Here is a 115343-nt window from a genome sequence, read left to right on the forward strand (position 1 = left end):
CGGTGAGTGAGCACACCCCCACCCCGGCCCCCCAACCCATCGCCCCCGTCCTCCCAGGCCGCCCCACCCCCCAACGCCCCGCCTCCGTCCGCGCCCCCGGCGAAGACCTCGGCGCCCACGGCGGCACCCCCTGCCCCTGGTGCGCCACCCCCAACCGCCCCGACCGCCACTTCTGCACCCGCTGCGCCATGCCCATGGCCGGCCACCCCGGCACCGCCGCCTCGGCCCCCCGCCCCTGGTGGCGCCGTATCTTCGACTTCCGCAACAGAGAGACCCCGTGGGCGGGCGACCGCCCCCGCCTCCGCCGCACCTTCGACCGCGTCCTCACCTGGATCGTCGCCGCCGTCGTCCTCACCGCCGTCACGGTCCTGGCGGTCAACACGCCGAAGGCGATCAGCGCCACCCGCGACCACTTCGCCAAGCGCGCCCAGGTCTCCCCGGACAGCTACCGCGCCTCCCGCTCGTACGCGGGCCACAAGCCGGACCTGCTCTTCGACAAGCTGAACAACACGTGGTGGGGCCCGGGCATCGTCGGGGGCGGCGAGGGCGAGTGGGTCGAGGCGCACTTCGACGAGCCGACCCGGCTCCTCAACGTCGTCATCACGTCAGGCGAGTCGACCCACAACGATCAGCTGAAGAACTCGGCCCTGCCGCACCGCATGAAGGCGACCATCAAGACCGCCGACGGCAAGACCGAGACCCGCGAAGTGACCCTCGACCAGACGGCCGGCGGCCAGACCCGCGACCTCCGGGCCGCGGACGTCGTCTCCGTCCGCTTCACGATCGAGTCGTCGTACCGGGCGCCGGGCCGCACCCAGGTGGCCATCGCCGAGATCGAGTTCTTCGGCCCGTCCAGCGCGAACTCCTAGCTCCTCATCAGGGACCGGTAGACGGCCGTGGACCTGGGGTTGCCCCGGCATCTCCACACGCCGTGCGGGCAGTAGTCGGTGATCGTCTGGTACACCGGGCGACTGCTCGCGAACCAGTCCAGCATGCCCTGCAGATACGCGGGATCGTCGCCGTTCTCGTACAGCCCCCACTCGGGGTACGAGACCGGTTTGCCGTGGGCCCGGGCGAAGTCGACCTGGGCCCGCAGCCCGTACGGCTCGGTGACCTGCTCCTGGAAGGACATCCCCCGAGGGGCGTCGTACGCGTCCATCCCCAGCACGTCCACGAACCGGTCCCCCGGGTAGCACGCGGTCCAGGGGATGGCGTCCCGCCCCCGGTTGGGCGCGAAGTCGAACCGGAACCGGGCGCCGGGCACCGACCGCATGGCCGTCACGATCCGCCGCCAGTACGCCCGCCAGGAGGCGGGGTCCGGTCCGCAGCGATGGGTGTACGTGACCCCGTTCATCTCCCAGCCGAGCACGACGACGGTGTCCGGCGCGCCGACCGCGACCAGCCTGCGGGCCAGGGTGCGGAAGTGGACGTCGTACAACCCCTGTGCCCCGAGCTGGAGTTGGCGGCGCACCTCGGGGTCCGGGACGTGCGCCTCGGTGTGTTCCAGCATCGGCACGTTGAGGACGAGGAGCCGGTCGGGTTCGGCCCGCCGCCACCGGGCCCACAGCCGTACGAAGTCCGGGGCGCCCTCGATGTTCTGCCACACGTCCCCGGGCAGGTAGGTGTGCCCGACCCGGGGTTCGTCCCGCAGCCAGCTCCCGAGCGCCGCCACCCGCCGCACCCCGTCCGCTCCGTATCCGACGTACGCCCCGAACGGCCCGGGCGCGGCGGGCCGCGGGGTCTCCGGCCGTGAGACGGGCTGCAGCAGGAGGGCGACCAGCGCGGCGACCCACAGGAACCTCAGACGTGCCATGGGAGGCAGTCTGTCCGTTCCGCGGACAGGGGCCACGCTATGTGGTCATACCGTGACCCTGTGCGCTGTCCTCGTGATACCGCTGCCGGCGGGTTCACCGTGTCATCGGGGCCCACAGCTTCGTCGGATCCCACGGCACCGTCGGGTTCCACTGATTCGCCGGGGTTCCCTGTGGCGCCGGGGTCTCCGGTGTCCTCGGCGGCCGGCCGTGCCACGACGGCGCGGGTTTCGTCCCGCCGGCCGGCGGCCTCGCGCTCGCGGCCGGGGTGCTCGGGTGCGGGTGCCCCGGGGACGACGTTCCGGACACGCTCACGCCGTGGTGCCGCAGCCACCGCAGCGGCGGCACCGCGGAGCTCAGCCGCCGGGTGGTGCGGACCTCGAAGTGGAGGTGCGGGCCGTCCGCGTTGCCGGTCGAACCCGCGGCGCCGATGCGCTGGCCCGCCGAGACGCGCTGGCCGGGGCGGACGTTGATGGCGGACAGGTGGGCGTACTGGGTGTAGTAGCCGTCGGGGTGGTGTAACACGACCTGGTTGCCGAACCCGTCGCCGCAGGACGCGGCCACGACCCGGCCGGGGCCGACGGCGTACACGGGCGTGCCGGTGTGGACGGCGAAGTCCTGGCCGGTGTGCCGGTGTTTCCAGAGGTGGCCCTTGGCGCCGTAACCGGCGGAGAGCCGGTAGCGGACCGTGGGCGCGGTCCAGCGGGCGGTGCGATCCCTGCCGTTCATACGGCCCGTGCGGTCGGTGCCGTCGCGGTGGGCGGTGGGCGGCGGAGTACTGGGCGGTCCGAAGGCGCAGTGGTGCGGACGCTGGTCGGCCTTGGCGGGCGTGGTGAGGAACGCGCCGGTCAGCAGAAGCACCAGCGCGGCGACGAGCAGCCGTAGATCATCCGTTCGCATCTTCGGATCCTCTGATGACCGGCTCGCCGGGAGGCGGCCCCACACGCCCGGCGCCACGACTTTCGCCTGTTCGGATGATCGCTCCGGTGCGGCCCCGCGCCGGGCCGCTTCGAACTCGGCCGACCCGGCCGGCGCCCGGTGTGCACGACCTCAGCCCGGCCGAACGCCGTTTCGCCCGCCCGGAGCTGAACGCCCGCCCGCCGTCGGCCCGTACCTCCGGGCACAGCACGCGTCCGCAGAACGGAGTCCCCCCGTGAACGCATCCGCAGCCATCGGCGTGACCGGCCTGGGCGTGATGGGCCGCAACCTGGCCCGGAACTTCGCCCGGCACGGCTACCCGGTCGCCGTCCACAACCGCACCCCCGCCCGCACCCGCGCGCTGATCGAGGAGTACGGGAGCGAGGGCGACTTCGTCGGCGCCGAGACCGCCGCCGAGTTCGTCGCCGCCCTCGAACGCCCCCGCCGCATCATGATCATGGTGCAGGCGGGCCCGGCCACCGACGCGGTCATCGACGAGTTCGTGCCGCTCCTCGAACCCGGTGACATCGTCATCGACGGCGGCAACGCCCACTTCGCCGACACCCGCCGCCGCGAGGCCGCGCTGCGCGAGAAGGGCCTGCACTTCGTCGGCGTGGGTGTCTCCGGCGGTGAGGAGGGCGCGCTCAACGGGCCGTCGATCATGCCGGGCGGCTCCGCGGAGTCGTACGCCGTGCTCGGGCCGATGTTCGAGGACATCAGCGCCAAGGTGGGCGGCGAGCCGTGCGCCACGCACGTCGGCGCGGACGGCGCCGGGCACTTCGTGAAGATGGTCCACAACGGCATCGAGTACGCCGACATGCAGCTCATCGCCGAGGCCTACGACCTGCTGCGCCAGGTCGGCGGGTACGCGCCGGCCGAGATCGCGGACATCTTCCGGGAGTGGAACGGCGGCCGGCTCGGTTCCTACCTCATCGAGATCACGGCCGACGTCCTCGCACACGTCGACGCCGCCACCGGTGCGCCCTTCGTCGACGTCGTCGCCGACGCGGCCGGGCAGAAGGGCACCGGGCGCTGGACCGTGCAGACCGCGCTGGACCTGGCCTCCCCGGTCACCGCGATAGCCCAGGCGACCTTCGCCCGCGCCGCCTCCGGCCGCCGTGAACTGCGCGCCGCCTACGCCGGTCTGCCGGGCGGCACGACACCCCCGCTCAGCGCCACCGAGGCCGACCGCTTCGCCTCCCGCGTCGAACACGCCCTGTACGCGTCGAAGGTCATCGCCTACGACCAGGGCTGGACGATGATCCAGGACGCGGCCGCCGAGTACGGCTGGAAGATCGACCTCGGCGCGGTGGCCCGGATCTGGCGGGGCGGCTGCATCATCCGCGCGTCCTTCCTGGACCGCATCCGCGCGGCCTACCGGGCCGACCCGGACCTCGTCAGCCTGCTGGCCGAGGAGGAGTTCGCGAAGGAGATCGCCGACGCGCAGGTGCCGTGGCGGGAGACGGTCGCGTCCGCGGCCCGCCGGGGCATTCCCGTGCCCGCGTTCTCGGCGGCCCTCGCCCACTACGACACGCTCCGCGCCGACCGACTCCCCGCGGCCCTTCTCCAGGGCCAGCGCGACTATTTCGGCGCCCACACGTACGGCCGCGTCGACAGAGAGGGCGCCTTCCACACCCACTGGGCAACAGAGGCCCGCCCAGAAACCCAGGGCTGAACAACGCGCCCCGCTTTTGGCTTTTAGGGGCGCGGGGAACTGCGCGACAAGCCACGACGGACCCGCAGCGGGGCACGCTCCGACACCCGCCGGACGGTGGCACGGCCGAGAGTGCCGCGAAATGCCGTCAGCGGTCCGACGCCACGTCGTGGCTGGTCGCGCAGTTCCCCGCGCCCCTTACACGGCCTCCGCCGGCGGCACCCGCAGTGCTCTTCTCGTCGGCAGCTCGATCGTCACGTACGCCGTCACCACCACCGTCACCGCCGCCGCCGGCGACAGCCACGCCGGGCCCGCCGGCCACGGGCGGTCGAGGAAACCCTCGCCCAGCAGCGCCAGCGGCACCGCGGACAGCGCCGCCCCCGAGACCAGCGCGGCCGCCGCGATCACCCCGGCCTCCCTGCGCATCATCGCGAGGATCTGCCTCGGCGTCGTACCGACCAGCCGCAGCGCGGCGATCTCCGTGCGGCGCTGGGCCGTCGCCGCGACCAGCCGGTTGGCGATGCTGAGCAGGAGATAGCCGAGCAGGACGACGATGACGGCGAGGTTCACCCACACCTCGGGGGGCGGGTCCGCGCCCGCCTCCGGGGCCGTGTCCGAGAGGGCGAGGCCGGGGCGGGTGGCGGCCAGTGCGGTGAGCCCGCGTTCCGCGGTGGCCGTGCCGTCGGTGCGGACGAGGACGCTCTGGTCGAGCCCGGACGTGGTGTGCCCGGCGGCCAGGTCGTGGGAGAGGACGACCGGTCCGAAGCCGAGCCCGCGATCGTAGACGGCCACCACCTTCGCCTCGACGGGTGCGCCGTCGCCGAGGAACAGCTTGATGCGGGCGCCGAGTCCGGCGTCGCGCGGCCCTGCCACCTCGCTGCTGACGGCGACCGTGGCGCCGGTCAGGCCGGCGAGGTCGCCCTGGGTCACGCCCAGGTCGAGGACGTCCCGTGCGGCGGGGGTGAGGATGAGCGCGGCGGCGGACTCGGTCTCGGTGTCGTCGAACATGCGGTAGGGCCAGACGACCGTGGTCGTGCCGACGGGGGCCGCCGCCCGTACCCCCGGCAGCCGGCGTACGGCGGAGAGCGTGTCCGTCGGCAGCCCCCCGAGGGCGGCCGCGCTCAGCCGGTACTGGCCGAGCGTCCCGGTGCGGGTGTCGTCCGAGGTCGCGGCCAGCACGGTGGTCTGCGCGAGCGTGTACGTCAGCACGAACACCACCGCCATGGCGAGCGGGCTGACCACCCCGGTGACGCGCTGCGCGTACGCCCGGACGTTGGACATGGCCAGCCAGGTCGGCGCGGACACCCCCGGACGCAGCCGTCGTACGACCGCTTCCCCCGCCGCCCGGACCAGCGCGGGGCCGGCCAGGGCCAGGCCGATCGCGGCGACGATGCCCGCGATGGAGGTGGCGGAGGCGCCGATCGCGGTGCGCTGCAGCAGCGGGGTCACGGACAGGGCGCCGGAGGCCGCGATCAGGAGCAGGCCCGCGACCGTACGGGGGCGGGAGGGGGTGCGGGGCTCGCTGCGGGACTCGGCGACCGCCTCGGTGGCCGGCATTCTCGAGGTGCGCCAGGCCGCGCAGCGGGCCGCGGTCCGGACGGCCGCGACGAGGAGGACGACGGTGGCCAGGGCCGGGAACGGGCCGAGGGTGAGGGGGAGTCGGGCCGGGAGGACGTCCCGGTGGACGAGCAGCGTGCGGAACCGGTCGGCCAGCAGATAGCCGAGGGCGATGCCCGGGACCAGGGCCACCGCGGCCACGGCCGTCGACTGGGCCGCGGCCAGCCGCCGGATCTGCCGCGGTGTCGCCCCGACGGCCCGCATCAGCGCCAGGTCGCGGCGCTGCCCGGCGATCGCCACGCCCAGGGCGCCGGTCGTCACGAACCCGGTGATCAGCAGGACGATCCCGGCGAGGGAACCGGAGAGGAGCACGAGGAGGGAGCGGGCGGATCCGACGCCGGGGGCCGCGGCCGTACCGCGGTCGGCTCCGGTGAGCACCTTCAGACCGGTCCCGGCGACCGCCTCACGGACCTCCGCGGCGACCCGTCCCGCGGCTCCGGGGGAGGCACGGAGGCCTATGAGGTCGACGGTACCGGCGCGGGGCGAGACAGTGGTGCGGGCCATGGCGGTGCGGGTGGCGGCGGCCGGCCCGGCTGTGGGCGCGGCCCGCCCGGCTGCCGTCGCGTCCGTGTCCGTGTCCGTGTTCGTGGCCGTCTCCCCGCCTGCGTCGGCGGTCGTCTCCCTTGCCCGGCCCGACAGTTCCGCCGCCCTCGTGTCGGTGAAGTAGATGCTCGCGTCCGGGGCGTGGACCAGCGCCGAGACGCGGTAGGCCGTGGCGGCGCGGCCGTTCGCGGTGACGCGGACGCGGTCGCCCAGGGACAGGCCGGTCGCCGCGGCCACCGCCACCTCGGCGGGGGTCGCCGGGGCCTCGCCCTGGATGCGTGCGCCGGCGAGCAGCTTCGTCGAGGACCAGCCGTGCCCGGCCGCCGCCGGGTCCTGGCCGGCGGCGGCCGGGAGCAGGCGGCCGTGCGCGTCCGTCACGGCGGCCGGGAAACCGAGGTCGCCGACCGCGAGGGTGACACCGGGCAGCTTCGCCAGGCGGGCGGTGAGGCCGGCCGGGACCGTGGCCCGTTCGGGCAGCGCGATCGGCAGGTCACCGGCGACGTGGAACTCCTGGTCGGCGGCGACCACGACGTCCGCGCCGCCGAGGCGGCCCGGGGGCAGCTGGGAGCGGAGCCCGGACTCGGCCAGCACCCCGGTGGCGGTGATCAGGGCGGCGCCGCCCAGGACCGCGCAGGCCACGGCGAGCAGCGAGGCGATCCGGTGCGCGGCCATCCGCAGGGCGAAGCGGAACATGGTCAGTGCTCTCCCAACGCGGCTAGCCGGGCGGCGAGTTGGCTCGCCGTCGGGTGGTGCAGGGCCTCGACGACCCGGCCGTCGGCCATCACCAGGGCGGTGTGCGCGCGGGCCGCGGCGGCCGGGTCGTGGGTGACCATCACGACCGTCTGGCCGAGGTCGTCGACGAGGGTGCGGAGCAGGTCGAGGACCTGGTGGGCGCTGCGCAGGTCGAGCGCGCCGGTCGGCTCGTCGGCGAAGACCACCGCCGGGCGGGCGGCCAACGCCCTTACCAGGGCGGCGCGTTGCTGCTGGCCGCCGGAGAGCTCGGCGGGGCGGTGGTGGCGGCGGTCGGCCAGTCCGACGCGTTCCACCAGGGTGCGGATCCAGTCCTGGTCGGGGCGGCGGCCGGCCAGCCGCAGCGGCAGCGTGATGTTGTCCTCGACGGAGAGGGAGGGGATCAGGTTGTAGGCCTGGAAGACGAAACCGACGCGCTCCCGGCGCAGTTCGGTGCGCCTGGTCTCGTTCAGTCCGGCGATCTCGCGGCCGTCGATGCGGACGCTGCCCGACGTCGGCGCGTCCAGGCCCGCCGCGCAGTGCATCAGCGTGCTCTTGCCGGAGCCGGAGGGGCCCATCACGGCGAGGAACGTGCCGTGTTCCACGGTGAGCGACACGTCGTCCAGGGCCCGTACCCCGCCCGGGTACGTCTTGCCGACGCCCGCCAGTGCGATGGCCGGGGCCCGGCGGGCGGTGTCCGTCGCGGTGGTGCTCATCGGCGGCCTCGCAGCCCGCGCACGGCCAGGGTGCCCGTGCTGAGCAGGGTCACCGCTCCGCAGGCCACGTTGATCCAGGGGGCGGTACCGCCGTAGGAGGTCGCCATGTCGGCGGCCGCGCTGAGGACGAGCAGGGACCAGAGCAGGGTGCGGGTGAGGTCCACGCCGCCGGTTCCGGTTCCGTCGCCCCGGTGGTCGGCGGACGGTGTGCCGGTGAGGCGGTACGGGTCGGGGTGGGCCACGGGGAACCTCCTGCTGGGGGCCGACGTCCTGCGGTACGGGCACCGACGCTACGGACCGTGACCCCCCTCGGCCGATCCCGTTCACCGCCGGATCGGAGGTACCGCAGGCTGTACCTTCCGGGATTCCGGGACCCGGCGGACTGCCTTACGCCCTAGGGTCGTCGAGGTCGAGAGGAGGGGGCTGCGGATGGCTGTCACCGACGCCCGGCCGGAGCGCGGCGGCGAGGCCGCGGACGGCGGCGAGGGGGTGAAGGCCGTCGCCGGGCGGACGCTGCGGGCCGCCGGCGGCGCGCTCGCGGGGCTCGTCGGCGGGCTCGGGACGGCCGCGACGGCCCTGCTCCTGCTCCTGCTGCTCGCGGCCGCCGCGGTGACCGCGCCGCTGGGCGCCGGGCTGCTCCTGGCGTCCCCGCTGCTGCACGCGCTGCACGCCCTGGCCGGCCGGGAACGCGAACGGCTCGGCCGGCGCGGCCCCGAGGTCCTCGCCCCGGAGCCGGCCCCGCCGACCCGGCTGCGGCCCGCCCTCGGCGACCCCACCACCCGGCGGGAGCTGCGCTGGCTGGCCCGGCACGGCACGGCCGGGCTGCTGCTGGGCCTGGCCGGGTTCCTGCTGCCGCTGTCCGCCGTCCGGGACACGGCGTTCCCGCTGTACTGGCGGTTCATGCCGAAGGGCACCACCGCCACCTCCGTCGGCTTCGGCGTCGCGCACTCCTGGCCGGACGCCTTCGCCGTCTGCGCGTTCGGGATCGGCTCGATCGCCGTCATCCTGGGCCTGACCCCCGGCATGGCCCGGCTCCAGGCGGCCCCCGGCCGGGTGCTGCTCGCCGCCGGACCCGACCAGGACCTCTCCCTGCGGGTCGCGGAACTCACCGCCACCCGGGCCGCCGCGCTCGACGCCCACGCCACCGAACTCCGGCGCATCGAGCGGGCGTTGCACGACGGCACGCAGAACCGGCTGGTCTCGGTCACCGTGCTGCTCGGCGCCGCCCGCCGGCAGGTGGCGCGTGATCCGTCCCGCGCCGAGGAGATCCTGGAGCGCGCCCAGCCCGCGGCCGAACAGGCGCTGGCCGAGCTGCGCACGGTCTCGCGGAGCATCCTGCCGCCGGTCCTGGACGACCGGGGGCTCGCGGGTGCGCTGTCCGGCCTCGCCGCCGACTGCCCGGTGCCGTGCCGTATCGACGTGGACGCGCCCGAACGCTGTGCCGCCTCCGCCGAGGCGACGGCCTACTTCGTCGTCGCCGAGGCCCTGACCAACGTCGCCAGGCACAGCGGTGCCCGGTCGGTCACCGTGACCCTCCGGGCCCGGGGCGGGCGGCTGCGCCTCACCGTCGCCGACGACGGCCGGGGCGGCGCCGAGGAGGCCGGCGGCTCCGGCCTCACCGGTATCCGCCGTCGCATCGCGGCCCACGACGGCACCCTCCGCCTGGTCAGCCCGCCCGGCGGCCCGACAACCCTGGAAGTGGACCTGCCCAGTGGATCGTGAAGCACCGGCACATGCCGACGCCCGGACGACCGGCGGAGTACAGGCGCCCGGCGACGTACGCCCGCCCCTGCGGATCGTGATCGCCGAGGACGACCCCCTGCTCCGTGAGGGGCTCGCCCTGCTGCTGCGGGCCGAGGCGATGGACGTGGCCGCGACCGCCGGCACCCCGGACGAGGCGCTGGACGCCGTCGAGGCGTATGCGCCGGACGTCGCCATCCTCGACGTCCGGATGCCGCCCACCCACACCGACGAGGGCATCCGCGCTGCCGTCGAGGCCCGGCGCCGCCACCCCGGCCTCGCCGTCCTCGTGCTGTCCGCCTACGTCGAGCAGAGCTTCGCCACCCAACTGCTCACCGGCGGGGTCGGCGGGCTCGGCTATCTGCTCAAGGAACGGGTGGGCCGGGTCGAGGAGTTCCTGGACGCCCTGCACCGGGTGGCGTCCGGCGGCACCGCCATCGACCCCGAGGTCGTCGCCCAGCTCTTCACCCGGTCCCGCCAGGACACCCGCCTGGAGCGGCTGAGCCCGCGCGAGCGCGACGTACTGGCGCTGATGGCGGAGGGCCTCGGCAACTCCGCGATCGCCGAACGGCTCGTCGTCACCGACGGTGCCGTCCACAAGCACATCCGGTCGATCTTCGCGAAGCTCGACCTGTCCCCGGCCGACCGGACGGACCGCCGGGTGGCGGCGGTCCTGCACTACCTGGAGGGCACCCGGGTGCGCTCGCGCTAGACGCGGACGCCGAACATGAACGGGCCGCCGATGGTGGACATCGACTCGTAGCGGACGACCGTGCCGGTGCGCGGGGCGTGCAGGATCTGCCCGTTGCCCGCGTACAGGCCCACGTGGTGCAGGTCGTTGAAGAAGAAGACCAGGTCGCCGACCTGGAGGTCGGACGTCGAGTAGATCTTGGTGCCGATCGTCGACTGGGACTCGGAGGTGCGCGGGATGGAGACGCCGGCCTGCGCGTAGGCCCAGGAGGTCAGGCCCGAGCAGTCGAACGAGGAGGGGCCGGTGGCGCCGTAGACGTACGGGGTGCCCAGCCTGGTCTTGGCGGCGGCGAAGGCGGCCGCGGCCCTGCCGGTGGCGGAGGTGTCGTCGCCGAGGTCCACCCGCTCGCTGGAGGAACGGCTGGCCCGGTCCTGCTCGGCGGTGAGGGCGGCCTTCTCGGCGGCGGTGAGGCTGTTGAGCAGCTTCTGCGCCTCGGCCAGTTTGGCCTGGACTTCCTTCTTCTTCTTGCCGAGTTCGGTGCGGGTGGCGGCCAGGTCCTTGAGCTTGCCGGTCGCCTCCGCCCGCTCCTGCGCCAGCTCGCGCTGTTTGGCCTGGATCTTCTTCAGCGTCTCGACCTGCTGGCTGCTCAGCTGGTCGAGTGTGGCCGCCTTGTCCAGGTAGCTGTCCGGGTCGGAGGAGAGGAACAGCTGGAGGGACGGGTCGATGCCGCCGCTGCGGTACTGGGCGGTGGCCATGGAGCCGATGCCGTCGCGGAGTTCGTTCAGCTCGTCCTGTCCGCGTGCGACCGAGTCCTGCAGCGCGGATATCTGCTTCTGGAGCTTCTCCTGCTTCTCCTTGGCCCCGTTGAGCTTCTCGGTGGCCTGCTCGGCCTCCTCGTACAGCTTGTCGACGCGGGACTTGACCTCGTTCTTGCTCGGCTTCTCGCTGGGCGCGGCGTTGGCCGCCTGTGCGCTGAGGGCCACGGCGGCAGCGGCGGCGGAGGTGAGCACAGTGACACGGGCACGGCCCGGCTGCTTGGCACGACGGTGGGACGCCACGGAGGCGAGCTCCTTCCGAGCAGAGGTTCGGGCAACAGACCCTAATGACTCTCTTATGGTCAGTTCAAATCTTCGCATGAAAATTCTTGGCCGGAACTGACCGGAGGGAACTGCTTCCTGACGTGACATCGAACAGAAGGGTCTGGTGGTTGTAAAGAACCTTGACAGTTAATTGGTCTAGTCCAAATATGGGCGTCCATGAGACGCACTCGTGCCCTGCACGCCCTGCCCGCAACCGCCCTGTCCGCCGCGCTCGTTGCCCTCGGGGCGGGCGCCGCGCACGCGGCCCCCTCCTCCGTACCGCACCCCGCGAAGCCCATGCCCGCCCACGTCGCGGCCCCCTACTTCGAGGCCTGGACCGGCGAGAGCCCCGCCGCGCTCGCCGCCGAGTCCGGCAACAAGTACCTCACCCTGGCCTTCCTCCAGACCCCCAACGCGGGCTCCTGCACCGCCGACTGGAACGGCGACGCCACCCTGCCCATCGGCCCGGGGGCCTTCGGCGCCGACATCGCCGCCCTCCAGGCCCGCGGCGGCAACGCCATCCCCTCCTTCGGCGGCTACAGCGCCGACACCACCGGCACCGAACTCGCCGACAGCTGCACCGACGTGGACGCGATCGCCGGGGTCTACGAGAAGCTCGTCACGACGTACGGCATCAGCCGCATCGACCTCGACATCGAGGCGGACTCCCTCGCGAACACGGCCGGTATCGACCGCCGCAACAAGGCGGTCGCCAAGGCCGAGCGCTGGGCCGAACGCACCGGCCGCCCGCTCCAGTTCTCCTACACCCTGCCGACGACCACCAAGGGCCTGGAGACCAACGGACTGGCCGTCCTCCAGAACGCCGTCGCCAACCACGCGCGCGTGGACGTCGTCAACATCATGACCTTCGACTACTACGACGGCGCCACCCACGACATGGCCACCGACACCAAGACCGCGGCCGACGGCCTGCACGCCCAACTCCACGCCCTCTACCCGCACAAGAGCGCCAAGGACCTGTGGGGCAGGATCGGCGTCACCGAGATGCCCGGCATCGACGACTTCGGCCCGGCGGAGACCTTCACCACCCAGAACGCCGCGACGGTCGAGCGCTGGGCCGCCGCCCAGGGCATCGACACCCTCTCCTTCTGGGCCCTCCAGCGCGACAACGGCGACTGCGTCGGCACCGGAGGCGCCAACGCCTGCTCCGGAATCGCCCAGGACCCCTGGTACTTCAGCCACACCTTCGCCGGCTTCGCCGGTCCGCGCCGGTAGCCGCCGACCTCAGGAACTCGCCTGGCTCCCGTACCGCCCAAGGCCCTTGCCAGGGGTCTCCCGATCGCCGTCGACGGCAACCGCACGCACTTGGGGGACCCCGGCACAGGCCCGACTCGGCGTGGCCCCGGCCGACCGAGGCGTCCAGGAACCGAATCTTTGCCGGTCCATGGTGAAGATCAGGTTTTCCGGACAGTGATCCGGTCATCAGGGCCGGTTATCGTCCCACCGCCACCCCGCACACCGACCATCCTGTTCCCCGGAGCTCCATGCGCCTCAAGCAGGTCTCGCTCTCGGCGGCGATATCCGTCGTCGCCGGGCTGACCACCGCCACCGTCGGCCTCACCGCACCCGCCGCACTGGCCGACAGCACGGCGGCACTGCCGCTGTCGCACTACGCGCACATGGTGGCCGACACCGCCCACCAGCACCTCTTCTTCAGCCAGGGCGCCGGCTCGACCGGCATCCTGGTGACCGACCTGGCCGGCACGCCCGTCACCACCATCACGGACGAGCAGGGCGCCACGGGCCTCGCGCTCTCCGCCGACGGCTCGACCCTCTACGCGGCCCTCGCCGACGGTGACGCGGTCGCCGCCGTCGACACCGCGACGCTCACCGAGTCCGCCCGCTACGCGACCGGCACCGGCAGCGCGCCCGTCTCCGTCGCCGTGGCGGGCGGCAAGGTCTGGTACGGCTACGAAACGGCCGACGGCAAGGGCGCGATCGGCTCCGTCGACGCCTCCGGCACGGTGGCGACGCCCTCCCTCTCCCACTGGTCGGTCCCGCCGCTGCTGGCGGCCGGCGGCGGGGTGCTCGCCGCCGAGGAACCACTGCAGAGCCTCAGCCACGTGGCGACCTTCGACGTCTCCTCCGGCACGGCGACCGCCAAGGCCGACACGGACGTCTACGGCGGCACCGCGACCGGGCTCCAGGTCACCGGCGACGGCGCCGCGGTGCTGCTCGCCGCCACCCAGCAGCCCGCCCTGGAGACCTACCGCACCTCGGACCTGCTGCACGCCAACCCCGCCCCGTACTACACCGGTGGCGTGGGCCCGGCCTCGCTCGCGATCGACACCGACGGCACGATCGCCTCGGCCAGTACCGCGGGCCTCTACGTCTACGTCGGTACCAACCCGGCGGCGAACCACGTCACCTTCCCGTCCGGCACCACCGTCGCCCCCGACGGCCTGACGTGGGGCGGCGACGGCACCACCCTCTACGCCGTCACCCGGGACTCCTCCGGTGCCTACAGCCTCGACGTGCTCGGCTCCGCGAAGCTCACCGACACCACCCTGACCCTGGACCCGCCGCAGTACGCGGTCCCCACCCAGCAGTTCACCCTCACCGGCGCCCTCGCCACCAGGGGCCTCCTCCCGGCCGGTGCCGCCCTCCAGGTCACCCGCGACGGCGAGCCCCTGCCCGATGCCACGGTCGGCACCGACGGCACGTTCGGCATCAGCGACACCCGGCCGGACGCGGGCGAGTACACGTACCAGGTGTCGTACGCCGGAGACGCCACCCACCGCCCCGCGACCGCGACCCTGAAGGTGTACGTGGCGCGGCTGCCCACGACCGTCGAGGCCCCGGAGATCGACTCGGCGAGCCCGCACTCGGTCGTCATCAAGGGCACACTCACCGCCGAACTGGGCTTCGGCAGCTTCCCGCAGGGCACCACGATCGACGTGTCCCGCATCAACGAGGACACCCACGAGACGGTCCAGCTCCCCTCGGTGACCGTCGACCCGGCCACCGACGAGTTCACGGTGACCGACGCGCCGGAGGCGGCCGGGTGGTTCACCTACCACCTCTCCTACGCGGGTGACGCCACCCACGAGCCGAGCGCCGACGACCCGAGCCTGTCGGTCTCCGCCTACGCCCCGGCCCTCACCCTGAAGGCCCCCGCCACCGCCACCCGCGCCGCGGCCCTCTCCTTCACCGGCAAACTCGGTGACGCGCCCTACGCCGCCGGCGAGAAGGCCACCGTCACCCGCACCGACGCCGCCCACACCACCACCCCGGCGACCTGGACGGCGCCGGTCGCGGCCGACGGCACGATCACGGTCAAGGACACCCCGGACATCGGCGGCGCCGTCACCTACACCGTGAGTTACCCGGGCGACGCGTCCCACCAGGCCGCCACCGCCTCCGCGATCGTCCAGGTGTCCCGCGCCAAGTCGACGGTGACCGTCACCACCGACAAGTCCACCTACGCGTACGCCGCGACGGCCACCGTCACCGCCCACCTCGGCACGACCTACAACGGCCGCACGGTCTCGGTCTACGCCACGCCCGCCGGCGGCAAGAAGACCCTGCTGAAGACCGGCACGGTCGACAGCAAGGGCAACCTGAGGACGACGTACAAGCCCACCCGCAACACCACCTACACGGCGTCCTTCGCGGGCGACTACCGCTACGCCCCCGCCACGGCCACCCACTCCGCCGCCACCCAGGTGAAGATCGCGGAGAAGCTGGGGAGTTACTACACGAGCACGACCTACAGCGGTGTCACCTACCGCGTCTACCACCACACCGTGCAGCCGCAGGTGGTCGGCACGGTGACGCCGGACAAGTCCGGGCAGTGCATGAAGTTCCAGGCCCAGGAGTACTACAGCGGCGCCTGGCACACGCTCGCCACGTCCTCCTGCTTCTCCATGACCCCGGGCAGCACCGGCGTGACCCACCTGATCCTCACCCACGCGGTGAACCAGAGGTTCCGGGTGCGGACGGAGTACGTCCACAGCGCCAAGGACACGAGCAACGCGGACACCTGGGGCGGCTGGCTGTATCTGACGGTACGGAACTGACGGCACCCCGTTCCCGGAACAGGTCCGGTATCCACACCCTGTGGATACCGGACCTGTCGCATCCCGGCATCAGAGCCGATGACCCGCCGTCCGTCAGGGATTGACGACGGTCCCGCCGAAGGTCACGACGAGCTTGCCGTTCGACGCGAAGGACCAGCCCAGGGCGCCCGAGTAGGAGGCGCACCGGGAGCCGTTGGTGCCCGTCCAGAACTGGTCGGAGCTGTCGGTGTCACCGACCGTCTTGTCGTTGGAGCCGCTGACGGCGAACCGGCACGAGGTGTCGGTCCGGAACACCGAAGTGCCCGTGTCGAAGGAGAAGTTGCGCTCGGCGTTGTCGATGCCCACGTTGTTCGAGACGGTCATCGTGCCGGGGTTGCTGTTGTAGGTGAACCCGTGGTGCCCGTTGCCGTAGGCGATGTCGTGCTGCACCACGTGGTTGACGGCGATGTCGTCGCCGCCGAGCTTGTAGCCGTTGCGGTCGCCGTCCCCGCTCTGACTGCCGTCGCTCAGCGTGCCGTTGCCGTAGGAGAGCGAGTACTCGATGGTGACCGGCCCGATGGCTCCCGTGTCGGTCTTGGTGTACAGGTCCCAGCCGTCGTCGATGTTGTGGTGCGAGACGTCGTACCGGAAGACGTTCCCGGTCCCGGTGGTCAGTTTGGACGCGAACCCGTCCGCGTCCTCGCCGTCGCTGTCGGCGTTGTCGTGCGACTCGGAGCTGACCACCAGGTTGTTCGCGGGCCACTGGCTGCTGGGTGTGCTGGAGGAGATCCGGCCGAGCTGGAGTCCCGTGTCGCGGTTGTACGCGGTCACGGCGCGCTCGATGACGTTGTCGCTGCCGCCGACGTAGATGCCGTTGTCGCCCGCGTGCTCGACCGTGAGGCCGTACAGATGCCAGTAGTTGGCGTAGAGCTGGATGCCCCGGTTCGACGAACTCTCGCTCTGTGCGGCGAAGTCGAGGACCGGGGTCTCGCCCGGGTAGGCGGAGAGGGTGGTGAGCGCGCCGGAGGTGCCGTTGGAGCCGGCCGGGACGGTCACGGTGGCGGAGTAGGCGTACGTCCCGCCGCGCAGGTAGATCGTGCCGCCCGAGGCGATACGGCTGATCGCCGAGGTGAGCGTGGTCGGCGCCGACTGGGTGCCGGCCGCGCCGTCGGTGCCGCTCGGCGACACGTACAGCACGGTGGACGCGGCCTGCGCGGGGCCGCCGGAGAGTGCGACGAGCGTGCCGGCGAGCAGGCCGACGGCCGCGATAACTGGTCTCACGTGCATCGTTCGTCTCCGTTCGTCTCCATCGGGAACCTTGCGGAAAGCGCTTTCTCTGCGAAGCTAGGAGTGTGTCGCGGGTGCGTCAAGAGTCATGTATGTAATGGCAGTTCATGAGTGTGATCGCGGAGGTGTACTGGCGGATCGTGATCGACTATTTCGATGGCGATCGGAATAGTCGGCGATGACCCGCCGGTTGTCCGGGGTATGGACGAGATCCCGCGCAAGATCGACCTGGGTGCCATCGGTGTGTGGCGCCATGAGAAGACGGAGCCCGGCCTGGCCGCCGAGCTGGAACGCCTCGGCTACGGCACGCTGTGGCTCGGCAATGTGACCGACCCGGACCTGACCGTGGCCGAGCAGCTGCTCGACGCCACCGAGACCCTGGGCGTCGCCACCGGCATCGTGAACATCTGGTCCAGCCCGGCCGACCGGATCGCCCGCGCGTACCGGCGCATCGCCGAACGCCACGCGGACCGCTTCCTGCTGGGCATCGGCGCGGGCCACCCGGAGGCCACGAAGGAGTTCGTACGGCCCTACGAGGCCCTCAACGACTACCTGGACGTCCTCGACGCCGGCGGTGTCCCGGTCGCCCGCCGGGCGCTGGCGGCCCTCGGCCCCCGCGTCCTGCGTCTGGCCGGCGACCGCACGGCGGCCGCCCACCCCTACCTCGTCACCCCCGAGCACAGCCGCCGGGCCCGCGACCTCCTCGGCACCGGCCCCCTCCTCGCCCCCGAACAGAAGGTGGTCCTGGAGACGGACCCCGCCAGGGCCCGCGCGATCGGCGACGTCACGCTCGGCTTCTACCTCGGCCTGACCAACTACGTCGGCAACCTGCGCCGCCTCGGCTTCGACGACACCGACTTCGCGGACGGCGGCAGCGACCGCCTCTTCGACGCGCTGATCCTGCACGGCGACACGGCCCGGGTGGCGAAGGGCGTCCGGGCCCATCTGGACGCGGGCGCCGACCATGTGGCGCTGCAGGTGCTGCACGCCGACGGCACCGACCCGCTGCCGGCCTACCGGGAGCTGGCGGGGGCGTTGGGGCTGGGGGGCGAGTAGGCCCCGCGGGGTTCAGGGACTCCAAGAGGTTCGGAGATCCAGAGATTCAAAGACCGGTGAGCAGGGCGTCGAGCGGTGAGGGTACGCGGTCGGGGTCGAGGGCCTCGACCAGTACCCGGCCGTAGTGGATCTTGCGGCCCGATGTCGTACCGAGGAAGCGGCGCAGCTGCTGCTGCTCGGTACGGCCCTGCTGGGCGGGCTGGTTCAGGAAGGTGCGCAGGGCACGGTGGTCGCCCTCGGCCCGGACGAGTTCGACGACGCGGGGCGGGCCGAGGGCGCGGATCAGCTCGTCCTCCAGATCGGCCGCGCAGACGAAGAAGCCGTGCTCCGCGGCGCCGGCCCGCTCCAGGCCGCGGGTGTAGTAGGGGCGTTCGCGTTCGTCGCAGAGCCCGGTCAGGCGCAGGCCGAGGCCGGTCGGCCCGAGGAGGCGGGCGAACCGGCCGACGTTCATCGCCCCGCCCATCGACAGCACGCAGACCCCTTCGGCCGCCGGGTCCCGGCCGCGCCGGGCGGCCAGCGCGTCGACGGCCGCGAGGTCGCTGGGCCCTTCGAGCAGCACGGCGACCCGCACACCGAGCCGCTCGGCGAGTTCCCGCGCGGGCGCCTCGGGCCCGCCGCCGGCCCAAGCGCGGACGGCCTCCCGGAAGGCCGCCATGTCCGGCGCGCGGGGCGTGACCGCGACGTCCGCGGGGCCGGCTGCGTCCGCGGGGTCTGCGGGGCCGACTGTGTCCGCCGCGGGCACCGCGTACGCCGCGTCCGCTGACGCTGAGTCCGCCGTGTTTCCGCCGTTGTCCGCGTTGGCCGCGTCTTCTGCGTGCGCCGGGTCTTCTGTGTTCGTCCGGTCTTCCGTGTGCCCCGCGTCTTCCGTGTGCGCCGCGTCCTCCGCGTGCGCCGCGTCCGGCGTGTCCGTCATGGGGACGAGTCTCCGCCCGGGTCCGGCGGCGGTGCCACGCAATATCCGTGGTGCCGCCGCCGGACCCGGGCGGCCCGGCGGCTCACGCGATGCGGGCTCCGGTGCCGCCGACGTGGACGCGCGGGTCGCCCGCGCGCAGGGTCACCGTGAGTTCGCCGGGGCGGCCCAGGTCCTCGCCCTGGTGCAGGGTGAGGACGGCGTCCTCGGGGACCAGGCCGAGCTCGCGGGCGTACGCGCCGAACGCGGCGGCCGCGGCGCCGGTCGCCGGGTCCTCGACAACCCCGCCGACGGGGAACGGGTCACGGACGTGGAAGACGGTCGCCGACTCCCGCCACACCAGCTGGACCGTGGTCAGGTCCAGACGGTGCATCAGCGCCTCGAGGCGCGCGAAGTCGTACGCGAGGTCCGCGAGGCGGGCGCGGCTCGCCGCCGCGAGCACGAGATGGCGGGCGCCGGCGAACGCGATGCGGGGCGGGAAGGCCGGGTCGAGATCGGCGGCCGGCCAGTCGAGCGCGGCGAGCGCCTCCGCGAGGTCGGCGTCGGGGATCTCCTCGGTGTGCGGCTCGACGCTGGTGAGCGTGGCCCGGACCGCCCCGCCCTCCTCGGTCACCGCCACCGGCACCGTGCCCGCGCGGGTGGCGAACACCAGCTCCCCGGGGCCGGTTCGCTCGGCGAGCGCGACGGCGGTCGCGATGGTGGCGTGCCCGCAGAACGGCACCTCGGCCTTGGGGCTGAAGTAACGGATGGTGTATGCCCGTCCGTCCGCGCCGCCGAGGCCCGCCGGGGGCGCGGTCAGGAACGCCGACTCCGAGTAGCCGAGTTCGGCGGCGATGGCGAGCATGTCGCCGTCGTCCAGACCGCTGGCGTCCAGCACGACGCCGGCGGGGTTGCCGCCCTCGGGGGAGCTGGAGAAGGCGGTGTAGCGCAGGATCTCGGGCCGTGGCGCGTTCGTCGTCATGGTCGCGGCAACATGGGGCGGACCGGCGGCTATTCCTGGACGGGGCGGGGCTCCCGGTGCTGGGTGGCGGTGATGCCGGCGAGGACGAGATCGATGCCGGCGAGGAACTGCTCGCGGTCGTCGTGCCCGCGGATCTGGTCCGCCACCGCCCGGGTGAACGGGTACTCGTCAGGGTCTAGTTCCTCCCACGCCGTGGACACGGTGTCGAGGAAACGGGCGCGGTCCACGCCCGGTGCGAGGGTGCGGGCGCTCGCGCTGTTCGCGGCGTTCTGACCGGCGGCGCCGAGGACGTAGTGCACCAGCGCCGAGGTCACCGTGAACCAGCTGCTCTCGGGCACGTCGAGGGCGCGGACCTGCTGACCGATGCTCTCGAACATCCGCGGCGCCACCGTCCCCCAGGGGCTGCGGGAGAGCTGCGCGGCGAGCTGCGTCGCGAGCCACGGATGCCGCTCGATCGCTTCGAACAGCCCGAGCGCGACGCCCCGGATCCCGTCCTGCGGCGAGGCCTGGGGCTCGGGCCTCTCGGGCGGCGACTGCGGGGTTCCGGCGGTGCGCCCGACGGCCACGGCGGCGGCGACGACCGCGTCCGTGACGGCGGCGAGCAGCTCGTCCTTGTTCGCCACGTGCCAGTAGATCGCCCCGGGCCCGGTGGCGAGGCGTTCGGTCAGTGCCCGGAACGTCAGCCCGCTCTCGCCGGCCGTGTCGAGCAGCTCGACGGCGGCCTCGACGATGCGCTCCCGGGAGAGCGCTTCTGTGCGCCGCTGTGACCGGCGTGTCCGCGTTGCCATGGAGCCATCTTGACATGGCTGGAGCGCCGTTCCAACATGGAACAATATTCCAGTATGGAATGTTGTTCCAGATGTGCTGTTCCAGATGTGCTGTTCCAGAAGGCGGGCCCCAAGAGGCCGGCCCCTTCCCCGGAGGAGTCACCATGCGCACGCCCGTCACGATCATCGGAGCCGGACTCGGCGGCCTCATGCTCGCCCGCGTCCTGCACGTCCACGGCATCCCGGCCACCCTCTACGAGGCGGAGGCCTCCGCGACGGCACGCCCGCAGGGCGGGATGCTCGACATCCACGAGCACAACGGCCAGCGGGCGCTCCGGGAGGCAGGCCTGTACGGGGAGTTCCGCGCCCTCGTGCTGGAGGGGCGCGAGGCGACCCGGGCCCTCGCCGCCGACGGCACCGTTCTCCTCGAAGAGGCCGACGACGGCACGGGGGGCCGCCCCGAGGTGCTGCGCGGCGAGCTGCGCCGGATCCTGCTCGAATCGCTGCCGGCCGGCACCGTCCGGTGGGGCCGCAAGGTCAGCGGCGTCCGCGTCCTCGGCGAGGGCCGCCACGAGGTGGCGTTCGCCGACGGCACCGCCGTGACCACGAGCCTGCTGGTCGGCGCGGACGGCGCGTGGTCACGGGTGCGGCCGCTGCTGTCCGCCGCCGTACCCGAGTACACCGGCACCTCGTTCGTCGAGACCTACCTGTTCGATGCCGACCTCCGGCACCCGGCCGCCGCGAAGGCGGTCGGCGGCGGGGCGATGTTCGCGCTCGCGCCGGGAAAGGGGATCCAGGCCCACCGGGAGACCGGCGGGACCCTCCACACCTACGTGGCGCTGCGCAGGCCGCAGGAGTGGTTCACCGCCGCCGGCTTCACCGATCCGGCCGCGGTCGCCCAGGCCGCCGTAGCCGCCGTAGCCGCCCCGGCCGCCGCAGTCGCCCCGGCCGCCGCAGTCGCCCCGGCCGCCGCAGTCGCCCCGGCCGCCGCGGTCGCCGGGCGGATCGCGGCGGAGTTCGACGGCTGGGCGCCCGAGCTCACCGCGCTGATCACCGACGGCGAGACCGCGCCGGTCCTGCGCCCCCTGCACACCCTGCCCGCCGGGCACCGGTGGGACCGGGTGCCGGGGGTGACCCTGCTCGGCGACGCGGCCCACCTGATGATCCCGAACGGCGAGGGCGCCAACCTGGCCATGTACGACGGCGCCGAACTCGGCAAGGCGCTCGCCGCGCACCCCGACGACACCGAGGCCGGGCTCACCGCGTACGAGCAGGCCATGTTCCGGCGCAGCGCCGCGGAGGCCGTCGAGGCCGCCGACCTCCACGAGCGCATGTTCGGCGACGACTCCCCCCACGGCCTGATCGCCATGTTCACCGGAGCCGGAGCCGGAGCCGGAGCCGAGCCGAGCGCGTGAGCGTCGGTCGCGGCCCGGCAGGCCCCCGCTCCGTACGAAGACCGGCTTCAGGTGCTGCTCCGGCAGGGCCTCCGGCGGTTGTTCCCGGTCTCGGCCGGCTGAGGTGCCCGGCCCCGCCCGGCGTCGGGGTCACCGCGGACCTGGCACCCGCCCGTCATGCCCGGCAGGTCACGTCGTGCGGCGCAACCCGGTGACGAGCAGGCCGACCAGGCGGCGGGCGTCGTAGCGGGGGTCGTGCTCCGCGCCGATGCAGAGGTTGCCGACGCCGCGCATCAGCTCGTACGCCGTCAGCCGGGCGTGGATCTCGCCGGCTGCGGTCGCCGCGTCGAGCAGCTCTGTGCAGGCGGGGACGAGCCGGTCCAGGAAGTAGGTGTGGAGGGTGTCGAACCCCGCCTGGTCGGAGTGCAGGGCGGCGGCGAGGCCGTGCTTGGTGGCCAGGAAGTCCACGAAGAGGTCGATCCACTGGCGCAGCGCGTCGTACGGGGTCGCGGCGGTGGCCAGCAGCGTCGGGCCGGCCTCGGCGCAGGCGTCCACCTGGTGCCGGTAGACCGCGATGATCAGGTCGGCTCGGGTCGGGAAGTGCCGGTAGATCGTCGCCGTGCCGACACCCGCCCGGGCCGCGATGTCGCGCACCGGCGCGTCCACGCCCGATGCGACGAACGCCGCCGCGGCCGCCTCCAGCAACGTCACCTCGTTGCGCCGGGCGTCCGCCCGCCGGGGCCGGGTCGGCCGCTGCTCATCCTTCATCGTCGCGATCCCTCATCGTTGCGCACCCTCGGGCCGTCACCCTATCGGGGCGTTGCCAAACGGGACAGCGTTCCGTATCGTCGAAGACATGAAACGGGACACGGTCCCGTTTGGCGTAGCTGCCTTTCTCTCTTGCCTTTCTTGCCCTTCTTGTCTTTCTGCCATGTGAGGAGACTCGGTCATGCAGTACCGCACCTTGGGCCGCACCGGCGTGCAGGTCAGCGCGCTCGGGCTCGGCGCGATGAACTTCGGGGCGATCGGGCGTACCACCCAGGAGGAGGCGACCGCGATCGTCGACGCCGCCCTGGACGCCGGGATCAATCTGATCGACACCGCCGACATGTACGGGCAGGGCGAGTCGGAGGAGATGGTCGGCAAGGCGATCGCCGGCCGTCGCGACGACATCGTGCTGGCCACGAAGGCCGGCATGCCGATGGGGGACGAGCGCAATCACCGGGGCGGCTCGCGGCGGTGGCTGGTCACCGAGCTGGAGAACAGCCTGCGGCGACTCGGCGTCGACCACGTCGATCTCTACCAGATACACCGCTGGGACCCGGCCACGAGCGACGAGGAGACCCTGTCGGCGCTGACCGATCTGCAACGCGCCGGGAAGATCCGCCACTTCGGCTCCTCGACCTACCCGGCGTACCGGATCGTGCAGGGCCAGTGGGCCGCCCGCGAGCACCACCTGAGCCGGTACGTCACCGAACAGCCCAGCTACTCCCTCCTCCAGCGGGGCGTCGAGTCCCATGTCCTGCCCGTGACCGAGGAGTACGGGATGGGTGTGCTGGTCTGGAGCCCGCTGGCCTCCGGCTGGCTGTCCGGCGCCGTGCGCAGGGGCCGGTCCATCACCACCAGCCGCGCCGGCCTGCTGCCCGACCGCTTCGACCTCACCCTCCCGGCCAACCAGGCCCGGCTCGACGCGGTGGAGCGGCTGGCCGCCGTCGCCGACGAGGCCGGGCTGACCCTGATCCAGCTCGCCCTCGGCTTCGTGACCGCGCACCCCGCCGTCACCACCGCCCTCATAGGTCCCCGCACCCCGGAGCACCTGCGCTCCCAGCTCGCCGCCGCCGACACCGTGCTCTCCGCCGACGTCCTGGACGCCATCGACGCGATCGTCACCCCCGGCACCGACCTGGCCGCACACGAGAAGTACGACACCCCGCCCGCCCTCCTCGACCCGGCCCTGCGCCGCCGCGACCGACGCACTCAAGGCGGGTTGGTCTAGCCCCGGCCCCGGTCACCCTCCTTCGCCTCACCGAAGCGCGCGATCGCCGCCAGGGTCGTCCGCCGCAGCGTGGGACTGCCGGTGTGGCCCGCGTCGTCGATCACCTTGAGTTCCGCGTCCGGCCAGGCCTTTGCCAGCTCCCACGCGGTCTTCAGCGGGCTGCCGATGTCCAGCCGGCCATGGATCAGCACCCCCGGAATGCCGGCCAACCGGTGGGCGTTCCGCAGCAGTTGACCGTCCTCCAGCCAGGCGTCATGGGCGAAGTAGTGCGCACAGATGCGGACGAAGGCCATCAGGGCGTCGTCGGGCCGGTCGCTGTAGGCGCCGGGACTGCCCAGCGCCTCGTGGGCGATGACGGCGTCCTCCCAGGTGCACCAGGCACGGGCCGCGGCGACCCGGACCGCGGCGTCCGGACTGCTCAGCAGCCTGTTGTAGGCGGCGACCAGACTGCCGTCGCGGTCGGCGGGCGGCAGGGCGTCGCGGAAGGCCTCCCAGGGGCCGGGCAGCAGGCGGCCCACGCCGTGATAGAGCCAGTCGGTCTCCTCGGGGCGGGTCATGGTGACGCCGGCGATGACGATCTCGGAGACCCGCTCCGGGTGGCGTTCGGCGTAGGCGAGGATCAGCGTCGAGCCCCAGGAGCCGCCGTAGAGGAGCCAGCGTTCGATGCCGAGGTGCTCGCGCAGCCGTTCCATGTCGGCGATCAGATGGTCGGTGGTGTTGTGCGCGAGGCCGACCGACGGCTCGGAGGCGTGCGGCAGGCTCTCGCCGCAGCCGCGCTGGTCGAAGAGGACGACCCGGTAGACCTCGGGGTCGAACAGCCGGCGGTTCCATCGGCGCCCCCCGCTGCCCGGGCCGCCGTGCACGCACAGGGCCGCCTTCCCTTCCGGGTTGCCGCTGGTCTCCCAGTAGATCCGCTGGCCGTCCCCGACATCGAGAAGACCACGGGCATACGGCTCGACGGGCGGGAACTTCTCGGACATGAGGCTGTCCTTCCGGAAGGGGGCAGGAACAGCCTTACATCTTCGCCGAGTTGGCCGACGGGCCGGTCGAATTCATCGAGCTGCGCGCCACGTTCGGGGGCCACGGGGGCCCGAAGCACGGACACGACCGGGCGACGGCCCGTACTCAGGTCGCCTCCAGGGCACCCAGGCGGCCGATCTGAGTACGCGCACTCTGTCGGGCCGGCGGCCCGGCCGGAACGCTGGGGTCATGCGACTTCACAAGCCTGTGCTCCGGGCGTCGGTACCGGTGTGCGTCCTCGCCGGTGTGTCGGTGGCGGCCTGGGCCGCCTGGCTGGGCTGGGACCAGCAGTACGACGTGCGGCCCGACGGGTCGACCAGCGGGCCGTACGCGGTCTGGCAGGTCGTCGGGCTGGTCCTCACCCTGCTCGTGCCCGTCTGCTGGGCGGCGGCCCGGGGGCACAGCACGGCCGCCGTGGGCGGTACGACCGCGGGGCTGACCCTCGCCGCCTGCGTCGACTGGGCGGACGACGCCAGCGGGCTCTTCGTGGTCGGCGTGGTGCTGGTCATGGCCGGGACGTTCGTCGCCACCGCCGTCGTCTCCGCCGTGATCGACACCCTGCGGCGGGATCTGCCGCTGACCCGGTGAGTCAGGTGGGCAGCGGCTGTTCCGCCCAGATCGTCTTGCCGGTCGGGGTCTGGCGGCTGCCCCAGCGTTCCGAGATCTGGGCGACCAGGAGCAGGCCGCGGCCGCCCTCGTCGTAGACGCGGGCCCGGCGCAGGTGGGGGGCCGTGCTGCTGCCGTCGGAGACCTCGCAGATGAGGGACGCGTCGCGGATCAGGCGGAGGGCAATCGGGCCGTCGCCGTAGCGGACCGCGTTCGTGACCAGTTCGCTGACGATCAGTTCGGTGGCGAAGACCGTGTCCGTCAGGCCCCAGGCCTCCAGCTGTTCGCAGGCCATCTTGCGGGCCCCGGCGACGGCGGCCGGGTGCTGGGGGAGCTGCCAGGTGCGGACCTTCGCGGTGTCCAGGGCGCAGGTGCGGGCGAGCAGCAGCACGATGTCGTCGGCCGGGCGATCGGTCAGGACCGTGCGCAGGACGTGGTCGCAGGTCTCCTCCAGGGGCGCGGCCGGGTCGGCCAGGGCGCGGCGGAGCAGGCCGAGGCCCACCTCGATGTCGTGGTCGGCGGTCTCCACCAGGCCGTCGGTGTAGAGGGCGAGCAGACTGCCCTCGGCCAGTTCCACCTCGGCGGACTCGAAGGGCAGGCCGCCGAGGCCGAGCGGCGGGCCGGCCGGGAGGTCGAGGAAGCGGACGTGGCCGTCGGGGGTGACCAGGGCCGGCGGCGGATGGCCGGCTCGGGCCATGGCGCAGCGGCGGGTCACCGGGTCGTACACGGCGTACAGGCAGGTGGCGCCCACCTCGCCGGAGGACGCCGCCTCCGCCCGGCCGGGCACCTCCGGGCCCTCCTCGCGGTCGAGCCGGATGACCAGGTCGTCCAGTTGGGTGAGGAGTTCGTCGGGGGCGAGATCGACGTCCGCCAGCGTCCGGACCGCCGTACGCAGGCGGCCCATCGTGGCCGAGGCGTGGATGCCGTGGCCGACGACGTCGCCGACGACCAGGGCGACCCGGGCGCCGGAGAGCGGGATCACGTCGAACCAGTCGCCGCCGACGTCCGCGCCGGAACCGGTGGGCAGGTAGCGGTAGGCCACCTCCGTCGCCGCCAGGCCCGGCGGCCGGCCGGGCAGCAGGCTGCGCTGCAGGGCGAGGGCGGTGCGGCGTTCGCGGGTGTAGCGGCGGGCGTTGTCGACGCTCACCGCGGCCCTGGCGGCGATCTCCTCGGCGAGCCGCTGGTCGTCCTCGGTGAAGGACTCGGGGGTGCGGTGCCGCAGGAAGTGGGCCAGGCCCAGGGTGACGCCGCGGGCCCGCAGCGGGACCATCAGCACCGAGTGGATCATGTGCCGGGCGATGGCGTCTGCCCGGGCCTGGGAGGTCCTGAGCCACTCCTGCATGCCGGGGTCGCCGGGCCGGTGGCGGGTGCCGTGGCCGGCCAGCAGGGTCCACATCGGAGGCGTGTTCACCGGGTAGTGGAACGCGTCGCCGGGGTCGGCCACCGACTCCGGGCAGCCCTCCAGCACCGACCGCTGTGCCGTACGGCGTACGGCGACCGGCTCGCCCGGTATCAGCGGCTCGGGCTCGTCGCCCAGGGCGACGGACTCCAGCAGGTCGACGGTGACGAAGTCCGCGAAGCCGGACACGGCCACCTCGGCCAGTTCCTCGGCGGTGCGGGTCACGTCCAGGGTGGTGCCGATGCGCATGCCGGCGTCGTTGAGGACGGCCAGGTGGCGGCGGGCCCAGTACTGCTCCGTGGTGTCGAAGACGACCGCGGACAGGCCCTGCACCGTGCCGTTCTCGTCCTTCAGCGGGGAGAAGTACATCGACCAGGAGTGCTCCCGGGTCTCGCCGGGCGCCTGGCCGTGCTGTTCGTGGAAGATCGTCCGCCCGGTGCGCAGGACCTGCCGCTGGAGGCGGTCGTACTCGTCGAAGGGGAAGCTGGGCTCGATCTCCGACAGGGTCAGGCCCCGCATCTCCGCTGCGGACAGGCCCATGATCTGGGCCATGACGTCGTTGGCGGCGACGAACCGGGCCTCGCGGTCGTAGATCGCCACCGGCGTGGGCAGCTGGGCGAGCGTGAGGTCCCACAGGGTCGCCGCGCCCGGCTGGTCGCGTCCGGCCACGGTCGTCGGCGCGGCACCGGTGACCAGCCAGAGCGGTCTGTCGCCCGTGTCCACGAGCGGGGTTCCCTGGAGGCGTACGACGAGCCGGTCGCCGTTGCGGTGCCGCAGTGCCACCTCGGTGGACCACCGCTGCCCGTCGGCGAGGTGGCGGCGCGCGGACGGGGGCAGCTCGGCGGCGAGCAGCATCCGGATGGAGCGGCCGACGACCTCGGCGGGTTCGTACCCGAGCAACTGCCGGGCACCCGCACTCCACACCAGAACCGCCCCGTCGGCGTCGACGACGACCGCCAGGTCCTCGGGTACGCGTCCTTCCATGGTGCCTCCGGACGTCCGGGTACCCCCTGCCCCGTTCCCAGGATCCCGCCAGGCCGTGTTCCGCTCAACCGGCACCGGACGCCGGCCGGCACCTCGCTAGGCCCGCGCCTGCCCCGCCGCCGCCCGGCGGGCCAGGGCGTCGAAGACCACCGCGATCAGCAGCACACCGCCGGTGATCATGAACTGGACCGCGGGCTGGACCCCCAGCAGGGCCATGCCCGAGGCGATCGACTGGATGATGAGGACGCCGAGCAGCGCCGACCAGGTCGAGCCGCGGCCGCCGAAGAGGCTGGTGCCGCCGATGACGGCGGCGGCGATGGCGTTGATCAGCAGCATGCCGGAGCCCGGCACCGTGGTCGCCGAGGTCAGCCGGGAGGCCACGAACAGGCCGCCGACCGCGGCCAGCGCGCCCGAGACGAGGAAGACGGAGATCCGTACCCGGGCCACCGCGACGCCCGCCCGCAGGGCCGCCTCCGCGCCGCCGCCGAGGGCGAGGACCTGGCGGCCGTAGGCCGTGCGGCGCAGCAGGAGGTCGGAGGCGACGAGGACCGCGAGGAAGATCAGGAGGGCGAGGGGCAGGCCCTCGAAGCGGTCCAGGACGTAGGCGGCGGCGAAGGCGGCGCCGGCGAGCAGGGCGGTGCGGACCCAGATCTCGGCCGCCGGCCGGTTGGGCATGCCGGCGGCGGCCCGGCGTCCGCGGTCGTGGAAGGAGACGGCGAGGTAGGCCGCCGTACCGAGCGCCGCCAGGCCGTAGGCGGCGACGGGGGCCGGGAAGTGGTGGCTGGTCAGCATGGCGACCAGCCCGTCCCCGTCGAAGTCGATGGACCCCTCCGGGCCCAGCAGGTAGAGCATCAGGCCGTTCCAGGTCAGCAGCCCCGCGAGGGTCACGACGAACGCGGGCACCCCGGTCTTGGTGTACACGAACCCGTGGAAGGCCCCGGCGCCCGCACCCACCGCGACCCCGACGAGCACGGCGAGCCACTCCGGCATCCCGTGGTTCACGTTCAGCGCCGCGAACAGGGCGCCAGAGAGGCCGGCCAGCGACCCCACCGACAGGTCGAGCTCGCCGATCAGCAGCACGAAGACGACACCGACGGCGACCATCCCGGTTCCGACGATGTCCACGCTGAGCACGGACAGGTTGCGGGGCGAGAGGAAGTTCGCGTTGAGGCTCTGGAAGACCGCCCAGATCACGCATAGGGCGAGCAGCACCGGGGCCGGACCGAGCCCGCCCTCGTTCAGCCGGCGGCGCGCGGTGTCCGTGTATTGCCGGAGGCGGCCTGGCCGGAGGCGGCCTCGCCGGAAGCGGCCGGTGGAGGGCCCCCTCACGACCATCTCTCCCCGGGGTCGGTGGCGGGGCGGTGCCTGCCGGAGTGGTCCGCCGCACCCGTGATGTTGGCGATGATCTGCTCCTGGGAGGTGGTGCCCACGTCGAACAGGCCGTTGTTGCGGCCGAGGCGCAGTACGGCGACCCGGTCGGCGACGGCCTTGATGTCCCCCATGTTGTGGCTGATGAGGAGGATCCCGGTGCCCCGGTCGCGGAGCTCCTCGACGAGGTCGAGGAGATGGTTGGTCTGTTCGATGCCCAGGGAGGCGGTGGGTTCGTCGAGGAGGAGCAGCCGGGGCGCGCTGAGGAACGACCGGGTGATCGCGACGACCTGCCGCTGGCCGCCGGACAGCGTGGCGAGCGGGGCCCGCACGTCCGGGATGTCGATGGGCAGGGTCCGCAGCAGCTCACGGGAGCGGCGCTCCATCTCGACCTCGTCGAGGACGCCGTACCGGTGGATCTCCCGGCCGAGGAACAGGTTGCCGACGACGTCGAGGTTCCCGCACATCGCGAGGTCCTGGTAGACGGTCGCGATGCCGAGCGCCCGGGCGTCGTGGGGGCGTCTGATCTGGACGGGGCGGCCCTCCCAGGCGATGACGCCCCGGTCCGGGGGACCGACCCCGGAGATCACCTTGACCAGCGTGGACTTGCCGGCCGCGTTCCCGCCGACCAGTGCGACCACCTCCCCGGCCCGGATCTCCAGGTCGACGTCGACCAGCGCCTGGACGGCGGCGAAGCGCTTGGAGACACCGTGCAGCGCCAGCAGGGGCTGGACCACGGGCCACCACCTCCTTCCCCGGGCCCTATGAGGTGAGTCCGGCCTTGGCGCAGGCGGACCGCAGCTTGGGGGTGCATATCTGGTCGATGGTGTAGATACCGTCCTTCACCACAGTGTCCTTGATCGTGCCGACCGTCACCGAGTACGCCGGCAGCAGCACCGCGGGGATGTCCTTGGTGGTCGCGCTGTCGACGGTGGTGGCGGCGACGGTTCCGACCGGCTTGCCGCGCCCCAGGGCGACGGCCATCTCGACAGCGGCGCCGGCCTCGGCCCGGTAGGACTTGTAGACGGTCATGTACTGCCGGCCCGCGACGATCCGCCGTACCGCCGCGAGGTCGGCGTCCTGGCCGGTCACCGGGGGCAGCGGACGGACCGCACCGGCGTCGAGGGCGGCGATCGCGGCACCGGCGAGGCTGTCGTTGGCGGCCAGGACACCGTCGATGTTGTCCGCGCCCAGGGCGGACATGGCGCCGGCCATCTCGGTGTAGGCGTTGTCCGGCCGCCAGCCGGGGGTGTTGTACGACTTGCCGATGTGCACCCTGCCCCGCAGGACCGAGAGCGCGCCCTGCTCGAACCAGCCCGCGTTGGGGTCGGCCGCGGCGCCGTTCAGCATGACGATCTGGCCGCCGTCCGCCTTCGCCCCCATGCCCTTGAGCAGCGCCTCGCCCTGCAGCCTGCCGATCGCCGCGCCGTCGAAGGTGACGTAACCGGAGACCGGACCCTGCGCGAGCCGGTCGTAGGCGACGACCGGGATGCCGGCCCGGTGCGCGGCCTCCACCGACGAGCGCAGCGACCTGGGGTCGATGGCGGAGAGGATCAGGACGTCCACGCCCCGGGTGATCATGGCGTCGAACTGCTGCTGCTGGACCTCCGGCTCGGGGGTGGCCACGACGGCCGCGGCCGGGCAGTGCGGGCACAGCTGCTTCAGCCGCTGCTCGATGAACGGCCGGTCGAACTGCCCGAACCGCGAGGCACCGCCACCCGGCAGCAGCACGCCGACACTGAGCCCCGCCCCCTGCCCGCCCCCGCTTCCGGCTCCGCCACAGGCTCCGGTCAGCACGAACCCGGCGCCGACGGCGACCGCGACCACCACCCGCGCGAGCGACCTCCGCCGCACGCCCGGAAGCCGGACGCCTGGAAGCCGGACGCCTGGAAGCCGCACACCCGCAAGCCGCACACCCGCAAGCCGCAAGCCGGGCCGCATGCCGGCACCCGTGCCGGGCCGCACGCCGACGCCCGTGCCCGGACCCGTGCCGGGACCCATACGGAGACCCACGCCGAGACTCATGACGAGCCCCCTGCCCAGACCAGTGACCACACCAGTAACCAGACCGGCAACCGGACCGATGACCGGCTCTTTGGGGTATTTGCCCCGTATTACCCCATATAGAATGTCCGGTATCAGAGTAGTGAAGCCGTCACCCGGTGTCCTCGCGGAGGGCCCGGTCGATCGCGGCCAGGGCGCCGGTCAGCCGTGTGTAGTCGTCCGCGGTCAGCGGTCCGACGAAGAACTCCTCCACGACCCGGGCGTGCACCGCGGCCGCGCCCAGGAGTGCCGTCCGCCCCTCGGCGGTCGGCTCCACCAGCGCCACCCGCCGGTCCCCGGGGGACGGCACCCGCCGGACCAGCCCGGCCTCCTCCATGCGGTCGATCAGGCGGGTGGTGCCGCTGCTGGTGAGCGTGAGGCCGTCGGCCAGCTGCCGCTGGGAGATCTCCTCGCCGGACCGGCGGCAGAGCAGGATCAGCACTTCCAGCATGGTGTGGCTGATCCCGCACTCCCGGCGCAGCGCGCTGTCGATGCGCTGCTCCAGGCGGGTGGCGGACGTGATCAGCAGCCCGAAGTCCCGGACGAGCGGGCTGTTGGCGGCGCGGGCGGCGGCTTCGGCGTCGTGGTGCTGGGGCGTGGAGTTCATCGCGACCGACCTTACTGCGACCGCGCTTACCGCCGAGGCGGTCACCGGCCGGATGATCACTGCTCGATCAATTGCTGACTGAACGATTACTGACTGAACGATTACTGACTGGGTGATTGCTGAGTAGTCAATTAAATCGTACGGTGAGAGCACCGCGAGCGAGAGGAAGATCCGTGGATCTGCAGCACTGGCTCGGCCGAGCCACCGACGCGATACAGGAGTGGGCCGACACCTTCGGCCCCTACCGGCGCCACCCGTCCCTCGACGTCGCCGACGACCGCTTCGCGCCGGTCTTCGCGGAGTTCACGGACCGGCTCAAGGACAACTACCCCTTCTTCCACCCGCACTACGCGGGCCAGATGCTCAAGCCCCCGCACCCCGCCGCGGTGGTCGGCCACCTGACCGCGATGCTGATCAACCCCAACAACCACGCCCTGGACGGCGGCCCCGCCACGGCGGCGATGGAACGCGAGGCGGTCGCGCAGCTCGCCACGATGTTCGGGTACGACACACACCTCGGCCACCTGACCACCAGCGGCACCATCGCCAACCTCGAGGCCCTCTTCGTCGCCCGGGAGCTCCACCCCGGCCGGGGCATCGCGCACAGCGCCGACGCCCACTACACCCACGGCCGCATGTGCCACGTCCTCGGCATGACCAGCCATCCCGTCCGCACCGACGACCAGGGCCGGATGGACCTCGACGCGCTGGCGGAGGTACTGGAGACCGGTGACGTCGGCACCGTCGTCGTCACCACCGGCACCACCGGGCTCGGCGCCGTCGACCCCGTCCACGAGATCCTGCCGCTCGCCGAGCGCCACGGCGTCCGCGTGCATGTCGACGCGGCCTACGGCGGCTTCTTCACGCTCCTCGCCGGTGCCGCGGGCCCCGCGGGGCTGCCGCCCGAGCCCTGGCGGGCCCTCGCCCGCGCCGACTCGATCGTCGTCGACCCGCACAAGCACGGACTCCAGCCCTACGGCTGCGGAGCCGTCCTCTTCCGTGACCCCGACGTCGGCCGCTTCTACCTGCACGACTCGCCGTACACCTACTTCACCTCCGGCGAGCTCCACCTGGGCGAGATCAGCCTGGAGTGCTCCCGTGCCGGTGCCGCGGCGGCGGCCCTGTGGCTCACCTTCCGGCTCCTGCCGCCCACGCCCGACGGCCTCGGCGAGGTGCTGGCGGCCGGGCGCCGGGCCGCCCTGCGCTGGGCGGACCTGATCGAGGCGTCGGACGCCCTGGAGCTCTACCAGCGCCCCCAGCTGGACATCGTCACCTACTTCCCGGCCACCGACCCGGCCGCCCTCACCGCGATCGACGCCGCCTCCGCCCGCGTCCTGGCCGACGGCATGGCCGCGCCCGACCCGGTCTTCCTCAGCACCCTCAAGGCCGACCGCGACGCCTTCGCCGCCCGTCACCCCAAGGTCACGGCGGACGCGGACGGCGCCCGGATCCTGCGCAGCGTCCTCATGAAGCCGGAGTCGGAGGACCATGTCGAGTACCTGCACGACCGGGTGGAGCGGCTGGCCAGGGGGACGACGCCGCCGGCCGGCTGACGGCCGCCCGCTAGTCTGGCCGCGGTTTTCTGTTATGCCGACGGCGTCGACCGACCCTCCCCTTGCATGAGCGACTTCTCACCCAGTGGACATGACGCGCAGACCGCCGTCGTCAGGGCCGCGCAGGCCGGCGACCAGCGGGCGCTCGACGTGCTCGTGGCGGACCATCTGCCCCTCGTCTACAACGTCGTCGGGCGTGCCCTGAACGCGCCCTCCGACACCGACGACGTCGTCCAGGACGTCATGCTCCAGATGGTCCGCGACGTGGGGCAGCTGCGCGATCCCGCCGCGTTCCGCTCGTGGCTGGTGGCGATCGCGATGCGCCAGGTGCGCCGGCACTGGCGGCTGCGGCGGGCGGCGCCGCAGCAGGCCGGTGCCGAATGGCCGGACGAGACCGCGCAACTGGCCGATCCCGGGGCCGACTTCGCCGACCTCACCATCACCGTGCTGCACCTGTCCGAGCAGCGGCGCGAGACCGCCGAGGCGACCCGCTGGCTGGACGCGGAGGACCGCGAACTGCTCGCCGTGTGGTGGATGGAGGTGGCCGGTCAGCTCAGCCGCGCCGAACTGGCCGCCGCCCTGGAGATCCCGCCCGCGCAGGCGGGCGTCCGGGTGCAGCGGCTGAAGGCGCGCCTTGAGGTCGCGCGGGCGGTGGTGCGGGCGCTGGAGGCGGTGCCGCGCTGCCCGGGCCTGGACGGGATGCTGTACGGCTGGGACGGACGGCCGAGCGGTCTGTGGCGCAAGCGGGTGGCCCGGCACACCCGTGAATGCCCGGCCTGCGACGGGGTGTTCGACGGGGCCGACGTGGTCCCGGCCGAGCGGCTGCTCGCGGACCTGGCCCTGCTACCGGTCCCGCCCGTGCTCATCGCGCTGACGGCGGCGGCCCTGCGGGCGGGCGGCGGCAGCAGCGCGACGACAGCAGCGCACACCACGACTGCCGCGCACACCGCTACCGCCGGGCATTTCACGACCGCAGCGCACACCATGCCTGTCGCGGACACCACCCCGCTCGCGCAAGCCACGCCCGCGGTCCGCGCCACCCGCGCCACCCGTGCCGGCCGGGCGGCCAGGTCGGGCAAGGCGGCCAAGTCGGCCTCCGCGGTCAAGGCGGCCTCGGCCGGCAAGCTCGTCGGCCTCCTCTCGCTGGCCGCCGCGGGCGTCGCCGGTGTCACCATCGCCGCGGTCGCCCTGGCCGTCGGCCCGGGTGACCCGACGGCCCCCACGGCCGCCGCGCTCTCCCCGTCGCCCACCGCCCGCTCCGCGCCCCCCTCCGTCTCCCCTTCCCCGTCGTCCACATCGGCGTCGCCGTCCGCGACCGCCCGTCCCCGTGCCACCAAGAAGCCGGCGGCCCCCGCGGCGGCCCCGGCCCCCACGACCGTCGACACGAAGCTCCCGGTCCGCGCCGCCTTCTACTACCCCTGGTACGACAAGAACCCGCACACCGACGGCGGCAGCCAGTACACGGCATCGGCGTCCGACTACGACCAGGACGACCCCGCCACCGTCGACCGGCAGATCAAGGACATGCAGTACGGCGGCCTCCAGGCCGGCATCGCCTCCTGGTGGGGCGCCGGCAAGCGCGAGGACAAGCGGATGCCGCTGCTCATGTCCGAGGGCGCCAAGCTGGGCTTCTCCTGGACGACGTACTACGAGAACGAGGCGTACGGGAATCCGTCCGTGAGCCAGATCCACACCGACCTCGTGTACCTGCGCAAGTACTCCGACCAGAAGACCTGGCTGCACATCGACGGCAAGCCGGTGATCTTCGTGTACGCGGCGGGCGGCGACGGCTGCGACATGGTCGACCGGTGGACCGAGGCCAACCGCACCGCCGGCTACTACGTCGTCCTGAAGGTGTTCGGCGGCTACCGCACGTGCGCGAACCAGCCGCAGGGCTGGCACCAGTACGCGTCCAGCCTGGACCTCCAGCAGGGCTACTCGGCGATCCTCTCGCCGGGCTTCTACAAGTACGACGCCGACAAACCGGTCGTTCCCCGTGACCTCGACCGCTTCCGCCGTGACGCCACGACCGTCGCCACCTCCGGCGCGCCCTTCCAGCTGCTCGTCACCTACAACGAATGGGGCGAGGGCACGGCCGCCGAGTCCGCCACGGCCTGGGCCAGCGCCAGCGGCCACGGCGCCTACATGGACGTCCTGCACGACGTCTTCACGGCCCACCCCCGCTGACGCGGCGGGGGCGGGCCCGCGTGCGTCAGTTCACGGTGAAGGAGTAGTCGTACGTCTCCAGCCGGACGCCGGAGGCGGTCGTCGCGCAGACCATGAGGTCGTAGTGGCCGTCGGAGGGCGGGGTCCAGTCGATGCTCGCGGTGTGGTCGGGGCCCGTGGTGTCCGCGGCGACCGTGGCCTCCGGGTCGTCGTTGAAGAAGTAGGTGTAGCTCACCACGTCCTTCAGCTTCGACGTGAACGTGAAGGTGCCGGGGACGCCCGTGCCGCCGCCCGAGCCGTTCTCCGGGTAGCCGTCCGAGGTCACGGTGGGAGTGGTGTCGTAGAGGACGCTCCAGCTTCCCAGGGGGCTGACCCAGCCGTTCGCGCTCCTGCTGGTCACGTCGACGCGCTGGCCGTCGATGCCCTCCATCGTGAGGTCGACCCGGGCCGTGCCGTCCGGCTCGGCCGGGACGTCGACGGTCCGGCTGCCGTCCGGGCCGCCGCTCGTCTCCACGGAGTAGCTGACGACAGGACTCGCCGACTGCACCCCGGGGTCGGGCCGGAGCGTGAACGTGACCGGGTCGCCGAACCCGGGGGACGGCACGTCCGGGGTGACGGTGGGCGCCGTGGAACGGACCAGGAACGAGTAGCCGGTGGCCGCTGACGGGTTGTACGCCCGGTCCAGGCCGCGTACCCACAGGGTCACCGGGCCGACGGAACCGTCCGGCGGGATCAGGCGGACCGTGGCCTTACCGCCGGGGGCGTCGGCGCGCGCGAAGGAGCCTGTGTCCGCGTACGGGTTGAGGGGTTCCGGGACGCCGTGGTCGCCGATGGTCGTGGTGAGGACCCGGAAGTCCTGCCGCCAGGAGAACTCGAACCCGGTGACGTCGTCGTCACCACCGGCGTCGAGTGTGAACTCCACCGGTTCGCCCCCCTGGTTCCAGGTGTTCGGCGGGTAGTTCGACGAGGAGACGGCGGGGGCGCTCGCCGGGCGGGTGTTGTCGATCCTGATGTAACAGGGCGCCGACCAGTCCGAGGCGGCGCCGCCGGCCACGGTCTGGGCCTGCCACGCGTAGGTCTGCCCGTCGGCGAGCGCCTCGGAGGGCAGCGGGGCGACGGCCTCGGAGCCGGGGGTGGTGCTGCCGCGGGTGACCGTCGTGGTCCGTGTCGGGTCGGTGACCGGCCAGACCTGGTACCGCGCGGTGAGCAGGGAGTGGTCGGTGGAGTCGGTGGTCGAGGGGATGCCCTCGACGACGAGGCCGAGGCTCGCCTCGACATAGGCGGGCCGGTCCGCGTCGGTCGAGCAGTTCTGGTAGCCGTTGAACAGCTGGGTGGGTGTGACGGGCGTCCGGTCGGCCGCGCTCGCCGGTGCCGCGGCGGCCGCGGCGAGCACCAGACCGAGGGTGCCCAGCACGGCCAGAACGGCACGCGCGCGTGCGCCCATGGCGATGGTCGACGTCGTCGGGCTGGTCGGGCTGGTCGGGTCTAAGGGTCTGGTCAAGTGGCCGGGTCTGGTCAAGTGGTCGGTACCTCCCGTTCGGATGCCCGTGGCGGCGCCCTGATGCGCACTGGTGTACGGGCGGCGAGGGGATCGTACGAGGGTGCCGTGCGGCGACGCATGAGATTTACGGGCGCCCGGTCCGCAGCAGGAGTACGGCGAGGTCGTCGGTGTGGCCGCCGGTCGGCCAGGCCTGGTGGACGAGGCTGTCGATGAGGTGCTCCAGGTCGTCGACGTCGGCGTGCGCGAGGTGCTCGGCGAGGTCGGCGGTGGCGTGGTCGACGTCGGTGCCGGGGCGTTCGACGAGGCCGTCGGTGTAGAGGGCGAGGACGGCGCCCGCCGGGAGCGGGCCGCGGGTGAGGGGGTAGCGGGCGTCGGCGTCGACGCCCAGCGGTGGCCCGGGGTCGAGGTGGAGGGGGTGGGCCCGGCCGGCCGCCGGGCGCAGCAGCGGCGGTACGTGGCCGGCGCCGGCCAGGGTCAGCTCCTGCCCGGCCAGGTCGAGTTGGGCGTAGAGGCAGGTCACCAGGAGGTCGGGGGTCAGGTCGGCGAGCAGCCGGTTGGTGCGGGCGATGACCTGGTCCGGGGTGGCGCCGGCGGTGGCGTGGGCGTGGATGGCGGTGCGGACCTGGCCCATCAGGGCGGCCGCGGCCATGCTGTGGCCCTCCACGTCGCCGATCACGGCGGCCGCGCAGGTGTCGTCCAGGCGCAGCAGGTCGTAGAAGTCGCCGCCGACTTCGATGCCGTGCCCGGCCGGCAGATAGCGGGCGGCGACGGTGAGACCGGGCAGGGCGGGGAGGCTGCGCGGCAGGAGCGCCTGCTGGAGCTGGTGGACGAGGTGGTGCTGGGTGTCGTAGAGGCGGGCCCGGTCCAGGGCCTGGGCGAGCAGACCGGCCAGCGGGGTGAGGACGGCGCGCTCGTCGGCGGTGAAGGCGTGGGGATGGTCGTAGGAGAGGATGCAGCAGCCGACCGGGCGTCCCGAGATGACCAGGGGCAGGTAGGCCCACGCCTCCTTTCCGCTGATCTGCGGTAGCCGGGGGTAGCTGCGGGCCAGTTCGGCCGGGCTGCCGAAGAAGGCGGGGACGCCGCTCGCCAGGACCTGGCCGGCCGGGGTGACGCCGGTGTCGAGGGGGAGGGCGTCGAGGCGTTCGACGGCTTCGGCGGAGTAGCCGTGCTGCCCGGCGATCCGGAGGCGGCCCGCCTCGGTGACGCTGAGCAGGAGCCCCTGGGCGCCGAACGCCGGCAGGATCTGGACCGCGATCAGCGCGACGAGGTCCCGGGTGGTCACCGTCTCCGTGAGCGCGGCCGCCAGGTGGACCAGCTGGTAGAGCCGTCCGGGCGTGGTCGGGGCCGGCTCCGCGTGCCCGCCCGCCGCGGCCGCCCTCTCCTCGCCCGCGGTGATGCGCACGCTGATGCCGCTGGCGTCCGGGTGGAGGTGGAAGGTCAGCCACTGGTCCGGCGGGCGGAGCGCGCTGAAGGAGACAGGTGCCCGGCTGACGACCGCCAGCCGGTACCGCTCCTCGTACCTCAGGTCGTCCAGCCACGGCAGGGACTGCCAGGGCCGCGTGCCCAGCAACCGGTCGGCGTCCCGGCCGAGCAGCCGTGCGGCCGGGACGGACATGAACGTGACCCTGCCCTCCAGGTCCAGGGCCAGGGCACCCTCCGGGATCCGGTCGAGGAAGTCGACGGCGGCCAGCGCGGTCTGGGCGGGGTGGTGCCGGGAGTCCACGGCCACGACGCGCGGCTGGTCGGGAAGGGCGGGCGGCACCGGCGAGTCGTCCAGGAGCCGGGCCAGCCGGCGGGCGCTCGCGATGATGTGGTGGCGTTCGCGGGTGGTGGCCCGGGCCGGATGGTCGGCGGGCCACATCAGTACGACCCCGCCCCACCGGCGGCGCAGCCCGCGCAGCGGGACGGCGGCGAGCGCGAAGGGGTACGGCAGGACGGCCGCCGTCCGCGGGTAGCGGATCGCCATCTCGTCCTGGCAGCCGATCCAGACCAGCCGGTCCTCCTCGATCGCGTCGGCCACCGGGACGGGGGCGGTCAGCGGCAGCCGCTGCCAGGGCGCGGTGAAGTCGACGGGCAGCCCGCACAGCGCCACCAGGTGCAGCAGCGCGGCCGGCTCCTCGATGAGGTACAGGCCGCCGATCGCCGCGCCCGTCCGGCGCACCATGTCGGCCAGCGCCACGCCCAGGGCGTCGTCGACCGAGAGGTCGTCCCTGGGCCGGGCACGGAGCCGCATGACGTTCGCCCTCCCGGTCGTGTGCGGTGGGAGGCACGCCTCGTACGCGGCGTCCCCCTGGGGAGGTGCGTACCACCTATTCACGACAATATGTGCATAGCTTCCTCCGGTAACAGCGGCTCGGGCCGCCGTCCCGCCAGGGCGGGCGATGCCCGGTATCGCCCCTCCCTGGCATGTCGGTTCCATGCCAAGCTGGGTGGGCCGTGAGTGACAGGGGGAGCGGACGTGAGCGCAGGGCGTCGGAGAGCGGTCTTACTCCTTGTGACATTGGGGACGTTCGGCATGGCCCTGGCCGGGGCGTACGCGCTGACGGGGCTGTGGACGGCCCATGACTCGGCCGACCGGTGGGCGATCGCCATCGCCTTCGCCGTCGCGGCGTCCGGGGCGGTGGACAAGGCGGTGTCACCGTGGGCCGACCAAGCCGTCCCGTCCGGAGAGCCGCCGGCCGCCCCGGGCGGGGACCCGACGGGACCGACGGGAGACCCTTCCGACCCTTCGCAGTCCGGGTACCCGACGGGAGACCCTGCCGACCCCTCGCCGGCCGGGGACCCGTCCGGCAGCCCGGACGGTAACCCCTCCGGCAGCCCGGACGGCAACCCCTCCGGTCGTACGCCGGAGCCGTCCGGTTCCGGACGTCGGGTACGGGTCCGGGACCGGGTGACCACCGCCGTGGTGGCGGTGGCCGTCGCGGCCACGGCGAGCGGGATCGTCTACGAGGCGCTGGCACCGGACCAGGGCCACACCGGCACGGCTTCCTCGGCCTCGGAGGGTTACACGCGGGTGTACGCCCACCGGAGGCTGTTCCTGAAGGACTACCACTACTACTTCGACCTGCGCGCCGGTGTGTCCGGCCCTGCGGAGACCGAGTGGAGCATCAGCACCAACGCCGGCGGCGACGGTGCCGGGGCCTTCGAGATCCAGCCGCTCACCGACGTGTACGTCGTGTCCGGCAAGGCGGCACCGACCGCCGCGCAGTGCGCCGCCAAGGCCGCCCACCACCCCGCCGAGGACCGCCTGCATTTCCGCGACGCCCCGCCCGGCCGCACCTTCTGTCTGCGTGACACGACGAACGGCGACATCGCGGTGGTCACGGTCCTCGACGTCGACCACGGCAACTACGCGACGACGGACACGGTCACCTACTACCGCCACCGCGGTTGAGCCCCCGCCGGCCGACCGCCCGGACTAGGATCCGGCCCATGGCCCTGACCGTGAGCGACGTGGACCGGTTCGAGGCGGCCAGGCCGCGCCTGGCGGCCATCGCCTACCGGCTCCTCGGTTCCGCGAGCGAGGCCGAGGACGCGGTGCAGGAGACGTATCTGCGCTGGCAGGCCGCCGACACCGGCCGTGTCGAGGTGCCCGAGGCCTGGCTGACGAAGGTCCTCACCAACCTCTGCCTCAACCAGCTCACCTCGGCCCGCGCCCGGCGCGAGACCTACGTGGGCCAGTGGCTTCCCGAGCCGCTGCTCGCCGGCGACCCGATGCTCGGCCCCGCCGACACCGCGGAACGGCGGGAGTCGGTGTCGTACGCGGTCCTGGTCCTGCTGGAGCGCCTCACCCCGGCCGAGCGCGCGGTGTACGTGCTGCGGGAGGCCTTCGACTACCCGCACCGGGAGATCGCCCGGATCCTCGACCTCACCGAGGCCGCCAGCCAGCAGATCCTGCACCGGGCCAGGAAGCACGTCGCGGCGGGCAGGGCCCGCACGGCGGTCGACGAGGCCGCCGCCCGGCGGATCATCGAGGAGTTCCTCGCGGCCGCCACCAGCGGCCGCACCGAGCCGCTCGTCCGGCTGCTCACCGAGGACGCCGTCGCGATCGGCGACGGCGGCGGGAAGGTCCCGGCCGCGGCCAGGGCGTTCGAGGGTGCCCTCGCGGTCGCGAAGTTCATGCGGGGCCTGTTCAAACCGGGCCCGGCCCAGCGCGCCCTGGCCGGCGGCTCCGTCGAAGTGCACGTCACGACGGCCAACGGCGGCCCCGCCCTGGTGGCGGTCATCGACGGCCGGGTCTTCGGCGTGATGTGCCTGGAGATCACCGCCGAGGGCATCGCCGCGTTCCGCAACCAGCTCAACCCCGACAAGCTGGAGCGTGCGACCCGGCAGTGGGCGGCGACCGCCCACGGCGCCCCGCTGCTCCGCCTTTTCGACTCTCCTGAGCCCTGACGATGTGAGCTGCTTCACACCGCCCTCCTGTCAGGAAACAGCGGGCCGCCCGGTTCAGGGGGCGACCCGCTGAAGAGCTGGATGACAGGAGCACGGACATGCTGCACCGCATCGTCGTCCTCGGCGCCGGATACGCCGGAGCCGTCGCCGCCGGCCGCCTCGCCCGGCGGCTGCGCCGCGAAGACGTCGCCATCACCCTCGTCAACGCCGAACCCGACTTCGTCGAACGCGTCCGGATGCATCAGCTGGCGACCGGCCAGGAGCTCAGGCCCCGGCCCTTCGCCGAGATGTTCGACGGGACCGGCGTGGAGCTGAGGCTCGCGAGGGTCACCGCCGTGGACGTCGACCGGAAGACGGTCACCGCCGCCGCCATGGACGGCGCCGGCGAGGAGGGCGCACCGGAGCCGGAACTGGAACTGGAGTACGACACCCTCGTGTACGCCCTCGGCAGTGCCTGGAACGACCAGGGCGTCCCCGGTGCCGCCGAGCACGCCGACCAGGTCGCGAACCGCCCCGGAGCGCTCCGGCTGCGCGAGCGCCTCGCCGGCCTGGCGGCCGGGGAGCCCGTCGTCGTGGTCGGCGGCGGCCTCACCGGTCTGGAGGCCGTGACCGAGATCGCCGAGGCCCGCCCGGACCTCGACGTCGCCCTCGCCGCCCGCGGCGCTCTCGGCGACTGGCTCTCACCGAAGGGCCGCCGGCACCTGCGGAAGGTCGTCGACGGGCTCGGCGTCACCGTGCACGAGCACACCGCCGTCACCGCCGTGGCACCCGGCCGCGTGACCACGGCCGAGGGCACGGCCATCCCGGCCGCCGTCACCCTGTGGACCACCGGCTTCGCCGTCCACCCGATCTCCCGGGCCACCGCCCTGGAGGTCACCGGCGCCGGCCGGATCGTCGTCGACGGGACCATGCGCTCGGTCTCGCACCCGGACGTGTACGCCATCGGCGACGCGGCCATGGCGACGGGCCCGGCCGGCAATCCGCTGCGCATGTCCTGCGCCTCGGGCCTCCCGATGGCCTGGCAGGCCGCCGACGCCATCGCGGCCCGCCTGACCGGCGGGAAGCTCCCGAACACCCCGCTGCGCTACTTCAACCAGTGCGTCTCGCTGGGCCGCGGGGAGGGCCTGATCCAGTACGTCACCGCTGACGACCGCGCCGTACGGGCGGCCCTGACGGGCCGGACCGCCGCCCTCTACAAGGAACTGATCTGCAAGGGCGCGGCCTGGGCCGTCGCCCACCCGACGCTCGGCCTCCCGGCCCGGCGCCGCCGCGTCGCACCGCAACCGGCCCGGACGGACACGCCACTCCCGACCACGACACCGGCCTGACCACAGGTCACCGGCGGGGGCCGGTCGCCGGCCCCCTTCTCAGCCCTTCGGCCCCGCCGACTGCACCACCTCGAAGGACCACAGGGTCGAACCGGAGGCCGCCGGCTTCGGCCGCTCGCCCTCCGCACCCCCCTGGTGCGCGGTCTTCATCGGCCCCTCCATCCACGCCTGGAAGGACTCCTCGTCCTTCCAGCGCGTGTACACCAGGTACTGCTCGGTCCCTTCGACCGGCCGCAGCAACTCGAACCACTCGAACCCGTCCGAGTTCTCCACGGCGTGTGCCCGGGACGCGAACCGCTTCTCCAGGGTCTCCCGCTGCTCCGCCGGCACCGTCAGTACGTTGATCTTGACTACGCTCATGTCCTCATCCTGCCGCAAGGGTGATCAGGAGGGCGTGAGCGACCAGGGCTCGTGTCCAGGCGCATCTTGCAGCCGGTGACCGTGTTTCCGTGGCGCTGTCGTGGCCTCCGTGGCCATGTTCAAGCGGTGGCATGCGCCGGCGGATGACGAACGGCAGCGACGGACTCTGGATCCGTTGGTGAGCGTGGGGCCGCTGGGGTTCGGTCTGAAGCTCTACTACCGAGAGGAACGGCTGACCGGTGTCGTGGTCGATGCGGGAGCAGTGGATGCTCGACCGTGCCGAAGCCCTGGAGCCGTATGCGGAGCTTTCTTTACATGGATGCCGGGGTCCCGGGGGCGGACTCACTGGGTGTCGTTCCGGATGTGCAGCGTGCAGGTGATCACCTCCTCACACGGCCGGTGTTCGTCCCCCGTGAGGCCCTGTTCCCGTGAACGCGCTTCAGACGCTGAACACGGCGTTGTGGCGTAGCTGTTCGACGCACCATCGGAAGTGCCCGTCGCTGTCGTCGAGGCCGAAGAGGCCGTCCGGGGTGATCTCCATCCGTGCATCGGACCAGCAACCGCACCGGCCTCGACAGGCGTTTTCGTGCTGTGCCCCGCCCGCACGCCGAGAGAGCGCCCCGGACGTCGGCAGTCAGTAACCATCCGCCTCATTGCGCTCGCCGCTGTGAGGGCCCACAGAAGAACAACATGCGGGTCGGCGGCGTGCTGACCTGCGGCGTCAAGTCTCAGCGCCAGCCTGCTAATTCTCTGCAGGCCGTTAGTTGTTGTCAGCGGATCCGACTGCGGATGCCGAACCTCTGCGGGATTCAAGTCGAAGTGACTTCCAGGCGGCCCGCCTTGCGTAGTCAACGTACGCTACGCGGATGAGGGCACTATAGGAAAGCGCCCTATATCCCCTGACTAGGAGCTCTGGGTAGCCTGTTCAGCCTGAGGTTCAATCTGCCTCAGCCCACGGGAGGCGGCATGGACCCTGCAGCAATGGCGCTGGCCGGCACTCTCGGCACCGCCGTGGTGTCGGCAATGGCAACTGACGCCTGGCAAAGTACGCGCGCTCGAATAGTTGCCGTTCTGCGACGTTCTCAACCCGAGGCCGCGGAATCCGTAGGTCGCTCCCTCGACGAGCACCGGGCATTCCTCATTCAACTTCCCGCCGGCACAAGGCAGGGAACGGAGGATGAATATCGTCGGCGCTGGCAGAATTACTTCCTCGAACTGATTCAAGCGGACCCTGTAGCCGGGCGAACCCTAATCGAGGTTGTCACGCCCGCACCACAGCAGGGCAGTAAGGAAATTAACCAGGTCGGAAACGCGCACGACCATAGCCACATATATATCGCTGCGAACGACCAGCACTTCGGGCGACCATGACTGACTACGGCCCGTACCACGACGAGGGGCAGCCGGAAAATCCACATGGCGCTGATCCGGGGCACTTCCAAGCCCCTGACGGGTCACATTACGGGCCGGCGGGCTGGGGTGGCGGATACGGTTCTCCCAGTTGGCCACCTAACCCGTCTTACGACACCGTCAACATGCACGGTGAGGCGCACCAGGACTCTCGCGTATACATGGCGGGGCGAGACCAGTACATCACCCAAGGGTTGATGTTCCCGTTCGAGAAGATAAAGTCCCAGGCGGTTGAATGGGTGTGTGCCGCGACACCATCCGTCTCTGGCTGGCTTGTGCGTGCGCTTTGGAAAACCTCGTATTCAATCCCAGGTTTCTACCTCACAGTGCTCGTCGTCCTGGCGTGCTTGATGGCGCTGCTCGCATCCGCATACAACGGTATGTACCTTGCCAACAGTCTCCCGGACGGGTTGGTCGGCGCAAAAGGCTACCTGGTAACCATAGCCGCAGTCGGATTGGCTTCCATGGGAGTCTTTTTCTTCTTTCTTTTTAAGGATCTAGCCCTCTTTGACAGCTGGGGGCAGTCTCTTGTTCACGAGGTCGGCAGGGCAGTCGTCGCGATCAATAAGCAGTAGGATGGCGCGACTCTATGCACCACGTCAGGGCTTTCGTGGGCGCAACCCCGCCCCCTGCGAATTCTCTTGCAAGGTGTCGGTTCGGTGTTCGCGGCGGATGCGGCCGCGGACCTGGTCGCCATGGATGTCGCTGTCGTAGCCACGGTCCACGAAGAGCAGGTTCGGTCTGCGGCGGGACGCCCGACCTGCCCGCGGATCCGCGGAATCGGGTCGAGTAGGGGCAGCAGTCGGGTGACGTCGCTGCGGTCGCGGCCGGGCAGTAGCACGTTGATCTTCACTGCGCTCATGAGCCCGTCCTGCATCAGCCAGGCCTAACAGCTCCGTAAGTCACAGGCGCCACAGAGATTTCACCGAACTCATGTACAACCCTTACTCCTTCACGCGGGTCTCCTGATCGCCGGACAACACTGACTCCGGCCGTCCGCCGGGTGCGGACGGCCCCCGCATGCCGCAGGAGACGACCCGCATGCACACGTTCCCGCGACTCGCCCTCGCGACGGCCACCGCGGCCGCGCTGACGGGCGGTCTGCTCTCGTTCTCGGCTGCCTCGGCGTCGGCCGCGGACTCCGTCAAGGTCGCACGCGCCGACTTCAACGGCGACGGCATCGGCGACATCGCCACCTCGGCCACCACCGCCTACGTCAACGGCCACAAGGGCGCCGGCCAGGTCGTCGCCCTCTACGGCTCCGCCTCCGGCGTCACCACCGCCAAGCGCACCACCATCAGCCAGAACACCGCCGGCGTCCCCGGCACCGCCGAGGCCGGCGACGACTTCGGCGAGACCCTGGCGTACGCCGACTTCAACGCCGACGGCTACGACGACCTCGCTGTCGGCTCCCCGTCGGAGAAGGTCGGCACCGACACCGACGGCGGTACCGTCACCCTCCTGTGGGGCTCCAAGAGCGGCCTCACCGGCAAGGGCGTCGACATCAAGGACCCGTCGCCGAGCAGTCACGACTACTGGGGACTGCAGCTCGCCGCCGGTGACTTCGACGGCGACGGCAAGGCCGACCTCGCCGTCGGCAGCTCCGCCGCCACCCTGTGGGTGTTCAAGGGCGGTTTCTCCGGCAGCGGTACGCCCGGCGGCCGGTACACCGTCAAGCCGCCGATCGAGCCGGGCACCAGCTCCTACCCGTACGGCCCGATGAAGCTCACCGCCGGTGACGTCAACGGTGACGGCCGTACCGACCTGATCGTCGACGGGTACGAGACGAAGACCAGCGACCACTGGAACACCAACTACTGGCTGCCGGGCAGCTCCACGGGCCTGACCGCCACCGGCGCCAAGGCGCTGAAGAGCGGCATCGTCACCGGCGTCGGCGACATCAACGGCGACGGCTTCGGCGACATCGTCAGCGGCGCCTCCTGGGACGCCAGCAGCGACGGGACCGTCTTCCCGGACTCCGCCAACGGCGGCCGGGTCGCCGTCACCTACGGCAGCGCCTCCGGCCCGGCCAAAGTCACCATGTTCAACCAGAACACCGGCAACGTCCCCGGCACCTCCGAGAAGGGCGACGGCTTCGGCTGGGAGATCGACCTCGGTGACGTCAACGGCGACGGATACGCCGACCTGGCTGTCTCGACGCCCAACGAGGACATCGGCAGCAACAGCAACACCGGCCAGGTCACCGTCCTCTACGGCTCGAAGACCGGGATCAACCTCGCCTCCGGCGCCCAGTCCTTCGCGCAGAGCACGGCCGGCGTCCCCGGCGACGACGAGAAGAACGACCTCTTCGGCGCCGACATCAAGCTCGACGACGTCACCGGCGACGGCAAGGCCGACCTGGTCGTCGGGTCGTACGAGAACGGCGGCGACGGCGCGGTGACCTACCTGCCGTCCAACGGCTCGAAGATCACCACGACCGGTTCGCGGGCGCTCGCCGCGAGCAAGCTGGGCGTCTCCACGACCGGCGTGCCGCAGCTCGGCGCCATCTTCGGCGACTGACAGGCAGGCCGGAAGAGCTTCCTCCGGACGGCGTAGGGGCAGGCCCGTCGATCGTACGACCACGGGCCTGCCCGGTGCCGCGTCCGCTCCCGCACGGAAGTTCCGCCCCGCCGCCGCACCGCCCGCGCGTCCCACACACCTCCGGCACCCAAGCCGCCAATCTCAGGAGCTCCCGCCCCGTGAACGTTCCCGTGAACGGACATCACCGCCGCCGCCTCGCCCTCGCGACGGTCACCGCCGCCGCACTGACCGGTGGTCTGCTGACCCTCTCGGCCCCCGTCGCGTCGGCTGCCGCGGCTCACGCCTACAAGGCCGACTTCAACCATGACGGCTACGGCGACGTCGCCTTCGCCGCCCCCTACGCCAAGGTCGGCGGCAAGAACATGGCCGGGTACGTCGCCGTGGTCTACGGCAGCGCCTCCGGACTCAACCCCGCCAAGCGCACGGTCGTCAGCCAGAACACCACGGGTGTTCCCGGCACCGCCGAGACCGAGGACTTCTTCGGCGACGCGCTCGCCACGGCCGACTTCAACAAGGACGGCTACACCGACCTGGCCGTCGGCGCGCCCGGCGAGGACAACGGCTCGGACAGCGACGGCGGTTCGGTCACGATCCTGTGGGGTTCGGCGAGCGGCCTGAAGAACGGCACGACGGTCAAGGACCCCTCGGCCGCCAAGCACGAGGCCTGGGGCTCGGTGCTGGCCGCCGGTGACTTCAACGGCGACGGCAAGGCCGACCTGGCGTCCGGCACGGCCGCGTCGTACGCCTACATCGTCAAGGGCGGCTTCACCAAGTCCGGTACCACCGGCGGCACCCAGAAGGTCCCCACGCCGGACAAGGCGGAGTTCGGCATCGACGCGCTCGCCGCGGGCGACACCAACGGCGACAAGAAGGCCGACCTCGTCCTCACCTACCGCACCGCGCTCACCTCGGACCCCTCGGGCAGCTGGTCCAAGGGCGCCGCCTACCTCGGTGCGTCGGGCGGCGTGGTCGCGACCCAGCCGCGCCCGCTGAACGGCGGCACCTCCCTGGCCCTCGGCGACATCGACGGGGACGGCTACGACGAGATCGCCATCGGCAACGTCTTCTCGAAGGACGACGACCACACCGGCACCCTCGGCGGCCAGGTCGTCGTCATCCGGGGCAGCAAGGGCGGCCCGGTCAACGGCGACGCCCCCATGGCCGAGCTCACCCAGTCCTCCACCGGAGTCCCCGGCACCGACAAGGCGGACGACGGCTTCGGCGGCGCCGTCTCCATCGGGGACACCAACGGCGACGGCTACGGCGACCTGGCCATCGGCGTCGTCTTCAAGGACATCGGCGCGGCCGAGGACACCGGTCTCGTCGTACTGATGAACGGCTCCGCCGACGGTGTCTCCCGCACCGGCGCCCGGACGATCTCCCAGAACACCGCCGGTGTCCCCGGTACCGCCGAGTCCATGGACTACTTCGGCTCGGACCTCGTGCTCTCGGACGTCACCAAGGACGGCAAGGCGGACCTGACCGTCGGGGCCTCCTTCGAGGACGGGGGTGTCGGCGCGGTCACCGCCCTGCGCGGCAGCGCCTCCGGCATCACCGCCACGGGCTCCAAGTCCTTCGGCCCGGGCACGTTCGGGCTCTCCCGTACGTACGGCGCGTTCGGCACGGGCCTCACCGGCTGACGCGCCCTCACCACGGAGACGCAACCCTTGACGTCGCGTCACCTCACCACCTCACGGGGGAAATCCATGCCCAAGCGCACCACCCTGCTGCTCGCCACGGCCCTCACCACGGGTCTCCTGACCGCCCTTCCCGCGGCCACCGCCTCGGCCGCCCCCTCCGGCCTGGCCGGTGACTTCAACGGCGACGGCTACCGCGACCTCGCGATCGCCGCGCCCGTCGCCAAGGTCTCCGGCAAGTCCGCCGCCGGTTACGTGGCGGTCGTCTACGGCACCAAGAACGGCCTCGACACCGGCAAGCGCCAGATCATCAGCCAGGCCACCACCGGCGTCCCCGGCAACCCGGCCTCCGGCGACTACTTCGGCGACCGGCTCACCACCGGCGACCTGGACGGCGACGGCTACACCGACCTCGTCGTGGGCGTGCACAGCGAGCGGATCGGCAGCACCGACTCCTACGGCAACGTGACCGTCCTCTGGGGCGGCGCGAGCGGCCTCAAGGGCGCCAGCAACCTCTCCTCGCCGATGCCGAGGTACCGCAACGAACTGGGCTGGGCCCTGGCCGCCGGTGACTTCGACGGCGACGGCCACACCGACCTGGCCGTCGGCAACAACTCCACACCGTCCCTGAACGTCTTCCGCGGCCCCTTCACCCGCAAGGGCAAGGCGGCCGCCCTGGTCGGCATCGACACGGTCGCCCAGACCACCATCTACGCCGACAAGCTGATCTCCGGCGACGTCAACGGCGACGGGAAGACCGACCTGCTGGTCATGGGCCAGGAGGAGACCTCCTCCGGCGACTACCGCACCCGCAGCGTCCTCTACACCGGCTCCGCCACCGGCACCCTCAAGGTCGGCAAGAAGCTCGCGGGCGGCTACGACGCGGTCGTCGCCGACGTGAACAAGGACGGCTACGGCGACATCGTCACCGGCAACTTCCTGGAGAAGTCGGCCGACGAGCCGAACGGCGGCCTCGGCGGTGCGGTCACGGTGACGTACGGCGCGGCCGGCGGCCTCAGCAGCCGTACCCCCGTGCGGATCACCCAGGACACGGCGGGCGTGCCCGAGAAGGGCGAGAAGAACGACGGCTTCGGCTGGAGCCTGTCCGCCGGGGACGTGAACGGCGACGGGTACGCCGACATCGCCGTCGGCGCCTACAACGAGACGCTCGGCGCGAAGAAGCAGGCGGGTACGGTCACCGTGCTGCGCGGCTCGGCGTCCGGCCTGACCGGCAGCGGCGCCAAGCTGCTCTCCGAGGACACCACGGGCGTCCCCGGCACCGCCCAGTCCCAGGACTTCTTCGGCTCCGCCGTCCGCCTCACCGACGCCAACGGCGACGGCCGCGCCGAACTGGTCGCGAGCGCCTACGGCGAGAGCCACGGCGCCGGCGCCGTCTGGCTCTTCAAGTCCACCACCGCGGGCGTCCAGGCCGGCGGCTCCAAGACCTTCACCGGCACCACCCTGGGCGGCCCGTCGGGCACCGCCTATTTCGGCGACGTACTGGAGGGCTGATCATGCGCATCCGCACGGCGGCGACCCTCGCCGCCCTCCTCACCGCGGGCCTCGTCCCGCTGGCCGGCCCGGCCTCGGCCGCGCCCGCCAAGTACGCGGACGACTTCAACGGCGACGGCTACCACGACCTCGCCACCGCCGCCCCGGGCGCCACGGTCGGCGGCAAGACGGACGCCGGCGCGGTCGTCGTCAACTACGGCTCCAAGTCCGGGATCAAGGCGTCGAACCGCACGGTCGTCACCCAGAACTCGGCGGGCGTCCCCGGCACCGCCGAGAAGGGCGACGAGTTCGGCTCGGCGCTCGCCTTCGGCGACCTGAACCGGGACGGGTACGCCGACCTGGTCGTCGGGTCCCAGGGCGAGGACGGCAAGGCCGGTTCGGTGACGATCGTCTGGGGGAGCAGGAAGGGCCTGACCGGGGGCCGTATCGTCGCCGACCCGGCCCGTTCCTCCCACACCCGCTTCGGCATGTCCCTGGCGATCGGCGACTTCACCGCGGACGGCCGCGCCGACCTGGCCGTCGGCAGCACCGGCGCCGACGTACAGATCTTCCGGGGCGGCTTCACCAAGACCGCGGGGGCGGCGTCCCGCACCTGGGTGGTGCCCTCGTTCCGCACCGGCGACTCCTACGGCGTCCGGTCCCTGGCCGCCGGCGACATCAACGGCAACGGCGTCGACGACCTCGTCGTCAGCGGGACGATCGTGGGGCAGTCCGACGAACCCTTCGACGGCCAGGTGGTGTACCTGGGCGCGGTCTCCCGGCCGAGGACCCAGATGACGCTGCAGACCGACGGCCGGCAGCCGGTCGTCGCCGGCGACGTCAACGGCGACGGCTACGACGACGTCATCACCGCCAGCGTCCAGATCCACGGCTCGAAGGTCGGTCCCGGCGAGGTCATCGCGTACCTCGGCGGCCCGCACGGCATCAGCCCCACCCCGCAGACGGCGATCACACAGGACAGCCCGGGCGTCCCCGGCGCCACCCGGGCCCAGGGCACCAGCTCGTTCGGCGACTCGCTCGCCGTCGGTGACGCCGACGGCGACGGCTACGACGACGTCGCGGTCGGCACGCCCTACGAGACGGTCACCACGGCCTCGCAGACCGGCACGGTCACCCTGCTACGCGGCTCCGCGGCCGGGCTGACGGGGGTCGGCTCGACGCGGTACACCCAGAACACCCCGGGCATCCCCGACCTGAACGAGGACGACGACTTCTTCGGCTCCGCCGTCCACCTGGCCGACCTCGACGGCGACGGCCGGGCCGATCTGGCGGTCGGCGCCCGGCACGAGAACGGCGGACAGGGCGCGGTCTGGACCCTGCGCGGCTCCGCCACGGGCCCGACGACGACCGGCGCGGTGTCCTTCCACGCGACGTCGGTGGGCGTGTCGGGGACGTCGGCGCAGCTGGGTTCCCTGTTCAGGCAGTGAGCGACAGCGATCGACAGGGCCCTGAGGGTTCCCCTTAGGGGATGTCACAGCTCTGCCGCAATGGCGGGCTCGGGTGCCCGAGCCCGCCACGCGGATCGCCGGGACCAGGTACGTTCGAGGACGTGGCTGGATTCAGGATCGGACGCGGCGGCCGGGACGACCGCGCCCCGCAAGCGCGACCGCAACAACCCGCGTACGGGCAGCAGGCGCCGCCCCAGAGCTTCGGGGGGCGGCCGGGGCCGTCGTACGGACCCCCGTCGGCCCCGCAGCCGCCGTACCCGCAGAACGGGGGCGGGCCCGGCTGGACGCAGGCGCGTGGCGGCTACCCGGGCCAGACCGGCGGCGACGGCCCGGAGTACTTCGGCGACGACAACGGCTACGGCGGATACGGCGCCGGCCAGGGCGCCGGCACCCCCGACCCGTACGCGGCGAACAACCCGGGCCACACCCAGGCCTTCTCGGTCGACGAGGCCGGCGGCTACACGCAGGGCGCGACCTACCACGCCGGCTCGGCGGCGCCGTCCGGCCCGATCGGCCCGCGCCTGCACTGGAAGGACCTGCTGAAGGGGATCGTCCTCGCCCCGAACCAGACGTTCCTCCAGATGAGGGACTACGCGATGTGGGCACCCGCCCTCATCGTGACGTTCCTCTACGGCCTGCTCGCCGTCTTCGGTTTCGACGGTGCCCGCGCGGACGCGATAAACGCCACCCTCACCAACGCGGTCCCGATCGTCCTGGTGACGGCGGTGGCGATGGTGGTCTCGTTCTTCGTGCTGGGCGTGGTGACCCACACCCTGGCGCGTCAGCTGGGCGGCGACGGCGCCTGGCAGCCGACGGTGGGCCTGTCGATGCTGATCACGTCGATCACCGACGCCCCCCGTCTCCTCTTCGCCATGTTCTTCGGCGGCAACGCCGGCTTCGTCCAGCTCCTCGGCTGGGCCACCTGGGTCGCGGCGGGCGCCCTCCTGACCCTGATGGTCGCCAAGTCCCACGACCTGCCGTGGCCGAAGGCCCTGGGCGCGTCGGCGATCCAGCTGATCGCCCTGCTGTCGATCGTGAAGCTGGGGACGTTCTGAAGGGTTCCCCCTGCGGCCTCCCGGGGCTCCGGTCACTGCGACCGGGGCCCCGGTCCCGTCTTCTCGGCATCAACGGTGGTGCGGAAGGCCCCAGTTGAGGCCTGACGTAGTCCTGTGAACACCTGTGAATGCCCTAGGATGGCGCCTCCTGTCGACGATCCCCATCACGAAGGAGGGGCAGTGGACGCCGAGTTGACGGCCCTCGCCTCGACCGCGGGCAGCGCGGTGGTCACCGCTCTCACCACCGAGCTGTGGGAGCGGGCCCAGACCGCCGTCGGCACCCTGTGGCGGCGGGCGTACCCGGAACGGGCCGACACGGTGGAGGCGGAGCTCACGGAGACCCGCACGCTGCTGCTGGCCGACCGGGAGGACACGGAGGCGGAGATCTCGGCCGACGAGTGGCGCGGGCGCTTCCGCCGTCTGCTCGCCACCCGCCCCGACCTCGCGGACGAACTGCGCCGGGTGCTGGCGGAGGACCTGGCGCCGGCGGCGCCGCAGCAGCCGCAGACCACCACGGTCTTCAACGCGACGGCCGGCGGAAACGGCCGCGTCTACCAGTCGGCCGGAAACCAGACGATCAACGAACGATGACGAACCGGCCCCCCGAGCCGCCGCCCGGCCAGTCCTTCTCGGCAACCCCGAAGGACAGCGCCCGCGCCTACCAGACCGGCGGCAACCAGACGATCAACGAACACCACCACTACGCCCCCCGCCGCTCCCTCCGATCGGCCCTGGCGTGGTCGGTCTCCGGGGCCCTGCTGGTGGCCCTGGGCGCGGTGGTGGGGGTGGACCTGTGGGAACGGCACACGACGGCGACGGACGCGGCGAAGGACGCGGGGCCGGTCGCGGACGGGAAGGCGCCCACGGGGTCGCCTACGGCGTCGCCCTCGCCGGGTGCGTCGTCGCCGAGGCCGTCCTCGACGCCGACGTCGGTGGGGAAGGTGGCGAAGGGGGCGGACACGGAGACGTCGGCGGCGGTCGCGACGCCGTCGGGGCCACCGACCGACGGGACCCTGACCTGCAGCGGCTGGAAGACCACAGACGTCGGCGACATCCAGATCGAACGATGTGGCCGCGTCGTGGGCGACGACCTGTACATCAGCGCCCGGTGGCGTACCACGTCCGGCTCGGCACGGGCGGACATCTACGTCTGGCTGGAGGACAGCAACAAGCAGGTCGTCTACCCCGGCGCATCGGCGGAGCACGGCGTGCCGTCGTACAACGCGGAGGCCTGGCCGACTCCACACACTGCCCGACAGTGGGCGGAGTACAAGGTCCAGGGTGCCCTCGTGCACGGCTCGGAGTACACGGTGTGCGTGTCGGTGATGCCGCGGGGAGCCGCCGGTCCCGACATCGCCAGCACCAACGTGGCCGGCTACACGGAGCCGGTCACCTACTTCTGACAGGTGGCCGTACCCCGCCCTCGCGCATGCTCACGCATCCAGCACCTGTCCCCCCGAAGCCGCAGGTCCGCTCACGCGCCCGGCCGTGCTTCCCCGTGTCCGTTCCCTGTGCCAAGGTCATCTCTCCGGTCCCGGCACAGCGGACCCGGACAGTCCAGAACCCAGGGGGATCAGGCATGCGGAGTTCCCGGCGTGTGATGCTCAGATCGGCGCTCGGTATCGGTGGCCTCGCCGCCGCAGCCACCCTCGCGCAGACCGAGGACGCGGCCGCCGTCACTGCCTCGGGCGTGGCCGACTGGCTGAACGTGCGGGACTACGGTGCCAAGGGCGACGGCTCCGCCGACGACACCGCCGCCATCCAGTCGGCCCTGACCGCCTGTCCGCCCGGCGGAGTGGTCTACCTCCCGACCGGAACCTATGCCACCTCGGCGCCGCTGCTGATACCGCCGCAGATCACCCTGCGTGGAAACCACGGGGCGCACATCGACGCGATGACGAGCCCCACCCTCAAGCCGCTCGCCGGCTTTTCGGGGGCGGCGGTGATCCTCCTCGTCGACCAGGCCACCGGCGGTTATTCCACGGTCAGCAACGAACAGCGCATCGAGAAGATCACCATCGACTGCTCCGACCTCACGGGCTCCACCACCGACGGCATCCAGGCCCAGGGGTACGTCCACGGCGTCTACCTCACCGATGTCAGCGTCCGCGAAGCCCCTTCCCACGGCCTCGCCGTGAAGTCCAACTCCTCCGGCGCCGCCTACTCCTGGCGGGCCACCCGGCTGCGTGTGTCCGGCGCCGGCGGTATCGGCATCAGCGCCGTCATGACCGACGCTCTGTGGACCGACTGCGAGGCCATCGGCTCCGGCTCCCACGGCTGGTACATCGCGGGTGCCGGCAACACGGTCTTCCTCGGCTGCCGGTCGGAGTGGTCCAAGTACGACGGCTACAACCTGGGCAACACGGGCACGGGCCAGGGCTCGGGCGGCCCGACCTTCATCGCGTGCTCGACCGACCGCAACGGCTACAACGGCTTCAGCATCCCCTCCAGTGGCAACGGTCCCATCAACATCACCGGCTGCACCCTGCGCCGTGACGGCGCGGGCTCCTCCTCCGGTGGCTACGCGGCCGTCAAGGTCGACGGAGCCACCACTCCGGTCGTGATCACCGGTGTGACGGTCTACCCCGGAACGGACGACGACGGCGGCGGCGTCAACAGCCCCCAGTACGGCCTGTCGGTCACCGGCAGTGCTTCCGTGTCCTACAGTGCGTCGTCCCTGCACGCTGCCACCGCCGGGTTCCACGACGGTGGCGGCAACACCGCTGTCCTGCGCGGTATCGACGTCCAGGAGCGCATCGGCACCACCAGCGCCCCGGTCGCGGTCACCCGGGGCGTCAGAACCTACGGCACGGACAGCGACTCGCTGGACGTCCCTCAGCACGCGATCGGTATCCCCCACCCCCGGGAGCATGGCCTCATAGCCTGGACCGACGACCCCAACCGGGTCTCCAGCGGCAAGGCCGGCACCGCCCAGAGGCTCTATCTGGCCGCCCTGTACGTCCCCCGCCCGGTCACCGCCACCAGACTCGTCTGGGGCATCAACACGGCCGGTGCCTCCCCCGTGACCGGCCAGAACTTCGTCGGCCTCTACGACTCCGCCGGCACCCGACTCGCCTCGGTCGGTGTGGACGCCCGTATGACCGCCACCGGCCCGTTCACCGAAACCATCGACGCCGACCTCACCCCGGGCCTGTACTGGGTCGGCTTCCTGTTCAACGCGTCCACCATGCCGGCGGTCTACCGCTGCGGGGACCTGAACGCCACCCTCCTCAACGTCAACCTCGCCGGCACCCCCGCCCGCCTGCGCTACGCCACCAACGGCAGCGGTCTTTCCGCTCTCCCCGACACCATCAGCCCAGCCGGCAACACCGCGGCCCAGTACTCGTACTGGGCGGCCCTCGGCTGACCGGTGCCGGTCACCTCGTGCAGGCGCGCACCCGCCCGTGCCGGGTCGGGATGGTCGCGGTCGTCGGTCTCGCGGTCGGTTCGGTGGCGAACGGAAGCCGCGGCGAGGAGAACACCAAGGGCATCAGCGCTCTGGAGAGCGCCTGCATCTGGCGGGCCTGGCCCGCGGCATGCCGGTCGATGTGGGGGTCGCGCCGCGGCATGTGAAGACCTCGATTCCGGTCCGGCCGGGGCGCGCTCGGACTACGCGAGGAAGCCGCCGTCGACAGCGAGGTGACTGCCGTTGACGTAGGAGGCGTCGTCGGAGAGGAGGAACGCGACGGCGGTGGCGATCTCCTCTCCGGTTCCGACCCGGCGCATGGGGATGCCTGTGTCTGCGACGCGTTGTGTGCCCTCGGGGTCGGTCTGGGTCATCTCGGTGTCGATCACGCCTGGCTGGAGCTCGTTGACGCGCACTCCCCGGCTGCCGAACTCGATCGCGGCGCTGCGTGTGAGCCCGCGGATGGCGTGTTTGGCACTGGAGTAGTCGGGCGTCGGACCGCCGCGGTCGGCGAACACGCTGGAGACGTTGACGATGGCGCCGCCTCCGGCATCGAGAATGGCCGGGATCTCGTACTTGAGCCCGTAGAACAGGCTGTTGAGGTCGATATCGAGGGTGCGCTGCCACTGCTCGGGGGTCATCTCGGTCAGCGGTGTGAAGACGCCGGAGACCCCGGCGTTGTTGACGGCGTAGTGCAGGGCTCCGAAATGCTCGACGGTGCGGGTGACGGCGTGCTCGATCTCCTCGGGCCTGCTGACGTCTCCGGGGACGGCGAGAGCCTTGCCGCCTGCGGCGGTGATCACGGCCACGACCTCGGCGAGTCTGTTCTCACGCCGTCCCACGAGCGTGACCGCCGCGCCGCGCCGCGCCAGCAGGACCGCGGTCGCACGCCCCATGCCCGATCCGGCGCCTGTCACAAGGGCGACCTTGTCGGCGAACTGTTGTTGCATGTCTGATCCTTCCTGCCGGTGGCGGGGCCTAGTGCGTGCCGGGCAGGTCGACCGGGTGGTCGGCGCCGGCATCGGCGGAGGCGGAGACGGCCTGCCAGGCGGTGGCTTCGGCGATCTGGCCGCGGGAGTAGTTCAGGGCCATGTCCGCCGCGCCGGCGCCGAGGAGCAGATGGCTGGGCAGGTTGTCGGCGTGGACGATCCGCACGAGGATGTCCGCGGCCTTGTCGGGGTCGCCCGGCGCGACACCGTCGCGCAGCCGTTCGGCCAGGGCGCCGACGGTCTCGCGGTACTCCTGGGGTACGTCGTCGACCTGCATGGAGGCGCCGGCCCAGTCGGTGGCGAATCCGCCCGGTTCGACCACGAGGTAGCGGATCCCGAACGGTGCGGTCTCGGTGGCCAGGACGCGGGTGAACCCGTCGACGGCGAACTTGGCCGCCTGGTAGGAGCCGAGCCCGGGGGTGTGGCCGACGCGTCCGCCGATCGAGGAGAACTGGATCACGATGCCCGCGCCCTGCTTCTTCAGCAGCGGCAGCGCGGCCAGGGACACGTTGTAGACGCCCCAGAAGTTGGTCTCGAACTGCCGGCGGAAGTCGGTCTCGTCCGTGGTTTCGACGGGCGAGAGGTTGGCGTAGCCGGCGTTGTTGACCACCACGTCGAGACGCCCGAACTTCTCGATCCCGGCTGCGAGCGCCGCGTCGGCTGCCGCGGTGTCGGTGACGTCCAGGGCCACCGGGAGTACCCGGTCGCCGTACTGCGCGGCCAGGTCTGCGAGCTGTTCGGGCCTGCGGGCGGTCGCCACGACGTTGTCGCCGGCCTTGAGGGCGGCGACGGCCAGAGAGCGGCCGAAGCCGCGGGAGGAGCCGGTGATGAACCAGGTGTTGGTCTGTGCACTCATAGGTCTACTGCAACACGGTTTCACTATTACCGCAACTCGGTTGCGTCAGAATCTCGAAATCCCTTCCGCAGTGCAACGACGTTGCGGTAATCGTGTAGACTCGGACGGTGACCGGTTTCGACTTTGAACGTGCCCGCACCCCTGAAGCCAAGCGCGCCCGGCAGGAGGCCATCCTGGCGGCGGCTGCCCGGCTCGCCACAGCCGACGGCGTCCGAGAGGTGACCGCGAGCGCCATTGCCGACGAGGTCGGCATGCACAAGTCGGCGATGTTGCGCTACTTCGAGACACGCGAGGACATCTTCCTGCAGCTGGCGGCCGAAGCATGGGGCGAATGGGCGGCAGCGGTGCGCGGCGAGCTTGAGAACCTCACGGCCCGTCCCACCGCCGGGCGTCCGGAATGGGAGCGGACCGCGAACGAGATCGCCGCTGCGATCGCACACTCGCTGGTCTCCCGCCCGCTGTTCTGCGACCTGCTGGCCCACACGCCGCTGAACCTGGAACGAAATGTCTCCCTGGAGAGGGTCCGAGCGTTCAAGACGCATGCCATCGCCCTGACCGCGGACGTCAGCTCCACGCTCTGCACGGTCACGCCATTGCGGTTCGACCAGGCGCACAGCGTCGTCGCCACCGCCACTGCGATGGCCGGAGCCTTGTGGCAGATGGCGGCCCCTGGCACGAAGCTACGCGACTTCTACGAATCCGAACCCGAACTCGCACACGGTGTCGTGGACGTCGAGCCACAGCTGACCGACATCGTCGGCGCCCTCCTCACCGGCTACACCGCGCGCTCGTGGACCTAGGCGCGGCCCTGGGTACCGGCCGCAACGGAACTGCCCTTCCCCTTGATCGCGACCGCCGTACGCGACGGAGAGGTTCTGGCCTGCGCCGAACCCGACGTGAGGGCCATTCCGACACCCTCGCCTCTGACAACAACGTCGCGGGCGCCTACGAGGTGGCTGGGGACCTGGGGCGGGCGATTCCGTTGCACGAACGGACGCCCGCCGGTTCCGTGCGGATCTTGGGCGAGGACCACCCCCTCGCCCGACTGCCGGCGCCGACCCCGCCTACGTGAAGTCGCCCCTCACCTGATCCGCTCGACGCCGAGCATCGACGGAAGTGGACTCATGAGGTCCTAGAGGGCCTCTTTCGATGGCGTCACGGGAGTGCCGGACTTACGGCATGGAGGCAACACAGACCAGGCATCGTTGACTGGATGAGGGTAGTTCCAGACGAGGCATAAGCGCAGGTCATAGCAGATGCCGGCGTAACACGACAGACGCGAGGCCGGCAGGTGCACAGCCTCGCGTCCAGGGTCAGCAGTAGACCGCTCCGGTCATCGCCACACAGGCTCGATCAAGCTCGGATCGAACTTGCGCACTCCCCTCCCGGCGGGATGGATCAGGACTGCCGAGAGGCTGTGAAGGATGAGAGTTTGCTGCCGCTCAATCGGGAGGGACAAGAACTCCTCAAGGGTGTCGACGCTAAGAGCGGCTGTCTGCTGTCGTGCCTTGCTGAAGCGCCCACGCTCTAGCTTCAGCTCGTCACGGCGGCGCTCCAGGTCCGGCAGAAGCTGAAGCAGCGTGGAGACAGTGATCTCTTTGGCCTTTGCGGCCTGCGTCAGAGCGGCGATGTCCGTCTCAACATCACTCAGCTCGGACGCGTTGGGCCAGGGCTCGGCCTCTTCCACGGTGGTACTCGCAGTTCGCTCCCGCTGCTCGGCAAGAACGAGGCTGATGACGAACTCGTCAACGGCTTCCCCCGAGCGTCCCACTTTGCCGCACCCGCCATTCACCACAGAGCACTGATAGCTGAACATGGCGCCCTTGGAGTTCGGGCTCCGTCGCCGGTTCACCTGACCACGAATCTTGGCGTGGCAGAGCCCGCAGCGGGCAATCCCTGACAGCAGGTACTTCCGGGCCAGTGAGCGGCCGGGATACTTCTGCTTCCGCTCAGCGACCACAGCGCACACCGCTTCCCATTGCTCAACGGTGTTGATCGGCTCCCAGGCGCCGATGACCGGCTGCCCGTCGTCATCCAGCAGGATTTCGCCGCGGTAGGTGCGGTAGCCGCACAGCCGTGGGTTGGTCAGCATGCGTTCCACGAGGTGATGAGGGAGCCGGGTAGTGCCCTCGCGGGGATGCGCCAGGCCCCGACGTTGCCAGTCCGTGCGGATGGTTCCGATGCGTACGCCGGCCAGCAGTTGCTCTTGAGCGGCGCGGATGTGGCCGGCGGCCACGGGGTCGACCGTACGTCCGTCGTGCTGCCATCCGTAGGGAGCCGGACCGCCGCTGGACTTCCCCTGTCGCGCCAGTTCGAGGTGCTTGCGTTGGATACGACGTGACGCGTCGTGGGACGACTTGTTGGCGAAGGCCACCATCACGCGGGCCATGGTGCGGCCGTCGGCCGTGCCCAGGTTCACGTCGTTGGTGACGGTGGCGAACATCCGCCGCCGGCGCTCGTCGTACAGGTCGATGAGGCGTTCAAGGTCCTTCGGCTGACGAGCGAGCCGGTCAAGGTCGTAGGCGACGACGCCGTCAATCAGCCCGTCCGCCAAGTCACTCAACATCAGTTCGAACTCAGGCCGCCGCACGTTCCGCTTGTAGGCGGACACATCGTTGTCCTGATAGACCTTGGCGACCGCCCACCCTCGAAGATCCGTCAGGCGTTCGCAGTCTTCACGCTGCCGTGCGACTCCGAGCCCGTCTCCCTCGTCGTCCCTGGAGATGCGGGTGTAGACCCCGATACGGGGAGCCACAACTAGGCCCTCCCTTGGAGGACGAGAAGGCGATGCACCCACTCCTCATCCCTGGCCGGCGCACGACGAAGATGCTTCGCGATCCACTCGTCTTTCGTCATCACCGGCTTACGAGTCGTCGGCTCAGCTTTGCGAGTCATCAAGGCGCCCTCCGTCCCAGTCGGCCAGTGCTTCACGTGCCGTTTCGCGGTTGAGCTGGATGTCCCGGCGGATGTTGGCAGCGAGCCAGGATTCGCCGGGGGTGTGGCCGTGGCCGGCGTAGGACCAGTGGGCGAGGGTGAGCGTGGTGGTCTCGGTCTCGTGGTCGGGTAGGCCCAGGGAGCGGCGTTGCCGCTGTGCGCGGTAGTCGGCGCGGACCTGGCGCAGGGCGCCCAACGTGGTCGAGTAGCGGCGGGACTTGGTCGAGAAGTGCCCGCGAAAGCCGAGCATGTGAGCCCAGTCCCGGAGCTTGCGATCTGGGTAGAGCGCGTGCAGGTCCAGGCAGGCTTCGATCAGCCGACGTGGGTGGTCCGGGACGCCGAGCAGAGTCAGCGCTTCTTTGTTGCCGATCCGGCGGTCGACGGTGCCGGTCGTCTCGGCTGCCTTGGTGGCGTACTTGGCGACGTAGGAGGCGACCGCAGCTTCGGTGATGTCCTCGCCCCCGCCGAAGGCGCGGATCGGGCGGACGTCGACCTGGGTGCCCCAGGTGAGGGTGCGGGCGGACTGGATGCGGGCCGGCTGGTCGGGGTCGGGCTGGTAGTGGGCGGGGTCGACGTCGACTTGGGCGCGGCCGGCGGCGGCGTGGATGGCGTCGGTGAGGAGGTCGAGGGTGGCCCAGGCCGGGGGCGGGGAGTCGGGTCCTTCGGGTCCGTCGAAGCGGATCACGGCGTGGAAGTGGACGGCTCCGCGCTTCTGGTACTCGGCGACCTTGCCGAAGGAGACCCGGGACTGGGCGTGCGCTTCCTTCTGCGTGAGACCGGCGCGGCGGGCGATCTCGCGGCGCAGGTAGATCGTGAAGTATCGCCACAGTTCAGAGGCGTGGTTGTTCCACAGCACCGCACCCGCGTAGTCGTACGTCTCGGGGTCGAGCGGGGTGCCGAGTTCGGGCGCGTCTTCACGGTGGCGGGTGCCGCAGCGGCAGGACCGGTTGCCGGGCCGGTTGTGGACCGGGCCGAAGGAAGGCGCGGTGAGGGTGGCGAAGACGCGGGGGTGGTCGCGGATGGTCTCGGGGGTGCCTTTGGCGGGGTCGCCGACGAGGCCGGCGCGGATGAGGTGGTAGGTGTCTCCGGCGTAGGTCCAGGCGCAGGCGGGGCAGCGGGACGCGCGACGGTTGCCGCACGCGATCCGCAGCCGACCGTCAGGCTCGGTGTCGGTGTCGTACCGGTGCAGGATCTGACCGGTCGTGCGGTCGCGGGTGACGGTGGAGCCGCGCAGGTGGATCGGGTCGGAGCAGCCGCCCGTGCGGCGGATCTGGTCTTGGATGCGGTCGAAGCCAGGGGACCCGGCCAGCCTCAGCACGTCGGCGAGGGTGGCCGGGTCCAGGCCCGCCGTGGTGGCGGTGGAGGTCACGCGGTCACCGGCCCTTCCGGTGAGCCGGGCCATGGTTGTCGGTCCAGTCCTGGACGAGCGCCTTGACGTCGGTGTCGCCGTTGGCGTGGTCCTCGGCACCGCAGCCGCCACACAGGTAGTCGCCCTGAGAGGTGCTGTAGCGGGTGCCGCCCTTCACGCGCAGGCCGGGGAAGTCCTCGGTCGGTCGTAGGTCGGCGGGGAGCTTGGGCATGCCGGTCACCTCCCGATGCGGACGAGCGCGGGGGTGGGGGCAGTGGTGCCAGTGCCGTGGCAGGCCGAGCAGGTGACGGTGAGGGTGGTGCGGGTGCCGTCCGGGTTGCGGGTGCCGGTCGTGATGGCGGCGCGGGCGAAGCCGTCGCAGTCGCGGCAGACGCGCGGGCTCGGGGTGTTCCGGGGCATGATGAGGCTTCCCTTTCGGGTCCGTTGGATCAGGAAGTGGGTTGAGGCGCCCGGAGCGGCGGAAGTTTGGCGACCGAGGCCGCCCCGGGGGCCGTTCAGATGTGCTTGTTGAGGTCCTTCAGCAGCGACTTGAGGACGACCGCGACCAGCGCCACCGAGACGGCGGTGATGGCCACGGCGAGGAGCATGGAGACCAGGACCGCGCCGACGACCAAGACCACGGCGCCACCGCCGGCGGCGAGGGCGAGCGCGGAGCTCGGGGTGAGCTGAACGGTCGGCCGGGCCGGGGCCGTCTGCACGACCGAGGCCGGGGCGGGAACCGTCGGGACGGCGGCCGCCGGGACGGCGGTCTGGGGCGTGACGGGTGCCGTGGCCGGGGCGGTGTCCGGGGTCGGGTACTTCGGGGTGAACATCGGTGGATCTCCCTTCGGGTTCAGGCGCAGGTGTGGGTGCGGGCGGCGAGTTCGGCGGCTGCTCGGTCGAAGTACTCGTTGGAGACACCGCACTTGGGAGCGGTGCAGGCGGCGATGTGCTTGGTCTGGCCATGGCCGTTGTTGAAGGTGGCGACCTTGACCGGCCCGATGCGGATCACGTTGTAGAAGCGGTTCGGGCGCACGGTGGAACCTCCTTTGCTGTCAGGCGAGTTGGGCGACGATGGCGAGTGCGAGGTCTTCCGGGACGCCGAGGCGGGCACGCAGGGTGGCCGCGTCGATGTCGGCCCCGGTGCGGGCTCGGTGGTCGGTGGCGACCTTGCGGGCGTGGTCGATCAGGGCCGGGGGCACGCTGGGAGCGGCCTTGGGCAGTGCCGGGACGGGCTCCGGCTCAGGGATCTCCGGGGCCGGGTCGGGTATCTCGGAGCGGTCGACGTCGACCACCGGACGGGACGCCGGCTCCTGCTCGACAGCGGCCGTTGGTGCCAGGTCCGGGGTGTGGTCGGTGTGCTGGTGGGCGAGGAGGGTGCCGCCGAGGAAGGCGAGCGCGGGCCAGCCGGCGACGCCGAGGCGGAGCAGGGCGGGCGGGTGGTTCATGTCGAGGAAGCCGGCCGTGGCGATGTTCGCGCCCAGCGAGGCGACCAGGGCGACCACGAACCAGCACCAGGCCAGCCGGGACCGCTGCGCCCGCAGCCGGCGCCACGCGGCGACCAGCAGCAGGTCAACGCTGATCGGGTAGGCCCAGGCCTTCCAGCCGGTCTGTCCGGCGGCTTGGGCGAGGTCGTGCAGGTGGGCGAAGGACAACGCACCCGCGATCACAGCCTGAACCAGTACCGCGTCCGGACGGATCGAGCGCTTCATCTCTTCACCTCCTTCAACGTGTTGGAGCAGGTCAGGGGACTAGTTCGGGGCTTCGCCGGATCCGAGGCAGTTGAGGCAGAACCCCGTCTGTTGGCCGACGGTGCGGCGCTTGCGGCCGACCTGGACCGAGCGGGAGACCTCCCCCGAGCCCTTGCAGACCGAGCACGCGGCGGGCTTCGGCTCCGGGGTCTTCGCCCTGGTCATCGGCGATCTCCTTCCGGGTTTTGGGCATGGAGCGGGTAGGGACCTGGCGCGAGGCGGTCGCGCCGACCGGGGTGCAAGCGGGGGGATTACTCGGTGACCGGTTCCGGGATCACCAGCGCGGGAGCCTTGGCCGGCGCGCTGCGGACGATGGGCCGGAACGGGTCCAGGAACGGCAGGTCCGGTGTCAGGTGTGCGTGTTCGCGGCAGACGGCCGCCGCTTCGTCGGGGGTGGTCTCGGGGGTGCGGATGCGGGACCAGCCGCCGGAGGTGTCGCCGGCCACCGCGACGCCGGGACGGTCCGCCCGGATCGCTGTCACGGCCGATACCGCGTCCGGGGCGATGTCGCCGAGGCCCATTTCGGCGGTCTGCTTGTCGTTGACGCGGTGCACCACGCGGCCGGTGAGCTGGGCTCGCAGGGCGGTGGCGCCCCTGCCGAGGTCTGAGCCGAAGCGCTGCCCGCACACCTCCAGGTAGATCCCGATCGCACGGGCCATCTGCCCGAGCCGGACCAGTTGCATGACCGTGTGGTCGCGGGCGGGTTCGTCCTTCTTCGAGGTCACCAGGAACAGTTCCGCGATCTCGTCTATGAGGACCACCAGCGGCACCGGGCGGACGTCCTCCGGCAGGTCCCACAGGTCCGAGGCGCCGTGGAGGGCGAGCAGGTCGAAGCGCTCTTCCATCTCCCGGACCAGGGCGTCGAGCAGCAGGCCGGCGGACTGTGGATCGGTGGCGAGCGCCGACAGCCGGGAGGCGTAGCGGGACTGCTCGACACCGCGCTTGCAGTCGATCCCGACCAGCCCGATCGGGAGCTGAGCCAGCCCCTTGATCAGGTTGCGCTGGTACATGGACTTGCCGGACAGGGTGGCGCCCAGGGTCAGTGACATCGGTGCCTTGCGGTAGTCCCGCTCGTACACCGAGCCGTCCTCGCGCAGCGCGACCGGGACGACCAGGTCACGGGGCTTGGCCGCACGGGGCATGCGGACCCGGTTGAGGACGTCGTAGCCGGTCATCCGCAGCTCGACGTAGCCGGGTTTGGTCTCGGACACGGTCACCGACTGCACCCCGAACGCGTGCCGCAGGCGCTGCGAGGATGCGGCCACGTCCGCCGGCTCCAGACCGGCGGGGAGGCGCAGGGTGACCAGGAGTCCGGTCGACGTGCCGCGGACCCGGCGGATCTTCGGCGGGACCGGCCGGACCTCGCGGTGAGCGACGTTGCGGGTCATGAAGGCCCGCAGGCGGGACGGCTGCACCGTCAGCCCGCACACCTCCATCGTGGAGCCGTAGGTCCAGGTGAACCGGCCCCAGGTGACCGGCAGACCGACCAGCGACCAGTACACGCGCGGGGCGTGGACCTTCGCGTAGCCGAGTCCGCCGGCACCAGCGGCGGCGGTTCCCAGTTCGAGCCAGGGCGTGACGTCGGTCATGGTCAGACCCCGGCAGTGATCGCGACGGCACGGAAGGAGATCCCGTGGCGCTTCTCGCCGTTGAACGTGTTCTCCCAGTCACGGGCCTTCAGCCCGACGACCCGCACCGGCATGCCCGGCGCCAGACCCTCGGGAAGGCCGGTCTCCGGCACGGTCACCTGGTAGAGGTTGCCCTCACCCTCGTCCGAGACCAACAGGCCCACGGTCGACAGGCTCGCGTTGGTCTCCCGGTCCACGGCCCGCTCACCGGTCTTCTTGTTGACCATCTTGGGTTCCGGCGCGGTCGCCACGAACACCACAGCGGTCGAAAGGTCGATCTTGAAAGACGGCATGAGCACATCCCTCGATCACGGAAGCCGCCGGACGCGACCTCTCTAGACATCTCCATTGGAGCGCAACCTGTATAGAGACGTCAAGGGAATCTGTATAGAGATGTTGATCGGGCTCGATTCGGGCTACACGCACGGGGTGGGATGCGTAGCTACGTACACGCGGAGTTTGTAGCTATGCCCTAGGCTGTCTAGAGAAGAGAGGAGGGCTCCCCAATGGCCACCACCGACGACGACCGTCGGCCGAAGTACCAGCGGATCGCTGACTCCCTGCGCGAGGCGATCCAGTCGGGCGAATACGGTCCCGGTGATCGGCTTCCGGGAGAAAACGAGCTGATGAACGCCCACGGCGTGGCCCGTATGACGGCCCGTCAGGCATTGGGTGTACTCAAGGACGAAGGTACGGTCGAGTCCCGCAAGGGCGCTGGCGTCTTCGTCCGGTCCTTCCGGCCACTACGGCGCCGAGGTATCCAGCGGCTTGCGCAGGAGCAGTGGGGTAGCGGTCGATCCATCTGGGCGGCCGACACCGAGAACCGCACGCTCGAAGTGGACCAGGTGGCGGTGTCGGAGGAGGCCGCCCCGGAGAGCGTCGGGCGCGTGCTCGACCTTGCCGACGAGGAGACGGTGTGTATTCGCCGACGCCGGTATGTCCTGGACGGGAAGCCCGTACTGCTCGCAACCAGCTATCTCCCCACGTCAGTAGTGGGAGACTCGGCCATCACGCAGTCAGACCCAGGCGCCGGCGGAATCTACGCGCGCCTTGCCGAACTCGGGTACAAGCCGGTGCACTTCCGTGAGGAGATCCGCTCACGCATGCCCTCGAAGGATGAGGCGACGCTGTTGGGTATCTCCTCAGGCACCCCGGTCATCCTGATCTGCCGGACGGCCTTCGCGGACGAAGGGCGCCCGGTCGAGATCAACGAAATGACCTTGGACGCGGCTTCCTACATCCTGGAGTACGACTTCGACGCGTGATCACCCGGACCATGTTCGCGCGTCTCGCGCAACCTCGTAGATGCGCGCAACCTGTTCCGGTGCGAGTCGAGGAGAGAGGCCCGACAGGACCCGATCAAGGTATTCAACCTCTAGAACGAGCACCGGGGGGTTTGCGCTCTTGACCGTCAGCCTCGCCGCGTGCACGACGGAGATCACGGGACGTACGGGTACGTCGACGCCGAAGCGGCGAGAGAGGGCCCGAGACGTGCGGCGAGCTTCGGACTGACTGATCGCGATGTGCCGGGTTACCGATCCGTTGATGGTGAGGGCGGTGTCGCCGTACCAAACGGTCTTGCCCCGATGCCGCTTTGAGTTGATGGCGAAGACGCCGGCGGGGCCGATGGCAAGGTGGTCGATGTCTGCGCCGCCGGGCCGCTGGATTGCATGGAGGGTGAACCAGCCATAACGTTTGAGCTTGTCCAACTTCCGGGCGGTGATGAGTTCACCGGTGAGCCCAGCCGACCAGCTACGGATCTCCGAGCCGGGCACCCAGCGGTTGATCAACCTCAGGACGGGATTCGGCTGTAGCTCTTGGATCTTCCTCCGTACCGCGTCGCCCGGCCGGTTCTGCGCTAAGTCACTCAACAGCGGCTGCACCCTGCCCCCTCATGGCTGCGTCTTTGCTGCCAGGGCACCACGGAGGCTTGACCAGCGCCAAGACCCGTATCGGCCATGAGCTGTTACAGGTTTCTCTACCTCATCAAGCCGGCTGCGCTCCGCTCCGCCGGGCGCGCTCCCGGCTCCGCTCCGGGCGCCGCTCCTGCCTTCGGCCCGCTCCGCCCGCGCTGCGCCGACGCGCGCCCACGTGGACAACGCCGGGTCATGAGTCGATCACCGTAGAGACCGGCCACGGTCAGAGCCAGCCTCCGGCGGGGGCGCTCAGGCTCCGAGATGGCGGGGGCGCCGTTCGCGTGTGCCGGCGGACAGTGGCGTGCGCGGGGTGCTCCCATCCCGTCTGCCATCGACCCAGGCAGAGCCGAGCAGACGCGGCCCATGGCGTCCAGGTCGTTCGTACAGTGGCGCGCTCCACCTGGACGCCATGAACCACGCCCGCTCCACGGTGTGTGGGTCGACGGCAGACGGGATGGGAGCTGGTGGGCGGTGGGTATTGGCGGATAGGGGGTTGATGACTTATCGCCAGAAGGCGCATGACCTACTACGTACCCCATTGGGAGGCGAGTCAAATCACAGGTTCCACATCCACGGAAGCGCTGTTTGGCCAGGTCAGTCGGGGTCTAAGGAGCGTTCCTAGTACTGAGGCCAGCTAGGTCCAGCGAAGACCAAAGGCTATAGTCTGGCCTATGGACCTGTGAGGTTAATGGTCCACTCCTACTGACACAGTGGAGAAGTGGAACCACACAGGGCGTGAGCGGGCTCCAAGCACAAAAGCTCGGCTCCGGTCTTGCACACCAGAGCCGAGCCTGTGCGTGGAGTCGTTGAGCGGGTCCGGCCGAGTAGACATTGGCCGGGCCCGCTTTTCTAGGGCCTGCCATCGTCCGGCTCACCGCTCATCGTCAGCGCGCTAGCGCGCCAGCTGCTCCACACAGCCTGCGAGCGCCGTCAGCGCCGAGAGGACCGCGATCACAATTTCGGCCTTCGTCGGGCCCCGCTTGTGATCATCGTCGTCCGGCTCTTCGGGCTTTCGCGGATCTGCCATGTCCTACTTCCAGTCCGGTCGTACTTACCCCTGACTACTGGGGTCTTCGGCTCTCGTGTCCGAAGCTTGGGATGGACCGGAAGTGGACGGCAGAAGCATATAGGGCGGCACCGACAGTCACGCTTTCGTGGCAGCGCAGCCCCAGGGTTGGCGACCTCTACAGGGCCTCCCGTGATGGTGTGACCGGCTCCCCCGACTTACGTACTGCAGGCAAAACACTCCAAGGGAAGTTGATCCAGTCGTCGGTCCGCTTCCACACGTACTCGCACTTCACGAGCGAGTGGGACTTCTCATAGATCACGGCGGACCGGACCTCGGCCACGTGGTCGAGGCAGAAGTCGCGGACCAGCTTCAGCGTCTTGCCGGTGTCGGCGACGTCGTCCGTGATGAGGACCTTCTTGTCGCTGAAGTCGATGACGTTGGGGACGGGAGCGAGCATGACCGGCATCTCCAGGGTGGTCCCCACCCCGGTGTAGAACTCCACGTTGACCAGATGAAGGTTCTTGCAGTCGAGGGCGTACGCGAGCCCGCCGGCGACGAACACCCCGCCGCGGGCGATGGAGAGCACTATGTCCGGCTCGTACCCGTCGTCGGCGATGGTCTGGGCGAGCTCGCGGACGGCGACGCCGAACCGCTCGTAGGTCAGGTTCTCCCGCACGTCACCGCTCATGCCCGACCCCTCACACCTGCGTCCGATGGAAATTGAGGTAGGAGCGGGAGGCGGTGGGTCCGCGCTGCCCCTGGTAACGGGAGCCGTAGCGCTCACTGCCGTAGGAGTGCTCGGCGGGGGAGGAGAGCCGGAACATGCACAGCTGCCCGATCTTCATGCCCGGCCACAGCTTGATGGGGAGGGTCGCGAGGTTGGACAGCTCAAGGGTCACGTGTCCGCTGAACCCGGGGTCGATGAACCCGGCGGTGGAGTGCGTGACCAGCCCGAGCCGCCCGAGCGAGGACTTCCCCTCCAGCCTGGACGCGAGATCATCGGGAAGCGAGATGACCTCGTACGTCGAGGCGAGGACGAACTCGCCGGGGTGGAGGATGAAGGGCTCGTCGCCCTCGGGCTCCACGAGCCGGGTGAGGTCCGGCTGCTCGATGGAGGGGTCGATGTGCGGGTACCGGTGGTTCTCGAACACCCGGAAGAAGCGGTCCAGCCGTACGTCGATGCTCGACGGCTGCACCATGAATTCGTCGTAGGGATCGATCCGTACCCGCCCGGCGTCGATCTCGGCCCGGATGTCCTTGTCTGAGAGAAGCACGCCCCGAGGATACGCAAGGCGCGCGGACCCATGAAAACCGTGACGAGTCCGCGCGCCTCTGTTACTGCTGTTTTCTTCGGCCGCTACCGCTTCTCAAGGGCGACCGGCACGACGCTGCGCAGCCGGGCGCACTTCGGGCACCGCACGAGCCGACCGGGGCCGAGCCGCTCGGCCTGCTGCATCGGGAACGAAGTGGTGCTGAACACGTGCCCTTCGGCACAGCGGACGACGGTGTGTTCCATCAAGTCCCTTAAGTCCCTTCCCCAGGAGCCGCGTCGGGCTTACTGCCGTGACGACGGAAAGCCACATTACGGGATCAAAGGGACGGCTCTCCAGGCGGCACTCCGGCCTGCCGGGCCCCTCTCCCACACCTCCACCGTACGCCCCAACTCCCGCCCGGCGCAGCCGGATCCCACCCCGTGAAACACGCACGGACCCCACGGTCTCGGCGCCGGGGGTCCGTCATGGGGTACAGTGAGCGGGCGTTCGGACACCGACTCGGTCGGAGTCTTACGCGGGTGTAGTTTAATGGTAGAACATCAGCTTCCCAAGCTGAGAGCGCGAGTTCGATTCTCGTCACCCGCTCTTCTCGAAGCCCCAGGTCAGTGGCCTGGGGCTTACGCGTTGCCCGGATCCTCCGCTGGTTGCGGACCCGCCAAGGGCATGAAGATCGGGCACGCGGAAGGCGCGGGTGCTTGGCGGGTGCCCTGCACTCACCGCTCCCGATACCGAGGCGTGCCGCTGACCTACGATTTCATGGCGCTCACCGGCGTCGTTCACGTAGTGTCCGGCGGTGCGCCAGGGGAAGGAGTCGAGACCTGCTCCGACCTCCGGGTTGTCCGCCATGCTCTCCTCGAAGTGGCGGTGGATCTCGCTGCGGACGCCCCCGGCGTGGCAGGAGTTGGCCGACAGTCCCTGTCCTGGGGCCGGGACACCTCGACAGCGAACCGTACGTTCGCGGTCTTTGACTGACCGTAGTCGGACCAGGGGTCGTAGGGGACGGTGCTCGAAGTGGATGGCGTCGGAGTCAGGGCCGCGCAGGTTCTCGACGCCCTCGTCCGCGTCCTCTGCCTCGACGTGGAAGTCACCGCCCACCTTCACCGTCTCGCCGTACCCGAGCGACGCCGTACCGCCCTCCGCCGCCCCGGGCCGGCGCCCGATGGCATCCGGCAGCCGGTGATGTCCCGCACCGACCTCCCCGCCCTGGTCCTGAACCGCTACCAGGACGTCCTGGTAGCCAACGCGCTCGCTGTCGTGCTGTTCCTGGCGAGCACTCCCGGCTGGGAGCGCGATTGGGAGGACTGCGCCAGCCGGCGCTGCGTCAGTGCAGCTGGTGGTCGCCCCATTTCAGACCGCGTTCGGCCTTCTCCAGCTGGCTCAGGGCCAAGCCCAGGGCCTCGGCGTTGCCTACTGCGCGGCAGGCGGCGACGGCCCGTCGGTTGACGAGGACGGCTTCCTGGTACTGCCGCACATCCACCAAGGTGCCGCCCAGCAGGAGGACTGCCCAGGTTTCCCAAAGCCGGTCTCCGGCTTCCTGCTTGACCGCGAGAAGCCGTCGGCACACAGCGACGGACTCCTGGGACCGCCCTGCGTCCAGGAGGTCGCCGTTGAGCTCGATCAGCATGTGCCCCTCGCGGTCGTGTCCCTGTGCTCTGCCATAAAGGGCAGCGGCCTGCATACCGACGGTGGCGCCCCGCTCGTACCGGCCCGCCTTCAGCAGCGCCTTGCTGAGGCTGTGCAATGCCGCGCGCTGGGAACTCTCGGCGCCGGTTTCTCGAAATGCCGCGACGGCCCGCTGGTAGGCGGTGACGGCCTGCCCGTACCGGCCCACTTTCATGAGCGTGTTGCCGAGGTGGAAGCTGCTCCTGCCCGTGCCGTCGCCGTCGCCGACTCCGCTGTGGACGGTGACGGCCCGGCTGTAGGCGCTGATGGCTTCCTCGAGCCGGTCCAGTCCCAGAAGTGCGCGGCAGAGGTTGAGGAGCGCGGAGCCTTCTTGGGAGAGGAAGCCGATCTTCCGCATGATGTCGGCGGTTCGCTGGTAGGTGGCGACGGCCTCCTCGTACCGCTCCTCGTCCAGAAGTACCTCGCCGAGGGAGTAACGGGCCACGGCTTCGAGGCGCTCGTCACCCGACTCCACGTAGTGGGTGATGGCCCGCTGGTAAGCACCGACGGACTCCGCGTTGCGCCCCACCGAGGCCAGGGCGTCGGCCAGGTGACGCAGTACCTCGGCTTCGCCGGCCCGGTTGCCGTGTTCGCGGTAGAGGGCCACGCCCCGCTCGCAGACGGTGACGGCCTCCTCGTGCTGCTTGTCGCTCTGCAGACCTTGCCCGAGGAATTCCAGGGCCTCGGCCTCCTTGCTGCCGTCACCGAGCCGTCGGTAGATCTCGGCGGCGCGCCTGCTGACGACGATGGACTCCGCGTACCGGCCCGCCCGGCCGAGGTCGCCGCCGAGTACGCCCGACACCTCGGCTTCGCCATCGAGGTGGCCAGCGTCGCGGTACGCCGCGGCGGCCTGTCGGCGGGCGGTGATGGACTCCTCGACGCGTCCCAGGCCCGCCAGCGCGGCTCCGAGGCCCGCAAGCGCCGCCCCCTCGCCACCACGATCGCCTGTCTCGCGGCAGAGATCGGCGGCCTGCTCGCAGAAGGTGACCGCCTGCTCGTACCGGTCCATGTGCAGGAGGGCGAGGGCGATGCCGAGAAGCGCCTTGTCCTCGGTGTGGCGTTCGCCGGTCTCCCGGAGGATGACGAGTTCCTGTTCGTAGGCGGCGACGGCCTCCTCGTACCGTCTCACATCGAAGAGGTGGGTACCCAGGCTGTGCAGCGTCACGCCTTCACGCGAGCGGTTGCCCGCCGCGCGGTAGAGGGCGGCGGCCTGCTCACGGGCGGTGATGGCCTCCTCGTACCGATGCGCCTTCGCCAGAGCTTCGGCCCGGTTGGTCAGAGCGTGGGCTTCGCCGCTGTGGTTGCCCGTCGCGCGGAAGACGGCGGCGGCCTTCCCGGACGCGGTGGCGGCCTCCGCGAACCGTCCCGCCTCCGCACAGGCACCGCTCAAGTTGATGAGTGCCATGGCCGCCTTCTCGTGGTCGCCGGCCTCGCGTAGGAGGGCTGCGGCCTGCTGGGTGACGGTGACGGATTCCTCGAAGCGCCGCAGATGCATCAACATGAAGCCACGATTGGCGAGTACGTGGCCCTTCACTGCGGGGCGGCCGGTGTCGGGCAGGAGGGCGGCGGCCTGCTCGTAGGCGGTGGCGGCCTCCTCGTACTGGTTCATGTGCCGCAGGGCGTCGCCCAGGTTGGTCAGTGAGTCAGCCTCTTTGCCGTGGTTGCCCTTCTCGTGATAGGTGGCGGCGGCCTGGCGAGTGGGATCGACGGACTCCTCGAAGCGACCCAGCCGCAACAGGGCGTTGCCGAGATTGTAAAGCGGTGCCGCCTCCATCCCATTCAGAATGAGGCGGGTGCCGCTTTCCTCCAGGAGCGCACTGGCTCGTCGGCTGACGATGATGGTCTCCTCGTACCGCTTCGCCGTCATCAGCGCGTTGCCCTGGTTGGTCAAGGCCACGGCCTCAAGGCGCCGCTCACCTGTTTCCCGGTAGACGGTCGCGGCCCGTCCCGCGGCCTCAGCGGCCTCGTCGGCCCTTCCGAGCCGGGCGAAGGCGGAGCTGAGGTTGGCGAACGCTCCGGCTTCCATAGTGCGGTCGCCGTTCTCGCGATAAAGAGCGGCAGCACGCTCGAACACCGTGACCGCCTCCTCGAACCGCTCCATCCTCTCCAGGTAATGACCGAACTCATTGAGGAGGTTCGCCGCGCCGTCGCCATCGCCGGTCTCGAGACGAACGGTGGCGGCCCGCTCGAACGCGGTGATGGATTCCTCAATGAACCCCAACTCGGCAAGGGTCCTGCCGACGTGGGCCAGCGACGTGGCGAGGCGGGGGAGGTCGGCGTCAGGTCCGGCCTCGGCCAACTGCCGGTACAGGTCGTCAGCCTCACGCGTGGCTGCCAGGGCCTTCTCCTGATGTCCTGGCGGAGGGATGGCTATCCGGATCAGTTCTTCCGCACTCTCGGGGAGATCGAAGGCGGGGTGGGCCACGACGAGCTGACGGTACAGGTCGGCGGCTTCGCGTAGGACCGCATGGGCCTGTTCCTCGCGCCCGAGGAGCGACAGGCGGCGGCCCAGGTTTTCGAGCGACCAGGCGAGACCGAGGTGATGGGCTGCGAAGTTGGTCTCGGCCAACTGCCGCTGGATGGCGACGGCTTCCTCGACCGGAGCCAGGGTCTCTTCCTCTCGGCCCACAGCCGACAGGAAGGTGCCGAGGTTGATCAGCGCGTTCGCCAGGTCGGGCTGATAGGCCGTGGGGTTCGCGGCGGCGAGTTTCCGGAACAGGTCGGTGGCCTCCTGAATGGCCTCCAGGCCATCTTCAGCACGGCCCACGCCGAGCAAGGCGCGCCCGAGGTTGTTCAGCGTCGCGGCCAAGTGGTGGGACTCGGCAGCAGGGTTCGTCTCGGCCAGTTGCCGGGACAGGTCGACGGCCTCCTGCGCGGCGGCCAGGCCCTCCTCCAAATGGCCCGCATCGGTCAGTTGCCCGCTGAGGGTGGTCAACGCCCCCGTGACATCGGTCCGTTGGGCCGCAGCGTCGTCGGCTGCCAGTTGCCGGTCCATACCGGCGGCCTCCTGGAGGGCGGCCAACGCCTCTTCCCGGCGGCCATGCTCCGACAGCCGGTTGCCCAAGCTGGTCAGAGACATCACCAGCCTGCTCCCATGGGCGGCGGGGTCGGCTTCGGCCAGGCGCCGGCTGATCGCCACGGACTCCTCGGTGAGGAAGAGCGCCTCCTCCGGGCGGCCCACGTCGGAGAGCCGGTCGCCGAGGTTGGCCAGGGAGGTCGCCAAGCGGCCGAGGTGGCCGAGGCGTTGGGGATGATCGGGACGGTCCGGGGCGTCGTCCACAAGCTGCCGGTACAGGCGTACGGCCTCCTCGGTGGCGGTGACCGCCTCCTCCCTGCGCCCCGCGTTGGCACGGCGCCACGCCAGGGTGCCGTACAGCCAGGCCCGCTCGCCGGGGTCCTCCGTGGTGGACAGACGATGGGCGATCAGGACTTCCATGACCGCGAGGATGCCGATGTCCAGGTTGACGTCGCGGCCCTCGGGCAAGTGGGACTCGACGGCCTCCAGTACGGCCAGCAGCTCGGGGGCGATGGATCCGTCGTCCGGGGCGCTCGTGTCGCCGAGGGCGGCGAGCGCGGTCAGGGCAGGGCTGCCTGCGGCGATCGCGAGGCCGGGATCGCGACGCAGCAGTGGGTACAGGACGTCCTTGCCGATATGCGCCCAGCGGCCGGCGGCCGACGCCAGGAAGGTCACCGCACGCGGGGCGATCACCTCCCGGACATCCTCTTCCACGGACACCTTGGCGAACTCGGCCGTCAGAGTCGCAGGGGCACCGCTCGCCCAGGGGTCCGGTTCGTAGGAGCTGATGTCGTGCCCAGGAGTGAGCAGGCCGAGGAAGTCCTCGGCGAGCCGGTCGGGATAGAGAGGCTCCAGAACCAGTGCACGGTCGACGGGCGGGTAGCAGAGCCGGTGATCGTCCAGGACGTTGAGCGGTTCGGGCAGCCGCAGTCTCTCCAGGGCCTGCATCCCCAGGTCATGGCTTACCGCTCCCGTGAGCACCGCCGTGAACACGGTCTTGGCCATGACGGACTGCTTGGTCCGGTAGTCCTGCCCGTGCCGTCCGGCGTCGACGAGCTTCTGCCATGCCAGGCGTTCGCGGTCGAGGAGGTACGCCGACAGCTGGTGCGGCTCGGACAGAGGCGCGGGCGCGCCCCGTTTGCGGGCATCGACGGCGACCAGGGCAGCCATGTGCAGGTTCAGGGGCAGGCCGAAGTCACGGTGGTCGAGGGAGCTGGTCGGCTGGACGCCCGCTGCGTCCGACAGGTCGTACAGGTCGGCCCCGGCGTAGCGGTCGCGGGCGGCGGTGAACATCTGAAGCCTGTCCGCGGCCAGCGAAGGGAGCCGTAGGTCGACAGCGGCGGCACGACGGTCGGCCAGTTCGGCCCGGAGAGCCGCGAACCAGCGGACGGTCCGGCCGATCAGCAGAACACGGGTGGGGCGTTGCTCGTGGAGAACGGCGTAGGACAGCAGGTGTTCCAGCTCGCTGTGCGCCCATCGGTCCGCGTAGTCGACGACCAGAAGTACTCCGACCGCGTCATCGGGCGGGGCTATTCCACTGGGCGGGAGGGACGGACCGGGGAAGACGCCTTGGAGCCCCGCTTGCAGGACGTGCCATCGCTGCTGTCCCCGCCCACTCCGGGTCTGCCCGGCGAACTCCGCGGCGAGCCGGGTCTTGCCCTGTCCGCCGGGGGCGTGCAGGAGCAGGACCGACAAGTCCTCATCCCTGGCGTCCCGCCACTGCCGAAGCCGCTCCAACTCGGCTTCCCGGCCGACGAAGGGCACAATCTGGCTGCGTGCGTCCAGCAGGCGGCTGGGCTGCGCCATCAGCTTCGTGGCGTCGGGGGCAGCGGGAGCGGGGAACTCCTCGATGGTGGGGAGACGTGAGCCGTAGATGTTGTTGACCGTGGCTGTCGCGCCCGGTCCCTGGACGACCACACCACCGTTCGATGCGTGCGCCTCGTAGTAGTACCGGAGGGTCTCGGAGTTCGCCGGATTCCCTGTCATCGCCAGCCGCCGTTGTTGTTGACGTTCGCGCTGGCACCCGGCCCCTGAACGACCACACCTCCGGACACCGCGTCCGCCGAGTAGCGGTCCCCCCGAGCCGCTTCCTCGCCGGCGGGCCTCTCCCCGTCGCCCCCGCGACGACCGCCGGGCGGCGCATCACCCGGCTCGGCCTTGCCCGGATTCGGGTCTGCCTCCGGCCCCAGGTCCAGTCGTCGTACATCGGCACCCGGCACCCAGATCCAGGCCGAGCCCTCGTACTCCTTCTCCTTCACCCGCACATGCCGGAACTCATCCGCCCGGACGCTGGTGTACGCCTCCTCCTTCACGACGTCACGGAAGACAGGCTCCGACACCCCGACGGCCAGACAGGCGCCCGGGGCCCGAGCGAGTGCGGCGCGCAGGACCGCGGAGTCGAGGATGCGGCCGAGCTCGACCGGAGCCGGGCCGATGAAACCGTTGGCGCCCGGCGAGGCCGGGCCGAAGTGAACGGCTGCCCTGAGCCTGAGCCGTGCGTGCGGCTCCCGGTTGCGGTTGAAGGTCCGCAGACCGAAGTCCAGGATGCGCATGAAGGCGTCGACCAGGGTGGGCTCGGAGGCCCCCTCGGGCAGGACCACGAACAGCGAGTCCCCACCCTCCTGCGTCATCCATCGCGAGCGGTCCAACCGGGCTGCCTCGGCCGCCTCGTGCAGCAGCCGCGTGATCGCCTCCTGGAACTCGCCCTGCGTCACTGCGTCGGCGCCGCCGTATCCCTTCGCGTCGACCGCCAGCAGCAGCCTGCGGCCGAACACCCCCATGGCGCCCGGGGCTTCCTCACTGTTCTCTGCCATGACACCTCTCGGTACACGTACTTCAGGGGGCATGTTGTGTGACTCAAATCCCCTGCAATCATTGGAGTTGCTCACGTCAGACCGGCACCCGCTCCCCCGGATCACGGGTGCCGGCGATCAAGTCGTATATCCGCGCCTCGGTGTGAACCCTGTGGAAATACGAGATTCCGAGAGTTGTCACCGCTCGCTGGGACCCAGAACCCGCAGAAGTGACTGGTTCGGCCAGGGCGGTCACCCGTTACTGGACACAGCACCCCTCGCCGACGGAGGAGACGTCCATGACACCCAGCGTCCGGGCAGCCGACAGCCGCCCCGCGCAGTACATGTTCACCGCGCTGCAGACGACCCACCAGCACGCGGACGCGAAGGCCGGCATCCTGGCAGCGGTGCAGGCCGGGCTGGCCGGCACGGCAGCGGCATGGAGTCGTGGGGTCGTGCTCGTCGGTGAACAGGGAGGTGCAGCCGGGGTGTTTGCGGGAACGCTGTTGGCCCTGTTCGTCTGCGGCCTGATCGGTGGGGCGGTGAGTCTGGCAGCGGTGTTGAGCCCGCGGCTGCTGCGGGATCAGGCCACCAACCGGTACAGCTTCGTCCACCTGGAGTCGGGCCCGGACATCCTGCCTGCCGAGGACGCGCACGCGGACGAGACCGCGGATCGAAGGGAGTTGTCGCACACCGTGCGGTTCCTCGCCCATGTCGCCGTTCTCAAGTACCGCTGGCTGACGGGGGCGGTGGTGTGTACGGCCGTCATGGGCGTGAGCGCGGGGCTGAGCGTGGCTCTGCAGCCGGTACTGGTCTGACATCTGTTCGGCTGCTGCCATTCGCCCGCCAGGTCCGCGAGCTGCCGGAGCCGGGGCAGGTCCCTGATGACGGAGGCACAGTAGCCCGTCTTCAACAAGCCCTCTTCCCGTAGTTCGCGCAGTACCTTGTGGACCGTCGTCTCCGCGGCGCCGATCAGCGTCGCCAGCTCCGGCTGCGTCAGCCGGATGTCGATCACCACCCCGTCGCGCTGGGGAGTTCCGTAGGACGCGGCGAGTTCCACCAGCACACGGGCCAAGCGCAACTTCGCCGGGTACCCCCGAAAGTCCAGCCGTCTGCGGTTGGCCCAGCGCAACCGGTCGGCGAGAACCACAGTCAGGGCCATGGAGACCTCGGGGCGGCGCGTCAGCAGTGCTCGCAGCGCGCCGTCATGCAACACTCGCGCGGTCAGTGGACCGCAGGCAGTGACCGTGGCCGAGCGCAGGGCGCGCCTGTCGATGGCAGCCATCTCACCCACCGTGTCACCGCCGGCCCGGACAGCGAGGAGCGAGGTCTCACCGTTCTCCACGACCGCCGTGACCTTCGTGAGACCGGACAACAGCACGAGTACGTGCCTGTCGTTCATCCCCTGCCGCAGCAGCACGGCATCCGCGTCGAACCGAACCTCGGTCCCCAGGTCGAGCAGTTCCTTCCGCGCCGGGGAAGACAGCCTCCTCAGCAGACTGCGCGTCGGCCATTCCTCGGCCCCGTTGGGCACCGTCACGTGCATCCACGCCGCTCCGCGCTCAGGCACGGTCGCCAAGGATGGTCTCTCCGAAACAACAGCCCTCCTCCCAAGGAGAGCACTCTCGGCCTGCTGCCCCCTCCGTTTCGCTCGGTTCCGGGGTCCTGGTGTCTGATCACGGGTGTTCGCCCGGGGTATCCAACGGCCATGGCGACACCCGCAGCCGGCGGCGCGGCCGGAAGTGTCGTCCAGCGCATCATGAGCCGACCACGTTCACGATGACGTGCCCTGTCCGGCGGTCTGCGCGGAGCACTGCGCGGGCCGCCCCGAGAACCTCGTGGTCCATCTCCGGTCCGGAGGCCAGGACCTGGAGCAGCCGGGTCCGCCACACGTCGGGATCCGTCTCGTACGCGTGCAACACCCGTACGCCGTATCCGCCCCGCACGCCGTCGCAGCCACCGGACAACCGCCGGCGGACCGCCTCTCTCAGCACGGTGTGGAGGTCCTGGACGACTCCTCGTGAGGTGTCGGTGAGTCCGGCCGCCGCCCCCGTCGCCAACGCGGTCGCCACCAACTTCACTTCGGTCACGCGGACCCCCTTCGGTTGTGCGGGTTGTGCGATGTCGTCTCCATGACCATGGCTGGGGGTGCTGCAATTCTGATGAAATTTCGATGACGTAGGGAAGCGGAGGCTTCGGGGTGGACGACGGATCTCCTCGGCTGCTGCGGTTCGAGGTGCTGGGGCCGTTACGGGCATGGCGGGGCGGGACGCCGCTGGAGCTGGGGCCGGTCAAGCGGCAGGCTGTGCTGGCCGCGCTGCTGCTGCGCCAAGGGGCCGTGGTGAGTCATGCGCGGCTGCTCGACGCGGTGTGGGGCGAGGAGCCGCCCGCGGGCGGCCACAAGGTGCTGCCCACTCATGTCAACTCGCTGCGCAGGGTGCTCGATCCGGAAGGTACTCCGCCCGCGGAGTCGGTGATCCGCAGTGGCAAGGGCTGGTACCGCTTCGTCGTCGAGGAGGTCAGGCTCGATACGGCGGATCTGGACGAACGGGGCGACGAGGCGTTGCGCACTGTCGCGTCGGGCGACCTGGCCTCCGCCTCGGACCAACTCTCAGCGGCCATCGGCCTGTTCCGGGGTGAGCCGCTGGCCGGGCTGCCGGGACCGTTCGCGCAGGAGGAGCGGCAGCGGTGGCAGGAGCGCCGGCGGACGCTCCGGCTGGAGCGGCTCAAGTGCCTTGTGCTGCTGGGCCGGTTCGGCGATGCCCTCGACGACCTGAGCGGGCTGTCGGCGTCTTCGGCGGCCGACCGCTACGACGAGTCGCTGACGGCCCTGCGCATACGGGCCTTGTACGGCTGCGGCCGTCAGGCGGAAGCGCTGAATGCCTTTGAGGACATGCGCGTACGGCTGCGTGACGAGCTCGGAGCCGATCCAGGTGAGGAACTGCGCCGGGTGCACGCAGCGGTGCTACGCCAGGACGACGCCTTCCTCCTTCGCCCGCAGGCGCATTCCGGGCCACGCGAGGGCGCCGTGCCCGCCGAACTTCCCCATGGCACCCAGGGCTTCGTCGGACGTAGCAGCGAACTCGCCCGGCTGAACGGCCTGCTTCCGCACGAGCAGGAGCCGGGTACGGCGAACACCGTGGTCATCTCCGCCATCGGCGGCGCCGCCGGGATCGGCAAGACCGCGCTGGCCGTGCACTGGGCACACCAGGTCCGCGACCGCTTCCCGGACGGCCAGCTCTACGTCAACCTGCACGGTTTCGACCACGACCGGCAACCCCTCGAACCCGGCGAGGCCCTTGAACTGCTGCTGCGCAGCCTGGGGCTCGCGGCGGCGGAGATCCCCGCGCACCACGAGGCCCAGGGCCGCGTGTTCCGGACCCTGCTGGCCGACCGGCGCATGCTGGTCCTGCTGGACAACGCGGCCTCCGCCGATCAGGTCCGCCCGTTGCTCCCATCCACCCCGACCTGCTGCGTCCTCGTCACCAGCCGCAACCGGCTCGGCGATCTCGTGGCCCACAACGGCGCCCACGCCCTGCCGCTGGACCTCCTCCAGCCGGACGAGGCCCGCGCACTGCTGACCCGGACCCTCGGTATGGAGCGGGTCGCCGTCGACGAGCACGCGGTGGGCGAGCTGATCCGGCTGTGCGGCAGCCTGCCCCTGGCGCTGCGGGTGGCCGCCGCCCGGCTGGCGGGGGATCCGGGTTTGCGCCTGGCCGACCTGGTCGCAGAGATGACCGAAGGCAGTCGGCTGGCGGCCCTGGAACCGGACGGTGACGCCACATCCCCTTTGCGTACGGCCTTTTCCGTGTCGTACCGGGTCCTGGCATCGGAGGCGCGCCGACTCTTCCGCCTGCTCGGCCTGTTCCCCGGGGCGGAGTTCACCTCCGATGCCGCGGCGGCGCTCCTGGACACATCGCCGCAGCAGGCCCGACGCCTGCTCAGCGTATTGGCCGCCGCCCACTTGATCGAGCCCACGACCGTGGGCCGGTACCGGTTCCACGATCTCATTCGTGAGTACGCGCAGGGGTGCGCGCAGGCGGAGGAGACGGCGGCGGATCGCGACGTCGCGCTGGAACGGCTCCTGATCTGGTACCTGCACGCCTCGCGCGCTCTCGGGGGAACCTGGCTCTTCCCCAGTCTGCCAAGCGAGCTCGGCCGCGGTGGTCAACCGGGTCTGCCGGCCTCCACGGGAGCCTCACAGTGGCTGGAGGCGGAACGGGCCAACCTGCTCGCCTTCATCCACCATGTCGCCCGCCACGGTCCCCGCCCCGTCGCATGGCACATGGTCAACGCGCTGTTCGGCTACTTCTGGTTTCAGCTGCCGCGGACAGCGTGGCAGGCCACCGCGCAGGCGGCGCTCGAGGCAGCCACGGTCGAAGGCGACCTGTTCGGCCAGGCAGCCGTGCACATCAGCCTGGGACTGATCCAGTCGGACCGGGGGGATCCCAGTCGAGCGCTGGAGCATCACTCCCGCGCACTGGACATCAGCCGGGAGCTCCGTTGGGCGACGGGCGAGGCAGCGGCTCTCGGCGGCAGGGGCCAGGCGGAATGGAACATGGCGCGTCTCGACAGTGCTTACGAGCACGTCACCGCCGGTATGCGGATCGCCCGTGAAGCCGGAAACCTCCACCTTGAAGCGTTGGGGTTGGTTGTCATCGGTCTGACCAGCCGGGATTTGGGCCGACTGCACGAGGCTGCCGAGCAGCTCGAACGGGCCATCATCGCGAACAAACAGATCAGCTGGTGGGACGACAGCCTCGCTGTGCAGAATCTGGGCTGGGTGTACTGGGAGCTCGGCCGTCTGACCGACGGCCTTGACGTCCTCATGCCCAAGGTGACCGCCGGCGAGCGAGACGGGAACCATAACGCCCGCGCAACGGTGCTCGACACCGTTGCCAAGATCAATATCACACTCGGCCGACACGACGAGGCGCTGGAACAGGCCGAGCGCGCCTTTGCCATGGCCAAGGACAAAGGACGGGTCTGGATTCAGGCCAGCATTCTCACCACGGTGGCCACTGCCCACCGAGAACTGGCGCATTTCGACCGATCGATTCGGCTCGGCACGAAGGCGCTCGCCCTGGCCCGCGAGTCGAGATACAGACGCCCTGAGGCAGACGGCCTCGTTGGCCTCTCCCTCACCCTTGAGGAGATGGGCCGTGACCACGAGGCCCGCGCCCACGCCGAGCAGGCCCTGGCCCTGGCACGCGCCCACTCCTTCCGCGTGGTCGAGGGCCAGGCGTTGACCGCCTTGTGCAACATAGCGGCGTTCGGGGAAACAATCACCACAGCAGTCGAGTTGGGCCGGGAGGCCCTGACCATCCATCGCGAGACCGGCCACCGCCCCGGCGAGGCCCGCACCCTCATGGCACTGGCCCGCGCCCACCGGAAGGTCGACGGCGCTGCCGCTGACCTGATGAGGCGGCAGGCACGGGATATTATCTCGGACATCGGCGCGCCGGTGACGGAGTGCGAGGATCTCGACCAGTGAGTTCCGCGGCGGGTCCGCCCTCATCGTCCGTCCGCGTACGCAACGGTGTCTGTACGCGCTCTACCGGGCGCCACGCCTGCCGCGTCCGCCGAGGACGTGAAGGCGCTGCCGAGTCGTCTGCGTCGAAGCCGTGCCCGATCCGTGCCCGTAAGGGCGGAGAACCACGGTCGACAGGGGCGTGATCAGCGCTTCGCGGCTACCGCACAGGAAAGGTGTCTACGCAGGTCAGCACCACGGAGCCCGACCAAGCGCCGCCGCTTCCCAAGCTGAGAGCGCGAGTTCGATTCTCGTCACCCGCTCCATGGAGAAGGCCCAGGTCAGAGACCCGGGCCTTTTTGCTGTCCATGATGATCAGTTGTCGCGTGCCAGATTCGTGCCAGAAGGCCTGTCGGGGGCTCTCTGCGCGGCAGCGGCCCGCGCCTTGCGGACCGTGGCGTCCAGCCCGGCGGCGACCTCCTCTTGCCGCTCGTTGTCGGAGTGCTGGTAGATCAGTGCTGCCTTCTCGGAGGACTGTCCGGCCCGGACCATGGTGTCCTTGAGCGTGGCGCCGGAGCGAGTGGACAGCGTGTGTCCCGTGTGTCGGAGATCGTAGAACCGGAAGCCCTCGGGCATGCCGACGATCTCCCACGCCTTCCGCCACCTCCGCCCGAAGGTGCTGCGCCGGAAGGGAGCACCCTTCTCGCCCACGAAGAGCAGCCCATCCGGCCCCTGCTCGGCGTAGCTTCCAGATGCCAGCGGAGCTCCCGGCGGAGGAACGCGGGAAGAATCACAGTCCGGGTGCCGGCCTCGGACTTGGTGTCGCCCTGTACGCGCCGCCCGTTCATCCGCTCCGGCTCGGCGAGGCGCACCCGGACGCGCAGGTTGTCGAGGTCGACATCCCGGCGGCGGAGGCCGGCCAGCTCTTCCGGCCGCATCGGACCGTACGCACCGAGGTAGACCATGAGCCGCCAGCGCATCCCCACGGCGTTGGCGAGTGCGTCAACCTGGGCGACGGTGGCGATGCGCCGCTCAGCAGCCTTCTCCTTACCGACACCCTTGATCCGGCACGGATTGCGAGTGACCAACTCGTCGTCCACGGCCGTCTCCATGATGGCCTTGAGGAGCCGGTACGCCTTGGCCGTCATCGTCTTGGCGTTGGCAGTCCGCAGCCGATCGGCCCGCCACTCACGCACGCGCGGAGCTGTGATCTCGTCCAAGTCCGACTCGGCGAAGGCGAACAGGTGCTTGTCGAGGAGGTAGTGGTAGAGGTCGCGGGTGAGGGGCGCGAGCTCCCGTTCCTCGACCCACTTGTCGGCGTAGGCCCGGAAGCTCACGGCACCCGCCTCGGGATCGCGCCACTCGCCCCAGCGGATCTCCGTCTGTCTCTCGGCAAGCCAGTCGTCCGCGTCCGCCGTCGTCTCGAAGGTGATCGGAGCCGGACGCATCACACCGTCAGGTCAGTACAGCGTGAGCGCCTCCGGACCTGAGCTACGACTTGGCTGTGTGGGAAGGCGAGCGCCCTGCGGACGACAAGGCAGCCGCGCGAGCGTTCACAGACCTCTATGAGCGCTACGTCGACACGGATGTGGAGCATCCGCCGGCCGAGCGCATCGCGGCTTACGTTGCCGCCCTTCTGGAACGGTGGTGTGACCTGACCGAGGACGAAGAGGACACCTCCCCCTGGTCGACGGGGCCGTTGATCGGCGAGGCATGCGGCCCGCTCATCTACTTCCCGATGCGCTGGAGCATGGCTGAGGAGGCCTCCACCTACGCAGCGGGACTCGCAAACTCGATGGGGCTGGTGTGCTTCGACCCTCAGCAGAACCGTCTCAGGCCATGAAGCTGGGGGCGCTTCCGTCTCAGTTTCCGTCTCATTCAGTGCCGTTCACGGCCGTTCAGACGGGACCGAAGCCGGTAGCCGCTCTACCGACCGGCCGTCCTTGAACGCGGGTGAACGGCCCCGTTCGAAGCCCTAGGGACCACCACCACAGTTGGAAAGCGTGTTGGCGCCGCTGCCCATCGGGGCTGAGGAGACGAGCCGACCTTGAACCGAGGATTCAGCGCGGCCCGCTCCGAGGAGTAGCCGGCGCGCGCCATCGTGTCCTTGAGCGTGACACTCGGCTCGATCGCGCCTCCTGAGGAAGACGTATCCCCAGGCCCGGCGCGTCATCGGATGCGCCGGGCCTGGGGGGCGACCTCAGCTGGTGAAGGTGAAGTACTTCCAGGAGCCGTGCGTGGTCGAGTTCACGGTGTCGTTCGAGGAGTTGTTGATGTAGGACGACCGCACGCGCATCGAGTAGCCGGTCTGGTGCGTGCCACGCAGTTCCACCACCGACTTGCCCTTGGAGTCGAGCTTGAAGTACTCGTACCCCGCCGACCGCCAGGCGCCGGCGGAGTAGATCTGGAACTCCAGCTTCTGCGAGCGGCCGGGGTAGGCCGTCATCGTGGTCGTGAGAAGCGGGTTGGTCTTCTTCCGGAAGTAGTACTTGGTGTACCCGTTGACCTTGGCCGTCTTGTAGTAGCGGCTCAGGCTCAGCGACACCTTGACCTTCGCGCCCACCCGGCTCGTGGCCGTCTTCGGGGCGGTCCGCGCGTCGCCGGAGAAGGACGCGCTCACCGTGGTGTCGCGCTTCAGCGGCAAGGTGACCGACAGGTTGCCCGCGCTGTTGACCGTGCCGGTCTTGACCAGGTACTTGCCCTTGCCGTCGCCCGCGGTGTCCGCGTAGAGCGAGAGCGTCCGGTTCTTGTACGTCGTGCCGAGGTGGGCGGTGAACGTCACGTTACTGGCGTAGTCGTAGACGGCGCCGTTCTTGTTCACGGTCAGGGTCGTCGCGTTCCGGGAGACCTCGACCATGTCGGAGGCGGAGGCAGCCGTGCGATCGGCGCCACCGGCATAGGAGACCTTGTAGGTGACCTTGCCGCCCGCGGGCGGGATGTCGGTGAAGGAGAAGGTCCCGTCCGCTTTCACCGTCGCGGCAGGGAGCGCCTTGCCGTTCGGGGACTCCTGGTCCGTCCGGGTCACCGCGACGGTGGTCCCCGCGGGCAGCCCGAGCGTGTTCGTGACCTTGCCGGAGACGGTCAGCGACTTGGCTCGGTCGGCGGTCGCCGGGGCGTTCACCGTGACGGTGGTGACCGCCTTGCCGGGGTCGGTGACGACGCGCAGGCTGTACTTGTTGGAGAGACCGTGTGTGACCGCGAAGAGCCGGCTGCTGTCGGGTGCGAAGGCGAGGTCGCCGTGGTCGAGCAGGGTCTCCTGGGAGACTCCACCCTGTTCGTCGGTGAAATTGGCGGTCCGCCTCGGGGCCGTGCCGCCCGGCTCGTAGACGGACACCTGAGGGGTGAAGTTGGCGTAGATGTCCGTGCCCACCGCGACGAGGCCGTCCGGCGCGACATCCACCGACCGTTGTGCCGAGTAGCCGCTCGGATACCTGATGGTCTGCGACAGGTCCGAGGTCCGGAAGACCTGCTGGAAGTCGCCTGCCGTGGTGGCCACCACGAGTTCTGTGCCGTCCGGGGTGAGCGCCAGGTCCTCCGCGGTGTTGCCGATGGCGGCGTCCTGCCCGCCGAGGAACGCGGTCCGGTCGGCCGTGCCGGACGACACGTCGTAGATGCCGAGAGTGAAGTAGTACTGGCGCGAGCCGGCCGCCAGGGTGTCGGGAGCGCCGGGTGCCGACTCCAGCAGGGGAGCGTCCTTCCACGTCCCCTCGGCCTCCTGGGCGAGGGAAACCTGCGGCTGCCCGCCGGACAGGTCGAGAGACCCGATGTTGCCGTGGCCGACGCTGCCGTAGCCGAACCAGAGTTTGCCGCCGGCGAGCGCCAGGTGCTGCGGATCTGTGCCGTCACCCGTCGCGTACCGCCCGGCCTCGGTGAGCGTCGCCGTGTCGATGGCCACGATCTCATCGGCTCCCGGCACGGCGACGTAGACCGTTGCCGAGTCGGCGGAGAGCTCCAGGCCGTCAGCCTGCGGCAGCGAGGTGATCGTCCCGATGACGGTGCCGTTGTAGTCGGTGGCGACGACCTTGCCTCCCGACGGGTCGCTGATGAAGACCCGCTGGTGAACGCCGTCCACGATGATGTCACCGCTGGACGTGATGGGCAGCGCGGCACTGCTGTCGGCGACAGCAGAGCCCGCCGCCGACCCGATCAGGGCGACAGAACCGAGAGTGACCGCGAGCGCTGTTACGGTCGAAATGCTGCGCACACGCACAGTGATGCAACCCCCACTAGGAAGACAGGATGCCCACAAGACCCCTGGAGCCCCTCCAGGGTTGTACGGCACGCCTGCGCAAGTTTCCGCAGGTCCCACTGGATGCCGCCCAGAAGCCGGGCACCCTTTATGGCAGGCGCGCACTCGGGTCGCTGTGATCGAGGTCGAGCGGGTCGTGGATCGCGGCCGGCCGTGGGTGTCCGAAGCACTCGTCAGGCATGCGGCCGACGATGTCCAGGGACGGCACTCAACGGCTGCTGAATTACAGCAGCGCCCAGCGGTATGGCAGGAGAGAGTGCCTCGGGCCCCGACCGCTGTACAGCAGGGCCGTACAGCAACCACCACGACCGCAGCCGACCGTCAATGTTTCCAAACACCCACGTGATCTGCCGAGCAGACTTCGACGACCGTCCCGCCCATGGTTCGGGACGAAGAGGTCATCACTCATGTCTCGGCGTCGCGGCCGGCCCGGGGTACGCGCTGCTTGGGGTATGGCCCCTGAAGCTGGCGCTGCCCGTCGATGAACACTCGCGTGAGTGCGGCGACCGATGGAATCACCGGAGTTCTCACGTCGGACGAAGGCGCACGCATCGAGGTCCGCAACCTGGGTGGCGAGATCGTCATTGCGGCAAACGCTGCCGGGTTCAAGACTCTGGCCGGCCACCTCCTCACTCTCGCTCAGGACGGCACGCCGGACGGCGCTCACCTCCACCTGGAGGAGAACAACGGGCTCGAACAAGGCTCCGTAGGGCTGGTCTTGGAGAGCCGCGACGACGAATGACGCGTGCCAGACGCGTGCCAGATCGTGCGGGGAACCACGGGGAACAGCGGGGAACCAATCGACCGTCTACCGCGTGCTCGCGTCCCTCCGCCGCAGGTCAGGCCGGGAGCAAGCCCTAGATGCCAGGTAGGCATGCCCTCTGCGTGTCCTGAGTTCAGGCATGTGGGCCGCCCGAGGGGTTCTCAGGTGTCACTCCAAGCCGCTCAAGGGCGATCGCCAGGCGCAAGGGCCTACCCCCTGCTGAGCAGGGAAAGCGCAGGTCACCAAGATCCCCGACAAGACCCGGGACAAGAAGCAGCAACCCCTAATGATCAAGCCCCCTACCAGCGAAGACCCGCAGGTAGGGGGCTTGTCGCCGTGGACGCCGATCGGCGGTCAAGCTGCCGGTATCGGCGATCCCGCGATGAGGAAGTCCCGCGATCTGACGATCAGAAGGAGACGGTGACGCCGACCTGGTGGTACTGGCCGACGGTGTCCAGGACCCCGTCCTTGACCGCGCCGAGCTGAGCCACGAGGTCCGAGCTGCTGATCGCCGTGGGGCCGGCGGCGATGCCGACCTGCGGGCTCAGGCCGCCGGAAACGGTGTCGAGTTCGGCGTCAGAGATTTCAAGGGTCTGAACCTGGGGAGCGGAGTTCATGATGAAACTGCCCTTCGTATGGATGTTCCACAAGGGGGAGCGGCCAGGCTGGGGATAGCCGATGGGCCGCGACCGCAGGTCCGCGCCATCCGTTTCCGAACACCTTGGCGCGATCCCGGCGGCGCGAAGGATCAAATCACGGAGCGTGCCCGGCATCCAGTCGGTGACTGCTCCCAGCAGGGCAGTTGAAACAGTCGACTACTCATCCATGCACGCATGCACACGAATTGAGGGCAGCTTCTCTACATGTAGCCCCGCATAGGAAACCGACAGCTATTGCCGCGGCAGTTCCGACCAGGACAACTCCGCACCAACCGAATGCACCCGTGCCGCAGTTGCGCATTCGCTGTGGAGATTCAGTCACGTATGCATCCGTGCGCCCTTCAGCACCTTGTCCACCGCGTTCCGCGGCCCGTACGCCGCCAGCCCCATCAGGTCCAGCTTCTCCGTCGGCACGGCCCGGGGCAGGGCGGTGGGGCAGCTGGTCTACGGTGCGGGTCGGCTCTCCAGCAGTGCTTCCGCCTCCTGCCGGCGTGGCGGTCAGCCATTCCGCGAGGTCACGCCCTGGGGCCAGCGCGGCCGGGATGCGGCCGGATGGATCCGGGCCGGTCTGGCTCGGCGCCGGCGCCAAACGATCACTCGCCAACGTAGGGCAACACTCCATCGATGAGCCGTCCCTGCCTATCCGCCGACCTGGTCTGATCCGGTGCACCGGCCGGCTACCCAGGCGAGGAACTCCCGCTCCGAGGCGGGGTGCCTCAGACCGCCCGGTGGCGCCAACGCCCGTGACACGGCCCAGCTCTAGACATTCCGGCAGGATCTGATGTTCTCACGCATACTTTGAACAACTCATGCGTGAGTAGCCAGTTGAATGCGTGAGTGTGTGTGAGTAGCTTGAGGTGTCGGCACGCGGGGAGCGTGCGCAACAAGGAGGGGTCATGCGACTGATCGACGGGACGCCGCAGGAGATTGCCGAGTTCTTGCGGCTCACACAGGGCGAGGAGGACCCGGACGCGGGGGCACCGGGGGACATTGACCCCGACCCGTCCGGTGAGAGTGCGGGCGGAGCGCTGGACTGGGCCCAGATCGCCGAGCTGGTGAGCGGCCGTGCCCGCAGCACGGAGATCGCCACGCGTGTGCTGGATTTTCTGCGCGGTGCTGTCGCACTCGGCAACGTAGAAATCGGTCCGGGCGAGTCTGAGCGAACCCGTGACGGTCGCACCGATTACGTCATGGTTCGAGATGCCGGCGTCCGTCGGTTCGGAGCTGTTGCCTATGTGAAGGCGACTAACGGCGGTCTCACCCTGCGCTTGACGAGGGAGGATGTGGCCGACGTCGGCGACCCGGCCATCAGCTTCCGCAACGTTCGCGCGGGGCACCAGTACGTCGTCAATTGCCCGCTGCGCAATGACGCGGCGGTTCAGGTGGCGTTGCGTCTCGTACAGCTCGCTTTGGCGAAGGTCCGCCCGTAGCCAAGGCACTCGGCGAGCCGCTGAGCGAGTTTGGGTGGAGGCCGTCGTGGGGCCCGTAAAACGGCTCCATGACGCCCCTCTGACGTTCACGCGTGGAATCCATGGCGCCATCGCAGAGATCACCCATACCAAGAGGGCTCAGTAATTTTGGAGAGGGGGGTGGTGTTGAAGCTTCGCGAGCTCCCGGACCGACGTGGCTCGGGGATCTCTTCTGAGCCACCCCCCTTGGTCGCGCGCAGGGGCGGGTTCGCGGTCAGCCGATGTAGCCCTCGAGGTCGGCGACGACGTTGAGGGATCCGTTCGCGTTGTGGATGTGGATGTTGCCGTTGGTGTCGACGGGGATCACGGCCAGGACCGGGCGGGTTTCGCCGGCGCGGACCGTCGTGTCCTTGAGCGTCGCGCCGGAGCGCGTCGACAGGGTGTGTCCGGTGTGACGAAGGTCGTAGAACCGAAAGCCCAATGGCATCAAGTGGCGGGCGATGCCGGCGGACTTCCCGCCCTGGCCCAGGGTGTATGACTTCTTCGCCCGCTGGCGGGACGCCGGCCTGGTGGCCGAACCGCACGACCGGCTACGCGCGGCCGTCCGCCGGGCCGAGGGCCGTGAGGAGGAGCCGGGTGCGGGCGTGATGGACTCGCAGTCGGTGAAGGCGGACGCCACCGTCACCCTCGCCTCACGGGGACACGACGCCGGGAAGAAGATCAACGAACGCGAACGGCACCTGCTCACCGACACGCTCGGACTCCTTCCGGCCGTGCTGGTCCCGTCGGCCTCCACGACCGACCGGGACGCCGCCTGACCAGCAAAAAGCGCACACGAGGTTCGGAAAGAGAACGACCTCCAAAGCGGTGCTCACACGACATCGCCGCCGACGGCAGTGACGGCAACGCTGACGGCAACGACGGCGGACGGCAGCGACTCTCGGCAGACTGGCACGGTGGCAGCAGGGCGCCACCGGACCGGCTCGCTACGGCTTGCCCGCATCTTCCAAGCGTTCGGCCGCAGGTTCGAGTCCGGCCGGGGGCGGCCATCCCTCGCCCTCCCATCGGGAGGGCGTTTTCGCTGCTCAGAGCGGGGCTCTCGGCACAAGCCAGCCCCGGACCACTTCCTTGACGATCGCCGAGCCGGCCTCTGGAAGCCGACCGCGCCGAGCTGGACCGGTTCGGTAAGGGCCCTCTGAACTGGTACTTCACTGTTGGGAAGCCGTGCCGGAGCGTCCGGGGTGCCTACTCGTCGGCATTGATCCCGTCGACGTCCTTGAGTGCCTGGCGATCATGATCGACCCCAGACCGGGCAGGCCACGGGCCAAGCCCACTCCGCCGACCTCACGTAGTCCAGCTGGGCAGATCCTGACGAACCCATGGGCCCGGCTCGCGTGAGCCGGGCCCCTCGTTGTCGCTGGTACCAGGCCTAGCCCATTTGTCCTCGTGCTGGTGCACAGGTTGAAGGCGTCGATGACGATTCCTGGTGTGACCCTCGGCGAGGAGAGGTGTCGGCGCCCAGGGCATTCCGAGGGAGGAACCAGAACATGATGCATCGGATCGTCGCCCTCGCCGTGGCGAGCGTGCTGGCCACGGCGGTCTCGGCCACGGCGACTCCCGCACGGGCGCCAGACAGCGCAGGGCCACCGCCACCCGGACAGACACCGCCACCCGGCCACACCCCTCCCCCCAGGCCGACCCCTCCCCCCGGGGCGGGGCCGAACGGCGAGGCCTGGGCGTGGACCCAACTGACCAGCCATGGCACCCAGATCCGTTACGTCTCCACCGACACGAGCCAGTCGTGTCCCACCGTGACCTACACCTCTGGGACGCAGAAGACGGTCCCCCTGCGGTTGGTGAGCACCCCCACGGGGGCGCACTTCCCCACCACGGTCTGCGAGTCGGGAAATCAGACGCCAGTGCCCCTGGGGGCGACCAACGCGCAGCTTGTGCTGACGACGGTCCAAGCGGCCACGCTCCATCCCCAGGGCGGTCACCTGCCCTTGCCGAAGTGGACCACGACCACACGTCCCAGCACGATCGATGTCATCGGCGACACCGGCTGCGAGCTCCCGGTGAACCCGGCAGACCCGGCGCAGCACTGCGCGACCGCCTGGCCCTTCAAGCCGATCGCGGACAGCATCTCCCGCGCGGCGCCGGATCTCGTGATCCACACCGGTGACTATCTCTACCGCAACGACCCCGGCAGGGCGGACGACAAGGCGAAGAACCCGGGCTGCACGGTGCGCCCCGACGCAGCCAGCTGGGCCTGTGTCGTGGCCGACTTCTTCAGGCCCGCCGAAGCGCTACTGGCCGCAGCGCCCGTCGCGTTGACTCGGGGCAACCACGAAGACTGCACGCACCCAGGGGGCGCCGGCGACGCGTGGTTCCGCTACCTCGCCGACGAACTCCGTAACGGATCGTGCAGCCGGTTCCCTCCGCCCGACACGATCCGCGCCGGCACCCTGAACCTCGTCTCCGTGGACTCGTCGTTCGCCGACCCGAACGACAGCGGAAGCACGGCGCAGGTGAACACCTACGCCCAGAAATTCGACATGGTGAACCAGGCTGCGCAGCAGCGTTCTTCCGAGGACTTCTTCGTGGTCACGCACAAGCCGGTCTGGATGGTGAAAGCGGCCGGTTCAGCTACCGGCCATGTGGAATGGGTGACTCATGTCCTCGACGACGCCGTGGCCCACACCTCTCTGAGCCGGCTGGCGAACAATGTACGCCTGGTGCTGTCGGGGCACATCCATCTCTACCAGATGCTCGATTTCAACACCGGCCGCCCGCCCCAGCTGACCGTGGGCTCCTCGGGCGGACCACTGGACAACGGCCCGATCGACAGCAACGCCATGAATCAACAAATCGGCACGCCGCGGGAGACCGTCCATAAGTCGCTCACCCAGGAAGAGGATCCCACGGCCAATCCGCCACGACTCGCGGGAGTCTTCGGCTACGGGCAACTCCACCACAACAACGGGACCTGGGACCTGACCTTCCACCGGACGGACGGTTCGGTGCGCGGTCAGACCTGCACGCTGAGCACGAGTCTCACCAACAAGTCGTTCAACTGCCACTGAGCGGCGCCGGTGGCACGGCTGTGGCCCCGTCCTTCGGCAGGACGGGGCCACAGCTCTACGGGGTGTGAACCGAGCGCGGGCCGATGTCCTACGAGGGACCGACCCGGGTGGTGCACGTGAACGGCTCGTCGATCCAGTAGGTGTCGTGCTGCCCGTCGTGGACGATCGGGTACCTGGTGGTCGGATCGCAGAGTCCGTCGATCTGGGTACGGTCCGCGGAACTGATGGTGAACCAATATTGGTTGGTGTCCGGGCGGACCTTCTGGCACTTGTAGAAGAACCCCTTCATGCCGGGACCGAACACGTCACTGCGGAAGTCGGCGCTCAGCTTCTTGTTGAGGTTGATGTTGACGCAGTCCGCCTTCATGCCCTCGACGTTGACGGTCTTGGCCGCCTTGGTCGAATACCCCTTGGCCGTGTGGGTGCCCGACGCCGTCCAGGTCTTTGCCGGCAGGGCGATCTGCTGGGCAACCTTGGCAAGCAACGGGCTGCCTTGTGCAGTTGCCTCGATCTGTGTCGTGGTGCGGGCCTCCGCGGTGCAACCGGCTACGGAGGCAGCGGTGACCATCGTCGCCAGCAGAAGGGGTACGACCCGGATCCCGCGGGCCAGGGACGAGGACGTCACGTTGCTCTCCGTTCCGGGCGCGCCGACGGACCGGCCACTGCCCGGGCGCCTTTTCGCACCCTAGCCGCTCGGACGAGTGGCTGGTGGGATCAGCGGCCGGTGGAAATTCTTCGTCATCACGGTCGTAACCCGGCCGGGCGAACATGCGAGGGCACACGGGCGAGATGGCTACCGTCGCGGAAACGGCTGCATGAGCGTCAATGCGATCGCACCTATGCGAATCTTCGTACAGATCCACCACGAGTTGGGCGGCATCGAGCACGGAGTGGAACTCTCCCACGCCTCCGAGCCGAGGGCGTGCCCATGGCGTGCCCCCAAAGCTGGTCAACCACGGTCAACAGCGGTGCGATCGCGTCTCCTCGGGCACCATGTCAGGGCGCATAACACCAGGTCAGCAGGTATCGAGCTGCGCAAGCGCCGTCGCTTCCCAAGCTGAGAGCGCGAGTTGGATTCTCGTCACCCGCTCTATGACGAAGGCCCGGCGCCGGTCTCCTCGGGTACACCGAGGCGGTCACGCCGCAGCCAGTCGACGGCCGTGCCCAGGACAGCGGCCGCGCCGGCCAGGGGATCAGCTTGTCGGGGTCAGGATCACCGACTGTCCGCCCGCGCTCGTCATGGCCACGCTGAGCGTGGTACCGGAGGTGACCGTCCGGGTGCTGACGACCGTGGGGGTCGCGTGCGGGGTGCTGCCCGCCGTGCCGTCGGCGTAGACGGTGGCCGTGTAGGACGTGCCGCTGTCGAGGAAGTCCAGCGGGACCGACACCGTTCGGGCATCCTCGTTGTTCATCGCGCCGAGGAACCATGTGGTGCCGCTGCGGCGGGCCACGGCGACGTACTCGCCGAGGGAGGCCGCGATCGTGGTGCTCTCGTCCCAGGTGGTGGGGATGGCGTCGAACCAGCCCAGGCCGGGCCAGTTGGCGGTGGTGGCGTAGGCGGACGGCTTGGAGTACCAGTAGAGGAAGTTCAGCGGCTGGTAGTAGACGGCGGCCATGGCCATCTGGTGGTTGTTGGTGGTCTGGTCGCGCGACTGGCCGTAGCAGATCGTGTAGTCCATGGGGCCGCCGACGTTGCGGGCGAAGGGCAGCAGGATGTTGTTCGTGGCGGTCGGGAACTGCTCGTTGCCCCGGACGCCCTCCAAGCTGATCCAGTTGGGGTACGTGCGCTCGTACCCCCACGGCCGGACGTCGTCGTGCATGTCGATCAGCAGTTCGTACTTGGCCGCGGTCCTGGCCCAGGTGATGATCTGGTTGGTCATGGTCTGGGTGCCGTCGTTGATGAAGCCGAGCTTGATGCCTGCCACGCCCCGGCTCTTGTAGAGATCGAACAGGGTGTCCGGGTCGGTCAGGGCGATGCGGTTGACGTACAGAAAGACACCGACGCCGTTGGTCGTGGCGTAGTCGATCACCGTGGGCAGGTCGATGGCGGATATCGCGGCGGTGGCGTCGGTCGTGGTGAACTCCGGGCCGTACCAGCCGGCGTCGTACTCGATGTAGTCCAGGTTGCGGGCGACGGCGAAGTCCACGCCGGCGGTCCCGGCGGCGGTGGTCAGCTCGCAGCGGAACACCTTGCCCGGCTTGATCCAGGAGGTGTCCGACAGAGCGCAGGCCGGGGCCAGGTTGAGCACGAGTTCGGCGTTGTCGATCAGATCGCCGGCCTCGTCGCCGAGCACCAGCACACGCCACGGCGTGGTGAACGGCGTGGTGACGGTCGAAGTGGTCTGCGCCGTGCCGGAGGAGCGGGCGGGCTTCGTCATCAGATACGTCTTGAGCGTGTTGCTCTCACCGGTGACCGAACTGATCATCGACCGCGGGTAGTTGACCCGGGAGGACTCGCAGATGGTGGCGAACAGTCCGCTGTCCAGGGTGACCAGCAGTGGCAGGTCGCTCAGGTAGCCGTAGTCGGTGCTGGAGGGGCCGGTGTACGGGATGGCGTCCGGCGCGACGGCGCTGTAGGCGGCCTCGTCCCGGGCGCTGTAGATCGTGGTGCTGTCGGGGAAGACCCAGGTGGTCAGTTCGTCGGAGATGATGGCGCTGCCGGTGTCCAGCAGGACGTAGCGCAGCGCGACGCCGGTGTCGTAGGCGCGCAGTTGGACGGCGAAGTCGACGCCGCTGGTGCTGTCGTGGAGGTTCCAGCGCATCTCCTGGTAGTGGTCGCGGACGGTCGCGTTGCGGCCGAAGACCGGGGTCCAGGTGCTGTCCTTGGTCCAGTGCTGGTAGCTGGTCACCGAAACGTTGGCGGTGCCCAGTTCGGTGCCGTCGCTCAGTTTCAGGCCCAGCACCGAGGTGTCGAGGACCGTCGTGCCGCTGCGCCTGACCGACCAGTTGAGCATCCCGCCGACCAGGGACATCGAGATCTTGTTCCTGCCGTCCGGCGAGGTTGCCGTGATCGACGAGTCGGCTGCCTGGGCCGCGGGCCCGGTGCCGAGGCCCAGGATCGCACTCCCCGTCGTGACCGCAGCCCCCTTCAGGATTCCTCTTCGGGACAACCCCCCGGAGCCCCCGGGCGCGTGCGGGCGGTTGCGCGGGTCTTCGGATCCGAAGGCTTCCATGGAGTGTGCACCTCTTCGTCGAGCGAACTGCACGGACGGGGGCGGCACATGCCGGCGCCGGGGCGACATCAGGGTGATCGCCCAGAAGAAGTCGTTGGCCTTGTGCGGTGTTGACATGTCCTTTGCGGCAGAGGTTGCCACTACTCAAACAAAAACAACCAGGAATGAACGCTATCCGATATGCAGGGGATGTTCTACGCCCTTCTCGATCGACTGGTCAACCACTTCGACCCGATATTTGAAACTTGACCATGGGTCAGTAAAGGTCAAAGCTCCACCAATAAGAGCGAATCGGACTCCTCACAGAAGGAGACATGAAAGGCCATGGTCGATCACCGGTGCCTGTGGATCTCCAGTGATCCAGTCGTACATCCGGCGCAAATCTCATCGGACTTCGCCGGCCGGCATGCCTCGCGCGGCGAATCAGTCGCGAATGAACAAAATCCAAACCCACACCCTTGACAGGCTTTCTGACGCGGGCTGTCATTAACCCGCCATGCGGCGGATGCACCATTCGTCTCCCCGACAGCCGGACACCGCACCCGGCCCGCCGCACCCGGCTTCCCCGTACCCGACACCATCCGTCCCCCCACTCGGGATCCCGGACGGCGATTCGCCGTACCCGCCCGAGCAGGGACAGTGCACCGGGAACCTCGACGAAGAGGTGAAGAAAGATGTTCAAGGGAATGTCTCCCAGCCACGGCGGACGTCCGTGGCGCAGTGCCGCCCTCTCGCTCCTGACCCTGCTCGCAGGTGTCGCGGCGCTCCTGATACCCGCACCGCTCGCCCGGGCCGCCACCACCGTGACCTTCACGACCGGCGCCGCGCGGACCGACACCAGTGGCAACACCCTCCAGCTGCACGGCATGGGCATCATCAAGGTCGGTGACACCTGGTACGGCTTCGGCGAGGACAAGACGGGCGAGACCTCGTCCGACACGTCCTTCCAGGCCATCACCTGCTACAGCTCGACCGACCTGGCGAACTGGACCTTCGTCGGCGACGCGCTGTCCGTGCAGAGCAGCGGAGACCTCGGCCCGTCGCGGGTGGTGGAGCGGCCGAAGGTGATCTACAACTCGTCGACCGGCAAGTACGTGATGTACCTGCACATCGACAGCACCAGCTACTCCGAGGCCAAGGTCGGCGTCGCCACCAGCGACACGCCCTGCGGCACCTACACCTACCAGGGCAGCTCCCAGCCGCTGGGCCACCTCAGCCGTGACATCGGCCTCTTCCAGGACGACGACGGCACCGCGTACCTGATGACAGAGGACCGTTCCTACGGCCTGCGCATCGACCTGCTCTCCGACGACTACCTGTCCGTGGTGAGCACGGTGGCCATCCTGGGCGGCTCCGGCAGCTCCAGCTACGAGGCGCCTGCCATGGTCAAGAGCAACGGCGTCTACTACCTGCTGGCTTCACACCTGACCGGCTGGAGCCTGAACGACAACGTCTACGCCACCACCACCTCCCTCAGCGGGACTTGGTCCTCGTTCAGGAACTTCGCCGCCCCGGGCACCCATACGTACGGCAGCCAGACCGCCAACATCATCACCGTGGCCGGCACCTCCGGAACCACGTTCATCTACGCGGGCGACCGCTGGAACACCTCCGACCTGGGCGCGTCCAAGCTCGTCTGGCTGCCCATGACCATCAGCGGCACGGTGGTGAACGTGGGCCAGTACCCGACCTGGTCGCTGGACGTCTCGGCGGGGACGTGGACGCCGAACTCGGGCGTGCCGAGCGCGGCGGCGCACACGCTGACCAACGCCAACAGCTCGATGCTCCTGGACGTGTCCGGCGCCTCCACCGCGACCAACGCCAAGATCGTTCAGGCGTCCTCCACCGGCGGGACCGACCAGCAGTGGACCGCGACCAAGGTCTCGGACAACATCTACACGCTCACGAACGTCAACAGCGGACTGTGCCTGGACGTCCCCAGCAAGTCCACCGCGGAGAACCGCCAGCTCATCCAGTGGACCTGCAACGGCGGCACCAATCAGCAGTTCTTCTTCGACCTGGTCGGCAGCTACACGGGCAAGGTCTTCATGCTGGTCAACGTCAACAGTGATCTGCACCTCGGCGTGCTGGACAGCTCGACGACGACCGGAGCACAGGTCGTCCAACTGACGGGCACGGGCGCCACAAGCCAGAAGTGGACTGTCGGCTGACCTCCTCGGGACGATCCGGGTGAACAGGGGGGGCGCAGCACCACTGCGTTCCCCTGCCACCACACCTCATGGACGGGATCGGACCCCTGCGCCGTGTGCGTTCGCGACGGCGTCCCGGTCAGTGCCCGGCTCGCGGGGGCCTCTCCCGGTCCGCGTCCACCGATCGGTGGACGCGAAGTTCAACCGGGTGCCTCTGTCTGCCAACTACCCGGGACAGCAAGGCTTTCGGGCATGAGGTCACTCACTGTTCGCATGGCGCGTTGGAGCGCCCGGCACCCCTGGCGGGCCATCGTCGGCTGGCTTGTGTTCGTGGTGCTGTGCCTGGCGGTCGGCAGTGCCGTCGGCACGCACAGTGCCACTACGGCCGACTACCGGGTCGGCGAGGCCGGCCGGGCGGAGGCGATGGCCGCCGAGGGCCATCTGGAACGCAGGTCCACCGAGCAGGTGCTGATCTCCTCCCGGTCGGGCCCCCTCGACCGGGCCGCGGCCGAGGCCGCCGCGAGAGACCTGACCGCCCGGATGAAGCGGCTGCCCGAGGTGGCGGGCGTGGCCGACCCGCTGCTGTCCGGGGACCGCCGGATCCTCATGGTCGAGGTGGCCCTCAAGGGCGAGGAACGTGACGCGAAGGACAAGGTCGACGCGCTGCTCGCCCAGACCGAGGCCGTGGGGAAGGCGCATCCCCGGCTGTTGCTGGAGGAAACCGGGAGTCCCTCCATCAGCAAGGGAGTCGACCAGCAGCGCGGCGACGACCTGGCGCTGTCGGAGGAGATCACGCTGCCCATCACCCTGGTCACCCTGTTGGTCGTCTTCGGGTCCGTGACCATGGCGGGGGTGCCGCTGCTGCTGGCCCTGTCGTCGATCGCGGCGGCCGTCGGACTGTCGATGGTGGCCTCGCACCTGTCCCCCGACGCCGGGGTCGGCACGAACGTCATCCTGATGATCGGCCTCGCCGTCGGCGTCGACTACACGCTCTTCTACCTCAAGCGGGAGCGTGAGGAGCGGGCACGCGCGGCCGGCCGGCTGAGCTCCGAGGCGCTGGTGGAGCTGGCCGCGGCGACCTCCGGGCGGGCGGTCGTGATCTCCGGGCTCGCGGTCGTGGCCTCCACCGCGACGCTGTATCTCGCCTCCGACGTCATCTTCTCCTCGCTGGCCACCGGCACCATCGTCGTCGTCCTGGTCGCGGTGGCCAGTTCCCTGACGGCGCTGCCGGCGCTGCTGGTCAAGCTCGGACAGCGCGCCGAGCGCAGGGCCCGGCGGCGCGCCGAACGCGGCAAGCCGGCGCGCCCGATCCGGGGCGACGGCGGCGGCCGGGTGTGGGCCGCGCTGCTGCGGCCGGCGAGCAGGCACCCTCTCGCCACCCTGTGCGTCTCGGTTCTCGCCCTGCTCGCCCTCGTGACCCCGTTGGCAGGCCTGAAGATCACGGAGATGAGCAGGGACACACACTCCCGGGACATCCCCGCCATGCGGGTGTACGACCGGCTCAACGAGGAGTTCCCGGAGCAGCGGGTCACGCACCAGGTCGTCGTACGCGCCGACGCCGCGCGCGCCGCCGAGGTCACCGGGGCGCTGCGCGAGCTGGCCCGGCGCGCCGACGCCGACCCGCTGTTCGCCGGTGCCTCGGGCATCCGGACGTCGGCCGACCACCGGATCAGCGTGCTCGAACTGAAGGTGCCGTACCTGGGTAATTCCGAGCAGGCTTACGACTCCCTCGACCACCTGCGGGACGACTACCTGCCCGCGACCGTCGGGCGGATCGACGGGGCGGAGTACGCAGTGAGCGGGGACGTCGCCCGGTACGTGGACTATCCCGCTCACCAGAACAGCAAACTCCCCCTGGTCCTCGGGGCGTTGCTGCTGGTCACCTTCGCGATGACGGCGTACGCGTTCCGCTCCGTGGTACTGGGTCTGATCGGTGTCGTACTGAATCTGCTGTCCGCGGCGGCGGCGCTCGGACTGCTGGTCCTGGTCTTCCAGGGGACCTGGGCCGAAGGGCTGCTGGACTTCCGCTCCACCGGTTCCATCGGCTCGCGCGTACCGCTGTTCCTCTTCGTGATCCTCTTCGGGCTCTCGATGGACTACCAGGTGTTCGTGGTGAGCCGGATCAGGGAGGCCGTGCTCGCGGGCGTGTCCACCCGGCAGGCCGTGCTCGACGGAATCCGCAGGTCGGCGAGCGTGGTGACCAGCGCCGCGGTGGTGATGACGACGGTGTTCTCGAGTTTCGTCTTCCTGCACATCATCGAGATGAAGCAGATCGGCTTCGTCCTCGCGGCGGCCGTGCTGCTCGACGCCTTCGTCGTCCGGATCATGGTCCTGCCGTCGGCGATGCTGCTGCTCGGCGAGGCGAGCTGGTGGCCCTCGCGGGCGGCAGGGCGCAAGGGGGCGGCGGCTCAAATCCCCGACGGGGAACTGGTGGTCGACGTACGTTGATCGGTATGACCGCTCTCGCCGACCCCTCGGCCGACGCCTTCTGGGCCACGTCGCTGCGCCGGTGGAACACGGTGTGCTGGGCACTGTTCGGTGCGATGGCCGTCGGGCTGGTGACGGCGGCTCCGTCCGGCGGGAGCAAGTACAAGGCGCTCGCGCTGTTCGGCTGCGTGGTGCTGTGCTACGCGGTTCTCGACCGCTTCCCGGGGAACCCAGTCGTACGTCCGCAGGTCTATCTCTCGGTGCTGGTGCTCGCACTCGGCGGGCTGGCGTATCTGGGCAGCAGCTATGCGGCGCTGTTCATGGTGACGCTGCCGCACTACTGGATGTTCGGGCGTACTCCGAGGACTTCCATGGGGTTCCTCGGAGCGGCCACCGGTGTCACGCTGACCGGGGCCCTGGTCCGGCAGGGCTGGTCGGCGGAGTTCTTCGGCGAGACGCTGGTGTCCACCCTGATCGTGGTCGCGGTGGGTGTGCTGATCGGCCTGTGGGCGCACTCGGTCGTCGCGCAGAGCAGCGAACGGGCGCGGCTGATCGAGGAGTTGGAGCGGACGGAGGCGCAGCTGTCCGAGGCTCACCAGCGGCAGGGCGCGGCGGACGAACGGGAACGCATCGCACGGGACATCCACGACACGCTCGCGCAGGGCTTCGCTTCGATCATCGTCCTCGCGGAGGCGGCACGGGCGGGCATGTCCGACGATCCGGCGCGCAGCGCCCGGCAACTGTGGTCGATCGAATCCACCGCTCGTGAAAACCTCGCCGAGGCCCGGGAGTTGGTGGGCTCGGCGAGGCAGCCGGGTCCGGGCCGGGTGGCGGCCGGTACGGTCGCGCAGACGCTGCGCCGCACTCTGGACCGCTTCGCGGAGGACACCGGGCTCGCCGTGGACGCCGATCTGGCAGACCTGGAGTGCGACCAGCAGACCCGGATCGCGCTGCTGCGCTGCACCCAGGAGTCCCTGGCCAACGTGCGCAAACACGCGCGCGCGTCCACGGTGGGGGTGGTGCTGGTCCGGCGTCCGTACGGAGTGGAGCTGGAGATCACCGACGACGGCAGCGGGTTCGTGGCGGGGGAGTCGACGGGCTTCGGGCTCGACGGCATGCGCAAGCGACTGGCGGAGCTGGGCGGGAGGCTCACGGTGACGAGTTCGGTGGGCGACGGTACACGGATCCTGGCGATGATCCCGCCGGCGAGCGAGGTGGAGGCATGAGGGAACGAGGTCTGCGCATCGTCGTGGTGGACGATCACACCGTGATGCGGGCCGGAGTGGTCGCCCTGCTCGCGGCCGAGGACAGCATCGAGATCGTCGGCGAGGCGGGCGACGGACGCGCGGCGCTCGAACTCGTCGAGCGGTACGACCCCGATGTCGCCCTGGTCGATCTGCGGATGCCCGAGCTCGACGGGGTGGCCACGACGACCGAGATCGTCGCCCGGTATCCGCGTACCCGGGTGCTGATCCTGACGACGTACGACACCGACACGGAGATCGAGCGCGGTGTGGAGGCCGGGGCCATCGGCTATCTGCTCAAGGACACCACTCGCGAGCAGCTCGTCGACGCCAGCCACGCGGCGGCACGCGGCGAGACGGTGCTCGCTCCCCGGGTCGCCGAGAAGCTCGTGGCGCGGATGCGGCGTCCCGTCCAGGACCCGCTGACCGACCGCGAGACCGACGTCCTCAACGCGGTGGCCGACGGCCTCACCAACGCCGAGATCGGCAGACGCCTCGTGATCGCCGAGGCCACGGTGAAGACGCATCTGCTGCGCCTGTTCGCCAAGCTCGATGTGAACGACCGGACGAGGGCGGTGGTGGTGGCCATGGAGAGGGGGTTCCTGCGACGGCCTTAGCAGCGCCTTGGCCCGCAGCGACAGGAGATGTCTTCCAGGGCCGGCCGCGCCGGCTCGCGCCGGCTCCACAGCTCGGTCAGCAGCTCCCGCTCCCACAACCGCCAAGCCTGTGACCGTCATGGGCACCTCCACGCCGCACGGACGGTGTCACTCCGGTGCCCGAAGACCGCACGCCTCGCATGTCTGCCCAGTGTCGGCCGCCTGCGCCTCCGAGTCGCCGCACTTGCAGTATGCATATGCCCAAATACAGTGAGTAGTGACATTTGGGTGGTTCGGTGCGGTGTTGTCGCGATGGATCACCCATTCTGTGCGACTGAGAGGAGCACCCAGATGCAGCCCCACCCTGAGGACCTGCGTGCGGAGGCGACCTACCGCGATGACGGTCACGTCAAGCTTGAGGGCATCTCCCTCACCTGGCAGATCGGCCAGAACGCTCCTGACCAGGGACTCACGGAGCCGCCCGACTGGAACACCGGCCGGCCGGACTACCCGCACCACTACGAGGTGTGGTTGGACGGGCGGCTGGCGCAGACGGTGGACCTGTACTGGGCGGGCTGGTATCCGCACTGGCAGGCGGCGAACCGGCACTGGGTGTGCCTGGGTGAGGCTCCGGCCCGCGAGTACCGGGTGAAGATCCGGGCCCGGCACGCGGACGGCTCGTGGGGGCCGTTCACGGACGAGCTCACCGTCGACACGTCCACGTCCAAGCCCTACAACGTGTTCATCCCCGCGCGCACCGAGGAACGTCAGGAGGGCGGCCGGGAGCGGCACGGGAGTCTGGAGTTCCCGGTCAGCAGGGCGATCCTGGCGATCCGCGACGAGGACGATGCGCCGATCTGCCAGAAGGCACGCGAGCTGAACACCTCGACCACCTGGCAGGAAGTGGTGCCTCCCGGCATGGTCGGCAATCCGCCGTGGAACGAGGCCCGCGGGTACCTGGAGTACCGGAAGTTCTTCCAGGGCACCGACGTGGCGTCGGCTGCGAATCCCGCCTTCCAGGGCCTGGACCTGCCCGGCGGGGACGGCCTGGGTGACTGGCCGACCAGCACGCTGGAGGCCGTCGACGGCCGGCACACCTTCACCTACAACTACAGGCAGAACCACATGGGCCCGAAGTGGACACACCAGTGGTTCATCACCTCGGAGGGCTGGGACCCGGCGCAGGGCATCTCCTGGGACGTGCTGGAGCCGACTCCCTTCATGGTCGAGTACCACGGCAGCGGCACGCACGCCGACCAGGAGCTGCAGTACACGACGGAGGCACTGGCGTCCCGGCGGGGACGGCATGCCATCGTCAACATCTGGGGTGGCGGCGACGCCGGACACGACTCCGTGGGCGAGTTCTTCGTCAGCGTCTCCGACGTCGACTTCCACTAGACCCCTCGGCCCCCGCCCGCCACAGCCCGGGAAAGTCCCGTCGAGCGGTGCCGTACCCGCAACTCGCGGCACGCTCCAGCGCCTGGGCTCATGTCCCTCCGAGGCTGTCCCACGGCCACACCCGGCCGCCGCGCCACGGCAGCGCAAGCTGCCGGCGCCGGGCGAGCCGGGAGCCGCCCCGTCCCGTCCCGTCCGAGAGGTGAGCCATGAGTACACGCAAGTCCGCCACCCCCGCCGCACAGTCGCTCTACCACGCCATGTCCGGCCTCGGCGGCCCGCTGAGCTCCGGCGAAGGCACCGCGCCCGACTTCGCCGCCGCACCGCGCGCGGCGGCCGGCGAGGAGCAGTCGGTACTGATCCTCGGCGCGGGGGTCGGCGGCCTCACCGCCGCCTACGAACTGGGCAAGCTCGGTTACCGGTGCACGGTCCTGGAGCCCCAGCCCCGCACCGGCGGCCGCAACCGCACCGCCCGCAAGGGGGACAAGCTGTACGAACTCGACGGCGAGGGCAACAGCCCGGTGCTGACCCACACCTGCGCGTTCGACCAGGGCCTGTACCTCAACCTCGGCCCCGGACGCATCCCCTACCACCACCGCCGAGTCCTCCGGTACTGCACCGACCTCGGGGTGACGCTGGAGCCGTACATCATGGAAACCACGGCGAACGTCCTGCACCGCGCGGGGCACACCCCGCCCGGCCGGCCCTGGCGCAACCGGCGGATCGCCAACGACACCCGCGGCCACCTCGCCGCGCTCCTGTCCGCCACCCTGACCGAGGAGGACGAGTTCACCGGGCTGCTGCGGGACCTGCTGCACAAGTTCGGCGACCTGGACGAGGAGAACGAGTACCACGGCTCCACCCGCTCCGGCTACGACGAGCCGCTCGACGTCCACGAATTCCCCCGGCCCGCGCCCCCGCTGCCCCTCGCCGAACTGGTTCGGTCGGAGTTCTGGAAGCACAGGTTCTACCAGCCGGTGGACTACCTGTGGCAGCCCACGATGTTCCAGCCGGTCGGCGGCATGGACAAGATCGTCCACGCCCTCACCGAGCGGATCACCTCCGAGTACGACGTGACCGTCGAACTCAAGGCCGAGGTCACCTCGATCGACCTGGCGGGCGACGCGGTCAGCGTCACCTACCGCTCGGGTGGACAGGAACTGACGACGACGGCGGACTACTGCGTGAGCAACATCCCGCTGCCGGTGCTCAAGCAGCTCACGCTGACCGGCTTCTCCACAGCGTTCCGGAACGCCGTGAAAGCGGTGGGCTTCGCGCCGACGTGCAAGGTCGGCTGGCAGGCCAACCGGCGGTTCTGGGAGGACGACCACAACCAGATCTACGGCGGCATCAGCTGGACCGACCACCCCATCACCCAGTTCTGGTACCCGTCCAACGACTACTTCTCCGAGACGGGCACCCTCACCGGCGCGTACAACTTCGGCGAGTACGCCGAGGACATGGGCAAACGCACGCCGGCCGACCGGCTGCGCCTGGCCCGCGACGGAGCGGCACAGCTGCACCCGGAGTTCCTGGAGAAGACCACCGTGCCCCAGGACCTGGGGGTGACCATCGCCTGGCACAAGGTGCCCCACCAACTCGGTGGCTGGGCCGACTGGGACCCGGCCGACCCTGACCACCAGGTCGCCTACAAGCAGCTCCTCCAGCCCGAGGGCGACGGCCGTTTCTACGTCGTCGGCGACCAGGCATCCCCGCTGCCCGGCTGGCAGGAAGGGGCCATGATGTCGGCGCAGTACGTCGTCGCCCAGATCCTCGGCCTCCTCCCGCGCACCGCCCCCACGGCCGTCCAGGTCCCCGACGCCGCCTTCCTCACCCAGGGACTCTGACCACGACACGGCGCCCCGGGTCCGGATCTGCGGCGGATCCGGGCCGAGGGCGTGTACGCCGACAGTGGGCAAGAAACCAGACCAAGAGCGATCCGGGCGCGGCGGTGACAGTCATGACGTGAGGCGATCGGGAATGGGCACCGGGCACTCCGGGAGCCGGCGGCGCACCGCCTGGGTTCGCTGCCGCCCAGCTGTCTCGCCGGATGCCCGGCACTCCCCGGCCACGCTCCTTCGTGTCCCGGACCAGCACCTGCCTCGGGTGGTTGTCGGCCGTGATCTCCGGCATCACGACACGACCCGGCTCGTCCAGCGCGGGTCGTCGACCGCGCTTTGCCTCCGATGCCGGTCGTCACCGGGGGCGATTGCCGGCGGGTGAGGCATCCACGTCACGTGGCACGCGGAGGCCGGGCGGTCGTGGTCATTTGTTGCTCGCGACGCCGACGATGGAGGAGAAGATCCTTTCCTGCGGTGTGGTCGGCACATGGAAGAGGCCGTTGTTGCGGCCCAGCCGCAGCACCGCCGCCTCGTCCGCCACAGCCTTGACGTCTCCCAGGTTGTGGCTGATGAGAATCACCCCGACGTCCTGTTCGCGGAGCTCGTCGACGAGATCGAGGACATGACCGGCCTGAGAAACGCCCAGCGCCGCGGTGGGCTCATCGAGGAGGACCACCTTCGGCCGGCCGAGAAGCGCGCGGGAGATCGCCACGGTCTGCCGCTGGCCCGCCGACAGCGAAGCGACCGGAGCTCGCACGTCGGGAACACGGATGCCCAGTGCGTCGAGCTGCTGTCGAGCCTCCCCGCGCATGCCGTCCTTGTCCATCAACCGGAACAGGCGTCCCCGGGCACCGGGGCACCGCCGTTCCCGTCCCAGGAAGAGGTTTTCGGCGACATCGAGGTAGTCGCACAGCGCCAGGTTCTGGTACACGGTCGCGATGCCCAGGCGCTGAGCGATCCGAGGGGTCCTGATGTGGACGACCTGGCCCTCCCACTCGATGACGCCCTTGTCGGCGGGGTCGACACCCGCGATGACCTTGATGAGGGTGGACTTGCCGGCACCGTTGTCGCCCAAAAGGGCGACAACCTCGCCTCTGCGGAGCTCCAGATCGACATCCTGGAGGGCTTGGACGGCACCGAACCGCTTGGAGATTCCGCGCAGTGACAGCAGGGGTGGCCCAGTCACGCGAATCTCACCCTCTCCGCCCCGGTCGCGGTGACGCCGCACCGCGACCGGCGGATCCCTTGCTCCCTATGTCAAATCATCATCTTTCGCCCCTCTCGGGGCGGGTGCAAACCGTCGGCCGACAGGTCGCCGAGGAGGAGACTGGACTGAGGGCATAGTGCGATATTTATTAACAATATGGGCACGCTTATGTGGATCATGGAGGCTTCCAGGCGCCGGCTCCGGCCCCGGCCCCGGTCAGAGGAGGGTGTCACCGATGGCGCACCATCACACCCTCCGCGGGCGCAGCCGGCCACGGCGCCCCCGGCAGGGGGTCACGCTCCTCCTGGTGGGCACGTTGCTGCTCGCCGCCGCCGCCGGCTGCGGCGGGAGTCAGGGCGCCTCGGGTGGTGGCGGGCACCGTAAGGTCTCGATCGGTCTGGTGACCAAGACCGAGACCAACCCGTTCTTCGTGACCATGCGCAAGGCCGCCGCGGACGCGGCGAAGAAGAACGGTGCCGAGCTCATCGCCCTGGCCGGCAAGTTCGACGGCGACAACGAGGGCCAGGTCGACGCGGTGGAGAGCCTCATCGCCCGCCATGTGCAGGGGATCCTGATCACGCCGTCGAACACGACGGGGATCCTGGGCGCCATCGCGGAAGCCCGGCGGGAGGGCATCCTGGTGATCGCGCTGGACACCGCCACGGACCCGGCGGACGCCGTGGATGCCACGTACGCGACCGACAACCTCAAGGCCGGACGCCTCCAGGGCGCGTATGTCAGGGCCGTACTCGTCGGCCGGCCGCCCGAGCTGATCATGCTGGACGGTACGGAGGGCTCCTCGGTCAGCCGGCAGCGCCACGACGGGTTCCTCAAGGGCTTCGGGATCAGGAACGACTCACCGGCGATCCGCGGGCGGGCGAACACCAATGGCGACCGCAACCTGGCGCAGACCGCGACGGAGAACCTGCTGCAGCGCACGACCCACGTGAACTCGGCCTACACCATCAACGAACCGGTGGCCGACGGTGCCTCCGCGGCCATCGCCGCACGCGGCCTCACCCGGCAGGTGACCATCGGCACCATCGACGGCGGATGCGACGGCGTGCGGGCCGTCAGAGCCGGCAAGTACGCGGCCACCGTGATGCAGTTCCCGGTCAGGATGGCCGACGACGGAGTGGCCGCGGTCACCGAGTTCGCCAAGAGCGGGAAGAAACCGGTCGGCTTCACCGACACGGGCACGCAACTCATCACCGACAAGCCGGTGCGGGGACTGGCGTCCCGCAACACGGACTGGGGACTCCGGCACTGCTGGGGATGACCCTCGGGCGCCGACCGGTGGAAGGAACCAGTAAAGGATCATGAGATCTCCCGGTACCACCAGCACCGCCGCCGAGAGAGAGCCGGGCGCCCTGTTGCGGGAGGCGCTGCGGTACGCCCTGCGCACGCCGACGGTCGGCCCCCTCGCCGCCCTGGCCGTCGCCGTACTGGTCTTCTCGCTCACGACGGACACGTTCATGACGCCGGAGAACCTCTCCCTGGTGCTGCAGCAGACCGTTGTGATCGGCACCCTGGCGCTCGGGCAGTCCCTGATCATCCTCACCGCGGGCATCGACCTGGCGAACGGGGCCATCGCGGTTCTCGGCACGATCGTCATGGCCAAGCTCGCCTTCGAGGGGGACGGCCCCGCGGCGGCGCTGCTGCTCGGCCTGGCCGTGGCGACCTTCCTCGGGGGCGTCAACGGCCTGCTCGTGGCCCGGCTGGACCTGCCCCCCTTCATCGTCACCCTCGGTGCACTGAGCGTCGTCTACGCCACGAGCAGGCTCTTTTCCGATTCCCGCAGCTATCCGGTGACCAGCGACCTGCTCGTCTTCTGGGGACATGGCGTCCACCTCGGCGGCGTACTCGTGACCTGGGGAACGTTCCTGCTCCTCGGTCTGTACGCGTTCTTCTGGTACGTGCTCACCAAGACGGGCTGGGGCAGGCACATCTACGCCGTCGGCAACGCGCCCGAGTCCTCCCATCTGGCCGGCATCAACGTCCCGCGCACGGTCCTGTCGGTCTACGTCATCGCCGGTCTCCTCTACGGCATCGCCGCCTGGCAGGCCCTCGGCCGCATCCCCAACGCCGACCCCAACGCGTACCAGACGGCGAATCTGGAGAGCATCACCGCCGTCGTCATCGGCGGGACCAGCCTCTTCGGCGGCCGGGGAAGCGTCGTCGGAACGCTGATCGGGGCACTCATCGTCAACGTGCTGCGCTCCGGTCTCACCCAGGCGGGTATCGACAGCCTCTATCAGGACATCGCGACCGGGACCCTCGTCGTCGTCGCGGTCGGCATGGACAAGATCCTGCGCAGAGGCGGCACGCGCGTACACCGGTGAACGGCTGTCCAGCGGCCGGACGTCCTGCCCCGGCGCGCCCCGAGCGGAAGCAGCGTCACGTCGTCGTCATGGGTGGCCATGTCCGGAACGAGCGTCCCGACGAGCACGCTCGCGGCCCGGTCGAGGAGCAGAGCGCGAGCCCACGATCATCGGCGGGTTCGACGACGCACGCAGGATGCCAAAGAAATTTCCCAAAATGTATTGACTTTTGGCATTTCCAGTGCAGGGTGATTACTAGACCGCAACACCGGAAGGGCCGCAAAGTCGGTGAGGACGTCTAGTCGGCGGAGTGACTCGGACAGGATGTGGTTTAGGCCCCCGGCAAGCCGGCGCGATACCGAGGCAGCAGTGACGACTGAAGCTTCAGGACACGCGCAGCACTACCGGGGACTGTTTTTTGCCCTTGGAGCCGTCGCCTTCCCTGCCCTCCCAGACCATAGCGCGCACGTGCCGCTGCCCGGTGCCGCGCACCTCCCACCCCCCCACTCGGTCACCAGGTCGGTGACGACGAGGGCGGCGACGTACTCGGCGTCCTCTTCGGGACCGTCGGTGGTGATGGCTCCCGCCGGCGCTCGGGCACTCGTACGACGATCTGCTCGCCCGGTGTGGCAGGGGGTGGCTGATCGTCCGCCGCACGGTGCCCGCCATGGCGCTGACCCTGGCAGGCGTCGCCGCCGTCCAGATCGTCGTGCCCGCTCTGGTCCGGCCGCACTACGCCGACCCGGTCCGCGCGGTCCGCCCGGTCCGAGCAGGCCTGTGGTGGACGGATCGTCCCGAAGCACGAGGCGTATGTGCGCGTTCCTGCTGTCGATCGTCTGTCGGCCGGCCTGCAAGAGGGCTCAGGCGGCCGATCGGGCAAGCGGCCGAAGCCCCCCGACAGCGAGCCGTTTCCCGCTTGGGAACGCGATCAACTCCAGGGCGTGCCGAGGAGCAGACGCCACGGACCCTGGCCCGGCGTCACGGTCGGTACCTGCGGTGCGGTGCTCGGCTGGCCGGCGGGCTGGTTCACCGTGCCCGGGGTCTGCGCGAGTCCGGTGGCCCACAGCTGGTCGACGCGCGAGCGCTCGGCGGCGTCCGGGTAGCGGTTGGTGCAGGACGGGCCGGCGGCGCCGCCCGACATCAGCTCACTGCACGGCCCGCTGTAGTCGTCCGGCAGGCCCAGCACGTGCCCGGTCTCGTGGGCGACGACGCGGACCGCGTCGTACTGCCGGCTCTGGGAGTAGTCGAGGAAGATGTAGCCGCTTCCGTGGCCGTTGGTGGAGGCGTAGGACCCGCGCTGGTCGTTGCCCTCGTAGTAGGAGAAGTCGGCACCGCTCGACGCCTCCTGGAGCTTGACGTGGGACTCGGAGCTGTTCCAGATCGCGGCCGCGCTCGATATCTGCGAACGGAAGCTCGGCGCCCGGGAGGCGTCGTAGTAGACGGTCACCGCCTGCGCGTCGGGCTGGGCGGCGCGCTTCTCGGCGACCGACTTGAGCACAGCCTCGAAGAACGCCTTGTTGTCCGCGGCCTCCTCACCCGACCCGTCGTACCGCGCCACGGAGGTACCGGCGGAGGCGGACGGGGCGGCGGCCGTCCGGGCGCTCGCCGGCACCGCCGCGCCCAGCACGCTGGAGGCCAGACCCAGGCCGAGAGCGAGGGCGAGAGCGAGGGGTCTCGCGGACGTACGGGACGAGTTCATGTGGGGGCTCCTACTCACTCGGTGACGCCGAGCGCCCGGTGCGCGGTCGACCATGCGTGAACACCGGTTCCGAACTGCGGCGACGTCCTGTGGGTCGTCATTCTTAGGACGGCTTCACAGTGGGCGCAAAGGGTCCCGCCACTACGTCGCCTCGTAGATCCCGGGACCTCGCCAGGGCGGTGCGCGGGTCTCCGGTCCGTCTGCGGCGGCGGGCGGAAAATCTGTCGCGGCGTCAGAAGCCTTGCAGGGCGGGGCAGTGGGCGTGCCGGTCGGCCGGGCGGAATTCCGGGATGTGCGTCGGGGCCCACATCAGCGCCAAGACGGACAAATGCATAAATGTCTGCCATGCCGCATCTACTAAGCGCGCCGGTTGATTGGCGGGATGCTGTGACCGACCTCATAGAACACGGCTCGGTCCGCGGCTCGGGGGCCGTCACCTCGGCGAACAAGTGTGGAGAGCCGTACGGCCATACCGATACGAACAGGGCATGTCCATCGGCTCTCTGACATGCTCCAATCGGTCGTACGGCCGACAGCGAGTGGGGACGTATGGAGCACGCCGACGGAGAGGGGCCGAGACCGAGCGCCCCGGGACCGGAGCCTCGCGGGGCTGCCGGGCTCCGGGTCGGTGTCCTCGGTGAATTGACCGTGACGCACGGCGGGCGGGCCCTGAGCCTCGGCGGGCCCCGGCCACGCGCGGTCTTCGCGCTGCTGGTGGTGGCACGGGGCGCCGTGGTCACCGGCGACCGGCTGATCGACGCGGTGTGGGGCGAGGGGCCGCCGCCGAGCGCGGTCGGTGCCTTGCAGGCGTACGTCTCGCGGCTGCGGAGGGAACTGGAACCGGCCCGGACGGCCGGTGCCCGCAGCAGTGTCATCGTGTGGGAAGGCGCCGGTTACGCGATCCGTCTCGGCGCGGACCAGGTCGACGCCTGGCGGTTCGAAGCGCTGCTCAGGCAGGCCGGGCAGGCCGGGCAGGCCGAGCCGCCGGCACAGAGGGCGGCCCTGCTCACCGAGGCGCTCGCCCTCTGGCGGGGCCCGGCCTTCGCCGGGTTCGCGGACGGACCGTGGGCACGGGCGGAGGCGGCCCGCCTGGAAGAACTGCGTGAGGTGGTGCGGGAACAGTTACTGGCCGCCCGCCTGGAGTGCGGGGAGCACACCGAGGCGCTGCTCGCCGAAGCCGAGGGTCTCGTCGCCGCACAACCCCTGCGCGAGGAGCGCTGGTCCCTGCTGGCCCTCGCCCACCACCACGCACATGGCCAGGCCGACGCCCTCTCCGTGCTCCGCCGCGCCCGCCGCACCCTCGCCGACCGGCTGGGCATCGACCCCGGCCCCGCCCTGCGCGGCGTCGAGGCCGAGATCCTGTCCCATGCGCCGCGTCCCGCCGCCCCCCTGCCGTCCGCTCCGCCCGCGTCCGTACCCACGGCTTCTGCGTCCGCTTCTGCGTCTGCCTTCGTGTTCGGTCAACTCGTCGAGCGGGAAAAGGAGTTGGCCGAACTGCGGCAATGCCTGTCGGACGCGGTCGCGGGCCACGGCGGGCTGGTGTGTGTTCAGGGCCCGGCAGGGATCGGCCGCAGCGCACTGCTGGCAGAGGTGGGGCGGCTGGGCAGGGAGTGGGGCGTACGGGTGCTGGACGCCGGTGACGGCCCGGAGGCCCGCACGGAGGTGGCGTCGGGGTCCGTGCGGCACGGTGGGCAGGCCCGTGAGCAGGGCGGTGGCGTGCAAGGTTCCCCGGGGACCGGCCCCCCGCGCGATCCCCACGACGTCGTACGCCGGTTGCTCGACGCGGTGGTCGCCGGGTACGACGGCACGCTGCCGGCCACGGCCATGGCCACGCCGGTGTTCGGCGGGCGGACCGCCGGCCGGCCCGACGGCTTCGACGTCCTGCACGGGCTCTACCGGATCGTCGAGCGCCTGGTCACCGACGACCACCCGGCACGGCGGCCCCTGCTCCTCCTCGTGGACGACCTCCAGGCGTGCGATACGGCATCCCTGTGTTTTCTGGCCCATCTGCTGCCGCGTGTCCAGAACCTGCCGATCCTCGTCGTCACCGCGCTGCGCGCCGGGGAGCCCCCTGCCCGGCGCGAGAGCGAGCAGGTGCTGGCCGACCTCGCGCAGGACCCGACGGTGGTGCACATCCGGCCCGAGCCGTTGAGCGCGGCGGGCGTCGCCCGGCTGGTACGCCGGCTGCTCGGCGGCACGGTGGACGAGGAGGTCGAACGTGCCTGCCACCGGGTGTCGGCCGGTCTGCCGCTGCTGCTGGCACACGTGCTCGGGGCCCTGGAGACGGCGGGGGCGGGGGCGGACCCGCGTGCCGTGGCGGAGTCGGGTGTCCGTGCCGTTTCCGACCTCGTGCTCACCGTGCTGGACCGGCTGCCGTCCGCCGCCATGGCCGTCGTACGGGCGGTCGCGGTTCTCGACGGCGGCAGCGCTGATGGCGGCGGCGGTGACAGTGGCGGCGGTGACGGCGGGGCCTCGCTGCCGACGGTCGCCGCCTTCACGGACCTGTCCGAGCAGGACGTGGCCACGGCGACGGCGGCCCTCGTACGGGCGGAAGTGGTCCGTGACCAGTACCCGTTGGCCTTCGTCCATCCCCTGGCCGGCGAGGCCGTGCTGCGGACGGTGTCGCCGCGGGAGCGTCCGGCCCTGCACGAAAGGGCGGCGAGGCTCCTCGACCGTGCCGGTACGGCTCCGGAGCGGACCGCCGCGCATCTGCTCCTGGTCCCCTACCGGGGCGACCCCTGGGTGGTCGGCGTCCTGCGCACCGCCGCGGCCCGCGCGGCCGCCCGCGGCGCGCACGACGCGGCCGCCACCCTGCTCACCCGCGCGCTGCTGGAGCCGCCCACGCGGGACGTCCGACCCGAGGTGCTCATGGAACTGGGGCGGGCCGAAGCACTCGTCGACGGGCCCGCGGCGGCCCGGCACCTGCGGGAGGCGTACGAGACGTCGTCACCCCTGCGCGTCGGCGCGGCGTGCCTGCTCGCGCAGACCCTGGTCTACACCGGCAGACCCGGCGAGGCCGCCGAGTTCGCGACCCGGGCGGCCACGGAGCTGCCCATCGGGCAGGCCGTCGGGCAGGCAGTGGGGCAGGCCGCCGCGGACGGTACGGCCGACGACACGGCCGACGAGCGGCAGGGGCTGCTGGCCCTGGCGCGGCTCGGCGCCTTCGCGCACGGGCTGTACACCGTGGGCACCGGCGGCATGGACGTCCCGGTGCCACCCCCCGTCGGGGACGGGCCCGGCGCCCGCATGCTCGCCGCCGAGGCGGCGAGGGACGCCACCGTGCGGGGGCTCGACCGCGCCGCGGCCCGGTTCGCGCTCACGGACCGGGTACTGCTGCGCAGCGGAAGGGTGCTCTCGTGGTGCACGGCGGGCGTCGTGCTGCACCTGGCCGACGAGGACGTCAGGCTGCTGTGGGACGAGACGCTGACGTACGCCGGGCAGCGGGGGTCGCTGATCGGGACGCTCTCGGCGCACCTGTGGAACGGGTTCACGCAGTGGCGGCACGGCGAGTTGCACCAGGCCCGCCGGTCGCTCGAAACCGCGCTCGAACAGTTCGGCGCGTGGGGGGTCACGCCGGGTGCCCCACAGTGCCGCGCGTTCCTGACCGGGGTGCTGCTGGACCTGGGCAACCCCGCCGGGGCCCGCGCCTGCCTGGAGCGGATGCGCGGCTGGATCCGGGGCGCGGAGGGCCGGCGACTGCTCGGGGAGAGCGAGGCGCGGGTGCTGATCGCCGAAGGCCGGTACGCACAGGCGCTGGCCGTGCTGGACGGCGTACGGCATCTCCAGCCGGACGTGGTGAACCCGGTGTGGTGGGACGGGGATCTGCTGCGGGTACGGGCGCTGACCGGGCTGGGTGAGCGGGACCCGGCCGAACGGCTGGCACGGGAACAGCTGTCGATGGCCCGCAGGTGGGGCGCGCCCGGCACCGTCGGCCGGGTGCTGCGGCTGTGCGGCGAGGCACGCGGGCCCGACGGCGGACCCGAACTCCGGGAGGCGCTCGCCCTGCTGGCCGACGGCCCGGCCCGCCTGGAACATGCGCGTGCCCGGCAGTCCCTGCACGCCCTGGCCGGTGGAGAGACCGTTCAAGACGGCGTCGCACGCCGATTCCCCCCTGCGTGACCGGCGTACGACGCACCGTCGGGACGAGAATCCGACGGCCGACTTGCGATCGGCTTGCAAGCGGTTCGCAAGACCGATGGCGCATCATCCGTTCCGCGGACGGATCAGACACACCAGGACCACGGATCAGACGCACCAC

Annotated in this window: 89 protein-coding genes, 1 tRNA gene and 6 pseudogenes; 45 read left to right on the forward strand and 51 right to left on the reverse strand. The window is 70.6% G+C overall.

Annotated elements, in window-relative coordinates; genetic code table 11:
* Nucleotides 1–869, forward strand: a pseudogene (locus tag KVT45_RS34740) (zinc ribbon domain-containing protein); the annotation flags it as partial.
* Here the strand turns inward: KVT45_RS34740 and KVT45_RS34745 are convergent.
* Together KVT45_RS34745 and KVT45_RS58190 are read right to left on the reverse strand one after the other, a co-directional pair.
* A complete protein-coding gene (locus KVT45_RS34745; RefSeq protein WP_217553139.1) occupies nt 866–1813 on the reverse strand; it encodes a glycoside hydrolase family 26 protein in 948 nt (315 codons plus the stop codon). The pseudogene KVT45_RS34740 and the gene KVT45_RS34745 overlap by 4 nt on opposite strands.
* 94 nt (nt 1814–1907) lie before the next feature.
* Complete coding sequence (locus KVT45_RS58190) at nt 1908–2711, reverse strand: M23 family metallopeptidase (protein ID WP_217553140.1); 804 nt, start codon at nt 2709–2711, stop codon at nt 1908–1910.
* A 253-nt stretch (nt 2712–2964) separates the two neighbouring features.
* Here KVT45_RS58190 and gndA point away from each other — a divergent pair, with 253 nt between their 5' ends.
* A complete protein-coding gene (gndA, locus tag KVT45_RS34755) occupies nt 2965–4404 on the forward strand; it encodes an NADP-dependent phosphogluconate dehydrogenase (RefSeq protein WP_217553141.1) in 1440 nt (479 codons plus the stop codon).
* Nucleotides 4405–4581: 177 nt separating this feature from the next.
* Here gndA and KVT45_RS34760 read toward each other — a convergent pair whose 3' ends face one another.
* From KVT45_RS34760 to KVT45_RS34770, 3 genes are read right to left on the reverse strand one after another with little or no spacing between them, the layout of a single operon-like run.
* Entirely contained in the window at nt 4582–7236 is a 2655-nt protein-coding gene (locus tag KVT45_RS34760; protein ID WP_217553142.1) for an FtsX-like permease family protein, read from the reverse strand.
* Between the two features lie 2 nt (nt 7237–7238).
* Nucleotides 7239–7988 (reverse strand): ABC transporter ATP-binding protein, encoded by a 750-nt coding sequence (locus KVT45_RS34765; RefSeq protein ID WP_217553143.1) that lies wholly within the window; start codon nt 7986–7988, stop codon nt 7239–7241.
* The gene (locus tag KVT45_RS34770) at nt 7985–8230 is read right to left on the reverse strand and encodes a hypothetical protein (protein WP_217553248.1); all 246 of its coding nucleotides are present in this window, start codon (nt 8228–8230) and stop codon (nt 7985–7987) included. Before KVT45_RS34770 ends, KVT45_RS34765 begins: the two co-directional genes overlap by 4 nt.
* 187 nt (nt 8231–8417) lie before the next feature.
* On the opposite strand from KVT45_RS34770, the gene KVT45_RS34775 reads away from it, so the two are divergent.
* Nucleotides 8418–9710, forward strand: a complete 1293-nt coding sequence (locus tag KVT45_RS34775) for a sensor domain-containing protein (protein ID WP_217553144.1) — start codon at nt 8418–8420, stop codon at nt 9708–9710.
* 67 nt (nt 9711–9777) lie between these two features.
* On the forward strand, nt 9778–10440 hold the full coding sequence (locus tag KVT45_RS34780) for a response regulator transcription factor (protein ID WP_217553231.1): 663 nt from the start codon (nt 9778–9780) through the stop codon (nt 10438–10440).
* On the opposite strand, the gene KVT45_RS34785 is transcribed toward KVT45_RS34780, so the two are convergent.
* Nucleotides 10437–11477, reverse strand: a complete 1041-nt coding sequence (locus KVT45_RS34785; protein ID WP_217553145.1) for a C40 family peptidase — start codon at nt 11475–11477, stop codon at nt 10437–10439. The two genes, KVT45_RS34780 and KVT45_RS34785, sit on opposite strands and share 4 nt — an antisense overlap.
* 198 nt (nt 11478–11675) lie before the next feature.
* On the opposite strand from KVT45_RS34785, the gene KVT45_RS34790 reads away from it, so the two are divergent.
* Both KVT45_RS34790 and KVT45_RS34795 read left to right on the forward strand, forming a co-directional pair.
* On the forward strand, nt 11676–12734 hold the full coding sequence (locus tag KVT45_RS34790; RefSeq protein WP_217553146.1) for a chitinase: 1059 nt from the start codon (nt 11676–11678) through the stop codon (nt 12732–12734).
* A 269-nt stretch (nt 12735–13003) separates the two neighbouring features.
* The gene (locus KVT45_RS34795; protein WP_217553147.1) at nt 13004–15538 is read left to right on the forward strand and encodes a hypothetical protein; all 2535 of its coding nucleotides are present in this window, start codon (nt 13004–13006) and stop codon (nt 15536–15538) included.
* Between the two features lie 93 nt (nt 15539–15631).
* Here KVT45_RS34795 and KVT45_RS34800 read toward each other — a convergent pair whose 3' ends face one another.
* Nucleotides 15632–16804: a right-handed parallel beta-helix repeat-containing protein gene (locus KVT45_RS34800; RefSeq protein WP_217553148.1), complete on the reverse strand. Its 1173-nt coding sequence runs from the start codon at nt 16802–16804 to the stop codon at nt 15632–15634.
* Between the two features lie 156 nt (nt 16805–16960).
* Here KVT45_RS34800 and KVT45_RS34805 point away from each other — a divergent pair, with 156 nt between their 5' ends.
* Nucleotides 16961–17860, forward strand: coding sequence for an LLM class F420-dependent oxidoreductase (locus KVT45_RS34805; RefSeq protein WP_254647788.1), 900 nt, complete (start codon nt 16961–16963; stop codon nt 17858–17860).
* A 46-nt stretch (nt 17861–17906) separates the two neighbouring features.
* Here the strand turns inward: KVT45_RS34805 and KVT45_RS34810 are convergent, their stop codons facing one another.
* From KVT45_RS34810 to KVT45_RS34820, 3 genes are all read right to left on the reverse strand, one after another.
* On the reverse strand, nt 17907–18515 hold the full coding sequence (locus KVT45_RS34810) for a TOPRIM nucleotidyl transferase/hydrolase domain-containing protein (RefSeq protein WP_217553233.1): 609 nt from the start codon (nt 18513–18515) through the stop codon (nt 17907–17909).
* 340 nt (nt 18516–18855) lie between these two features.
* Nucleotides 18856–19731: a PhzF family phenazine biosynthesis protein gene (locus KVT45_RS34815; protein ID WP_217553149.1), complete on the reverse strand. Its 876-nt coding sequence runs from the start codon at nt 19729–19731 to the stop codon at nt 18856–18858.
* A 29-nt stretch (nt 19732–19760) separates the two neighbouring features.
* Complete coding sequence (locus KVT45_RS34820) at nt 19761–20519, reverse strand: TetR/AcrR family transcriptional regulator (RefSeq protein WP_217553150.1); 759 nt, start codon at nt 20517–20519, stop codon at nt 19761–19763.
* Nucleotides 20520–20662: 143 nt separating this feature from the next.
* On the opposite strand from KVT45_RS34820, the gene KVT45_RS34825 reads away from it, so the two are divergent.
* On the forward strand, nt 20663–21913 hold the full coding sequence (locus KVT45_RS34825; protein WP_217553151.1) for an NAD(P)/FAD-dependent oxidoreductase: 1251 nt from the start codon (nt 20663–20665) through the stop codon (nt 21911–21913).
* 168 nt (nt 21914–22081) lie between these two features.
* Here KVT45_RS34825 and KVT45_RS34830 read toward each other — a convergent pair whose 3' ends face one another.
* Nucleotides 22082–22660 (reverse strand): TetR/AcrR family transcriptional regulator, encoded by a 579-nt coding sequence (locus KVT45_RS34830; RefSeq protein ID WP_217553152.1) that lies wholly within the window; start codon nt 22658–22660, stop codon nt 22082–22084.
* A 181-nt stretch (nt 22661–22841) separates the two neighbouring features.
* Here KVT45_RS34830 and KVT45_RS34835 point away from each other — a divergent pair, with 181 nt between their 5' ends.
* A complete protein-coding gene (locus KVT45_RS34835; protein ID WP_217553153.1) occupies nt 22842–23888 on the forward strand; it encodes an aldo/keto reductase in 1047 nt (348 codons plus the stop codon).
* Here the strand turns inward: KVT45_RS34835 and pip are convergent.
* Nucleotides 23885–24868, reverse strand: coding sequence for a prolyl aminopeptidase (gene pip / locus KVT45_RS34840; protein WP_217553154.1), 984 nt, complete (start codon nt 24866–24868; stop codon nt 23885–23887). The genes KVT45_RS34835 and pip overlap by 4 nt on opposite strands.
* A gap of 229 nt (nt 24869–25097) precedes the next feature.
* On the opposite strand from pip, the gene KVT45_RS34845 reads away from it, so the two are divergent.
* Nucleotides 25098–25496 carry a hypothetical protein gene (locus tag KVT45_RS34845; protein WP_217553155.1) on the forward strand — a complete coding sequence of 133 codons (399 nt, stop codon included), beginning with the start codon at nt 25098–25100 and terminating at the stop codon, nt 25494–25496.
* A gap of 1 nt (nt 25497) precedes the next feature.
* Here KVT45_RS34845 and KVT45_RS34850 read toward each other — a convergent pair whose 3' ends face one another.
* From KVT45_RS34850 to KVT45_RS34870, 5 genes are all read right to left on the reverse strand, one after another.
* Nucleotides 25498–27897 carry a SpoIIE family protein phosphatase gene (locus KVT45_RS34850; RefSeq protein ID WP_217553156.1) on the reverse strand — a complete coding sequence of 800 codons (2400 nt, stop codon included), beginning with the start codon at nt 27895–27897 and terminating at the stop codon, nt 25498–25500.
* Nucleotides 27898–27993: 96 nt separating this feature from the next.
* Nucleotides 27994–29139 carry a sugar ABC transporter permease gene (locus KVT45_RS34855; protein ID WP_254647800.1) on the reverse strand — a complete coding sequence of 382 codons (1146 nt, stop codon included), beginning with the start codon at nt 29137–29139 and terminating at the stop codon, nt 27994–27996.
* Between the two features lie 83 nt (nt 29140–29222).
* Nucleotides 29223–30002 carry an ATP-binding cassette domain-containing protein gene (locus KVT45_RS34860; RefSeq protein WP_308310947.1) on the reverse strand — a complete coding sequence of 260 codons (780 nt, stop codon included), beginning with the start codon at nt 30000–30002 and terminating at the stop codon, nt 29223–29225.
* Nucleotides 30003–30027: 25 nt separating this feature from the next.
* Nucleotides 30028–31119 carry a substrate-binding domain-containing protein gene (locus KVT45_RS34865; protein ID WP_308310948.1) on the reverse strand — a complete coding sequence of 364 codons (1092 nt, stop codon included), beginning with the start codon at nt 31117–31119 and terminating at the stop codon, nt 30028–30030.
* Nucleotides 31120–31420: 301 nt separating this feature from the next.
* On the reverse strand, nt 31421–31915 hold the full coding sequence (locus KVT45_RS34870; RefSeq protein ID WP_217553158.1) for a MarR family winged helix-turn-helix transcriptional regulator: 495 nt from the start codon (nt 31913–31915) through the stop codon (nt 31421–31423).
* Between the two features lie 173 nt (nt 31916–32088).
* Here KVT45_RS34870 and KVT45_RS34875 point away from each other — a divergent pair, with 173 nt between their 5' ends.
* Both KVT45_RS34875 and KVT45_RS34880 read left to right on the forward strand, forming a co-directional pair.
* Nucleotides 32089–33468: an aminotransferase class I/II-fold pyridoxal phosphate-dependent enzyme gene (locus KVT45_RS34875; protein ID WP_217553159.1), complete on the forward strand. Its 1380-nt coding sequence runs from the start codon at nt 32089–32091 to the stop codon at nt 33466–33468.
* A gap of 66 nt (nt 33469–33534) precedes the next feature.
* Nucleotides 33535–35655: a sigma-70 family RNA polymerase sigma factor gene (locus KVT45_RS34880; RefSeq protein WP_217553160.1), complete on the forward strand. Its 2121-nt coding sequence runs from the start codon at nt 33535–33537 to the stop codon at nt 35653–35655.
* Between the two features lie 25 nt (nt 35656–35680).
* On the opposite strand, the gene KVT45_RS34885 is transcribed toward KVT45_RS34880, so the two are convergent.
* Entirely contained in the window at nt 35681–37135 is a 1455-nt protein-coding gene (locus KVT45_RS34885; protein WP_254647789.1) for a hypothetical protein, read from the reverse strand.
* A 124-nt stretch (nt 37136–37259) separates the two neighbouring features.
* The gene (locus KVT45_RS34890) at nt 37260–39368 is read right to left on the reverse strand and encodes a SpoIIE family protein phosphatase (protein WP_217553161.1); all 2109 of its coding nucleotides are present in this window, start codon (nt 39366–39368) and stop codon (nt 37260–37262) included.
* 282 nt (nt 39369–39650) lie between these two features.
* Here KVT45_RS34890 and KVT45_RS34895 point away from each other — a divergent pair, with 282 nt between their 5' ends.
* The 3 genes from KVT45_RS34895 to KVT45_RS34905 all read left to right on the forward strand — a co-directional run bounded on the left by KVT45_RS34895 (nt 39651) and on the right by KVT45_RS34905 (nt 42855).
* Nucleotides 39651–40529, forward strand: coding sequence for a hypothetical protein (locus KVT45_RS34895; RefSeq protein ID WP_217553162.1), 879 nt, complete (start codon nt 39651–39653; stop codon nt 40527–40529).
* A gap of 38 nt (nt 40530–40567) precedes the next feature.
* Nucleotides 40568–41527: an RNA polymerase sigma-70 factor gene (locus tag KVT45_RS34900; RefSeq protein WP_217553163.1), complete on the forward strand. Its 960-nt coding sequence runs from the start codon at nt 40568–40570 to the stop codon at nt 41525–41527.
* Nucleotides 41528–41625: 98 nt separating this feature from the next.
* A complete protein-coding gene (locus KVT45_RS34905; RefSeq protein WP_217553164.1) occupies nt 41626–42855 on the forward strand; it encodes an NAD(P)/FAD-dependent oxidoreductase in 1230 nt (409 codons plus the stop codon).
* A 39-nt stretch (nt 42856–42894) separates the two neighbouring features.
* Here the strand turns inward: KVT45_RS34905 and KVT45_RS34910 are convergent, their stop codons facing one another.
* Nucleotides 42895–43215, reverse strand: coding sequence for an antibiotic biosynthesis monooxygenase (locus KVT45_RS34910; RefSeq protein ID WP_217553165.1), 321 nt, complete (start codon nt 43213–43215; stop codon nt 42895–42897).
* Nucleotides 43216–44181: 966 nt separating this feature from the next.
* On the opposite strand from KVT45_RS34910, the gene KVT45_RS34915 reads away from it, so the two are divergent.
* Both KVT45_RS34915 and KVT45_RS34920 read left to right on the forward strand, forming a co-directional pair.
* A complete protein-coding gene (locus KVT45_RS34915; RefSeq protein WP_217553166.1) occupies nt 44182–44586 on the forward strand; it encodes a hypothetical protein in 405 nt (134 codons plus the stop codon).
* A 236-nt stretch (nt 44587–44822) separates the two neighbouring features.
* Nucleotides 44823–45200 (forward strand): hypothetical protein, encoded by a 378-nt coding sequence (locus KVT45_RS34920; RefSeq protein ID WP_217553167.1) that lies wholly within the window; start codon nt 44823–44825, stop codon nt 45198–45200.
* A gap of 111 nt (nt 45201–45311) precedes the next feature.
* Here KVT45_RS34920 and KVT45_RS56705 read toward each other — a convergent pair.
* Nucleotides 45312–45472, reverse strand: a pseudogene (locus tag KVT45_RS56705) (IS5/IS1182 family transposase); the annotation flags it as partial.
* A 194-nt stretch (nt 45473–45666) separates the two neighbouring features.
* Here KVT45_RS56705 and KVT45_RS34925 point away from each other — a divergent pair.
* The 9 genes from KVT45_RS34925 (at nt 45667) to KVT45_RS34965 (ending at nt 56391) form a co-directional block, all read left to right on the forward strand.
* Nucleotides 45667–47145 carry an FG-GAP and VCBS repeat-containing protein gene (locus KVT45_RS34925; RefSeq protein ID WP_217553168.1) on the forward strand — a complete coding sequence of 493 codons (1479 nt, stop codon included), beginning with the start codon at nt 45667–45669 and terminating at the stop codon, nt 47143–47145.
* 179 nt (nt 47146–47324) lie between these two features.
* On the forward strand, nt 47325–48806 hold the full coding sequence (locus KVT45_RS34930) for an FG-GAP-like repeat-containing protein (protein WP_308310949.1): 1482 nt from the start codon (nt 47325–47327) through the stop codon (nt 48804–48806).
* 66 nt (nt 48807–48872) lie between these two features.
* On the forward strand, nt 48873–50315 hold the full coding sequence (locus tag KVT45_RS34935; RefSeq protein ID WP_217553169.1) for an FG-GAP and VCBS repeat-containing protein: 1443 nt from the start codon (nt 48873–48875) through the stop codon (nt 50313–50315).
* 2 nt (nt 50316–50317) lie between these two features.
* A complete protein-coding gene (locus KVT45_RS34940; RefSeq protein ID WP_217553170.1) occupies nt 50318–51742 on the forward strand; it encodes an FG-GAP-like repeat-containing protein in 1425 nt (474 codons plus the stop codon).
* A 41-nt stretch (nt 51743–51783) separates the two neighbouring features.
* A complete protein-coding gene (locus KVT45_RS34945) occupies nt 51784–52818 on the forward strand; it encodes a Yip1 family protein (protein ID WP_217553171.1) in 1035 nt (344 codons plus the stop codon).
* A gap of 180 nt (nt 52819–52998) precedes the next feature.
* On the forward strand, nt 52999–53409 hold the full coding sequence (locus KVT45_RS34950) for a hypothetical protein (protein WP_308310950.1): 411 nt from the start codon (nt 52999–53001) through the stop codon (nt 53407–53409).
* Nucleotides 53406–54221, forward strand: coding sequence for a hypothetical protein (locus KVT45_RS34955; protein ID WP_217553172.1), 816 nt, complete (start codon nt 53406–53408; stop codon nt 54219–54221). Before KVT45_RS34950 ends, KVT45_RS34955 begins: the two co-directional genes overlap by 4 nt.
* A 176-nt stretch (nt 54222–54397) precedes the next feature.
* The gene (locus tag KVT45_RS34960) at nt 54398–56185 is read left to right on the forward strand and encodes a glycoside hydrolase family 55 protein (protein WP_217553173.1); all 1788 of its coding nucleotides are present in this window, start codon (nt 54398–54400) and stop codon (nt 56183–56185) included.
* 17 nt (nt 56186–56202) lie between these two features.
* On the forward strand, nt 56203–56391 hold the full coding sequence (locus KVT45_RS34965) for a hypothetical protein (RefSeq protein ID WP_217553174.1): 189 nt from the start codon (nt 56203–56205) through the stop codon (nt 56389–56391).
* A gap of 36 nt (nt 56392–56427) precedes the next feature.
* Here KVT45_RS34965 and KVT45_RS34970 read toward each other — a convergent pair whose 3' ends face one another.
* Both KVT45_RS34970 and KVT45_RS34975 read right to left on the reverse strand, forming a co-directional pair.
* Nucleotides 56428–57174 carry an SDR family NAD(P)-dependent oxidoreductase gene (locus KVT45_RS34970; protein ID WP_217553175.1) on the reverse strand — a complete coding sequence of 249 codons (747 nt, stop codon included), beginning with the start codon at nt 57172–57174 and terminating at the stop codon, nt 56428–56430.
* Nucleotides 57175–57202: 28 nt separating this feature from the next.
* Nucleotides 57203–58069 (reverse strand): SDR family NAD(P)-dependent oxidoreductase, encoded by an 867-nt coding sequence (locus KVT45_RS34975; protein ID WP_217553176.1) that lies wholly within the window; start codon nt 58067–58069, stop codon nt 57203–57205.
* A gap of 107 nt (nt 58070–58176) precedes the next feature.
* Between KVT45_RS34975 and KVT45_RS34980 the strand changes: the two genes are divergently transcribed.
* The gene (locus KVT45_RS34980) at nt 58177–58869 is read left to right on the forward strand and encodes a TetR family transcriptional regulator (RefSeq protein WP_217553177.1); all 693 of its coding nucleotides are present in this window, start codon (nt 58177–58179) and stop codon (nt 58867–58869) included.
* Nucleotides 58870–59402: 533 nt separating this feature from the next.
* Here the strand turns inward: KVT45_RS34980 and KVT45_RS34985 are convergent.
* The 10 genes from KVT45_RS34985 to KVT45_RS35030 all read right to left on the reverse strand — a co-directional run bounded on the left by KVT45_RS34985 (nt 59403) and on the right by KVT45_RS35030 (nt 66023).
* Nucleotides 59403–60824, reverse strand: a complete 1422-nt coding sequence (locus KVT45_RS34985) for a recombinase family protein (RefSeq protein ID WP_217553178.1) — start codon at nt 60822–60824, stop codon at nt 59403–59405.
* A 123-nt stretch (nt 60825–60947) separates the two neighbouring features.
* Nucleotides 60948–62372 (reverse strand): replication initiator protein RepSA, encoded by a 1425-nt coding sequence (gene repSA, locus KVT45_RS34990; protein WP_308310951.1) that lies wholly within the window; start codon nt 62370–62372, stop codon nt 60948–60950.
* 4 nt (nt 62373–62376) lie between these two features.
* Nucleotides 62377–62583 carry a hypothetical protein gene (locus KVT45_RS34995; RefSeq protein ID WP_217553180.1) on the reverse strand — a complete coding sequence of 69 codons (207 nt, stop codon included), beginning with the start codon at nt 62581–62583 and terminating at the stop codon, nt 62377–62379.
* Between the two features lie 5 nt (nt 62584–62588).
* On the reverse strand, nt 62589–62771 hold the full coding sequence (locus tag KVT45_RS35000; protein WP_217553181.1) for a hypothetical protein: 183 nt from the start codon (nt 62769–62771) through the stop codon (nt 62589–62591).
* Between the two features lie 95 nt (nt 62772–62866).
* Nucleotides 62867–63184 (reverse strand): SpdD protein, encoded by a 318-nt coding sequence (locus KVT45_RS35005; RefSeq protein WP_217553182.1) that lies wholly within the window; start codon nt 63182–63184, stop codon nt 62867–62869.
* Between the two features lie 20 nt (nt 63185–63204).
* Nucleotides 63205–63387, reverse strand: a complete 183-nt coding sequence (locus tag KVT45_RS35010) for a mobile element transfer protein (RefSeq protein ID WP_217553183.1) — start codon at nt 63385–63387, stop codon at nt 63205–63207.
* A 19-nt stretch (nt 63388–63406) separates the two neighbouring features.
* On the reverse strand, nt 63407–64063 hold the full coding sequence (locus KVT45_RS35015; protein WP_217553184.1) for a DUF2637 domain-containing protein: 657 nt from the start codon (nt 64061–64063) through the stop codon (nt 63407–63409).
* A 39-nt stretch (nt 64064–64102) separates the two neighbouring features.
* Complete coding sequence (locus KVT45_RS35020; RefSeq protein WP_217553185.1) at nt 64103–64267, reverse strand: hypothetical protein; 165 nt, start codon at nt 64265–64267, stop codon at nt 64103–64105.
* An 86-nt stretch (nt 64268–64353) separates the two neighbouring features.
* Nucleotides 64354–65691 (reverse strand): FtsK/SpoIIIE domain-containing protein, encoded by a 1338-nt coding sequence (locus KVT45_RS35025; protein ID WP_217553186.1) that lies wholly within the window; start codon nt 65689–65691, stop codon nt 64354–64356.
* A gap of 2 nt (nt 65692–65693) precedes the next feature.
* A complete protein-coding gene (locus KVT45_RS35030; RefSeq protein WP_217553187.1) occupies nt 65694–66023 on the reverse strand; it encodes a hypothetical protein in 330 nt (109 codons plus the stop codon).
* 213 nt (nt 66024–66236) lie between these two features.
* Between KVT45_RS35030 and KVT45_RS35035 the strand changes: the two genes are divergently transcribed.
* On the forward strand, nt 66237–66995 hold the full coding sequence (locus tag KVT45_RS35035) for a GntR family transcriptional regulator (RefSeq protein WP_217553188.1): 759 nt from the start codon (nt 66237–66239) through the stop codon (nt 66993–66995).
* Here KVT45_RS35035 and KVT45_RS35040 read toward each other — a convergent pair whose 3' ends face one another.
* The 5 genes from KVT45_RS35040 to KVT45_RS35055 all read right to left on the reverse strand — a co-directional run bounded on the left by KVT45_RS35040 (nt 66996) and on the right by KVT45_RS35055 (nt 70171).
* Nucleotides 66996–67613: a nuclease-related domain-containing protein gene (locus tag KVT45_RS35040; protein WP_308310952.1), complete on the reverse strand. Its 618-nt coding sequence runs from the start codon at nt 67611–67613 to the stop codon at nt 66996–66998. It abuts the gene before it with no gap.
* Between the two features lie 925 nt (nt 67614–68538).
* Nucleotides 68539–68673: a hypothetical protein gene (locus tag KVT45_RS57805; RefSeq protein WP_302832603.1), complete on the reverse strand. Its 135-nt coding sequence runs from the start codon at nt 68671–68673 to the stop codon at nt 68539–68541.
* 157 nt (nt 68674–68830) lie between these two features.
* Nucleotides 68831–69343: a phosphoribosyltransferase gene (locus KVT45_RS35045; protein WP_217553189.1), complete on the reverse strand. Its 513-nt coding sequence runs from the start codon at nt 69341–69343 to the stop codon at nt 68831–68833.
* Nucleotides 69344–69353: 10 nt separating this feature from the next.
* Nucleotides 69354–69929 carry a dCTP deaminase gene (dcd, locus tag KVT45_RS35050; RefSeq protein WP_217553190.1) on the reverse strand — a complete coding sequence of 192 codons (576 nt, stop codon included), beginning with the start codon at nt 69927–69929 and terminating at the stop codon, nt 69354–69356.
* An 83-nt stretch (nt 69930–70012) separates the two neighbouring features.
* Nucleotides 70013–70171, reverse strand: a complete 159-nt coding sequence (locus tag KVT45_RS35055; protein ID WP_217553191.1) for a hypothetical protein — start codon at nt 70169–70171, stop codon at nt 70013–70015.
* 272 nt (nt 70172–70443) lie between these two features.
* Between KVT45_RS35055 and KVT45_RS35060 the strand changes: the two genes are divergently transcribed.
* Nucleotides 70444–70514, forward strand: a tRNA-Gly gene (locus KVT45_RS35060).
* Between the two features lie 736 nt (nt 70515–71250).
* Here KVT45_RS35060 and KVT45_RS35065 read toward each other — a convergent pair.
* Nucleotides 71251–76593 (reverse strand): tetratricopeptide repeat protein, encoded by a 5343-nt coding sequence (locus tag KVT45_RS35065; protein WP_217553192.1) that lies wholly within the window; start codon nt 76591–76593, stop codon nt 71251–71253.
* Nucleotides 76590–77420, reverse strand: coding sequence for a hypothetical protein (locus KVT45_RS35070; protein WP_217553193.1), 831 nt, complete (start codon nt 77418–77420; stop codon nt 76590–76592). Before KVT45_RS35070 ends, KVT45_RS35065 begins: the two co-directional genes overlap by 4 nt.
* 278 nt (nt 77421–77698) lie before the next feature.
* On the opposite strand from KVT45_RS35070, the gene KVT45_RS35075 reads away from it, so the two are divergent.
* Nucleotides 77699–78217, forward strand: coding sequence for a hypothetical protein (locus KVT45_RS35075; protein ID WP_217553194.1), 519 nt, complete (start codon nt 77699–77701; stop codon nt 78215–78217).
* A gap of 50 nt (nt 78218–78267) precedes the next feature.
* Here KVT45_RS35075 and KVT45_RS35080 read toward each other — a convergent pair.
* A pseudogene (locus KVT45_RS35080) lies at nt 78268–78945 on the reverse strand (Crp/Fnr family transcriptional regulator); the annotation flags it as partial.
* Between the two features lie 211 nt (nt 78946–79156).
* The gene (locus tag KVT45_RS35085; RefSeq protein ID WP_217553195.1) at nt 79157–79489 is read right to left on the reverse strand and encodes a hypothetical protein; all 333 of its coding nucleotides are present in this window, start codon (nt 79487–79489) and stop codon (nt 79157–79159) included.
* Between the two features lie 215 nt (nt 79490–79704).
* Here KVT45_RS35085 and KVT45_RS35090 point away from each other — a divergent pair, with 215 nt between their 5' ends.
* On the forward strand, nt 79705–82893 hold the full coding sequence (locus tag KVT45_RS35090; RefSeq protein WP_308310953.1) for a BTAD domain-containing putative transcriptional regulator: 3189 nt from the start codon (nt 79705–79707) through the stop codon (nt 82891–82893).
* A gap of 351 nt (nt 82894–83244) precedes the next feature.
* Here KVT45_RS35090 and KVT45_RS35095 read toward each other — a convergent pair.
* Nucleotides 83245–84329 (reverse strand): annotated as a pseudogene (locus tag KVT45_RS35095) (tyrosine-type recombinase/integrase); the annotation flags it as partial.
* Nucleotides 84330–84355: 26 nt separating this feature from the next.
* Here KVT45_RS35095 and KVT45_RS35100 point away from each other — a divergent pair.
* Nucleotides 84356–84712, forward strand: a complete 357-nt coding sequence (locus KVT45_RS35100) for a hypothetical protein (protein ID WP_217553241.1) — start codon at nt 84356–84358, stop codon at nt 84710–84712.
* A 357-nt stretch (nt 84713–85069) separates the two neighbouring features.
* Here the strand turns inward: KVT45_RS35100 and KVT45_RS35105 are convergent, their stop codons facing one another.
* On the reverse strand, nt 85070–87073 hold the full coding sequence (locus KVT45_RS35105) for an Ig-like domain repeat protein (RefSeq protein WP_308310954.1): 2004 nt from the start codon (nt 87071–87073) through the stop codon (nt 85070–85072).
* A gap of 538 nt (nt 87074–87611) precedes the next feature.
* Between KVT45_RS35105 and KVT45_RS35110 the strand changes: the two genes are divergently transcribed.
* Nucleotides 87612–87860, forward strand: coding sequence for a hypothetical protein (locus KVT45_RS35110; RefSeq protein WP_308310955.1), 249 nt, complete (start codon nt 87612–87614; stop codon nt 87858–87860).
* A gap of 428 nt (nt 87861–88288) precedes the next feature.
* Here the strand turns inward: KVT45_RS35110 and KVT45_RS35115 are convergent, their stop codons facing one another.
* Both KVT45_RS35115 and KVT45_RS35120 read right to left on the reverse strand, forming a co-directional pair.
* Nucleotides 88289–88498, reverse strand: a complete 210-nt coding sequence (locus tag KVT45_RS35115; RefSeq protein WP_217553197.1) for a hypothetical protein — start codon at nt 88496–88498, stop codon at nt 88289–88291.
* Between the two features lie 360 nt (nt 88499–88858).
* A pseudogene (locus KVT45_RS35120) lies at nt 88859–88960 on the reverse strand (DUF2000 family protein); the annotation flags it as partial.
* Between the two features lie 476 nt (nt 88961–89436).
* On the opposite strand from KVT45_RS35120, the gene KVT45_RS56715 reads away from it, so the two are divergent.
* A complete protein-coding gene (locus KVT45_RS56715; RefSeq protein WP_254647792.1) occupies nt 89437–89970 on the forward strand; it encodes a hypothetical protein in 534 nt (177 codons plus the stop codon).
* Between the two features lie 253 nt (nt 89971–90223).
* On the opposite strand, the gene KVT45_RS35130 is transcribed toward KVT45_RS56715, so the two are convergent.
* The gene (locus KVT45_RS35130; RefSeq protein ID WP_217553249.1) at nt 90224–90436 is read right to left on the reverse strand and encodes a hypothetical protein; all 213 of its coding nucleotides are present in this window, start codon (nt 90434–90436) and stop codon (nt 90224–90226) included.
* A 4-nt stretch (nt 90437–90440) separates the two neighbouring features.
* Here KVT45_RS35130 and KVT45_RS35135 point away from each other — a divergent pair.
* Nucleotides 90441–90758: pseudogene (locus KVT45_RS35135) on the forward strand (IS5/IS1182 family transposase); the annotation flags it as partial.
* 1002 nt (nt 90759–91760) lie between these two features.
* Entirely contained in the window at nt 91761–93032 is a 1272-nt protein-coding gene (locus tag KVT45_RS35140) for a metallophosphoesterase (RefSeq protein WP_308310956.1), read from the forward strand.
* Between the two features lie 88 nt (nt 93033–93120).
* Here the strand turns inward: KVT45_RS35140 and KVT45_RS35145 are convergent, their stop codons facing one another.
* Together KVT45_RS35145 and KVT45_RS35150 are read right to left on the reverse strand one after the other, a co-directional pair.
* Entirely contained in the window at nt 93121–93657 is a 537-nt protein-coding gene (locus tag KVT45_RS35145) for a hypothetical protein (RefSeq protein WP_217553199.1), read from the reverse strand.
* A gap of 568 nt (nt 93658–94225) precedes the next feature.
* Nucleotides 94226–96322, reverse strand: a complete 2097-nt coding sequence (locus KVT45_RS35150; protein ID WP_254647793.1) for a glycoside hydrolase family 97 protein — start codon at nt 96320–96322, stop codon at nt 94226–94228.
* Nucleotides 96323–96891: 569 nt separating this feature from the next.
* Between KVT45_RS35150 and KVT45_RS35155 the strand changes: the two genes are divergently transcribed.
* From KVT45_RS35155 to KVT45_RS35180, 6 genes are all read left to right on the forward strand, one after another.
* On the forward strand, nt 96892–98376 hold the full coding sequence (locus tag KVT45_RS35155) for an RICIN domain-containing protein (RefSeq protein WP_254647794.1): 1485 nt from the start codon (nt 96892–96894) through the stop codon (nt 98374–98376).
* 231 nt (nt 98377–98607) lie between these two features.
* A complete protein-coding gene (locus KVT45_RS35160; protein ID WP_217553201.1) occupies nt 98608–100803 on the forward strand; it encodes an MMPL family transporter in 2196 nt (731 codons plus the stop codon).
* Between the two features lie 5 nt (nt 100804–100808).
* Nucleotides 100809–102008 carry a sensor histidine kinase gene (locus KVT45_RS35165; RefSeq protein ID WP_217553202.1) on the forward strand — a complete coding sequence of 400 codons (1200 nt, stop codon included), beginning with the start codon at nt 100809–100811 and terminating at the stop codon, nt 102006–102008.
* Nucleotides 102005–102643, forward strand: coding sequence for a response regulator transcription factor (locus KVT45_RS35170; protein ID WP_217553203.1), 639 nt, complete (start codon nt 102005–102007; stop codon nt 102641–102643). Before KVT45_RS35165 ends, KVT45_RS35170 begins: the two co-directional genes overlap by 4 nt.
* Nucleotides 102644–102973: 330 nt before the next feature.
* Nucleotides 102974–104020 (forward strand): lytic polysaccharide monooxygenase auxiliary activity family 9 protein, encoded by a 1047-nt coding sequence (locus tag KVT45_RS35175; protein ID WP_217553204.1) that lies wholly within the window; start codon nt 102974–102976, stop codon nt 104018–104020.
* A 206-nt stretch (nt 104021–104226) separates the two neighbouring features.
* Nucleotides 104227–105864 (forward strand): FAD-dependent oxidoreductase, encoded by a 1638-nt coding sequence (locus KVT45_RS35180; protein ID WP_217553205.1) that lies wholly within the window; start codon nt 104227–104229, stop codon nt 105862–105864.
* Between the two features lie 418 nt (nt 105865–106282).
* Here the strand turns inward: KVT45_RS35180 and KVT45_RS35185 are convergent, their stop codons facing one another.
* Nucleotides 106283–107044: an ATP-binding cassette domain-containing protein gene (locus KVT45_RS35185; protein WP_217553206.1), complete on the reverse strand. Its 762-nt coding sequence runs from the start codon at nt 107042–107044 to the stop codon at nt 106283–106285.
* A 256-nt stretch (nt 107045–107300) separates the two neighbouring features.
* Here KVT45_RS35185 and KVT45_RS35190 point away from each other — a divergent pair, with 256 nt between their 5' ends.
* Both KVT45_RS35190 and KVT45_RS35195 read left to right on the forward strand, forming a co-directional pair.
* Entirely contained in the window at nt 107301–108344 is a 1044-nt protein-coding gene (locus KVT45_RS35190) for a substrate-binding domain-containing protein (protein WP_217553207.1), read from the forward strand.
* Nucleotides 108345–108384: 40 nt separating this feature from the next.
* Complete coding sequence (locus tag KVT45_RS35195; RefSeq protein WP_217553208.1) at nt 108385–109407, forward strand: ABC transporter permease; 1023 nt, start codon at nt 108385–108387, stop codon at nt 109405–109407.
* A 907-nt stretch (nt 109408–110314) separates the two neighbouring features.
* Here KVT45_RS35195 and snpA read toward each other — a convergent pair.
* The gene (snpA, locus tag KVT45_RS35200) at nt 110315–111085 is read right to left on the reverse strand and encodes a snapalysin (RefSeq protein WP_217553209.1); all 771 of its coding nucleotides are present in this window, start codon (nt 111083–111085) and stop codon (nt 110315–110317) included.
* Between the two features lie 648 nt (nt 111086–111733).
* Here snpA and KVT45_RS35205 point away from each other — a divergent pair.
* Nucleotides 111734–115204: a BTAD domain-containing putative transcriptional regulator gene (locus KVT45_RS35205; protein WP_308310959.1), complete on the forward strand. Its 3471-nt coding sequence runs from the start codon at nt 111734–111736 to the stop codon at nt 115202–115204.
* The last annotated feature ends 139 nt before the right edge of the window (nt 115205–115343 follow it).

The organism is Streptomyces sp. GbtcB6 (assembly GCF_019091475.1).
GTDB lineage: Bacteria > Actinomycetota > Actinomycetes > Streptomycetales > Streptomycetaceae > Streptomyces > Streptomyces hyaluromycini.

Coding starts and splice junctions, on each gene's coding strand:
- KVT45_RS34935 (WP_217553169.1), top strand. CDS start 48,873: ATGCCCAAGCGCACCACCCTGCTGCTCGCCACGGCCCTCACCACGGGT.
- KVT45_RS34825 (WP_217553151.1), top strand. CDS start 20,663: ATGCGCACGCCCGTCACGATCATCGGAGCCGGACTCGGCGGCCTCATG.
- KVT45_RS35115 (WP_217553197.1), bottom strand. CDS start 88,498: ATGAACTCCGCTCCCCAGGTTCAGACCCTTGAAATCTCTGACGCCGAA.
- KVT45_RS34880 (WP_217553160.1), top strand. CDS start 33,535: ATGAGCGACTTCTCACCCAGTGGACATGACGCGCAGACCGCCGTCGTC.
- KVT45_RS35055 (WP_217553191.1), bottom strand. CDS start 70,171: ATGGAACACACCGTCGTCCGCTGTGCCGAAGGGCACGTGTTCAGCACC.
- KVT45_RS34800 (WP_217553148.1), bottom strand. CDS start 16,804: ATGCACGTGAGACCAGTTATCGCGGCCGTCGGCCTGCTCGCCGGCACG.
- KVT45_RS35020 (WP_217553185.1), bottom strand. CDS start 64,267: ATGACCAGGGCGAAGACCCCGGAGCCGAAGCCCGCCGCGTGCTCGGTC.
- KVT45_RS34810 (WP_217553233.1), bottom strand. CDS start 18,515: ATGGCGGCCTTCCGGGAGGCCGTCCGCGCTTGGGCCGGCGGCGGGCCC.
- KVT45_RS34920 (WP_217553167.1), top strand. CDS start 44,823: ATGTTCCCGTTCGAGAAGATAAAGTCCCAGGCGGTTGAATGGGTGTGT.
- KVT45_RS34815 (WP_217553149.1), bottom strand. CDS start 19,731: ATGACGACGAACGCGCCACGGCCCGAGATCCTGCGCTACACCGCCTTC.
- KVT45_RS35070 (WP_217553193.1), bottom strand. CDS start 77,420: ATGGCAGAGAACAGTGAGGAAGCCCCGGGCGCCATGGGGGTGTTCGGC.
- KVT45_RS35150 (WP_254647793.1), bottom strand. CDS start 96,322: ATGTCAACACCGCACAAGGCCAACGACTTCTTCTGGGCGATCACCCTG.
- KVT45_RS34775 (WP_217553144.1), top strand. CDS start 8,418: ATGGCTGTCACCGACGCCCGGCCGGAGCGCGGCGGCGAGGCCGCGGAC.
- KVT45_RS35155 (WP_254647794.1), top strand. CDS start 96,892: ATGTCTCCCAGCCACGGCGGACGTCCGTGGCGCAGTGCCGCCCTCTCG.
- KVT45_RS35035 (WP_217553188.1), top strand. CDS start 66,237: ATGGCCACCACCGACGACGACCGTCGGCCGAAGTACCAGCGGATCGCT.
- KVT45_RS35025 (WP_217553186.1), bottom strand. CDS start 65,691: ATGACCGACGTCACGCCCTGGCTCGAACTGGGAACCGCCGCCGCTGGT.
- KVT45_RS34820 (WP_217553150.1), bottom strand. CDS start 20,519: ATGGCAACGCGGACACGCCGGTCACAGCGGCGCACAGAAGCGCTCTCC.
- KVT45_RS34795 (WP_217553147.1), top strand. CDS start 13,004: ATGCGCCTCAAGCAGGTCTCGCTCTCGGCGGCGATATCCGTCGTCGCC.
- KVT45_RS35195 (WP_217553208.1), top strand. CDS start 108,385: ATGAGATCTCCCGGTACCACCAGCACCGCCGCCGAGAGAGAGCCGGGC.
- KVT45_RS34925 (WP_217553168.1), top strand. CDS start 45,667: ATGCACACGTTCCCGCGACTCGCCCTCGCGACGGCCACCGCGGCCGCG.
- snpA (WP_217553209.1), bottom strand. CDS start 111,085: ATGAACTCGTCCCGTACGTCCGCGAGACCCCTCGCTCTCGCCCTCGCT.
- KVT45_RS34895 (WP_217553162.1), top strand. CDS start 39,651: ATGGCCCTGGCCGGGGCGTACGCGCTGACGGGGCTGTGGACGGCCCAT.
- KVT45_RS34910 (WP_217553165.1), bottom strand. CDS start 43,215: ATGAGCGTAGTCAAGATCAACGTACTGACGGTGCCGGCGGAGCAGCGG.
- KVT45_RS34845 (WP_217553155.1), top strand. CDS start 25,098: ATGCGACTTCACAAGCCTGTGCTCCGGGCGTCGGTACCGGTGTGCGTC.
- KVT45_RS34960 (WP_217553173.1), top strand. CDS start 54,398: ATGCGGAGTTCCCGGCGTGTGATGCTCAGATCGGCGCTCGGTATCGGT.
- KVT45_RS35175 (WP_217553204.1), top strand. CDS start 102,974: ATGCAGCCCCACCCTGAGGACCTGCGTGCGGAGGCGACCTACCGCGAT.
- KVT45_RS57805 (WP_302832603.1), bottom strand. CDS start 68,673: ATGGCAGATCCGCGAAAGCCCGAAGAGCCGGACGACGATGATCACAAG.
- KVT45_RS34745 (WP_217553139.1), bottom strand. CDS start 1,813: ATGGCACGTCTGAGGTTCCTGTGGGTCGCCGCGCTGGTCGCCCTCCTG.
- KVT45_RS35015 (WP_217553184.1), bottom strand. CDS start 64,063: ATGAAGCGCTCGATCCGTCCGGACGCGGTACTGGTTCAGGCTGTGATC.
- KVT45_RS34790 (WP_217553146.1), top strand. CDS start 11,676: ATGAGACGCACTCGTGCCCTGCACGCCCTGCCCGCAACCGCCCTGTCC.
- KVT45_RS34870 (WP_217553158.1), bottom strand. CDS start 31,915: ATGAACTCCACGCCCCAGCACCACGACGCCGAAGCCGCCGCCCGCGCC.
- KVT45_RS34915 (WP_217553166.1), top strand. CDS start 44,182: ATGGACCCTGCAGCAATGGCGCTGGCCGGCACTCTCGGCACCGCCGTG.
- KVT45_RS34850 (WP_217553156.1), bottom strand. CDS start 27,897: ATGGAAGGACGCGTACCCGAGGACCTGGCGGTCGTCGTCGACGCCGAC.
- KVT45_RS34970 (WP_217553175.1), bottom strand. CDS start 57,174: ATGCAACAACAGTTCGCCGACAAGGTCGCCCTTGTGACAGGCGCCGGA.
- KVT45_RS35030 (WP_217553187.1), bottom strand. CDS start 66,023: ATGCCGTCTTTCAAGATCGACCTTTCGACCGCTGTGGTGTTCGTGGCG.
- KVT45_RS34975 (WP_217553176.1), bottom strand. CDS start 58,069: ATGAGTGCACAGACCAACACCTGGTTCATCACCGGCTCCTCCCGCGGC.
- KVT45_RS34955 (WP_217553172.1), top strand. CDS start 53,406: ATGACGAACCGGCCCCCCGAGCCGCCGCCCGGCCAGTCCTTCTCGGCA.
- KVT45_RS34805 (WP_254647788.1), top strand. CDS start 16,961: ATGGCGATCGGAATAGTCGGCGATGACCCGCCGGTTGTCCGGGGTATG.
- KVT45_RS34995 (WP_217553180.1), bottom strand. CDS start 62,583: ATGCCCAAGCTCCCCGCCGACCTACGACCGACCGAGGACTTCCCCGGC.
- KVT45_RS34760 (WP_217553142.1), bottom strand. CDS start 7,236: ATGTTCCGCTTCGCCCTGCGGATGGCCGCGCACCGGATCGCCTCGCTG.
- KVT45_RS35160 (WP_217553201.1), top strand. CDS start 98,608: ATGAGGTCACTCACTGTTCGCATGGCGCGTTGGAGCGCCCGGCACCCC.
- KVT45_RS35005 (WP_217553182.1), bottom strand. CDS start 63,184: ATGTTCACCCCGAAGTACCCGACCCCGGACACCGCCCCGGCCACGGCA.
- KVT45_RS35130 (WP_217553249.1), bottom strand. CDS start 90,436: ATGCCATTGGGCTTTCGGTTCTACGACCTTCGTCACACCGGACACACC.
- KVT45_RS34835 (WP_217553153.1), top strand. CDS start 22,842: ATGCAGTACCGCACCTTGGGCCGCACCGGCGTGCAGGTCAGCGCGCTC.
- KVT45_RS35000 (WP_217553181.1), bottom strand. CDS start 62,771: ATGCCCCGGAACACCCCGAGCCCGCGCGTCTGCCGCGACTGCGACGGC.
- KVT45_RS34830 (WP_217553152.1), bottom strand. CDS start 22,660: ATGAAGGATGAGCAGCGGCCGACCCGGCCCCGGCGGGCGGACGCCCGG.
- KVT45_RS34940 (WP_217553170.1), top strand. CDS start 50,318: ATGCGCATCCGCACGGCGGCGACCCTCGCCGCCCTCCTCACCGCGGGC.
- KVT45_RS34905 (WP_217553164.1), top strand. CDS start 41,626: ATGCTGCACCGCATCGTCGTCCTCGGCGCCGGATACGCCGGAGCCGTC.
- KVT45_RS35165 (WP_217553202.1), top strand. CDS start 100,809: ATGACCGCTCTCGCCGACCCCTCGGCCGACGCCTTCTGGGCCACGTCG.
- KVT45_RS34945 (WP_217553171.1), top strand. CDS start 51,784: ATGTCACAGCTCTGCCGCAATGGCGGGCTCGGGTGCCCGAGCCCGCCA.
- KVT45_RS34890 (WP_217553161.1), bottom strand. CDS start 39,368: ATGCGGCTCCGTGCCCGGCCCAGGGACGACCTCTCGGTCGACGACGCC.
- KVT45_RS58190 (WP_217553140.1), bottom strand. CDS start 2,711: ATGCGAACGGATGATCTACGGCTGCTCGTCGCCGCGCTGGTGCTTCTG.
- pip (WP_217553154.1), bottom strand. CDS start 24,868: ATGTCCGAGAAGTTCCCGCCCGTCGAGCCGTATGCCCGTGGTCTTCTC.
- KVT45_RS35190 (WP_217553207.1), top strand. CDS start 107,301: ATGGCGCACCATCACACCCTCCGCGGGCGCAGCCGGCCACGGCGCCCC.
- KVT45_RS35170 (WP_217553203.1), top strand. CDS start 102,005: ATGAGGGAACGAGGTCTGCGCATCGTCGTGGTGGACGATCACACCGTG.
- KVT45_RS56715 (WP_254647792.1), top strand. CDS start 89,437: ATGCGACTGATCGACGGGACGCCGCAGGAGATTGCCGAGTTCTTGCGG.
- KVT45_RS35075 (WP_217553194.1), top strand. CDS start 77,699: ATGACACCCAGCGTCCGGGCAGCCGACAGCCGCCCCGCGCAGTACATG.
- KVT45_RS35180 (WP_217553205.1), top strand. CDS start 104,227: ATGAGTACACGCAAGTCCGCCACCCCCGCCGCACAGTCGCTCTACCAC.
- KVT45_RS35045 (WP_217553189.1), bottom strand. CDS start 69,343: ATGAGCGGTGACGTGCGGGAGAACCTGACCTACGAGCGGTTCGGCGTC.
- KVT45_RS35065 (WP_217553192.1), bottom strand. CDS start 76,593: ATGACAGGGAATCCGGCGAACTCCGAGACCCTCCGGTACTACTACGAG.
- KVT45_RS34900 (WP_217553163.1), top strand. CDS start 40,568: ATGGCCCTGACCGTGAGCGACGTGGACCGGTTCGAGGCGGCCAGGCCG.
- KVT45_RS34765 (WP_217553143.1), bottom strand. CDS start 7,988: ATGAGCACCACCGCGACGGACACCGCCCGCCGGGCCCCGGCCATCGCA.